This is a genomic window from Leclercia sp. AS011, assembly GCF_037152535.1.
In the GTDB taxonomy this organism is placed as follows: domain Bacteria; phylum Pseudomonadota; class Gammaproteobacteria; order Enterobacterales; family Enterobacteriaceae; genus Enterobacter.
Genome location: NZ_JBBCMA010000003.1, coordinates 112673 through 228015 on the forward strand (window position 1 = coordinate 112673; position 115343 = coordinate 228015).

Consider the following 115343-nt stretch of genomic DNA (forward strand, 5'->3'; position numbering starts at 1 on the left):
GGATGTCGTCGCTGGCGCTGGTGCTCCTGCTGTTGATTCTTGGCAGCCTGATGTTGGCCGGACTCAATCAGCAGCTCGCTGCCCTGACGCGTATCGTCAGTACGGAACGTCAGGCGATACAGCATCAGGCCATAGCCCAGTCCGCACTGGAGTGGGGAAGAACGCTCTCATGGCAAACTCAGGCTGCGTTCGCGTGCCGACAGCATCCACAGCAGCCCTGGCGCGTCTGCTTGCGCATTCTGGAAGAGCGCACGCTGCTTATCGCCAGCAGCGGCAGCGTGACGCTGTGGCGGCTGGGCGAGGTCATGGCCGATGGCGTGCATTTTTCGCCCCACGGCTGGAGCGATTTCTGCCCCCTTAAGGAGAGGACGTTATGTCAGCAACCGTAGCGAAACAGAAGGGTTTCAGCATCGTCGAGGTCTTGCTGGCCATGATGCTGATGGTGATGGTCGTCACCGGGCTGGCGGGTTACCATCGCGTTTTAGCCAGCCGGTTTGTCACCCTCGAGCAGTATCGCCAGCTCTGGCGTCATGTCTGGTCTCAGTCACAGCTGGCCGCCGGGGCGATCCCTCCTGGCTGGCAGGTAAACAGGGTGCAGACAACACCGGTCGGATGTGTCAGCATCTCGGTCTCACTTATTTCTCCATTGGGTCGGCAGGGTCAAATGACGCGCCTGCACTGCCCGGTTAGCCAGTAGTTGGGAGCAGCAATGTTAAGGGTCTACCACTCAAACCGTCTTGATGTGCTGGAAGCACTGATGGAATTTATCGTCGAGCAGCAGCGGCTCGACGATCCCTTTGAACCGGAGATGATCCTGGTTCAAAGCACCGGTATGGCCCAGTGGCTGCAGATGTCCCTGTCGCAAAAGTTTGGCATTGCCGCCAACATCGATTTCCCGCTGCCCGCCAGCTTTATCTGGGATATGTTTGTTCGCGTGCTGCCGGAGATCCCCAAACAGAGCGCGTTCAACAAACAGAGCATGAGCTGGAAGCTGATGACGCTGCTGCCGGAGATGCTCACGCATGACGAGTTCGCCATGCTGCGCCACTACCTGAACGACGATACCGACAAACGAAAACTGTTTCAGCTGGCATCGCGTACAGCCGATCTCTATGACCAGTATCTGGTCTATCGCCCCGAGTGGCTCACGCGCTGGGAAGCCGGTGAACTGATTGACGGCCTTGACCAGGCGCAGATCTGGCAGGCGCCGCTGTGGAAAGCGCTGGTGGAACACACCGAACAGCTGGGCCAGCCGCAGTGGCACCGTGCCAACCTCTATGAACGTTTTATCGCCACGCTGGAGTCGGCCTCTGTGCCGCCTGCCGGATTGCCGTCCCGGGTCTTTATCTGCGGCATCTCTGCCTTGCCGCCGGTCTACCTGAAGGCGCTGAATGCGCTGGGTCGCCATATCGACATTCATATTTTGTTCACTAATCCCTGCCGGCATTACTGGGGGGATATTCAGGATGCCCGCTGGCTGGCCCGTATCGTCACGCGCCAGCGTCGCCGCCTGTTTGATGAACGCGCGGTACCGCTGTTTAAAGACAGCGATACCGCGGCTGACCTCTTTGACGAACAGGGCATTCAGGACCTGCCGAACCCGCTGCTGGCCTCCTGGGGAAAACTGGGGCGCGACTATATCTACATGCTCTCCGAGCTTACCGCCTCCGGTGAAGGGGATGTCGATGCCTTTGCGGATATCACCCCGGACAACCTGCTGCATAACGTGCAGCGGGATATTCTGGATCTCGAAAACCGCGCGGTGGCAGGCGTCACCGCTGCCGAGTTTGCCAACAGCGCCAATAAGCGTCTGCTCGATCCTGACGATCGCAGCGTGACCATTCACCTGTGCCACAGCCCGCAGCGTGAGGTGGAGGTGCTGCATGACAAACTGCTGGCGATGCTGGAGGAGGATCCGCAGCTGACGCCGCGCGATATCGTGGTGATGGTGGCCGATATCGACAGCTACAGCCCCTATATTCAGGCCGTGTTTGGCAGCGCGACGGGCGATCGCTATCTGCCGTTTGCCATATCGGACCGTCGTGCACGTCAGTCCCACCCGGCCCTGCAGGCGTTTGTCAGCCTGCTTTCGCTGCCGGACAGCCGCTTCGTGCCGGAAGATGTGCTGGCCCTGCTGGACGTGCCGGTACTGGCGGCCCGTTTTGATATTGATGAGGATGCGCTGCGCTACCTGCGTCAGTGGGTCAACGAATCGGGCGTCCGCTGGGGGATGGATGATGACAACGTGCAGGAGTTTGAGCTGCCGGTCACCGGTCAGCATACCTGGCAGTTTGGCCTGACGCGCATGCTGCTCGGCTACGCCATGGAGAGCAGCCAGGGGGAGTGGAATGCCGTTCTGCCCTATGACGAATCCAGCGGCCTGATTGCCGAACTGGTCGGCCATCTGGCTTCGCTGCTGATGCAGCTTAATCGCTGGCGGCGGGAGCTAATGAAGTCGCGCTCGCTCGAGGAGTGGATGCCGGTATGCCGGGAAATGCTCAATGATTTCTTCCTGCCGGATCAGGAAACCGAAGCGGCAATGGCGCTAATCGAGCAGCAGTGGCAGGCCATTATTGATGAGGGGATCTCCTCGCACTATGGCGAAGCGATCCCCCTGTCGCTGTTACGCGATGAACTCACGCTGCGTCTCGATCAGGAGCGTATCAGCCAGCGCTTCCTCGCCGGGCCGGTGAACATCTGTACTCTAATGCCGATGCGCTCGATCCCGTTTAAGGTGGTCTGCCTGCTGGGCATGAACGACGGCGTCTACCCGCGCGCGCTGGCGCCGCTGGGGTTTGATTTAATGAGTCAGCAGACCCAGCGCGGCGACCGTAGCCGTCGCGATGACGACCGCTATCTGTTCCTCGAGGCGTTAATCTCCGCCCAACAGCAGCTCTATATCAGCTACATCGGCCGTTCCATCCAGGATAACAGCGAGCGTTTCCCTTCGGTGCTGGTTCAGGAGCTGGTGGATTACATCGGACAAAGCCACTACCTGCCGGGGGATGAACATCTTAATTGTGATGAGAGCGAACAGCGCGTGAAGGCGCATATCACCTGCTGTCACAGCCGGATGCCGTTTGATGCCGTCAACTACGAGAACAACGAGCAGCAGAGCTATGCCCGGGAATGGCTGCCCGCCGCGAAGCGGGAAGGGGTTGCCCACGGCGACTTTATCCAGACCCTGGATCCACTGCCGCTGGAGTCGGTCGCGTTCGAGCAGCTCCAGCGTTTCTGGGCCCACCCGGTGCGGGCCTTTTTCCAGATGCGGTTGCAGGTCCATTTCCGCTCCGAAGAGAGCGAAATCCCGGATGCGGAGCCCTTTACCCTCGATGGGCTAAGCCGCTACCAGTTAAACCAGCAGCTGCTCAACGCGCTGGTGGAGCAGGAGGATGCGCAGAAGCTGTTCCGCCGCTATCGCGCCGCGGGTCAGCTCCCCTATGGCGCCTTCGGGGAGATCACCTGGGATGCCCAGTGTGAGGAGATGCAGGTCCTGGCTGAGCGGGTGATTGAGTGTCGCCAGCCCGGCAAGAGCATGGAGATCGATCTCAACTGCAACGGCGTGAATCTGACGGGGTGGCTACAGCATGTGCAGCCTGACGGACTGCTGCGCTGGCGTCCATCGATGCTCAGCGTTTCGCAAGGTTTGCAACTTTGGCTGGAACACCTTGTCTACTGTGCAAGCGGTGGCGAAGGTGAGAGCCGGCTGTTTGTGCGCAAAGACGGTGAATGGCGCTTCCCGGCATTGCCTGCCGCGCAGGCCATGGAGTATCTCTCGCAGCTGGTTGAAGGCTACCGACAGGGGATGAATACGCCCCTGCTGCTGCTGCCAGAAAGTGGGGGGGCGTGGATTAAAACCTGTTACGACGCCACAAATGATGCGATGTTAACGGATGAAGCGACCCTGCAAAAAGCACGCAGCAAATTTTTGCAGGCCTACGAAGGCAACATGATCGTGCGTGGGGAAGGGGACGACGTCTGGTATCAACGCCTGTGGCGAACCCTTGAGCCGGAGTACTTCGAGGCCATCACCGAAGAGGCCCGGCGCTACCTGTTGCCGCTGTATAAATTTAATTAGTCCTGGCCCTGTATAAAAATTGCGCAGGTTTGGGCATTCATTTATGATGCCCGTCTTGTCATGGACTGATGTACACCACAAAGAGATGCTGGCCTGTCCGGCACAAAGCGTGTTAATGATGATGTCCGTGATGAAGAGGTAGTGAATGTCAGGCAGCACCTTGTTGAAAACCTTAGTTTTGTTCGTCGCTCTTTGGGCCCCCCTCAGTCAGGCAAATACCGGTTGGCAACCCGTTCAGGAAACGATCCGCAAAAGCGAGAAAGATACCCGTGAATATCAGGCGATCCGCCTTGATAACGGGATGGTTGTGCTGCTGGTTTCCGATCCCCAGGCCGTAAAGTCACTGTCGGCGCTGGTGGTGCCGGTGGGCTCGCTGGAAGATCCTGAATCCCATCCCGGGCTTGCACACTACCTTGAACATATGACCCTGATGGGCTCCACGAAGTACCCGCAGCCAGACAGCCTGGCCGAATTTTTAAAGATGCACGGTGGTAGCCATAACGCCAGCACCGCGCCGTACCGCACGGCCTTTTATCTCGAAGTCGAAAACGATGCGCTGGAAGGGGCGGTGGATCGCCTTGCGGACGCCATTGCCTCCCCGCTGCTGGATAAAAAATATGCCGATCGCGAACGCAACGCCGTTAATGCCGAGCTGACGCTGGCCCGTACCCGGGACGGTATGCGCATGGCGCAGGTCAGCGCCGAAACCATCAACCCGGCGCACCCTGGCTCCCGCTTCTCTGGCGGTAACCTTGAAACGCTGAGCGACAAGCCGGGCAGCCCGGTGCTCGATGCGCTGCACGCGTTCCGCGACAAGTACTACTCCGCCAATCTGATGAAAGCGGTGGTGTACAGCAACAAACCCCTGCCGGAGCTGGCGAAACTCGCCGCCGAAACGTACGGGCGCGTCCCGAATAAAGACATTACCCGCCCGGAAGTGACCGTGCCGGTGGTCACCGATGCGCAGAAAGGGTTAATCATTCACTATGTTCCCGCGATGCCGCGTAAGGTGCTGCGCGTTGAATTCCGCATTGATAACAACACGGCGCAGTTTCGCAGCAAAACCGACGAGCTGGTTAACTACCTGATTGGCAACCGTAGCCCGGACACCCTGTCCGACTGGCTGCAAAAGCAGGGGCTGGTGGAAGGCATCCGCGCCGACTCTGATCCCATCGTCAACGGCAACAGCGGCGTGCTGGCCATCTCCGCGACCCTGACCGATAAAGGGCTGGCCCACCGTGATGAGGTGGTCGCCGCGATTTTCAGCTATCTCTCGCTGCTGCGTGATAAAGGCGTCGATAAACGCTACTTCGACGAGCTGGCGCACGTGCTGGATCTCGACTTCCGTTATCCCTCTATTACCCGCGATATGGACTACGTTGAGTGGCTGGCCGACACCATGATCCGTGTGCCGGTCGAGCATACGCTGGATGCGGTTAATATCGCCGATAAGTACGATGCTGACGCCGTCAAAGCCCGTCTGGCGATGATGACCCCGCAGAATGCCCGTATCTGGTATATCAGCCCGAACGAGCCGCATAACAAAACGGCCTACTTTGTGAATGCGGAGTATCAGGTGGACAAAATCAGCGAGCAAACTTTTGCCGACTGGCAGAAGAGATCCGCCGCGATTGCGCTCAAGTTGCCGGAGGTTAACCCCTATATCCCGGACGATTTCACCCTGATCAAGCCAACCAAAGCGTATCCAAAACCGCAGCTGATTGTGGATGAACCTGACCTGCGGGTGGTCTATACCCCGAGCCGCTATTTTGCCAGCGAGCCGAAAGCCAACGTCAGCATGGTGCTGCGTAACCCTGCGGCAATGGACAGCGCCAAAAATCAGGTGATGTTTGCCCTGAACGATTATCTCGCAGGGATCGCGCTGGATCAGCTCAGCAACCAGGCCGCCGTGGGCGGGATCGGTTTCTCGACCAACGCCAACAATGGTCTGATGCTCAACGCCAACGGCTACACCCAGCGTCTGCCGCAGCTGTTTAAGGCGTTGCTTGAGGGGTACTTCAGCTACACCGCCACCGAGGAGCAGCTGGCGCAGGCCAAATCCTGGTATGCCCAGATGATGGACTCTGCCGAAAAGGGCAAGGCCTTCGATCAGGCCATTATGCCGGTGCAGATGCTGTCCCAGGTGCCTTATTTCCAGCGTGAAGAGCGCCGGGATCTGCTGCCGTCTATTACCCTGGACGAGGTGATGGCCTACCGTGCGGCGCTGAAAACCAACGCCAGACCGGAGTTTCTGGTGGTCGGCAATATGAGCGAAGATCAGGCGAAAACGCTGGCGCAGGACGTCCGCACTGAACTGGGTGCTAAGGGTACCGAATGGTGTCGCAACCAGGATGTGCTGGTGGATAAACAGCAGAACGTGATTTTCGAGAAACCGGGCAGCAGCACCGACTCCGCGCTGGCGGCGGTCTTTGTTCCGACCGGCTATGACGAATTTGCCAGCTCGGCCTACAGCGCCATGCTCGGACAGATCGTGCAGCCCTGGTTCTACACCCAGTTACGTACCGAAGAGCAGCTGGGTTATGCCGTGTTTGCCTTCTCGATGAACGTTGGTCGCCAGTGGGGGATGGGCTTCCTGCTGCAAAGCAGTGATAAACAGCCGGATTACCTCTGGCAGCGTTTCCAGGCCTTCTTCCCGCAGGCGGAAGACAAGCTGCGCGCCATGAAGCCAGAAGAGTTTGCCCAGATCCAGCAGGCGGTGATCGCCCAGATCACCCAGCCGCCGCAAACCCTGGCCGAAGAGGCTTCAAAGATCAGCAAAGATTTTGATCGGGGTAATATGCGCTTCGATTCGCATGATAAAGTAGTGGCCGAGATAAAACAGCTCACGCCGCAGAAACTCGCCGACTTCTTCCACCAGGCGGTGGTTGCCCCGCAGGGGATGGCGATCCTGTCCCAGGTTTCGGGTAGTCAGAGTAAAAAAGCTGATGTCGCCCCGCCTGCAGGCTGGACGGTCTGGAAGAGCGTGAGCGCATTGCAGCAATCTTTGCCCAGGAGTAAGAACGAATGATCGATACCGCCGAGTCCCTTGATCCCCTACGTTTACCGTTACAAGGGGAACGACTGATAGAGGCCTCAGCGGGAACCGGAAAAACCTTCACCATCGCGGCGCTCTACCTGCGACTGCTGCTCGGACTGGGCGGCAGCGCAGCCTTCAGCCGCCCGCTGAGCGTGGAAGAGCTGCTGGTGGTGACCTTCACCGAAGCCGCAACGGAAGAGCTGCGCGGCCGTATCCGCGCCAACATTCACGAATTGCGCATCGCCTGCCTGAGACAGAGCACGGATAACCCGCTGTATGCCAGTCTGCTGGATGAGATCGCCGATAAACAGCAGGCGGCGCAGTGGCTGCTGCTGGCGGAACGCCAGATGGATGAGGCCGCCGTGTTCACCATTCACGGCTTCTGCCAGCGGATGCTCAGCCTGAATGCCTTTGAATCCGGCATGCTCTTTGAGCAGCAGCTCATCGAAGATGAATCTCTGTTGCGCTACCAGGCGTGCGCCGACTTCTGGCGTCGTCACTGCTACCCCTTGCCACGCGACATTGCCGAAGCGGTTCACGGTTTATGGAAAGGTCCGGAAGAGCTACTCCGCGCCATCGACCGTTACCTGCAGGGTGAAGCCCCGGTTATCAAATCCCCCCCGCCTGCGGACGAAACCCTGGCCTCCCGCCATGAGAAGATCGTCGGCTTAATTGCCACCATGAAACAGCAGTGGTCTGACAGCGTGGCGGAAATCGAGGCGGTGATCGAAGGTTCCGGTATCGACCGGCGCAAGTTCAACCGCGGCAACCAGGCCAAATACATCGAACGCATAACGGCCTGGGCTCAAGAAGAGAAGCACAGCTATCAGCTGCCCGATGCCCTGGAGAAGTTCTCGCAGACGTTCCTGGCGGAGCGGACCAAAGCAGGCGGTGAAGTGCCGCAACATCCTCTCTTTGTCGCTATCGATACCCTGCTGGCCGAGCCGCTGACCCTGAACGATCTGATGATCACCCGGGCGCTGGCCGAGATCCGCGAGGCGGTGGCGCGCGAAAAGCGCCGTCGCGGCGAGCTGGGTTTTGACGATATGCTCAGCCGTCTCGATGAGGCCCTGAACAGCGACAATGGCTACGCGCTGGCAGCCGCCATCCGCAGCCGTTTCCCGGTGGCGATGATCGATGAATTCCAGGATACCGACCCGCAACAGTACCGCATTTTCCGCCGCATCTGGCGTCAGCAGCCAGACACCGCACTGCTGCTGATTGGTGACCCCAAACAGGCGATCTACGCGTTCCGTGGGGCGGATATCTTCACCTATATGAAGGCGCGTGGCGAAGTCGCCGCGCACTATACGCTGGATACCAACTGGCGCTCGGCGCCGGGCATGGTGGAAAGCGTAAACACCCTCTTTTCACAGATGAACGACGCCTTCATGTTCCGTGAAATCCCTTTCCAGCCGGTCAAATCCGCCCCGAGAAACGCCGGGCTGCGCTTTGGGCTGAGGGGGAATTTCCAGCCGGCGATGAACATCTGGCTGATGGACGGAGAAGGATGCGGCGTCGGGGATTATCAGACCTTTATGGCCCAGCACTGCGCGGCGCAAATCCGCGACTGGCTGAGCGCCGGGGCGCGTGGTGAAGCCACTCTGCACCGGGGCGACGAGTCCCGGCCGGTGCAGGCCTCGGACATTACGGTGCTGGTGCGCAGTCGCCAGGAGGCGGCACTGATCCGCGACGCGCTGACGCTGCTCACCATTCCTTCGGTCTATCTCTCCAACCGCGACAGCGTGTTTGAAACCCTTGAAGCCCAGGAGATGCTCTGGCTGCTGCAGGCCGTGCTGGCACCCGAGCGTGAAAGCATCCTGCGCAGCGCGCTGGCAAGCTCGATGCTCGGACTGAACGCCCGTGATATCGACATGCTCAATAACAGCGAAACCCTGTGGGATGAGGCGGTGGAAGAGTTTACCCACTACCGCGAACGCTGGCAGAAGCGGGGGGTGATGGCGATGCTGCGTGACGTCATGGCCCGGCGCAATATTGCCGAAAATATGCTGGCCACCGCGGGGGGCGAACGTCGTCTGACCGATATTTTGCATATCAGCGAGCTGCTCCAGGAGGCGGGAACCCAGCTTGAGAGCGAGCACGCCCTGGTGCGCTGGCTGGCGCAACATATCGCGGAACCCAACAGCAATGCCTCAAGCCAGCAGATGCGCCTCGAAAGCGACAAGCATCTGGTAAAAATCGTCACCATTCACAAATCGAAAGGGCTGGAATACCCCCTGGTCTGGCTGCCCTTTATTGCCAACTACCGGGTGCAGGATCAGGCCTTTTATCACGATCGCAAAACCTTTGAAGCCGTGCTTGATCTCAGCAAGGCCGAGGAGAGCGTCGAGCTGGCCGAAGCCGAGCGGCTGGCGGAGGATTTACGTCTGCTGTATGTGGCCCTGACCCGCTCGGTCTGGCACTGCAGCCTGGGCGTCGCGCCGCTGTTCCGGCGTCGGGGTGACAAGTCCGGCGACAGCGATTTCCACCTCAGCGCCCTTGGCCGCCTGATCCAGCGCGGCGAACCGAAAGATTCGGCCGGACTGCGCCAGTGCCTGGAAACCCTGTGTAATGACCACATTGCGCTGCAGATTGCCGGGGTAGCCGATACCGCCCGCTGGAACATGCCGGAGTCAGCAATGCCGGATCTGCAGGCGCGGCAGGTGGCTCGCGCCCTGTTCGACGACTGGCGGGTTACGAGCTACTCCGGGCTCCAGCAGCACGGGCACAGTATTGCCCAGGATCTGATGCCGCGCCTCGACGTTGATGCCGCAGGCACTGGCGAGGTGGCACAGGAGCCGGAGCTGACGCCGCACCAGTTCCCACGCGGCGCTTCACCGGGCACCTTTTTACACAGCCTGTTTGAAACGCTCGATTTCACGCAGCCCGTCTCCCCGGACTGGGTGCTGGAGATGCTGCAGAAGGGCGGCTATGACGCCCGCTGGGAGCCGGTGCTGACCCACTGGCTGACGCAGATCCTGCAGACGCCACTCAATGAGGAGGGGATCTCCCTGAGTCAGCTTTCAGCCGCTGATAAACAGGTGGAGATGGAGTTTTACCTGCCCGTCGCCGGGCCGCTGACCGCCGATGCGCTGGATGCCCTGATCCGCGAGCACGATCCCCTGTCGCGTGGCTGCCCGCCGCTCGATTTCCGCCAGGTGCGCGGCATGCTGAAAGGCTTTATCGACCTGGTATTCCGCCATAATGGCCGCTACTACCTGCTGGACTATAAGTCCAACTGGCTGGGGGAGAACGGCGAGGCCTATACCCCGGAGGCGATGGCCCGCGCGATGCAGTCCCACCGCTACGATCTGCAGTACCAGCTCTACACCCTGGCGCTGCACCGTTATCTGCGCCACCGTATTGCCGATTACGACTATCAGCGGCATTTCGGCGGGGTGATCTACCTGTTTTTACGCGGGGTGGATGGCAGCTCGCCGGGATCCGGCTGCTTTGCCACCCGCCCAACTGAAACGTTAATAAATCAAATGGATAGCTTATTTTCTGCAAGCCGAGAGGAGCTTGTGTCATGACGATGCAGGAATTATTGCTGGAGGCCGTAGAACAGCGCGTATTGCGTCGTCTGGATGTGCAGTTTGCGATGATGATGGCCGGGAACGATGAACCCTCGGTGATGCTGGCGACGGCGATTTTAAGCCGGGACGCCGGAGAGGGGCATGTCTGCCTGCCCCTGTCGCGCCTGCAGGCAGAGGCGAAAAGCCCCGCCCTACAGGCCTGTTTTGCCCTGCATGATGAATCGCTGGAGTGGTCCGCCACGCTGATGCGTTCGCGCGCGGTGAGCGCTGGGGACGAGCCAACGCCGTTGGTGCTGGTGGGCGACCGGCTCTACCTCAACCGGATGTGGCGCTACGAGCGGGCCGTGGCCCGTTTCTTTAGCGAAGCCAACCAGCCGCTGCCCCATGACAGTGCCGACGTTCAGCGTACCCTGAACGCGCTGTTCACCTCTGACGAAGCCGTTAACTGGCAAAAGGTGGCGGCGGCCGTGGCCTTAACGCGGCGTATCTCGGTCATTTCCGGCGGCCCGGGGACCGGCAAAACCACTACCGTCGCCCGCCTGCTGGCGGCGCTGATCCAGATGGCGGGGGAGGAGAAGTGCCGTATCCGGCTGGCGGCCCCGACCGGTAAAGCCGCCGCACGTCTTACCGAGTCGCTGGGTGGCGCGCTGCAACAGCTTCCGCTGACCGACATCCAGCGCAAGCGCTTCCCGACCGAAGCCAGCACCCTGCACCGGTTGCTCGGCGCTCAGCCGGGCAGCCAGCGTCTGCGCTACCATGCCGGTAACCCGCTGCACCTGGATGTGCTGGTGGTGGATGAGGCCTCAATGATCGACCTGACCATGATGTCCCGGCTGATTGATGCCCTGCCGCCGCATGCCAGGGTGATCTTCCTCGGCGATCGTGACCAGCTGGCCTCTGTCGAAGCCGGGGCGGTGCTGGGCGATATTTGTACCTGGGCCAGCGCCGGTTTTACCGTGCAGCGTGCTCAGGAGCTGGCCGGGATGACCGGATGCCAGATGGAAGGCAACGTCAGTCCGGTGGCGGGCGCGCTGCGCGACAGCCTGTGCCTGCTACAAAAAAGCTACCGGTTTGGCAGCGACTCCGGCATCGGCCAACTGGCGGCCGCGGTCAACCGTGGCGACCGCCACGCTCTGCGCTCGGTGTTTGACGGCACGTTCAGCGATATCGAGAAAAAGCAGCTCCAGAGTGGGGAAGAGTATCTGGTGATGCTGGAGGATGCCCTGCAGGGATATCACCATTTTCTCGACCATGTGCAACATCAGGCCTCCGAAGAGGCGATCCTGGCGGCATTCAGCCGCTACCAGCTGCTGTGCGCCTTACGCGACGGTCCCTTTGGCGTGGCCGGGCTTAACGAAAGGCTGGAGCAGGTGCTGGTGCAAAAACGGCGCATCAGCCGTCAGCCCCATTCCCGCTGGTATGAAGGCCGCCCGGTGATGATTTCGCGCAACGACAGTGCGCTGGGGCTGTTTAACGGTGATATCGGGATTGCGCTGGACCGGGGGCAGGGGCTGCGCGTCTGGTTCCAGATGCCGGATGGCAGCCTGAAGTCCGTACAGCCGAGCCGTCTGCCGGAGCATGAAACCGCGTGGGCGATGACGGTGCACAAATCGCAGGGCTCAGAGTTCGATCATGCGGCGTTGATCCTGCCTACCCAGATGTCGCCGGTGGTGACCCGCGAGCTGGTCTATACGGCCATTACCCGTGCCCGTCGGCGGTTGTCGCTGTATGCGGATGACGGTGTGCTGGTGCAGGCCGTTACCACCCGTACGGAACGACGCAGCGGGCTGAGTGCGATTTTTGAGGCCCTGTAATTATTCCCTCTCCCTTTGGGGAGAGGGTCAGGATGAGGGGGATTAACCTAAATCCGCCATCAGCACCTTCGAGCGACGCTGATAGTTGTACATCTCTTTCTTGGTTTCCGGTAGGGAATCAATGTCCACCGGCGTAAAGCCGCGCTCCTGGAACCAGTGAATGCTGCGGGTCGTCAGCACAAACAGCTTACTTAACCCCTGCTGCCGTGCCTGGGCTGCGACCCGCTCCAGTAATACCTCGCCGCGCGACGAGCTGCGGTAGTCCGGGTGTACCGCGACACAGGCCATCTCACCAATCTTCTCCTCCGGGAAGGGATAGAGTGCCGCACAGGCGATGGTGAGATTGTCGCGCTGGATAATGGTGAACTTGTCGATCTCCATCTCCAGCTGTTCGCGGGAGCGACGTACCAGGATCCCCTGCTGCTCCAGCGGGCGAATCAGCTCCAGAATACCGCCGATGTCGTTAATGGTGGCGCGGCGGATCTGCTCGGCGCTCTCCATCACGATCTGCGTCCCGATCCCGTCACGGGAGAACAGCTCCTGCAACAGGGCACCATCTTCCTGATAGCTGATCAGGTGGCTGCGACGTACGCCGCTGCGGCAGGCTTTGATTGCGCCGCGCAGGAAACGCACGGTGCCCGAGTAGTAATCGCCTTGTTCTTCGAGCTCCTCGACCCGCGCCTGGGCTTCGTTCGGGAATAGCTCGGAGACGATATTCCCCAGCTCGTTAATGACACCCTGCGACGAACAGAAGCCGATCATTTTTTCGGCTTTCAGCTTGATTGCCAGCTGGGTGGCAATCTCTTCGGAGGTGAGGTTGAAACTTTCCCCGGTCACCGAGACGGCGACCGGGCCGGTCAGCACAATCGCGCCGCCGTCGAGCTGGCGATGAATAGCCTCTTCATCAATACGACGAATACGTCCGCTGTGGCAATAATCCACCCCATCATCCACCCCAAGCGGCTGGGCGATAATAAAGTTGCCGCTCACAACGTTGATGTGCGCCCCCTGCAGCGGGGTGTTGTTGAGGCTCATGGAGAGCCGCGCGGTGATATCGAGCTGCAGCAGACCGGCGGCCTGCTTCACCAGCTCCAGCGTTTTGGCGTCGGTGACGCGGGTGTGTTTATGGTAAATCGGCTCGTGATGATGCGCGGCCAGATTGGCTTCAATCTGTGGGCGAGCACCGTAGACAACCACAAGGCGAATACCCAGGCTGTGCAGCAGGCCGATGTCATTGACAATGCTGGAGAAGTTCTCGTGCTCAATGGCTTCGCCGCCGAGCATAATGACGAACGTCTTCCCCCGGTGGGTGTTGATATAGGGAACAGAATGGCGGAATCCCTGGACCAGTTCGATTCTACGTTCCTTCACCACGGCACAACCCCTCAATGAATGTTTATTCGTAATTTTTGTATTTTTATTCGAATATGCCCCTGCGCGCAAGCCAAACTTTTCGCCGAAGCAAAGAAAACATTCAATGAAGTAATCGTTAAAGCATGATTGTTTACCCTTTTAAGGATGACAGGTTATGCATCATTCGCTAAAGTTTTCGGTCAATTTGGACGTAATGAGAAGTTATTCGATATCTTTGCTCGGGAGAAGCATGTCGGGATCCAGTAAAGCATTAAGTCGCCGCCGCCTGTTACAAGGGGCCGGGGCAATGTGGTTGCTTAGCGTAAGTCAGGTAGGGCTTGCCGCCGTCAGTCAGGTGGTGGCAGTACGTGTCTGGCCAGCGTCGACCTATACACGCGTGACGGTCGAGTCCAACCGGGTGCTGAACTATAAGCAATTCGCTCTGAGTAATCCGGAACGGGTGGTGGTGGATATCGAAGGGGTGAACCTCAATTCTGTCCTCAAAGGGATGAGCGCCCAGATCCGTGGCGACGATCCCTTTATCAAGTCTGCGCGGGTCGGGCAGTTTGATCCAAAAACTGTGCGCATGGTGTTTGAACTTAAGCAGAACGTAAAGCCGCAGCTGTTTGCCCTTGCGCCGGTGGCCGGCTTTAAAGAGCGTCTGGTGATGGATCTCTATCCGGCCAACGCGACGGACATTCAGGATCCGTTGCTGGCGTTGCTGGAAGATTACAACAAAGGCGATCTCGAGAAGCAGGTTCCGCCTGCCCAGAGTGGTCCGCAGCCGGGCAAGGCCGGGCGCGATCGCCCGATTGTGATCATGCTCGATCCGGGCCACGGCGGGGAGGACTCCGGCGCGGTGGGCAAATACCGCACGCGGGAAAAAGACGTGGTGCTGCAGATCGCCCGTCGCCTGAAAGCGTTGATCGACAGAGAAGGCAACATGCGCGCCTATATGACGCGTAATGAAGACGTCTTTATTCCGCTGAAGGTGCGCGTGGCGAAAGCGCAAAAGCAGCGCGCGGATCTGTTTATTTCGATTCATGCGGATGCCTTTACCAGCCGTCAGCCCAGCGGATCCTCGGTGTTTGCCCTTTCGACTAAAGGGGCGACCAGTACCGCGGCAAAACTGCTGGCAGATTCGCAAAACGCCTCTGACCTGATCGGCGGCGTCAGTAAGAGCGGGGATCGCTACGTCGACCACACCCTGTTTGATATGGTGCAGTCGCTGACCATCACCGACAGTCTGAAGTTTGGTAAAGCCGTACTGGGTCGACTGGGTAGGGTTAATAAGCTGCATAAAAACAGCGTCGAGCAGGCCGGGTTTGCGGTGCTGAAAGCGCCGGATATCCCGTCGATTCTGGTGGAGACCGCGTTTATCAGTAACGTGGAAGAGGAGCGCAAGCTCAAGACGGCTGCCTTCCAGCAGGAAGTGGCGGAGTCGATACTGGCGGGGATTAAGGCCTATTTCTCGGACGGGGCAACGCTGGCGAGACGCGGATAATCAGGATGGCCGGGTTTACGCCCGGCAAAATGACAAACTGCAGATACAAAAAAACACCCGGAAGGGTGTTTATTGTTTTCAGAAGTGTTGGTTGCGGGGGCCGGATTTGAACCGACGACCTTCGGGTTATGAGCCCGACGAGCTACCAGGCTGCTCCACCCCGCGTCCGTCATTCTACTTTGTAGAATCTTACTTCTTTAAATTTGATTGGTTGCGGGGGCCGGATTTGAACCGACGACCTTCGGGTTATGAGCCCGACGAGCTACCAGGCTGCTCCACCCCGCGTCCGTCTTTTCGCTTCGTATTTCAAACCACATCTGCGTTGGCTTTCCTCGTTCACCTCAGTCACTTACTGGAGTAAGCTCCTAAGGATTCACTGCGTCGCCGCCTTGCTGTGATTCGAACTACTTTGCGAAAACTTCTACAGTCGTAGAAGATACTTCATCAAATTTTAATTGGTTGCGGGGGCCGGATTTGAACCGACGACCTTCGGGTTATGAGCCCGACGAGCTACCAGGCTGCTCCACCCCGCGTCCGTGGAAGCGCACTATACTCTGCTGACTTTTTGTTGCAACCCTTTTTCGTAAAAATCACCAAATTAGGTGTTGTTTGTACGCTCCGCCGACAGTTCGACTGTTTTTTGCGCAAAATTTGCGTGAGGGGAGGTAATCGCATTTCAATACCCTTGCCGGTTTGTTATCTTCATTGCGCAGAATCGGGCAACTTAAAGACGAGATATAATGAAAGGACGTTGGGCGAAGTATCTGATGACGGGCGCGATGGTAGCTATTCTGGCTGCCTGCTCCTCCAAACCGACCGATCGCGGTCAGCAATATAAAGACGGGAAACTGACCCAGCCTTTCTCTTTAGTGAATCAACCTGACGCCGTGGGCGCGCCCATCAATGGTGGCGACTTCGCCGAACAGGTGAGCCAGATCCGTACCGCATCGCCGCGGCTGTATGGCTCGCAGAACAGCGTCTACAACGCCGTGCAGGACTGGTTACGCGCCGGGGGCGATACCCGCACCATGCGCCAGTTCGGCATCGACGCCTGGCAGATGGAAGGCACCGACAACTACGGTAACGTCCAGTTTACCGGCTACTACACCCCGGTGGTGCAGGCGCGCCATACCGCACAGGGTGAGTTCAAATACCCAATCTACCGCATGCCGCCAAAACGTGGCCGCCTGCCGTCCCGCGCTGAGATCTACGCCGGTGCGCTGAGCGACAGCTACATCCTGGCCTACAGCAACTCGCTGATGGATAACTTCATCATGGACGTGCAGGGCAGCGGTTATATCGATTTTGGCGACGGCAGCCCGCTTAACTTCTTCAGCTACTCCGGCAAGAACGGCCATGCTTATCGCAGCATCGGTAAGGTGCTGATCGATCGCGGGGAAGTGAAGCGCGAAGATATGTCGATGCAGGCGATCCGCGAGTGGGGCGAGAAGCACAGCGAATATGAAGTGCGTGAACTGCTCGAGCAGAACCCGTCCTTTGTCTTCTTTAAGCCGCAAAACTTTGCGCCGGTGAAAGGCGCGAGCGCGGTACCGTTGATTGGCCGCGCATCGGTCGCCTCTGACAAGACGGTGATCCCGCCGGGTACCACGCTGCTGGCAGAAGTGCCGACGCTGGATCAAAACGGCAAATTCTCCGGGCAGTATGAACTGCGCCTGATGGTGGCGCTGGACGTGGGCGGGGCCATTAAAGGCCAGCACTTCGACATCTATCAGGGAATTGGCCCGGATGCCGGTCACCGTGCAGGCTGGTATAACCACTACGGACGCGTGTGGGTGCTGAAAACCGCAGCAGGCGCGGGCAACGTGTTTAGCGGCTGAGTGTGGTAATATTGCGTCATGTTTTCCGGGGTGAGGGGCAACTCTCACCCTTTTTACATCTGAGGTCCTATGTCTGTGGTAATGAGCGAAGCCTGGCGCCAGCGTTTTGGTGGCACCGCGCGTTTATATGGTGAAAAAGCCCTGCAACTGTTCGCCGGGGCGCACGTCTGCGTGGTCGGGATTGGCGGCGTCGGCTCATGGGCGGCGGAAGCGCTGGCACGAACCGGGATCGGCGCCATTACGCTTATCGACATGGATGATGTCTGCGTTACCAATACCAACCGGCAGATCCACGCCCTGCGCGACAGCGTCGGGCTGGCAAAATCCGAGGTGATGGCGGAAAGGATCCGCCAGATTAACCCGGAATGCCGCGTCACCGTGATTGATGATTTCGTGACGGCTGATAACGTCGCCCAGTACATGGGAGCCGGTTACAGCTACGTGATTGACGCCATCGACAGCGTGCGCCCGAAAGCGGCGCTGATCGCCTGGTGTCGTCGCAATAAAGTGCCGCTGGTGACCACCGGCGGGGCGGGCGGGCAGATCGACCCGACGCAGATCCAGGTGACCGACCTGGCGAAAACTATCCAGGATCCGCTGGCGGCCAAGCTGCGCGAGCGCCTGAAAAGCGATTTTGGGGTGGTGAAAAACAGTAAGGGTAAGCTGGGCATCGACTGCGTGTTCTCCACGGAAGCGCTGGTCTATCCGCAGAAGGACGGCTCAGTCTGCGCCATGAAGAGCACCGCCGAAGGGCCAAAACGGATGGACTGCGCCTCCGGGTTTGGCGCGGCCACCATGGTGACCGCCACCTTTGGTTTTATCGCCGTGTCTCATGCCCTGAAAAAGATGATGGCGAAGGCGGAACGTCAGGCCTGACGCGCCGCCTCCAGCACTGCCTCACTCAGCGCAGTCAGCCCCTGGCTGCGCGAGGCGCTCAGCTGACCGCGTAACCCCAGCGTATCAAACAGCGCCAGCGGGCTCTCAGCAAGGATCTGCGCGGCGCTTTTCCCCTCTATCGTCGTCAGTAGTACCGCCAGCAACCCGCGTACAATCCGGCCTTCGCTGTCGCCATAAAAGTGCAGCTTGTCCCCAACGGGTGTGACCCCAAGCCAGACGCGGTTCTCACAGCCGGCGATCTCCTTCGCCTGTGCTTTCAGCTCGTCCGACAGCGCGGGTAGCTGTTTGCCCAGCAGGATCAGCTGGCGATACTTGTCTTCCCACTGGGTCAGCGGGGCGAAGGTCTGTTTTAACGTCTCTTCCGTGATGACGGTGCCGAAGGGATGTCCGGCGAGGGTTGGGCTTGTCATTCATCCACCAGTAGGGCAAGGGCGCGATCGACGGCGGCAACCAGCGCCTCGACGTCGCTTTGGGTGTTATAGGGAGCAAAGGAGACGCGCAGGGTGCCGTTGACGCCCAGCGCCGCCAGTAGCGGTTGGGCGCAATGTTGACCGGCGCGCAGGGCAATGCCGTATCCGGCCAGCAGCGTCACCATGTCGCTGTGGTGCACCCCGGCAAAATCAAACGCCAGCAGGCTCGAATCCTGGACGCGGAAGGAGCGAAAACCGGGGCGCTTTTTCAATGCTTCTTCGGCCAGCGTTGCCAGCCCGCGGCTCCAGCTCTCCGCCTGCTGCAGGTCAATCTCCGCCAGCCACTCCAGCGCCGCGCTCAGGCCAATCACCCCGGCGACGTTGGGCGTTCCGGCCTCCAGACGATACGGCACCGCCTGGGTTTTGAAGCCGTCGAAGCTCACCTCGGTGATCATCTTTCCGCCGCCGAGCCACGGGGTCATCTCTTCCAGCAGTTCCGCTTTGCCGTACAGCGCGCCGATCCCGGTCGGCCCGTACAGCTTATGTCCGGAGAAGGCGTAGAAGTCGATGTCCAGCTGCTGTACGTCTGCCGGGAAATGCACCACCCCCTGCGCGCCATCGACCATCACCACCATGCCGCTGGCGTGGGCGAGTTGAATGGCGCGGGCCAGATCCGGACAGCCGCCGGTAACGTTGGACATCTGTCCCAGCGCGAGAATGCGGCTGCGCGGGGTGATAAATTCAGGCAAGCGGGCAACATCCGCTAACAGATCGGCGCCAAGGGGTAACTTCACCACCCGCGCGCCGGTCTGTTCAGCCACCATCAGCCAGGGCACCAGATTGGCGTGATGCTCTGCCTCGCTGACGATGATCTCATCGCCCGGCTGCAGGCGTGGGCGGGCGTAGCACTGCGCCACCATGTTGATAGCTTCTGTGGTGCCCCGTGTCCAGACAATGTTTTTACCGCTTTCGGCATTGAGCAGCTTCGCGACCTGATCGCGGGCCGCTTCGTAGCGGGCGGTAAGGCGTTGTGCTTCGGCGTACTGGCTGCGATGCACATTGCCTGCGCTCAGGCTGTAAAACTGGTGCGTGGCCTCTATCACCGCCTGAGGCTTGAGGGCTGTGGCGGCGCTATCAAGATAGACACCGGCATCGGCCAGCGCCGGAAACTGCGCACGAAAATGGGCAGGGCTGAATGCGTTCATTGAATTCCTCTTCATCATGAATAGATCGTCGCGCAAATTCAGCGGCAGGGCAAGAAGGTTGATCTCTATCGGATTTGTCTGTTTATCCTGGCGTAACAGACGAAGCAGGTTATGCTGAAAGTGTGTCAGGAAGATGTTTTAGCCTGTTCTGAAACATGGTTTAGATAGCATTAATTGCTAAAGGAGATAAAAGATGAAAAAGACTGTCGCAATTGTTTCTGCCTGTATGCTTACTTTTGCCCTGAGCGCCTGTTCCGGTAATAACTACGTTATGCATACCAACGATGGCCGCTCTATCGTCTCGGAAGGTAAGCCGCAAACCGATAATGACACCGGTATGATCTCGTATAAGGATGCGAACGGGAACAAACAGCAGATCAACCGCAGTGATGTGAAAGAGATGGTTGAACTGGATCACTAAGGGAATTACAGACAAAAAAAAGCACCGCAATTGGGCGGTGCTACATTAATCACTATGGACAGACAGGGTAAATGTACAGGAAGTGAAAAATTGGTAGCGTCGCTACCGAGGTCTGAATCGCAGACCAATTGCAAACACAACAACACAACATCACAACCGTAAGCCAAAAGCCCTTCAGAACACGCATTCCAAAAAAAGCTTTTCGTTCCGGCTCAGGAAGTGCCGCCACTATAGGTATTTGCTGGTAGTTCCTCAACGGACAATTTATAATGGCTCAGATAAAAAAAACTAATAGGTTAAACGTTGTTTCCTGTTTGTTAAAAGCCGTTAACATCTAAGCCAGATAACCATGTCCAAGCGATTACCACCCCTTAATGCATTACGTGTATTTGATGCTGCCGCCCGCCATTTAAGTTTCACGCGCGCGGCCGATGAGCTTTTTGTGACTCAGGCCGCAGTAAGTCATCAAATCAAGTCCCTCGAGGATTTTCTGGGCCTCAAGCTGTTCCGCCGCCGCAACCGTTCCCTGCTTCTGACGGAAGAGGGGCAGAGCTATTTTCAGGATATTAAAGAGATATTTTCCCAGCTGACGGAGGCGACGCGTAAGTTACAGGCGCGGAGTGCCAAAGGCGCGCTGACGGTCAGTTTATTACCCAGTTTTGCCATTCAGTGGCTGGTGCCGAGACTCTCAAGCTTTAACTCAGCTTATCCGGGAATCGATGTCCGAATCCAGGCCGTCGACCGTCAGGAAGACAAGCTGGCTGACGACGTTGACGTGGCCATTTTTTATGGCCGCGGCAACTGGCCGGGCCTGCGTGTTGAAAAATTGTACGCAGAGTATTTGCTGCCGGTCTGCTCGCCACTACTCTTAACAGGCGAAAAAGCGCTAAAAGCGCCAGAAAATCTGGCACAGCATACGCTTTTACATGATGCTTCTCGCCGCGACTGGCAAACTTATACCCGCCAGCTTGGTCTTAACCATATAAACGTGCAGCAGGGCCCCATCTTCAGCCACAGTGCGATGGTGTTACAGGCTGCCATCCACGGACAGGGCGTGGCGTTGGCTAACAACGTCATGGCACAGTCCGAAATTGAGGCCGGCCGCCTGGTCTGCCCCTTTAATGATGTTCTGGTCAGCAAGAACGCTTTTTATCTGGTTTGTCATGACAGTCAGGCAGAACTGGGTAAAATAGCCGCGTTTCGCCAGTGGATCCTGGCAAAGGCGGCCAACGAGCAAGAAAAATTCCGCTTCAGGTACGAGTAACATTTTCTTTTGCGCGCAGGACGCGCATAACTTCAGGACAGAAACATGACCAGCCGATTTATGCTGATTTTTGCCGCGGTGAGTGGCTTTATTTTTGTTGCCCTGGGCGCTTTTGGCGCACACGTCTTACGCAAATCCCTGGGTGTGGTGGAGATGGGCTGGATCCAAACGGGTCTGGAATATCAGGCGTTTCATACCCTGGCGATCTTCGGATTAGCCGTGGCGATGCAGCGCCGGATCAGTATCTGGTTTTACTGGAGCAGCGTATTTATGGCGCTGGGTACCGTGCTCTTCAGCGGTAGCCTGTACTGCCTTGCGCTGTCGCATTTACGCCTGTGGGCGTTTGTTACCCCGGTGGGCGGCGTCAGCTTCCTCGTCGGGTGGGTTTTAATGTTAATCGGTTCGTTCCGTCTGAAACGCAAGGGCGTTGTTCATGAATAAAGTTGTCTTATATTGTCGCCCGGGCTTTGAAAAAGAGTGTGCCGCGGAGATCACTGATAAAGCCGCGAAGCGCGAAGTGTTTGGTTTTGCCCGCGTGAAAGAGAATGCGGGCTATGTCATTTTCGAGTGCTATCAGGCCGATGACGCGGAAAAACTGGTCCGCGACCTGCCGTTCAGTTCGCTGATTTTTGCCCGTCAGATGTTTGTTGCGGGTGAACTCCTGAAAGATCTGCCGCCTGAAGATCGCATTTCGCCGATTGTTGGCATGCTGCAGGGCGTGGTGGAGAAGGGGGGCGACCTGCGCGTTGAAGTCGCCGATACCAACGAAAGCAAAGAATTGATGAAGTTCTGCCGTAAGTTCACCGTGCCGCTGCGCGCAGCACTGCGTGAGGCGGGCGTGCTGACCAATTACGAGACCCCAAAACGCCCCGTGGTGCATATCTTCTTTATCGCGCCAGGCTGCTGTTATGCCGGGTATTCGTATACCACCAATAACTCACCGTTCTTTATGGGCATCCCCCGTCTGCGGTTCCCGGCTGATGCCCCGAGCCGTTCAACGCTGAAGCTGGAAGAGGCGTTTCACGTCTTTATTCCTGCTGATGAGTGGGACGAACGCCTGGCAAACGGCATGTACGCGGTCGATCTCGGAGCTTGTCCGGGCGGCTGGACCTATCAGCTGGTGAAGCGCAACATGTGGGTTGCCTCTGTCGACAACGGCCCGATGGCGCAAAGCCTGATGGATACCGGGCAGGTGACCTGGCTGCGTGAAGACGGTTTCCGCTATCGCCCAACCCGCAACAACATCTCCTGGATGGTGTGCGACATGGTAGAGAAGCCGGCGAAAGTAGCGGCGCTGATGGCCTCCTGGCTGGTCAACGGCTGGTGCCGTGAAACTATTTTTAACCTCAAGCTGCCCATGAAAAAGCGCTATGAGGAGGTCTCGCAGAACCTGGCCTACATTCAGGAGCAGATGGATGAGCACGGTATTAACGTGGTGATCCAGGCGCGCCAGCTGTACCACGATCGCGAAGAAGTCACCGTGCATATCCGCCGCTGGTGGGCTGCCGTGGGTGGACGTCGCGACGAGAGATAACCTTTGTAACGCCCGGTGGCGCTTCGCTTACCGGGCATGAACTCACCCTCGTTCTAACCGTAACTGCTGCAAATTCCCGTCTAACTGTAAATCCGTCTGCAACCGCGCCACGTCCCGGCAGATAAAGGCCATCTCTTTGTGTGCCTCCAGCTTTTTGCGCCACTTCTCTGGCACCGCGTCCAGACGGGCGTAAATCCCCTCCAGATCCTGAAAATCGGTCAGCAGCTGAGCCGCGCTTTTCGGGCCAATTCCGGCGACGCCCGGAACTTTAGAGCTGCTGATCCCGGCCAGCCCCCAGTAATCCGGCAGCTGCTGGGGCGAGACGCCAAACTCACTGGCGATAAAGGGGGCGTCGAGCCAGCGTTTCTGGAAATAGTCGCGAATGCGGATGGTGGGGGAAAGCAGCTGACAGTAGCCTTTGTCGGTGGAGACAATCGTAGCCTGATGACCGGCGCTGGCCACTTTTACCGCCAGGGTGGCGGCCAGATCGTCAGCTTCGTTACCCTGTGCGCCCCAGCAGGGCACCCCACGCTGCTCAAAGGCGGCGCGGAACGCCGGCATTTCGGCATGCAGATCGTCCGGCATGGGCGCGCGCCCGGCTTTGTAATCCGGAAGGCGCTGATGTCGCCAGCCGCTGTTACGGGCTTCATCGTCAAACACGGCGACCACATGGCTGGGCTGGCTGTGGCGAATAAGCTGCTCCAGCGCATGCAGGCAGGTGTCCTTGCAGGGCGTGCCCTGAACCGCGTGGATGCGCCGGATGAGGTTCAGCGCGTCGACAATAAGCAAATGAACGGCCACAGATTTTCTCCCTTCTGTTCAGTCAAATAAGGGTAACACTGTCGGCGGGGGGAAACTACGTGTGGCGGGGCGTTCGGGAAGGAGCCTCGCAAAACGAGGCTCCTTTTTGGACTTAGTCGCAGGTGACAATCTTCATCGCCAGACCACCGCGGGAGGTTTCGCGGTATTTGGCGTTCATGTCTTTCCCGGTCTCATACATGGTTTCAATCACTTTATCCAGGCAGACGCGCGGCTCGCTGGTACGGCGCAGCGCCATACGCGCGGCGTTGACCGCCTTCACGGAGGCAATCGCGTTACGCTCGATGCACGGCACCTGTACCTGACCGGCTACCGGATCGCAGGTCAGACCGAGGTTATGCTCCATCCCGATCTCTGCGGCAATGCAGACCTGCGCCGGGCTACCGCCCAGCAGCTCCGCCAGACCCGCCGCCGCCATGGAGCAGGCGACGCCCACTTCGCCCTGGCAGCCCACTTCCGCGCCGGAAATAGAGGCGTTCATCTTGTACAGCGAGCCAATCGCGCTGGTGACCAGCAGGTAGCGGGCCAGCGAGTTTGCATTCACTTCACGAATGAACTTGTCGTAATAGGCCAGCACCGCCGGAACGATACCGCAGGCACCGTTGGTTGGCGCAGTGACCACACGACCGCCTGCGGCGTTCTCTTCATTCACCGCCAGCGCGAACATGTTAATCCAGTCCACCACCGCCATCGGATCGCTGGTGGTTTTGTCGCTACTCACCAGCATGCGGCGCAGGGCGGCAGCACGGCGCGGAACGCGCAGTTTGCCCGGCAGCACGCCCTCGGTAGTGATACCGCGTTCAATACCGCCGCGCATCACTTCCCAGACGTTGGCAAAGTGCTGTTCCAGCTCGGCTTTGCTGTGCAACGCCAGTTCGTTTTGCATCATCAGGCCGGAGAGTGACAGACCACTTTCCTGGCAATGGCGCTGGAGATCGGCCGCCGATTTATACGGATAAGGGACCGCCACAGGCGCGCTGTCGCTCTGACCAAAATGGTCTTCGTCGACGATAAAGCCGCCGCCGATGGAGTAGTAAGTTTGGCTGTAAATCACCTTGTCGCCTGCCAGCGCGGTGATGCGCATGCCGTTCTCGTGCAGCGACAGGTTGTCGGCATGGAAATTCATGCAGCGATCAACCGGGAACTCAACTTCGTGCTCACCCTTCGCCAGCAGCAAGCGGCTGTGGGTGTTAACGTCCTGGATAAAGCCCGGGATGGCGTCAATATCAACGCTATCCGGCAGGTTGCCCGCCAGGCCCATAATAATGGCGATATCGGTATGGTGACCTTTGCCGGTCAGCGACAGGGAGCCGTAAACATCCACCACCACGCGGGTCGTGTCGTGCAGCATTCCGCGTGCAATAAGATCGTCCGTGAACTGTTTACCGGCTTTCATCGGCCCGACGGTGTGCGAGCTGGATGGACCAATACCAATTTTGAAAATATCGAAAACGCTAATCATGATGCGTCCGTTGCTTTACGTCTTGGGAGAAGAGTGCGCCGTCCGAAGACGGCGCGGGAGGAATTAAGCGAACAGCGAGAAGAAGATAGCGGAGATTGCAATCAGACCCATAATCACAACGAAGACGTTGCTGATCTGGCCGCTGTATTTACGCATCGCTGGCACTTTCTGAATCGCGTACATCGGCATCAGGAACAGGATCATCGCGATAACCGGGCCGCCGAGGGTTTCGATCATCCCGAGGATGCTCGGGTTCAGGGTAGCAACCGCCCAAGTGGTCAGCAGCATGAACAGTGCAGTGATTTTGTTCAGCTTGTTGATTTCAATGCTCTTGCCTTTACCGCGCAGAGATTTAATCACCATGCCGTTAAAGCCTTCACGTGCGCCCAGGTAGTGGCCGAGGAAGGATTTGGTAATGGCGATAATGGCGATGATTGGCGCCATCCAGGCAATAACCGGTGCGTTAAAGTGGTTTGCCAGGTAGGAGAGAATCGATATGTTCTGCGCTTTCGCTGCTGCCAGATCCGCCGGGGAGAGGCTCAGTACGCAGCTGAAGACGAAGAACATAACGGTGATAACCATCATCACGTGAGCGCGAGCCAGAATGCTGGAACACTTTTTCTCGGCACCCTGACCGTACTCTTCACGCTTCGCTACTGCGAAGGAGGAGATGATCGGGGAGTGGTTGAAGGAGAAGACCATGACCGGGATTGCCAGCCACAGGGTCATCCACAGGCCGTTGCCAGTGGCAGACGCGCTGCTCAGGGACAGCGTTTCCAGCGCCGCGCCGTTCCACTGTGGGATCAGGTAGCAGGCCAGCACCATCAGAGCGATAACGAACGGGAACACCAGCACGCTCATCGCCTTCACAATCATCTGCTCACCGAAGCGCACGATAGTCATCATGCCGACGATCAGGATCAGCGACAGAATGGCGCGTGGCGGTGGGGTCATGCCCAGCTGATGGGTCATGAAGCTGTCCACGGTGTTGGTGATAGCCACGCTATAAACTAACAGGATTGGGTAAATGGCAAAGAAGTAGAGCAGGGTAATCAGCTTACCTGCGCCAATACCGAAATGCTCTTCCACTACTTCGGTGATGTCTTCGCCCGGGTTTTTACCAGAGAGCACAAAACGGGTCAGGCCGCGGTGTGCAAAGTAGGTCATCGGGAAGGCGATGATCGCCATGATGATCAGCGGGATTAAGCCGCCCACACCTGCGTTAATCGGAAGGAAAAGAACACCAGCGCCGATTGCTGTGCCGTAAAGGCCAAGCATCCACATGGTATCTGTTTTACGCCATCCACTTCGGGTTTCAAGCGAAGCAACGGTGCTGGTTTGAGTGGTTTCCATTGTGTCTCCAGGAAGTAGCTAATGTCAGGTTTCTGGTCAAATTCGATGCAAAAAGGGCTAATCGTAATATGAAATTCGCTCAGCGACGGTTTTTATATAATTTTTCTCCGTAACTATCGGCGGGCGGAAAGATACATTTTAGTAATGGATCTATCAGTGATCCCGATCTCAAATGCGATAATCCACTTATGATGTGGGTATCTTTAGACCATTTGTCTGCTAAGAAAACACCACGACGAATTTCTGGGCGCGAAGGCTACCATTAACGATATGTGGCGAGATAGATCCCCCGGAAAGATAGGAGTCATACGCTGTAAAAGTGTCGGTTTAGAGGATTTTTTCGTGCTTTATGGCGTTTGTGGCTAATAAATCACGCTCTGCAAAACTACGTAATCGTTTGCGTTGTGTTATGAAATAGCAAAAAGATAAGTAATGGTAATAGTGCAAAAGAGGCCATGTCACTGAAGGCAATAAAAAAGCCGGGAGGCGAAAGGCCATTCCCGGCGGGAGGGGATGCCCGGCATGCGTGCCGGGCAGGACGTCAGGCAGAAATCTCGTAGCAGGGGATGTAGGCAGAGCCGGGAAGTTTCATACGGTGCTGGGCGACGAAGCCCTGCAGCAGATCGTCCATGCGGCGCATCATGTCGCGGTCGCCATGAATTTTGTAGGGGCCGAACTCTTCAATGGCCTGGATACCCACCTCTTTCACGTTACCGGCAACGATGCCCGAGAAGGCGCGACGCAGATCGGCGGCCAGCACTTCAACCGGCTGATCGGGATACAGTTTCAGGTTGGCCATGTTTTCGTGCGACGGCTCAAACGGGATCTGCAGATCCGGAGAAATACGGATCGACCAGTTAAAGCTGTAGGCATCTCCGGTATCGCGGCGGTTCTCTTTCACCAGCGGCATGGCCTTTTTCATCAGCCGCGCCACCTCTGCGGCATCATCAATGATGATGCGATAGTGACGGCGGGCCGCCTCGCCCAGGGTATGCACGATGAACTCATCCAGCACGCGGAAGTAGTCTGCGCTCTCTTTCGGACCGGTCAGGATCAGCGGCAGGACCTGATCCTGGTTGGCCGGATGCATCAGAATGCCCAGCAGATAGAGCAGCTCCTCGGCGGTACCCACGCCCCCCGGGAAAATGATGATCCCGTGCGCGATACGGACAAAGGCCTCAAGACGTTTCTCAATATCCGGCATGATGATCAGTTCGTTGACCAGCGGATTCGGCGGCTCAGCGGCGATGATCGACGGCTCGGTCATGCCGATGAAACGGCCCTCTTTGTAGCGCTGCTGGGCATGACCCACCGCTGCACCCTTCATTGGCGCTTCCATCGCGCCCGGACCACAGCCGGTGCAGATGTTCAGCTCGCGCAGCCCCAACTGGGTGCCCACGCGACGGGCGTAGAGGTATTCGGTTTCGTTAATGGAGTGACCGCCCCAGCACACTACCATGCTCGGGGCTTCGCCCACGTGCAGGGCGCGGGCGTTACGCAGAATAGAGAACACCAGGTTGGTGATATGGGCCGAGCTTTCCAGGTTCAGATGCTGAAAACGACCGGCGTTACTGATCTGGCCGTTCACAAACAGAATATCGCGCAGCACGGCAAACAGGTTGGCCTGCAGGGCACGAATAATGCGCCCGTCAACAAAGGCGTCTTCCGGTGGGTTAATCAGCTCCAGCTTCACGCCACGTTCGCGGCGCAGAACGTTAATATCAAAGCTTTCAAAGCGGGACAGCAGCTCTTTGCTGTTGTCGGTGAGGCTACCGGAGTTCAGAACGGCAAGTGAACAGTTGCGAAACAGTTGATAAAGATCGCTGCTGGCCGTGCTCTTGAGCATGTCCACTTCCAGCTGCGACAACATGTCCATTGAGCCAAGCGGGCTAATATGTGTAATCAAGTGAGCTCCTTACGGGACGTTTATCGTCTTTCCCTGCTGATTACAATAGCCCTGGCTTATGACCTTTCACAACCCAAAGCGCGGAACGGACCGCGCATATTGTGAATTTATTTATCTTACTGACGGACTAAACGACCGATCGCCGGCACAAAATCGCTGTTGCTGCGCCACGGATTGATATCCAGACCGCCGCGGCGGGTATAGCGGGCGTAGACGCTCAGCGTCTCTGGCTGGCAGAAATGGAGAATGTCGTTGAAGATGCGCTCCACGCACTGCTCATGGAACTCGTTGTGGTTGCGGAAGGAGACCAGGTAGCGCAGCAGCTTCTCGCGATCGATTTTAGCGCCGCGATACTGGATCTGTACTGAACCCCAGTCAGGCTGATGGGTGATCAGGCAGTTGGATTTCAGCAGGTGGCTGACCAGGGTCTCTTCCACTACCTTGCCGCTGGCGGCGTTTTCCAGCCAGGCGGTATCAAACTGGTAGTTGTCGATCTCAATGTCCTGCTCGTCAATACAGGTGCCGTGGAAGTGGGCGATCGGCTGACCTTCCAGTTCGTCAATGCGGTAGAGGGCAACGGTCACTTTTCCCTGTGCGCAGGCGCTTAAGTCGCGTTCCAGCGTGCGCTGCACCGCTTCCCAGCTGTCAAAGCGGGTCTGGTTGAAGCTGTTGAGGTAGAGCTTAAAGCTTTTGGACTCCACCAGGTTGACGCTGGTGTAATCCAGCTCAACGTGACCTACCGCCACCTGCGGTAAACCGCGGGCGTTAAGCCAGGAGAGCTCATACAGCGTCCAGATATCGCCGCCGTGGAAGGGCAGGCTATCGGCTTTCAGCCCCAGCGGATCGCGGTTGAGACTGCGCGGCACGCCCTGTAACAGGCTGGCGTCGTAGATGTCGCGGTAGGCGGTGCTTTTGCCCAGGGTTAAACCCGATAAGGCATCATGATTTTCGTAAGACATGTTTCGTTGTCACTTTAAAGGTAAACTATGCGGCTGAGTGTATCCTGGCTTATATGAAGAGAGAAACCGGTGGATAAAGAGACTGCTGCTGCCTTAACCGCGTTTACGGCGCGTTACTGTGACGCCTGGCATGATCAGAAAGGGTCATGGCCTCAAAGTGAGGCGCTGTATGGCGTCCCGTCGCCCTGTATTATTACCTCTTCCAGGGATACCGTGACCTGGCAGCCCCAGCCATTTACCGCGGAGCAGAATGTAAACGCGATTGAACGTGCCATGGATATTGTGGTACAACCTCCGGTCCACGCGTTCTATACCACACAGTTCGCCGGGGATATGTGCGCTCGCTTTGATAACGAGACGCTGACTCTGCTGCAAACCTGGAGCGAAGAGGATCTGCTGCGCGTGCAGGAGAACCTGATTGGGCATCTGGTCACCCAGAAGCGCCTGAAGTTATCGCCAACGCTGTTTATCGCCACGCTCGACAGTGAAATGGATATTATCTCTGTCTGCAACCTCTCGGGGAACGTGGTAAAAGAGACGCTAGGCACCCAGAAACGCCAGATACTCTCCGCTTCTCTTACGGATTTCCTCAACTCTCTTCATCCCGTCGTGTAATCCTGGATACTACTGCGCGTGTGAGAGATCTCTTACAAAGGTTGTAAGAGATCACCGTAATTACCGATATGCTTACTCTATTATTCTCGCCAAAAATTAATGGCTAATCAGTGAGTTAATAACTTAACCCTTAGTAATATGATGTAACATCTCTTTAATTTGGCTTACAGGGTGCCTTGTAAGACGAAGCGGAATAGAGGATCCTATGTTCGTCGACAGGAAGCCGACACGAGAAACGAACATCAGGATGATGGCGTTTCTTAACAGGACACGTCAGGAAGGCGTTTCAAGGAAGGCTTCAGGACGAAGCGAAAGGATAACGCAGGATGCGTGAAGGACACCTCCAGGAAGGAGAATGAGAGCCGGTAAGGACGTCCGGTGGGTCAGGAAGGCCAGGACGTTTCAGGATGAAACAGTCACATCAGGATGATGTGCGCAGGATGCAGCGGTCGAGGAACGACCAGACTTTCGGGTCAGAGGAAAAGTTGTCACGGATGAGCAGGGAGCACTAAAAGTAGCTGGATTGCTGCGAAACGAACCGGGAGCACTGTTTTTACAGTGCTCCCTTTTTTTATTTCTGCGTGGTCTTTGCTATGCTGCGCGCCGTTCAGATTTTCAGTTGAGGTTTTCATGACGCATCACGACCACGTGCGCGCGCAGCTGCACGCCATCGAAGCTTTATTGCGCGATCATCAACTGTGGCAGGAGACGGCGCCGCAGCCTGACGCGTTTGAGAGCACACAACCTTTCTGCATGGATACCCTGGAGCCGTTTGAGTGGCTGCAGTGGGTACTCATTCCCCGCATGCATGCCCTGATTGAAGGCGGGCATCCGCTGCCGCAAAACTTTGCCGTCGCCCCCTATTATGAAATGGCGCTGGATGCGGCCCATCCGTCACGCGAGGCGGTGCTGGCCGCATTGCTGGCGCTGGATACGCTATTTGGCGATGAAGCATGATCGAGATCCTTTATCAGGATGAGTGGCTGGTGGCAGTCAATAAACCCTCCGGCTGGCTGGTGCACCGGAGTTGGCTCGATCGCGATGAAAAAGTAGTGGTAATGCAGACGGTGCGCGACCAGATTGGTCAACACGTTTTTACCGCCCACCGTCTCGACAGACCCACCTCCGGCGTGCTGCTGATGGGGCTCTCCAGCGAGGCCGGACGCCGTCTTTCCCAGCAGTTCGAACAGCATCAGATCCAGAAACGCTACCACGCGATTGTCCGGGGCTGGCTGACCGAAAGCGCGACGCTCGACTATCCGCTGATTGAAGAGCTGGATAAAATCGCCGATAAATTCGCCCGGGACGACAAAGAGCCGCAGCCTGCGGTGACGGACTATCGCGGCATGGCGACCACCGAAATGCCGGTCGCCACCGGTAAGTTCCCGACCACGCGCTACAGCCTGGTCGAGCTGGAGCCGAAAACCGGGCGTAAGCACCAGCTGCGTCGTCACCTTTCGCATCTGCGCCATCCGATCATCGGTGACAGCAAGCATGGCGATCTGAAACAGAACCGCAGCGCCGCCGAACACTTTGGCTGCAACCGTCTGATGCTGCACGCCAGCCAGCTGAGCCTGGTCCATCCCTTTACCGGCGAGCCGCTGACGATCCGCGCGGGCCTCGATCCGGTGTGGATGCAGGCGCTGTCACACTTTGGCTGGTGTGGGCAACTCCCCGAAAATGAAAGGGTTGAGTTTGCACCCGCCAACGTTCAGGATGAACGTTAATTGCATTCATTGAGGGAGTAAACCATGGCTGTAGTCGGAATTTTTGTCGGCACCATGTACGGCAATTCGCTGCTGGTGGCCGAAGAGGCCGAAGCAATTCTCGCCGGGCAGGGCCATAAAGCCACGGTCTATGAAGATCCCGAGCTGGCCGACTGGGAAAAATACCAGGGCCAGTATGCGCTGGTGGTCACCTCGACAACCGGGCAGGGCGATCTGCCGGACAGTATCGTCCCGCTGTTCCAGGGCATTAAAGATAAGCTCGGTTATCAGCCGGAGATGCGCTACGGCATCATCGCGCTGGGAGACAGCACCTACGCCAATTTCTGCGGTGGCGGCAAGCAGTTCGATGCCCTGTTGCAGGAGCAAAGTGCGCAGCGCGTGGGTGAAATGCTGATGATTGATGCCTCTGAACATCCAGAACCGGAAAGCCAGTCCAACCCCTGGGTCGAACACTGGGGCACGCTTCTCGGCTAAATACTTGCCCTCCCGGCCACGGGAGGGCGATCCCCCGCGTCAAGCGACCTGATTCACACTCTGCTCTTTCTCTTCTGCTGTTTTCTCTCTCAGCCACGTTTCCGTGAACTATCTTCCATTGAGTTAGGCTTATGCCATAAACAACCTCAAACCCTCCCGCCAATGTTGTGTTGTTGCACGGTGAGAGGGGCCTGGATCCTTCCTTATACTTTTTCCGCCAGTTATTAAAAATGCAGTCAGTAAGGCAAAAGACCTCATCGTTTGAACTGCACAAAACACATACACGTCATTCTGATTACCCTACCGGTTGTGCTGTTCAGAATGAACGTAGCGGAAAAGCTATGATTCAGGAGTGCAAGAATGAGTACATTAAGCCAGGCGGCGAGCAGCGCTGAAAAGCGCACCAACGCTCGCTATTGGATAGTGGTGATGCTGTTTATCGTCACATCCTTTAACTATGGCGACCGCGCCACGCTGTCGATTGCCGGTTCGGAAATGGCAAAAGATATCGGTCTGGATCCGGTCGGTATGGGTTATGTTTTCTCCGCATTTTCATGGGCCTATGTTATTGGCCAAATCCCTGGCGGTTGGTTGCTTGACCGCTTCGGTTCAAAGCGTGTCTACTTCTGGTCCATCTTTATCTGGTCGATGTTTACCCTGCTGCAGGGCTTCGTCGATATCTTTAACGGCTTTGGCATTATTGTCGCGCTCTTCACCCTGCGCTTCCTCGTCGGGCTGGCAGAGGCACCTTCCTTCCCGGGTAACAGCCGCATAGTGGCAGCCTGGTTCCCGGCGCAGGAGAGGGGAACGGCGGTATCCATTTTTAACTCCGCGCAATACTTTGCCACCGTGATCTTCGCCCCGATCATGGGCTGGCTGACCCACGAGGTGGGCTGGTCGCACGTGTTCTTCTTTATGGGCGGTCTGGGCATCGTCATCAGCTTTGTCTGGCTGAAGGTGATCCATGAGCCGAACCAGCATCCGGGCGTAAACCAGAAAGAGCTGGACTACATCGCCGCAGGCGGTGCGCTGATCAACATGGATCAGGCGAAAAGCAAAGAGAAAGTGCCGTTCAGCCAGAAGTGGGGCCAGATTAAACAGCTGGTGGGTTCCCGCATGATGGTCGGCATCTACCTCGGCCAGTACTGCATCAACGCCTTAACCTACTTCTTTATCACCTGGTTCCCGGTCTATCTGGTGCAGGCCCGCGGCATGTCGATCCTGAAAGCCGGGTTTGTGGCCTCGGTTCCGGCGATCTGCGGCTTTGTGGGCGGCGTGCTGGGCGGGGTGATTTCCGACTGGCTGATGCGTCGTACCGGTTCCCTGAATATCGCCCGTAAGACGCCGATCGTGCTGGGGATGCTGCTCTCCATGTCGATGGTGGTGTGTAACTACGTTGACGCCGAGTGGATGATTATCGGCTTCATGGCGATGGCCTTCTTCGGGAAAGGTATCGGGGCGCTGGGCTGGGCGGTGATGGCAGATACTGCGCCGAAAGAGATCAGCGGCCTGAGCGGCGGTTTGTTCAATATGTTCGGCAACATCTCCGGGATCGTCACCCCGATTGCTATCGGTTATATCGTCGGCACCACCGGGTCATTCAACGGGGCGCTGATTTATGTGGGTATTCACGCCCTGGTGGCGGTGCTGAGCTACCTGGTGCTGGTGGGTGATATCAAACGTATTGAACTGAAACCTGTCGCGGAGCGTTCATGATGAGTATGCAATCGAGTCCTGTTGTTACCGACATGAAGGTGATCCCGGTTGCCGGTCAGGACAGCATGCTGCTGAACATCGGCGGCGCGCACAACGCCTGGTTTACCCGCAACATCGTGGTGCTGACCGATAACGCCGGGAATACCGGCGTTGGGGAAGCCCCCGGCGGGGAGGTGATCTACCAGACTCTGGTGGATGCCATCCCCCAGGTGGTCGGTCAGGAGGTCGCGCGGCTGAACAAAGTGGTCCAGCGCGTCCACAAGGGCAACCAGTCTGCCGATTTCGATACCTTCGGCAAAGGGGCCTGGACATTTGAACTGCGGGTCAATGCCGTCGCGGCGCTGGAAGCGGCGCTGCTGGATCTGCTCGGCAAAGCGCTGAACGTGCCGGTGTGCGAACTGCTCGGCCCGGGCAAGCAGCGTGATGCGGTCACCGTGCTGGGCTATCTCTTCTACCTGGGCGATCGCACCAAAACCGATCTGCCCTATCTGGCGCGTTCACCGGGCAGCCACGACTGGTATCACCTGCGTCATCAGGAGGCGCTCTCCAGCGAGGCGGTGGTGCGGCTGGCGGAAGCGGCCCAGGATCGCTACGGCTTTAAGGATTTCAAACTGAAAGGCGGCGTGCTGCCGGGTGAGCAGGAAATTGACAGTGCCCGCGCCCTGAAAAAACGCTTCCCGGATGCGCGTATTACCGTCGACCCTAATGGGGCCTGGCTGCTGGATGAGGCTATCGCCTTGTGCAAAGGGCTGGGCGATGTTCTGACCTATGCCGAAGATCCGTGCGGCGCTGAGCAGGGCTTCTCGGGCCGTGAGGTGATGGCCGAGTTCCGCCGCGCCACCGGTCTGCCGGTAGCGACCAATATGATTGCCACTAACTGGCGCGAGATGGGCCATGCGGTGATGCTGAACTCGGTGGACATCCCGCTGGCGGATCCGCACTTCTGGACCCTCTCCGGCGCGGTACGCGTGGCACAGTTGTGCGACGACTGGGGTCTAACCTGGGGTTGCCACTCCAACAACCATTTCGATATCTCGCTGGCGATGTTTACCCACGTCGGTGCCGCCGCACCGGGTACGCCAACGGCTATCGACACCCACTGGATCTGGCAGGAGGGCGAAGCGCGCCTGACCAAAAATCCACTGGAAATTAAACACGGCAAGATTGCCGTACCGGATGCACCGGGGCTTGGCGTGGAGCTCGACTGGGATCAGATCCACAAAGCCCATGAAGCCTATAAGAAACTGCCCGGCGGCGCGCGTAACGACGCAGGCCCGATGCAGTATCTTATTCCCGGCTGGACATTTGACCGCAAACGCCCGGCGTTCGGTCGCCACTGATTAAAGGATTGAATTATGAGCACATTTACTACGCCTGTTGTCACTTCCATGCAGATTATTCCGGTTGCCGGTCATGACAGCATGCTGATGAACCTGAGTGGGGCTCATGCCCCGTTCTTCACCCGTAATATCGTGATTATCAAAGACAACTCCGGCCATACCGGCGTGGGTGAAATCCCGGGCGGCGAGAAGATCCGCAAAACCCTGGAAGATGCGATCCCGCTGGTGGTGGGTAAAACCCTGGGCGCGTACAAAAACATTCTTAATGCGGTACGAAATGAATTTGCCGACCGTGATGCGGCCGGTCGCGGCCTGCAAACCTTTGACCTGCGCACCACCATTCACGTAGTTACCGGGATTGAAGCGGCGATGCTTGACCTGCTGGGCCAGCACCTGGGCGTCAACGTGGCGTCATTGCTGGGCGACGGGCAGCAGCGCAGCGAAGTCGAGATGCTGGGTTATCTGTTCTTCGTCGGCAACCGCAAGCTGACCCCGCTGCCGTACCAGAGCCAGCCGGATGAAAAATGCGACTGGTACCGTCTGCGCCATGAAGAGGCGATGACCCCGGACGCGGTGGTGCGTCTGGCGGAGGCGGCCTACGAAAAATACGGCTTTAACGACTTCAAACTGAAAGGCGGCGTGCTGGCCGGGGAAGAGGAGGCGGAATCCATTATCGCCCTGGCGAAACGCTTCCCGCAGGCGCGCGTTACCCTCGACCCCAACGGGGCCTGGTCGCTGGAAGAGGCGATCCGCATCGGTAAGCGCCTGAAGGGCGTGCTGGCGTACGCGGAAGATCCGTGCGGGGCCGAGCAGGGCTTCTCAGGCCGTGAAGTGATGGCCGAGTTCCGCCGCGCTACCGGTCTGCCAACCGCCACTAACATGATCGCCACCGACTGGCGTCAGATGGGCCATACCCTCTCCCTGCAGTCGGTCGACATTCCGCTGGCGGATCCGCACTTCTGGACTATGCAGGGCTCGGTGCGCGTGGCCCAGATGTGTCACGAGTTCGGCCTGACCTGGGGCTCGCATTCCAATAACCACTTCGATATCTCGCTGGCGATGTTCACCCATGTGGCCGCGGCTGCGCCGGGCAATATCACCGCCATTGACACCCACTGGATCTGGCAGGAGGGCAACCAGCGCCTGACCAAACAGCCGTTCGAAATTAAGGGCGGGATGGTGCAGGTGCCGACCACTCCGGGTCTGGGCGTTGAGCTGGATATGGATCAGGTGATGAAGGCGCACGAACTGTATCTCCAGCACGGCCTGGGGGCGCGCGACGACGCGATGGCGATGCAGTACCTGATCCCGGAGTGGACCTTCAACAACAAACGCCCTTGCATGGTGCGTTAAGTCCGGTGCCGGTTCCTGCGGGAGTCGGCATTTTCTCTTGCGTGGCAGGTGTATGCTTATGGTAGTCAACATGCGTAAGGACGGCTTATGAAAATAGTTATCGCACCGGACTCCTATAAAGAGAGCCTGAGTGCCCTGGCTGTGGCGACGGCGATCGAGCAGGGGTTTTGCGAGATATTCCCCACGGCAGAGTACGTTAAGCTGCCGGTCGCCGATGGCGGTGAAGGCACCGTGGAAGCGATGGTGGCCGCCACCCGGGGTGACATTATTCAGGTGCGGGTAACGGGGCCGCTCGGCGAGCATGTTGACGGTTTTTATGGCCGCTCCGGTGATGGCAAAAGCGCGTTTATCGAGATGGCGGCGGCCAGCGGTCTGGAGCTGGTTCCTCCGGCCCAGCGCAATCCGTTGAAAACCACCTCCTGGGGAACCGGGGAGCTGATCCGCCACGCGCTGGATGCGGGCGTGAAACATATCATCATCGGCATTGGCGGCAGCGCCACCAACGATGGTGGTGCCGGGATGGTGCAGGCGCTGGGCGCGAAGCTGCTGGACGAGCAGGGGAACGCCATTGGCGCTGGCGGCGGCGAGCTGGAAAAGCTGGCCCGTATCGATATCAGCGGTCTGGATAAGCGGCTGGCGGGGTGCCGGATTGAAGTGGCCTGCGACGTTACCAACCCGCTGACCGGTGAAAACGGCGCGACCGCCGTGTTTGGCCCGCAAAAAGGGGCCACGCCGGAGATGATGACGCGGCTTGATGGGGCACTGACGCAGTATGCCCGGATCATCGCCCGCGACCTTGATGTCGACGTGCTCGGCCTGGCCGGCGGCGGTGCCGCAGGCGGCATGGGGGCGGCGTTATACGCTTTTTGCGGCGCGCAGCTGCGTCAGGGCATTGAGATTGTGACCGATGCGCTTAACCTCGACAGCCTGGTGGCCGACGCCGATCTGGTGATCACCGGCGAAGGGCGGATCGACAGCCAGACTATTCATGGCAAAGTCCCGGTGGGGGTGGCGAAGATCGCGAAACGCCACAACAAACCGGTGATCGGCCTGGCGGGCAGCCTGACGGCGGATGTCGGCGTGGTGCACGATCATGGCATCGACGCGGTATTCAGCGTGATCTACACCGTCTGCACGCTGGAGGAGGCGCTGGAAGACGCCGAAGAAAACGTGCGGATGGCGGCGAGAAATATTGCGGCGGTGCTGAAGATGGGGATGGGGGGGTAGCCCCTCACCGTAATCCTCTCCCGCAAGGGGAGAGGGGATCGTCCGGGCGCATACTTTTGCTATGAGCCCAGCACCTTCATCGCTTCCCGCGTCACGTTATCCATCTCATCCAGCAGCTCCAGAAACTCCGGTTCCAGCTCGCTTTCCGGCGTCCCGGAACGCAGCTGCTGCTCCAGTAAATGACACAGGTTCTTCAGACGCGGCACGCCGCTGTACCCGCAGCTGCCGTGCAGCTTATGGATCGCCCCGACCAGATCGTCCGGATTTTCCCCCACCAGCTGCTCTTCCACCTTATTGCGGATCTCCGGCAGGAAGGCCACCAGCATCTGCAGCATCTCCCGCGCCAGGTCGTTTTTGCCCGCCGCCTGACGCAGCGCCAGCTGCCAGTCGAGGGTGGCATTGACGTTAATCTGGACCTCGACGGCCTCCGCAGGCGCAATCCAGTTGCTTCCCGCCGGGCCGGGTTTGTAGCGCTGCAGCAGGTTATGCAGCTTCTCTTCTTCAATCGGTTTTGCCAGATAGTCGTTCATCCCGGCGCTTAAGAGCTTCTCTTTCTGACCCGCCATCGCGTGGGCTGTCACGGCGATCACCGGGGTTTGCTGCTGATGAGGTAGCTGGCGGATCAGCTCGCAGGCGCGGATCCCGTCCATGCCGGGCATCTGAATATCCATCATGATCAGGTCAAACTGCATCTGCTTCGCCCGCTCAACGGCCTGCAGACCGCTCTCGCAAAGTTCAACATGCTGAACCTGATCCTCCAGCAGAGCGCCAATCAGCTTCAGGTTGGCGGGGTTATCATCCACCGCCATCACCGTCATCGGCAGCTTGCTCTCATCCATAACGAGCGATGCGGCATAGTGGTTCAGGCGGCAATACTCGGTCAGGGTTGGCAGCAGGCGCGTGGCGGTGAGCGGTTTCAGCAGACAGGCTGCCGCCCCGTCGTGCTTCAGCTCTTCGGCGTTGATCTGCGCATGGCACGGCAGAGCCAGCAGCAGGTAATCGGTCATTGAGGCCGCTTTTGCCAGCCGCTCCTGCTGCATGGTCAGCTCGCCGGTAAAGGTCACCGGGATCCCCATCAGCAGAATGTCGTAATGTTCAACCGGCAGCGTGGAAAATTCCGGGCTGTAAACCACCTCCAGCGGGGTGGTACTTAACACCTCCAGCGTACTTTGCGCGGCGGCGGCATTGGCCTCTACATAGGCCAGACGTTTACCCTGCAGACAATTCATCGCCGATCGATCGGTCAGGACGTTCGGATTGAGGTCGAGATTGATATGGAACCAGAAGGTCGAGCCACGGTTAGGCTGGCTGTGGAAGGAGATATCGCCCCCCATCTCGTTCACCAGTTTCTGGGTGATGACCAGCCCCAGACCGGTGCCGCCATGACGCCGGGAGATGCTGGCGTCGGCCTGACGGAAGGCCTGGAACAGCCGCGACTGATCGCGCTCAGGGATACCGATCCCGGTATCGCGGATCTGCACCTCAAGCTGCACTTTGGTATTGCTGATGGCGCGCTTTTCGACCAGTACGTCAATGTTGCCGCTCTCGGTGAACTTGATGGCGTTGCCCACCAGATTGGTGATCACCTGCTGCAGGCGCAGCGGATCGCCAATCACGTTGTCCGGCACATCATTTTTGATGTTCAGGGTCAGCTCCAGCCCCTTGTCATGGGAGGAGTGCGCCAGCAGGGTAACCACCTCATCCAGCGCGTTGCGCAGCGGGAACGGAATGCTCTCCAGAATCAGCTTGCCCGCCTCGAGCTTGGAGAAGTCCAGCACGTCATTGATGATGGCCAGCAGGTTGTTGGCCGAACGTTCAATGGTATGCAGGTGGTCGCGCTGGGTCGGGTTGAGTTCGGTTTTGAGCGTCAGGCGGGTAAAGCCAATCACGCCGTTGAGCGGGGTGCGCAGCTCATGGGACATGTTCGCCAGGAATTCGGATTTAATGCGCGCCGCCTCCTGGGCGCGTTTTTTAGCCAGATCCAGCTCGACGTTCTGGATCTCCATCTGCTCCAGGGTTTCCCGCAGGTCAGAGGTGGCCTGATCGACGTTATGCTGCATCTCTTCATGGTAGGCCGCCAGTGACATGGCCATCGAGTTGATACCGTTTTTCAGCATATCCAGCTCGCCGAGCATAAAGCCTTCCACGCGGCTGTCGAGCTGACCCCGGCGGATACGGTCAACGGTATTGACCATGTTGCGGATCGGGCTGGTGACGTCACGCATCAGACGCCAGCCGAAGATCAGCGCGATGCCGATACAAAACAGCATCATCACCGTGGAGATAAATATTTCCCGGTACTGCTGCAGCCGCACGGACTTGAGATCCAGCTCCAGAGCCACATATCCCAGCATGTTGTTATTGGGCTTGGCATCCGACTCGGCAGATTCATCCGGTGAATAGCTTTCCGAGATGATCGGCGTACGCAGGATCATCTTCTCACCCTGGCGGATCACGCTCAGCCGTGCCGGGAACGGCGTGTCGTTCGGCAGCTTCAGCACGCCGGGATCCTGCTGGATATTGGAGGTCACAAACAGGCGATTATGTTGGTCATACACCGAGATCGCCCGCACAATGTCCGAATGACGGCGGTGCAGGATGCTGATGAGCTGGCCGATTGACTCGCGATTTTGCAGGGCCATGCCGTACTCGCTGGAGACCGCCAGCGGCTCAATAATGCTCGCCCCGGCGTCCTCGAGCTGGCGCTGGAGGTCGTTATAACGGTGCACCACAAAGAAGGTACTCAACAGCAAACCAATGAGTACGGTAGGGGCGAGGATCAAAATCATCATGCGCGCACGCAGGCTGTAGTTGGTCATGGAGTTCCGTTATGGGACAATTAGAGTCAATATGTTCATTTGAGATAATACCCGGCAATGGCGCAATTCTACTCTGCAAAGCGGCGCGTGACGACGCGTCAGATCATAACTGTTGATGTGACAGACCTCGACCCCTTCGGTCAGGGGGTGGCGCGCCATGATGGTAAAGCCCTGTTTATTCCCGGCCTGCTGCCCGACGAGCGGGCGGAGATCGTCCTGACGGAAGAGAAACGTCAGTACGCCCGCGGGCAGGTAAAACGCCGTCTTAACGACAGCCCGCAGCGCGAGACGCCGCGCTGCCCACACTTTGGCGTCTGCGGCGGCTGCCAACAGCAGCATGCCAGCGTCGCGTTACAGGAGCGTAGCAAAAGCAATGCCCTGGCGCGCCTGCTGAAGCATGAGGTCAACGAGGTGATCGCCGATAAGCCCTGGGGCTACCGTCGCCGGGCGCGCCTGAGCCTCAACTATCAGCCGAAAACCGCGCGTCTGGAGATGGGCTTTCGCAAGGCCAACTCCAGCGACATCGTCGATGTGAAACAGTGCCCCATTCTGGTGCCCCGTCTTGAGGCATTGCTGCCAGAAGTGCGCAAATGCCTCGCTGACCTGCAGGGCGTTCGCCACCTGGGCCACGTCGAACTGGTGCTGGCAAACAGCGGTCCGCTGATGGTGCTGCGCCATACTGCACCGCTTTCGGCCAAAGATCGCGAAAAACTGGAACGCTTTTCGCATTCCCATGAGCTTGACCTTTATCTCGCCCCGCAAAGCGAGATACTTGAGCAACTGAGCGGTGAAACGCCCTGGTATGATTCAGACGGGCTACGCTTAACGTTCAGCCCGCGCGATTTCATTCAGGTCAATGATGGCGTTAACCAGCAGATGGTCGCGACCGCGCTGGACTGGCTGGATATTCAGCCTGAGGATCGGGTTCTCGATCTGTTCTGCGGGATGGGCAACTTTACCCTGCCGCTGGCAAAACGGGCGCACAGCGTGGTGGGTGTTGAAGGCGTGGCGGCGCTGGTGGAGAAAGGGCGCGACAACGCGATTCACAACGGGCTGCAAAACGTGACATTTTTTCACGAGAATCTGGAAGAGGATGTCACCCAACAGCCCTGGGCGGCCCACGGCTTTGACAAAATTCTGCTGGATCCCGCCCGTGCCGGTGCGCCAGGCGTGATGCAGCATATTATTAAACTCGCCCCTAAACGCGTGGTCTATGTTTCCTGTAACCCGGCGACGCTTGCCCGGGACAGCGAGGCACTATTAGCGGCGGGTTACCAGATTCAGCGTCTGGCAATGCTTGATATGTTCCCGCACACTGGACATCTGGAATCAATGGCGTTGTTTGAACACAACTGATGAGTTTCGGCTTGTCGAATTCGACAGGCAAGGGTCCCTAAAGGAGAGGACAATGGTTGCGGTAAGAAGTGCACATCTCAATAAAGCTGGTGAGTTTGACCCACAAAAATGGATCGCAAGTCTGGGGATTGCCAGCCAGCAGTCGTGTGAACGCTTAACCGAAACCTGGGCTTATTGTCTGCGCACCACCAAGGGGCACCCCGACGCCGAGCTGCTGCTGTGGCGCGGCGTGGAGATGGTAGAGATCCTCTCCATGCTGAGCATGGACATCGATACGCTGCTCGCCGCGATGCTGTTCCCGCTGGCTGACGCCGAGGTGGTCTCTGAAGAGGTGCTGCGCGAAAGCGTCGGAGCATCAATCGTCTCGCTGATCCACGGCGTGCGCGACATGGCGGCCATCCGCCAACTGAAAGCGACCCACACCGACTCCGTCTCTTCTGAACAGGTGGATAACGTCCGGCGTATGCTGCTGGCGATGGTGGATGATTTCCGCTGCGTGGTGATTAAGCTTGCCGAACGCGTTGCCCATCTGCGGGAAGTGAAGGACGCGCCGGAAGACGAGCGCGTGCTGGCGGCGAAAGAGTGCACCAATATCTATGCTCCGCTGGCCAACCGTCTGGGCATCGGGCAGCTGAAATGGGAGCTGGAGGATTACTGCTTCCGCTACCTGCACCCGGCGGAATACAAACGCATTGCTAAACTGCTGCACGAACGTCGTATCGATCGAGAACACTATATCGAAGAGTTTGTCAGCGGCTTACGTCAGTCCATGAAAGAAGAGGGCGTAAAGGCCGAAGTTTATGGCCGGCCGAAGCACATCTACAGCATCTGGCGCAAAATGCAGAAAAAGCATCTTGCCTTCGATGAGCTGTTCGACGTACGCGCCGTGCGCATCGTTGCCGAGCGTTTGCAGGACTGCTACGCCGCCCTGGGGATTGTTCATACCCACTTCCGCCATATGCCGGATGAGTTTGACGACTACGTCGCCAACCCGAAACCGAACGGCTACCAGTCGATCCATACCGTGGTGCTGGGGCCGGGCGGTAAACCGGTGGAGATCCAGATCCGCACCAAACAGATGCACGAAGAGTCCGAGCTCGGCGTTGCCGCCCACTGGAAGTATAAAGAGGGCACCTTAGGCGGGGCGCGCTCCGGTCACGAAGACCGCATCGCCTGGCTGCGTAAGCTGATTGCGTGGCAGGAAGAGATGGCCGACTCCGGCGAGATGCTCGACGAAGTGCGCAGCCAGGTCTTTGACGATCGGGTCTACGTCTTTACGCCAAAAGGCGACGTGGTTGACCTGCCGGCAGGCTCAACGCCGCTCGACTTCGCCTACCACATCCACAGCGACGTGGGGCACCGCTGCATCGGCGCTAAAATCGGCGGACGTATCGTGCCCTTCACCTATCAGCTGCAGATGGGCGACCAGATTGAAATCATCACCCAGAAGCAGCCAAACCCGAGCCGCGACTGGCTTAACCCGAACCTGGGTTATGTCACCACCAGCCGCGGGCGCTCTAAAATTCACGCCTGGTTCCGCAAGCAGGATCGTGACAAGAACATCCTTGCCGGGCGTCAGATCCTCGACGACGAGCTGGAGCATCTGGGCATCCACCTGAAAGAGGCGGAAAAACAGCTGCTGCCGCGCTACAACTTCAACGAGCTGGATGAGCTGCTGGCTGCGATTGGCGGCGGGGATATTCGCCTCAACCAGATGGTCAATTTCCTGCAGGCGCAGTTCAACAAACCGAGCGCGGCAGAGCAGGATGCGGCGGCGCTGAAGCAGCTGCAGCAGAAGAGCTACGCACCGCAGCACCGCAGTAAAGAGAAAGACAACGGCAGGGTGGTGGTGGAAGGCGTCGGCAATCTGATGCACCACATTGCCCGCTGCTGCCAGCCTATTCCCGGGGACGAGATCGTCGGCTTTATCACCCAGGGGCGCGGGATCTCTATCCACCGCGCGGACTGCGATCAGCTGGACGATTTACAGTCCCACGCGCCGGAACGCATCGTCGATGCGGTGTGGGGCGAGAGCTACTCCGCCGGCTATTCGCTGGTGGTGCGGGTCTCGGCCAACGATCGCAGCGGCCTGCTGCGCGACATCACCACCATTCTGGCGAACGAGAAGGTGAACGTGCTGGGCGTTGCCAGCCGCAGCGATACCCGTCAGCAGCTCGCCACCATCGATATGACCATCGAAATCTATAACCTGCAGGTGCTGGGCCGGGTGCTCGGCAAGCTGAACCAGGTTCCGGATGTCATCGACGCTCGCCGTCTGCACGGCGGTTAATGCACTCTCTTTGTAAGCCGGGTAAGGCGAAGCCGCCGCCCGGCATTTTTTTTATCAGGACCGAACTATGACTCAAATCGACCGCCTGCTCGGCATCATGCAACGTCTGCGCGACCCGGAAACCGGCTGTCCGTGGGACAAAGAGCAGACTTTCGCCACCATCGCCCCCTACACGCTGGAAGAGACCTACGAAGTGCTTGACGCCATCTCCCGGGAAGATTTTGACGATCTGCGCGGCGAACTGGGCGACCTGCTGTTCCAGGTGGTGTTCTACGCCCAGATGGCCCATGAAGAGGGGCGCTTTAATTTCAACGATATCTGCGCCGCCATCAGCGACAAGCTGGAGCGTCGCCACCCGCATATTTTTGGCGATGCCACCGCTGAAAACAGCGCCGACGTGCTGACCCGCTGGGAGCAGATCAAAAGCGCGGAACGGGCTGAAAAATCGCAACATTCGGCGCTGGACGACATCCCGCTAAGCCTGCCGGCGCTGATGCGTGCGCACAAGATCCAGAAACGCTGCTCAACGGTCGGGTTTGACTGGACCTCTTTAGGCCCGGTGCTCGACAAAGTGCACGAAGAGATCGACGAAGTGATGCACGAAGCGCAACAGGCGGTTGTGGACCAGGAGAAGGTCGAAGAGGAGATGGGCGATCTGCTGTTTGCGACGGTCAACCTTTCACGTCATTTAGGGGTAAAAGCCGAAGTGGCGCTGCAAAAAGCCAACCTCAAATTCGAACGCCGCTTCCGGGAAGTGGAGCGCATTATCGCGGCCCGCGGCCTGGAAATGACCGGTGTTGACCTCGAGGCGATGGAAGAAGTGTGGCAGGAAGTAAAACGCCAGGAATCTGATCTCTAACGGGTTTTTGCGATCAAGCGCAATTTGTGTGATTTTTTAAATGACAAGCGCTTGATTTGCGTCAAAAACATTTACCCAAAAGGGGCTATTTTCTCACTCCCAATATGAGTCAAAGCCTGAGACAGGAGACGGAGAATGAAAGTTTGTGGCGCTCGCCGTGTTCGGGTATACTACTTTCCCGTCCTGGTTATTCCATCGTTTCACCCTAACTTCTCAGGTTCAGCATGACAACGAACTATATTTTTGTGACCGGCGGGGTTGTATCCTCTCTGGGTAAAGGCATTGCCGCAGCCTCCCTCGCAGCCATTCTTGAAGCCCGTGGCCTCAATGTGACCATGATGAAGCTGGATCCGTACATCAACGTCGATCCAGGTACCATGAGCCCGATCCAACACGGGGAAGTGTTCGTTACTGAAGACGGCGCTGAAACCGATCTGGACCTGGGTCACTACGAGCGCTTCATTCGCACCAAAATGACCCGTCGTAACAACTTCACGACTGGCCGTATCTACTCCGACGTTCTGCGCAAAGAGCGCCGTGGCGACTATCTGGGCGCAACCGTACAGGTTATCCCGCACATCACCAACGCCATTAAAGAGCGCATCATTGCCGGTGGCGAAGGCCACGACGTGGTGCTGGTCGAAATCGGCGGTACCGTCGGTGATATCGAATCCCTGCCGTTCCTTGAAGCGATTCGCCAGCTGGCGGTGGATATCGGTCGTGAACACGCGCTGTTCATGCACCTGACCCTGGTGCCGTACATGGCTGCCGCAGGTGAAGTGAAAACCAAGCCGACCCAGCACTCGGTGAAAGAGCTGCTCTCCATCGGTATTCAGCCTGACATCCTGGTTTGCCGTTCAGATCGTGCCGTTCCGGCCAATGAACGCGCGAAAATTGCATTGTTCTGTAACGTGCCAGAAAAAGCCGTTATTTCAATGAAAGATGTCGATTCCATTTATAAAATCCCGGGCCTGTTGAAATCACAGGGCCTGGACGATTATATTTGTAAACGATTCAGCTTGAACTGTCCGGAAGCTAACCTGTCTGAATGGGAACAGGTTATTTATGAAGAAGCGAACCCGGCAGGCGAAGTGACTATCGGTATGGTCGGCAAGTACATTGAACTGCCGGACGCCTATAAGTCAGTGATCGAAGCGCTGAAACACGGTGGCCTGAAGAACCGCGTAACCGTCAACATCAAGCTGATTGATTCGCAGGATGTTGAAACCCGCGGTGTCGAAATTCTGAAAGATCTGGATGCTATTCTCATCCCTGGCGGCTTCGGCTACCGTGGCGTTGAAGGCAAGATCGCTACCGCACGCTATGCGCGTGAAAACAATATTCCTTACCTCGGCATTTGCCTGGGTATGCAGGTTGCGCTGATTGAATTTGCCCGCAACGTTGTGGGGATGGAAAACGCGAACTCTACGGAATTTGTGCCAGACTGTAAGTACCCTGTTGTGGCGCTTATTACCGAATGGCGCGACGAAGAAGGTAACGTCGAAGTCCGTACCGAGAAGAGCGATCTGGGTGGCACGATGCGTCTGGGTTCTCAGGCCTGTCAGCTTTCCGACGATAGTCTGGTACGCCAGATGTACGGTGCGCCGACAATCACTGAACGCCATCGTCACCGTTACGAAGTCAACAACCTGCTGTTGAAACAAATTGAAGCTGCGGGCCTGCGTATTGCGGGACGCTCCGGGGATGATCAGTTGGTCGAGATCATCGAAGTGCCGAACCACCCATGGTTCGTCGCCTGTCAGTTCCACCCGGAATTTACTTCTACGCCGCGTGATGGACACCCGCTGTTTGCTGGCTTTGTGAAAGCCGCCAATGAGTTCCAGAAGCGTCAGGCGAAGTAAGAAAAGTTAGAACGGCAGCGCGTACAAAGGTACGCGCTGTTTGTCTGGAGTTTTAGTTTAACTTGTACTGAGGAAAATCTAATGTCCAAAATCGTTAAAGTCATCGGTCGTGAAATCATCGACTCCCGTGGTAACCCGACTGTTGAAGCCGAAGTACACCTGGAAGGTGGTTTCGTCGGTATGGCAGCTGCGCCGTCAGGTGCATCTACTGGTTCCCGCGAAGCGCTGGAACTGCGCGATGGCGACAAATCCCGTTTCCTGGGCAAAGGCGTAACCAAAGCTGTTGGCGCGGTTAACGGCCCAATTGCACAGGCAATCCTTGGCAAAGACGCCAAAGACCAGGCTGGCATCGATAAAATCATGATCGATCTGGACGGTACTGAAAACAAATCTAACTTCGGTGCGAACGCAATCCTGGCGGTTTCCCTGGCAAACGCCAAAGCGGCAGCTGCTTCTAAAGGTCAGCCACTGTTCGAACACATCGCTGAACTGAACGGTACTCCAGGCAAATACTCTATGCCTGTTCCGATGATGAACATCATCAACGGCGGCGAGCACGCAGACAACAACGTTGATATTCAGGAATTCATGATTCAGCCAGTTGGCGCGAAAACCCTGAAAGAAGCGGTACGTATGGGTTCTGAAGTGTTCCACAACCTGGCTAAAGTTCTGAAAGCTAAAGGTATGAACACTGCAGTTGGTGACGAAGGTGGCTATGCGCCAAACCTGGGCTCCAACGCCGAAGCACTGGCTGTTATCGCTGAAGCGGTTAAAGCAGCTGGCTACGAGCTGGGCACCGACATCACCCTGGCGATGGACTGTGCAGCATCTGAATTCTACAAAGACGGTAAATACGTTCTGGCTGGCGAAGGCAACAAAGCCTTCACCTCCGAAGAGTTCACTCACTTCCTGGAAGACCTGACCAAACAGTACCCAATCGTCTCTATCGAAGACGGTCTGGACGAATCTGACTGGGATGGTTTCGCATACCAGACTAAAGTTCTGGGCGACAAAATCCAGCTGGTTGGTGACGATCTGTTCGTAACCAACACCAAGATCCTGAAAGAAGGTATCGAGAAAGGCATCGTTAACTCCATCCTGATCAAATTCAACCAGATCGGTTCTCTGACCGAAACTCTGGCTGCGATCAAAATGGCGAAAGACGCTGGCTACACTGCCGTTATCTCTCACCGTTCAGGCGAAACTGAAGACGCGACCATCGCTGACCTGGCTGTTGGTACCGCTGCTGGCCAGATCAAAACTGGTTCTATGAGCCGTTCTGACCGTGTTGCTAAATACAACCAGCTGATTCGTATCGAAGAAGCGCTGGGCGAAAAAGCACCATACAACGGCCGTAAAGAGATCAAAGGTCAGTAATTCTGAACCTTAATCTTTAGAAAAAACCCGCTTCGGCGGGTTTTTTTATGCCTGCGTTACAGCAGCAGGGGCAGGGTAGCGCTGGCGGTTTGCTGGCTGGCGTCACCGTAGCGGTCGTCAAGCGAGATGAGCGTTGTGGCAAGCAGCTCCACCAACAGCATCACTCCCACCTTGGCATTCAGCGCCCCGGCGCTGAGCGGGCCTTCGGGTTTTGCTGCAACCAGCTGCATATCGCTGATGGAAGCCAGCGGGCTGCGCGGCGTATTGCTGAGCGCCAGCACGCGCGCTCCGCGTTTACGCGCCAGTTTCACCACGTGCAACAGATCGCGGGTAGAGCCTGAACTCGAAATCGCCACCACCAGATCCTCTTTACCCAGCGTGGTTGCGCTCATCGAGGCGCGGTGCATGTCGCTTAACAGCTGCGCAGGTTTACCCAGACGCAACAGTTTATAGTGCAGATAGTCGCCCACGATGGCGCTTGCCGCCACGCCGTAGATAGAGACCGACCGCGCCTGGTGCAGCGCCTGGGCGGCCTGTAACAGCATCTCCCTGTCCAGCAGCCGGGCGGTATCCCGCAGCGCCAGAACGGACTCCTCCACGACCTCATCCACCCGATCGCCCTGCGCAACCGGCGTCTGGTCACGCTGAACGTCCAGCGCCAGCGCCATCTTAAACTCGGTATAGCCCTTGCAACCCAGCGTGCGGCACAGCCTGGTCACGCTGGCCTCGCTGGTTTCGCTCTCGCGCGCCAGTTCGGTAATGGTGTAGTAGAGCACTTTTGCCGGATCGCTTAAGACGAACTCGCCCAGTTTTTGTTGGGTCGGACTGTAGCCAGAGACGCCCTGTCGCAGCCTCAGCAGCAGATTTTCATTTTCTGACATGCAAAATCCTTAATGCGTTTTTCTGAAGCTAGTGTGGCGGAAAGCGGGTGCGGGACGCCAGACATTTTAAAAAAGTATGATCGCTCTCCAGGTTATTGGTGATAATTTTCACTTTACTGTATTTATATGGTAAAAATTTTCATCAAATAATCCGGGAGTGAAAATATGATGCAAATGTTCAGCGGCGCCTCGTCGGGTGCCTGGTTTGAAAAAGCCCAGCGCTTCGGCAAATCCTTTATGTTACCTATTGCCGTGCTGCCTGCCGCGGGTCTGCTGCTGGGCATTGGCGGTGCGCTGTCGAACCCCAACACGCTCGCGGCTTACCCTTTCCTGGATGTGGGCTGGCTCCAGGCGATATTCACCATCATGAGCAGTGCCGGTTCGATTGTTTTTGCCAATCTGTCGGTGCTCTTTGCCGTGGGGGTGGCCGTTGGGCTGGCGAAAACCGATAAGGGTACCGCAGGCCTGGCGGCACTGCTGGCGTTCCTGGTAATGAATGCCACCATCAATGCGCTGCTGATCCTGAACGGCACCCTGGCGCAGGAGAATCCCGGCGCGGTGGGGCAGGGGATGACGCTGGGCATTCAGACTCTGGAAACTGGCGTCTTTGGCGGGGTGGTGATCGGGCTGGTGACCTGTACGCTGCATCACCGGTTTAACAAGATTGCCCTGCCGCAATTTCTCGGTTTCTTTGGCGGGTCACGCTTTGTGCCTATTATCAGTTCGCTGGCGGCGATACTGGTGGGGGCCGTCATGACCGTCGTCTGGCCGCACTTTCAGAAGCTGATCTTCGGCCTCGGCGGTCTGGTCGATGCGACCGGTTATCTGGGCACCTTCCTGTACGGCTTTATCCTGCGTATGCTCGGCCCGTTTGGCCTGCACCACATTTTCTATCTGCCCTTCTGGACCACCGCGCTCGGCGGCAGCGAGATCGTTAACGGTCAGCTGGTTGAAGGTACGCAGCGCATCTTCTTTGCTCAGCTCGCCGACCCGAATACCCAGCAGTTCTATGCCGGCACCTCGCGCTTTATGTCCGGACGCTTTATCACCATGATGTTTGGCCTGCTTGGTGCCTGTCTGGCGATGTATCACACGGCAAAACCTGAAAATAAAAAGCGGGTGGCGGGGCTGCTCTTTTCGGCGGCGCTGACCTCTTTCCTGACCGGGATCACCGAGCCGATCGAGTTCTCCTTCCTGTTTATCGCCCCGGTGCTGTACGTCATCCACGCGCTGTTCGACGGGCTGGCCTTTATGCTCGCCCACATTCTGCACATCACCATAGGACAGACCTTCTCGGGCGGTTTTATCGATTTCGTGCTGTTCGGCATTCTGCAGGGCGAAGCCAAAACCCACTGGCTGTACGTGCCGCTGGTTGGGGTCCCGTGGTTCTTCCTTTACTACTTCACCTTCCGCTTCCTGATTAACCGTTTCGATTTTGCGACCCCGGGCCGGGAGAAAGAGGCCGTGGCGGAAACCGCACTTCCTCAAAGCGAACGGGCGCAGGCGATTATTGAAGGTCTGGGCGGCAGAGAAAACCTGGTCGAAGTGGACTGCTGCGCCACACGGTTACGCGTGACGGTGAAAGAGGGCGGAAAAGTGAACGAAGCCATGCTGAAAGCGACCGGTGCGCGCGGGGTGATCCTGCGGGGCAATGGCGTACAGGTTATCTATGGTCCGCACGTCACTATTATCAAAAATGAAGTTGAAGAGATCTTATCGTAATGAAAAATGTACTGGAAATTCTGAAAGGTAAACTGATCGTCTCGTGCCAGGCGCTGGATAACGAGCCTCTGCACAGCCCGTTTATTATGGCGCGCATGGCGCTGGCAGCCGCACAGGGCGGGGCGGTGGCCATCCGCGCCAACAGCGTCGTGGACATCGCGGCCATCAGGGAACAGGTTTCGCTGCCGGTGATCGGCATCATCAAGCGCGACTATCCCGACAGCGAGGTATTTATTACCGCCACACTGCGGGAGGTGGATGAGCTGATGGCAGTCAAACCGGACATTATCGCCCTTGATGCCACCGCGCGTCCGCGTCCCGGCGGCCAGACGCTCGCCGGACTGATGGCAGCGATCCGGGCGCAATACCCGTCCCAGCTGCTGATGGCGGATATCGCCACGGTGGAGGAGGCGAAAACCGCCCAGGCGCTGGGTTTTGACTGCGTCGGCACCACGCTTTACGGCTACACCGCCGATACCGCAGGCCATAAGCTGAAAGAGCGGGAGTGTGAATTTCTGCGCGAGGTTGTCGCAGCCGTCACTATTCCGGTGGTGGCCGAGGGCAATGTCGAAACGCCGGAACTGGCTGCCCGCTGCCTTGAGTCAGGCGCGTATACGGTGGTGGTTGGCGGTGCGATCACCCGTCCGCAGCAGATTACCGCGCGATTTGTTGGCGCAATGGAGGCACAGAGCACCGATCGGGCATGATCCTGAGCCGGGGATCTGCGATACTTAACGTTTATCCCCTTCTTTGAGATGACTATGCAGTACCCGATTAACGAGATGTTCCAGACCCTGCAAGGCGAGGGTTACTTCACCGGCGTTCCCGCTATCTTTATCCGTTTGCAGGGATGCCCGGTTGGCTGTGCCTGGTGCGACACCAAACATACCTGGGATAAGCTTGCGGATCGGGAAGTGTCGCTGTTTAGCATCCTGGCGAAAACCAAAGAGAGCGACAAATGGGGCGCGGCAAACCCGGAAGATCTGCTGGCGATTATTGGCCGTCAGGGCTGGACCGCGCGCCACGTGGTGATCACCGGCGGCGAGCCCTGCATCCATGACCTGATCCCGCTGACCTCGCTGCTCGAAAAAAACGGCTACAGCTGCCAGATTGAGACCAGCGGCACCCACGAAGTGCGCTGCTCTCACACCACCTGGGTCACCGTGTCGCCAAAAGTGAACATGCGCGGCGGTTACGATGTGTTATCCCAGGCGCTGGAGCGGGCGGATGAGATCAAACACCCGGTCGGACGCGTACGCGATATCGAAGCGCTGGATGAGCTGCTCGTGACGCTGACCGACGACAAACAGCGGGTAATTGCCCTGCAGCCGATCAGTCAGAAAGAGGACGCTACCCGTCTGTGCATCGAAACCTGCATTGCGCGTAACTGGCGTCTGTCGATGCAGACGCACAAGTACCTGAATATTGCCTAAAAAAAGCCCGGTGGCGCTAGCGCTTACCGGGCCTGGGGTTCGAGGCTTTTGTTGGCCGGGTAAGGCGAAGCCGCCACCCGGCAAGCATCACTCTCCGCGATAGATACAGCCTGCGGTGCAGGTCTCTTTGATCATCACCGCGCTCAGCAGTGGCACCAGCGGTTTCATCTCATTCCAGATCCATTTGGCCAGCACTTCGCTGGTCGGGTTTTCCAGTCCAGGAATATCATTCAGATAGTAGTGATCGAGGCGGTTATAGGTCGGTTTAAACGCCGCTTTCAGTTCGGAGAAGTCCATAATCCAGCCCGTATGCGGATCGACCTCACCCGTAATTTCAAGGCGCACCATAAAGGAGTGCCCGTGCAGGCGACCACATTTATGGCCTTCCGGGACGTGAGGGAGATGGTGGGCGGCTTCGAAGATGAAATCTTTAAACAGTGTGGTGGACATCATGAACTCTCAAAAATGCGGAAAAAACCGCCGCATAATACCGGAAAGCACCTTTTTTATCATTACCTAAAACAGCCATTCCTCCCCGTCACGCTGTAAGTGGTTACTCACCTCGTTTTTATTATTATATTTCAAAAGGTTAATTAATCGTTTTTATCGTTAAGAACGATAGTAAAAACAGGTTAGTCCATTTGGTTATTTATTATTTCCATCCCGTCTTTAATTGTTATGATCCGCGCCGTTAACCTTACACTCTGTTCTGTCTTTCAGATAAAAATTCAGCTTTGCTACTGGAACATAACGACGCATGACAACACAGGCCCCACCTTCAAATTTGCTTCCCCTGAACCCGGAGCAACTGGCACGCCTGCAGGCAGCCACCACTGATTTTTCGCCTACCCAGCTTGCCTGGGTCTCCGGTTATTTCTGGGGAATGCTCAATCAACAGCCGGGTGCTGTAGTGAGTGCACCGGCTGCGGCCGTTGAGATCCCGGCAATTACGCTTATCTCCGCTTCGCAGACCGGCAACGCCCGTCGCGTGGCGGAAGCGCTGCGGGACGATCTGCTGGCGGCCAAACTGAACGTGAACCTGGTGAACGCCGGGGATTATAAATTTAAGCAAATCGCGTCAGAGAAGCTGGTTGTCGTGGTGACCTCGACCCAGGGCGAAGGTGAGCCGCCTGAAGAAGCGGTGGCGCTGCATAAGTTTCTGTTCTCGAAGAAAGCGCCAAAACTGACGGGCACCGCCTTTGCGGTCTTCGGCCTCGGCGACTCTTCCTACGAATTCTTCTGCCAGTCCGGCAAAGATTTTGACAGCAAGCTGGCTGAACTGGGCGGCGAGCGCCTGCTGGATCGCGTGGATACTGACGTCGAATACCAGGCCGCGGCGGCCGAATGGCGCGCGCGCATTGTCGATGTGCTGAAAGCCCGCGTGCCGAAAGAGACCCCCGCGCAGGCGGCGGTGACCGCGGCTGGCGTGGTCAACGACATCCACACCAGTCCATACACCAAAGAAGCCCCGCTGACGGCGAGCCTCTCGGTGAATCAGAAAATCACCGGTCGTGATTCTGAAAAAGACGTCCGCCATATCGAAATCGATTTAGGCGACTCCGGCCTGCGCTACCAGCCAGGTGATGCTCTTGGGGTCTGGTATCAGAACGATCCGGCGCTGGTGAAAGAGCTGGTTGAGCTGCTGTGGCTGAAGGGCGATGAGCCGGTCAGCGTAGACGGCAAAACGTTGCCCCTCGCTGAAGCGCTGGAGTGGCATTTCGAGCTGACCGTCAACACCGCGAACATCGTGGAAAACTACGCCACCCTGACCCGCAGCGAATCCCTGCTGCCGCTGGTGGGTGACAAAGCCAAACTGCAGCAGTATGCCGCCACCACGCCAATCGTGGATATGGTGCGTTTTGCCCCGGCACAGCTGGATGCCGACGCGTTAATTGGCCTGCTGCGTCCGCTGACGCCGCGCCTCTACTCTATCGCCTCCGCCCAGGCCGAGGTGGAAACTGAAGTCCACGTTACCGTGGGCGTGGTGCGCTACGACATCGAAGGTCGCGCCCGTGCCGGTGGTGCCTCGAGCTTCCTGGCGGATCGCGTGGAAGAAGAGGGTGAGGTGCGGGTCTTTATCGAGCACAACGACAACTTCCGTCTGCCGGCTAACCCGGAAACGCCAGTGATCATGATTGGCCCGGGCACCGGTATTGCACCCTTCCGCGCCTTTATGCAGCAGCGCGCCGCCGACGAGGCGCCGGGTAAAAACTGGCTGTTCTTCGGCAACCCGCACTTCACCGAAGATTTCCTCTACCAGGTGGAGTGGCAACGCTACGTGAAAGAAGGGGTGCTGAGCCGCATCGATCTGGCCTGGTCCCGGGATCAAAAACAAAAAATATACGTACAAGACAAACTGCGCGAACAGGGCGCAGAGCTGTGGCGCTGGATCAATGACGGTGCCCACATTTATGTCTGCGGCGACGCCAATCGCATGGCGAAAGACGTTGAGCAGGCACTGCTGGAAGTGATTGCTGAATTCGGTGGCATGGATACTGAATCGGCGGATGAATTTTTAAGTGAGCTGCGCGTCGAGCGCCGTTATCAGCGAGATGTCTACTAATGAGCGAAAAACATCCTGGCCCTCTGGTGGTCGAAGGCAAACTGACTGATGCCGAGCGCATGAAGGTTGAGAGCAACTACCTGCGCGGCACCATTGCCGAAGATTTAAATGACGGTCTCACCGGCGGTTTCAAAGGCGACAACTTCCTGCTGATCCGCTTCCACGGCATGTACCAGCAGGACGATCGCGATATCCGCGCCGAGCGTGCTGAACAGAAGCTGGAGCCGCGTCACGCGATGCTGCTGCGCTGCCGTCTGCCGGGTGGCATCATCACCACCAAACAGTGGCAGGCGATCGACAAGTTTGCGGGTGAAAACACGATTTACGGCAGCATCCGTCTGACCAACCGTCAGACCTTCCAGTTCCACGGCATTCTGAAGAAGAACGTGAAGCCGGTGCACCAGATGCTGCACTCCGTCGGGCTGGACGCGCTGGCGACCGCCAACGACATGAACCGTAACGTGCTCTGCACCTCGAACCCGTACGAGTCCGAGCTGCACGCCGAAGCCTACGAGTGGGCGAAGAAGATCTCCGAGCACCTGCTGCCGCGCACCCGCGCTTATGCAGAGATCTGGCTCGATCAGGAAAAAGTCGCCACCACGGACGAAGAACCGATCCTTGGCCAGACCTACCTGCCGCGTAAGTTTAAAACTACGGTGGTGATCCCGCCGCAGAACGATATCGATCTGCACGCCAACGACATGAACTTCGTGGCGATTGCCGAGAACGGCAAGCTGGTGGGCTTTAACCTGCTGGTGGGCGGCGGTCTCTCTATCGAACACGGCAACAAGAACACCTATGCCCGCACCGCGAGCGAGTTCGGCTATCTGCCGCTGGAGCACACCCTGGCGGTGGCGGAAGCGGTAGTGACCACCCAGCGCGACTGGGGTAACCGTACCGACCGTAAAAACGCCAAGACCAAATACACGCTGGAGCGCGTGGGCGTGGAGACCTTCAAAGCGGAAGTGGAGCGTCGCGCAGGCATCAAGTTTGAGCCGATCCGCCCGTATGAATTCACCGGTCGCGGCGATCGCATCGGCTGGGTAAAAGGTATCGACAATAAATGGCACCTGACGCTGTTTATTGAGAACGGCCGTATCCTGGACTATCCGGGCCGTCCGCTGAAAACCGGCCTGCTGGAAATTGCGAAGATTCACAAGGGCGAGTTCCGCATCACCGCCAACCAGAACCTGATTATTGCCGGGGTGCCGGAAAGCCAGAAGGCGAAGATCGAGAAGCTGGCGCGGGATCATGCCCTGATGGAGGCAGTCAAACCGCAGCGTGAAAACTCGATGGCCTGCGTCTCCTTCCCGACCTGTCCGCTGGCGATGGCCGAAGCCGAACGCTTCCTGCCGTCGTTCACCGACAAAGTGGAAGCGATTCTGGAAAAACACGGCATTCCTGACGAACATATTGTTATGCGCGTCACCGGCTGCCCGAACGGCTGCGGCCGCGCGATGCTGGCGGAGCTGGGGCTGGTGGGCAAAGCGCCGGGGCGTTACAACGTCCATCTGGGCGGAAATCGCAGCGGGACCCGCATTCCGCGTATGTATCGCGAGAACATTACGGAACCAGAGATTCTTGACTCTCTGGACCTGCTTGTCGGGCGCTGGGCGAAAGAGCGCGAAGCGGGTGAAGGCTTCGGCGACTTTACGGTGCGTGCGGGCATCATTCGCCCGGTGCTCGATCCCGCAAGGGATTTCTGGGAGTAACCTCCCACGCGTTTATCAGTTGTAGGCCGGGCAAACGCAGTGCCGCCCGGCAAAACAGGCAAATGAGGTTTTTATGTCCGAACTCGATCTAAACGCCCTTAACGATCTCCCCAAAGTCGAACGCATTCTGGCGCTGGCGGAAACCAACGCTCAGCTGGAAAAGCTGGATGCCGAAGGCCGCGTCGCCTGGGCGCTGGAAAATCTGCCGGGTGAATACGTGCTGTCGTCGAGCTTTGGTATTCAGGCGGCGGTCAGCCTGCATCTGGTGAACCAGATCCGTCCTGACATCCCGGTGATCCTCACCGATACCGGCTACCTGTTTCCGGAAACCTACCAGTTTATCGATGAGCTGACGGACAAGCTCAAACTGAACCTGAAAGTCTACCGCGCGCCGGAAAGCGCGGCCTGGCAGGAGGCGCGCTACGGCAAGCTGTGGGAGCAGGGCGTGGAGGGCATTGAGAAATACAATGCCATCAACAAAGTCGAGCCGATGAACCGGGCGCTGTCCGACCTCAATGCCAGAACCTGGTTTGCCGGTCTGCGCCGGGATCAGTCCGGTAGCCGGGCGTCCTTACCGGTGCTGGCGATCCAGCGCGGGGTATTCAAGGTGCTGCCGATTATCGACTGGGATAACCGGACGGTGTACCAGTACCTGCAAAAACACGGGCTGAAGTACCATCCGCTGTGGGATCAGGGCTATCTGTCAGTGGGAGATACCCACACCACGCGCAAATGGGAGCCGGGTATGGCGGAAGAAGAGACCCGTTTCTTTGGCCTCAAGCGCGAGTGCGGGTTGCACGAAGGGTAATTTTTGTGCCCGGTGGCGCTGCGCTAACCGGGCCCGGTGTTCGTGCCCTTTGTAGGCCCGGTAAGGCGTAGCCGCCACCGGGCATGATCTCAGGCCTTACCTGCTTTCGCCAGCTCCTTCACCAGCGGCAGCATCACCCGCACCACGTCCCGACTGCGGTGTTCAATCCGCTTTGGCAGCGCCTCGTCAATGTACTGCAGATTATCCAGCCTGACGTTATGCCAGCTCGTTCCCTGCGGGAAGGCCTTCGATTTCGCCCGCTGCTGATAACCGTCTTTCTTACCCAGTGACCAGTTAGTTGCCTCGACATAGAGCACCGGGATCCCGGCCTTATCGAAGATTTCGCCGTCATTACAGCATCCGGTCCCTTTCGGGTAATTGGCGTTGCCGCCCGGGTTGGTGGCGGCAAAGATCCCCTGGGTACGGGCAATCGCCAGCGCGCGGTCGCGGGTCAATTTGCGCACCGGGGCAGGGGTGGTTTTACCGCTGTTGAAATAGAGCTTATCGCCGACGATGAGATTATCGAGATTGATCACCAGCAGGGTGTTTTTCTTCTCGGCCGGGCTCATGCGGTTAAGCACGTTCTCGGCACCCAGGCGGCCCTCTTCTTCGCCGCTGGTGGCAATGAAGCGGATGCTGTACTGGGTGGGGATGTTTTTCAGCTGCTCGGCCAGCTCCAGCATCACCCCGACCCCTGCGGCATTATCATCGATGCCCTGTAAGGTGAGACCGCCGAGGTTGTTATCGGCATCGCTGTCGCTCATCGGGGCGTAGGTATCCAGATGCGCCAGGATAATAATTTGTTGTGCCGCTTTACCCTCATGGGCCGCAATCACGGTGCTGCCGGTCACGTTGTGCCAGTTTTTGCTCTGATTGCGTGAGGTATAGATGTAGCGGCTCTGGAAGGTGCGGATATCGCTCTGGTAACCCATGTCGGCGAACTGTTGGCGGACATAATCAGCGGAGAGCATTTCGGCAGGGGTGCCGGTCATACGGCCCGGGAAAAAGGTCGCAATATGACGCGCCTGCGTCGCGGCGATCTCACCCAAAGGGAGGGGGTTAGCCTGCGCGGGTAAGATAAAGCAAACGCCGAGCGCCAGGATAGCGATACGGTGGCGCATTGCGGAAAACATAGTGAGTCCTTAAAAAATAGAGCAAAATTTTACCGCGCTTAGTATGAAACTGTGACCGCGCTTACACAATTTGAATTGCTCTTAAATGCCCGTAATTACGCATGTTAAGCACTTTTTGATATTTGCTTTTCCAGCGCGTTATTCCATTGAGTAACTACTCATTCCAATTCGTAATTTCATTCGCTATGAGCAGCCCCCTATAGTCCCACTATTCCTGGTTGTTAGCGAGTTGTAGCATTGTGGATTACCTTCCTTTATTTGCTGACATAAAAGACCGTCCGGTCCTGGTGATCGGCTGCGGTGAAATCGCCGAGCGCAAAATTGCCTTTTTACACCGGGCAGGCGCGCGCGTGCAGGTGGTTGCCGAAGCGGACTTTGATGAAGCGCAAATCGACAATGTGGTACTGGTGATTGCCGCAACTGAAAACCGCACACTCAATCAGCGCATCTCTGACGCCGCCCATGCCCGTCACCGTCTGGTGAACGTAGTGGACGATCAGCCGCTGTGCTCGTTTATCTTCCCGTCAATTGTCGACCGCTCGCCGCTGCTGGTGGCGATCTCCTCCGGCGGCACCGCGCCGGTGCTGGCGCGCGTTCTGCGGGAAAAAATCGAAGCGCTGCTGCCGACCAGCCTGGGCCGGATGGCCGAGAAAGCCAGCTTCTGGCGCAACCATCTGAAAACCCGCCTGACCAGCGTGGCGGAACGCCGTCGTTTCTGGGAGCGCGTTTTCCGCGGCCGCTTTGCCAGCCTGATGCAGGCCGGTAACGAGACGGCGGCGCAGAAGATCCTCGAAGACGAGCTGGATAACCCGGGCAGCACCGGCGGAGAGATCATCCTCGTCGGCGCGGGGCCTGGCGATGCCGGATTACTGACGCTTCGTGGTCTGCAGGTGCTGCAGGATGCGGACGTGGTGTTCTACGACCATCTGGTCACCGACGGCGTGCGCGAGCTGATCCGTCGCGACGCCGAGCAGATCTGCGTCGGCAAACGCGCGGGCGGGCACGCCGTGCCGCAGCATGAAACCAATCAGATGCTGATTGACGCGGCGAAAGCGGGCAAAACCGTGGTGCGTCTCAAGGGCGGCGATCCCTTCATCTTTGGCCGCGGCGGCGAAGAGCTGCAGGCCGCCGCTGAAGCGGGCGTGCCGTTCCAGGTGGTGCCGGGGATCACCGCGGCCTCTGCCGTGACGGCTTATGCAGGTATTCCCCTGACCCACCGGGATTACGCTCAGAGCGTCACCTTTGTCACCGGCCACTACAAAGCCGACAGCGCCCCGTTCGACTGGACCCATCTGGCCCAGAGCCGACAGACGCTGGCGATCTACATGGGCACCATGAAGGCCGCTGAAATCAGTGAACAGCTTATTCAACACGGGCGCGATGCAGATACGCCTGTGGCGGTGATATCCCGCGGCACGCGCGTCGATCAGCACGTGGTGACCGGCACATTACAACACCTTGCAAGCCTGGCGAAAGACGCCCCGATGCCCGCCCTGATTGTGGTGGGTGAAGTGGTGCAGCTGCACAGCACGCTCGCCTGGTTTCAACACACTACCGACACAGAAGGGTTTGGCTCTTCTGTCGTAAATCTGGCTTAAGGAACGGTTATGGACCAAAAACGACTGACTCACCTGCGGCAGCTTGAAGCGGAGAGCATTCATATCATCCGCGAAGTGGCCGCCGAGTTCGCGAACCCGGTAATGATGTACTCCATCGGCAAAGACTCCAGCGTGATGCTGCACCTGGCGCGTAAAGCCTTTTATCCGGGCACGCTGCCGTTCCCGCTGCTGCACGTGGATACCGGCTGGAAATTCCGCGAGATGTATGAGTTCCGTGACCGCACCGCCAAAGCCTATGGCTGCGAACTGCTGGTACATAAAAACCCGGAAGGGGTGGCGATGGGTATTAACCCGTTCGTCCACGGCAGCGGCAAACACACCGACATCATGAAGACCGAAGGGCTGAAGCAGGCGCTGAACAAGTACGGCTTTGATGCGGCCTTCGGCGGCGCGCGCCGTGATGAAGAGAAATCCCGCGCCAAGGAGCGCATCTACTCCTTCCGCGACCGCTTCCACCGCTGGGACCCAAAAAACCAGCGCCCGGAGCTGTGGCACAACTACAACGGCCAGATCAACAAAGGCGAAAGCATTCGCGTCTTCCCGCTCTCCAACTGGACCGAGCTGGATATCTGGCAGTACATCTATCTGGAAAATATCGAGATCGTTCCGCTGTATCTGGCGGCTGAACGTCCGGTGCTGGAGCGTGACGGCATGCTGATGATGATCGACGACGATCGCATCGACCTGCAGCCGGGTGAAGTGATCAAAAAGCAGATGGTGCGCTTCCGTACTCTCGGCTGCTGGCCGCTGACCGGCGCGGTGGAGTCCAACGCGCAGACGCTGCCGGAGATCATCGAAGAGATGCTGGTGTCGACCACCAGCGAGCGACAAGGGCGCGTGATTGACCGCGACCAGGCAGGCTCGATGGAGCTGAAGAAACGTCAGGGTTATTTCTAAGGAGCCGCCATGAATACCACTATTGCTCAACAGATTGCGGATGAAGGCGGCGTCGAAGCCTACCTGCACGCACAACAGCATAAAAGCCTGCTGCGTTTTCTGACCTGCGGCAGCGTCGATGACGGCAAAAGCACGCTGATTGGCCGTCTGCTGCACGATACCCGTCAGATCTATGAAGATCAGCTCTCTTCCCTGCACAACGACAGCAAACGTCACGGTACCCAGGGCGAGAAGCTCGATCTGGCCCTGCTGGTGGATGGCCTGCAGGCGGAGCGCGAGCAGGGCATCACCATCGACGTGGCCTATCGCTACTTCTCCACCGAGAAGCGCAAATTTATTATCGCCGACACCCCGGGGCACGAGCAGTACACCCGTAATATGGCGACCGGTGCCTCAACCTGCGACCTGGCGATCCTGCTGATCGACGCCCGTAAAGGGGTGCTGGATCAGACCCGTCGCCACAGCTTTATCTCCACGCTGCTGGGGATCAAGCATCTGGTGGTGGCGGTCAACAAGATGGACCTGGTGAACTTCAGCGAAGAGAAGTTTAACGAGATCCGCGAAAGCTACCTGACCTTTGCCGAACAGCTGCCGGGCAACCTCGACATCCGCTTCGTGCCGCTCTCGGCGCTGGAAGGGGATAACGTGGCCTCCCAGAGTGTGAGCATGCCGTGGTACAGCGGCCCGACGCTGCTGGAAGTGTTAGAGACCGTTGAGATCCAGCGCAGCGTCGAAACCCAGCCGATGCGCTTCCCGGTGCAGTACGTGAACCGTCCAAACCTCGATTTCCGCGGCTTCTCCGGCACCCTTGCCTCCGGCAGCGTGCAGGTGGGGCAGCGCGTGAAAGTGCTGCCGTCAGGCGTGGAATCCACAATCACTCGTATCGTCACCTTTGATGGCGATCTGCAGGAAGCCGGGGCAGGCGAAGCCGTTACCCTGGTGCTGAAAGACGAGATCGATATCAGCCGTGGCGACCTGCTGGTGGATGCGCAGGAGACGCTGCCTGCGGTGCAAAGCGCCGCCATTGATGTGGTGTGGATGGCCGAGCAGCCGCTGTCTCCGGGCCAGAGCTATGACATCAAGATTGCCGGTAAGAAAACCCGCGCCCGCGTGGACGGCATTCACTATCAGGTGGATATCAACAATCTGGCGCAGCACAGCGTCACTGAGCTGCCGCTGAACGGCATCGGGCTGGTGGATTTCACCTTCGACGAACCGCTGGTGCTGGATCAATATCAGCAGAACCCGGTGACCGGCGGCCTGATCATTATCGATCGCCTGACCAACGTCACCGTGGGTGCCGGGATGGTGCGCGAGCCTAAAGCGCAGGCAAGCGTGGTGCCGTCGGAATTCAGCGCCTTTGAGCTGGAGCTGAACGCGCTGGTACGCAAACACTTCCCGCACTGGGGCGCACGCGATCTGCTGGGAGGCAAGTAATGGCGCAGCATGATGAGAACGTCGTCTGGCATCCTCATCCGGTTACTGTCGCCGATCGCGAACAACTCCACGGTCATCGTGGGGTTGTGCTGTGGTTTACCGGGCTCTCGGGCTCCGGTAAATCCACCGTCGCGGGCGCGCTGGAAGAGGCGCTGCATAAAGCGGGCGTCAGCACCTATCTGCTGGATGGCGACAACGTGCGCCACGGGCTGTGCAGCGATCTCGGCTTTAGCGATGCGGATCGCAAAGAGAACATCCGTCGGGTGGGCGAAGTGGCCAGCCTGATGGCCGATGCCGGGCTGGTGGTATTAACGGCGTTTATTTCGCCGCACCGTGCCGAGCGGCAGTTCGTGCGCGAGCGCGTCGGTCAGAACCGCTTTATCGAAGTCTTCGTCGATACCCCGCTGGCGATCTGCGAGCAACGCGATCCGAAGGGGCTGTATAAAAAAGCCCGCGCGGGTGAACTGAAAAATTTCACCGGTATTGACGCAGTTTATGAAACCCCCGATGCGCCCGACATCCATCTGGAAGGTCAACAATTGGTAACAAATTTAGTGAGCCAATTATTAGACCTGCTCAGACAGGGCGATATTATCAGATCCTGAGATGGTATTGATGGGGTGGCAACCCCCATCAATATGTCATGGTCACAGGATCAGCTATGCGAAACAGTGAGAACTACCTTATCACCGGGTCGGACAGGGTATCGACAAATGACGAGACGACCTGGTCTTTCCCCGGGGCGATTGTCGGCTTCGCGTCATGGCTGATGGCACTGGGCATCCCTTTCCTGTTTTACGGCAGTAATACCCTGTTCTTTTTCCTCTATACCTGGCCTTTCTTCCTGGCGCTGATGCCCGTTGCCATAGTGGTGGGGATTGCGCTGCACTCTCTGCTCAACGGCAAGCTGCTCTACAGTTCATTCACCACCGTGATGACGGTGGTGGCAATGGTTGGACTGTTATTTTTGTGGCTCATGGGATAAGTTCAGCCATAATTCAAACCGTCACTAACTGTGTCACGGTGTTGGCTGGCGCGAATCTGCAAAAAAAATGTGGTACATTTGCCCGCAATGGTGCGGCATCTCTGTAGCCCCGATGTAGAGTCGTGGGAAAAGTTATGGGATGATGATGCCGTTTTTCAGGGGGCAGGATGGGTAAACTTACGCTGCTGTTGCTGGCATTGCTGGTCTGGCTTCAGTATTCACTGTGGTTCGGTAAGAACGGCCTTCACGATTACAGTCGCGTCAGCGATGACGTGACGGCGCAGCAGGCAACAAATAGCAAACTAAAAGCGCGAAACGATCAGCTGTTTGCGGAAATTGACGATCTCAATGGCGGACAAGAGGCCATTGAAGAGCGCGCACGCAACGAACTCAGCATGACTAAGCCGGGCGAAACCTTCTATCGTCTGGTGCCGGATGCGTCTAAACGCAACCAGGGCTCAGTACAAAACACCCGATAATCAGGCCCAGGATTATTAGCCATGGCAGTCACTTTTTCGAACGTATGCGCCGTTGTGCCAGCCGCCGGGTTTGGCCGGCGCATGCAGACAGAATGTCCTAAGCAGTACCTTTCAATTGGTGATAAAACGATCCTCGAGCACACCGTGGCGGCGCTGCTGGCGAACCCACGCGTGACGCGGGTCGTTATCGCCATCAGCCCGGGCGATGCCCGCTTTGCCGCGCTGCCGCTGGCCCACCATCCGCAGGTCACCGTGGTGGACGGTGGCGCAGAGCGCGCCGATTCGGTGCTGGCAGGTCTCCAGGCCGCCGGTGACGCGCAGTGGGTGCTGGTGCATGACGCGGCGCGCCCGTGCCTGCATCAGGACGACCTGGCGCGGCTGCTGGCCATCAGCGAAACCAGCCGCGTCGGCGGTATTCTCGCCGCGCCGGTCCGCGATACCATGAAGCGCGGCGAACCAGGCGTTCCGGCTATTGCCCATACGGTAGAGCGCGTTGACCTCTGGCACGCGCTCACGCCGCAATTTTTCCCTCGCGAGCTGCTGCAGGCCTGCTTAACCCGGGCCCTGAACGAAGGCGCAACCATCACCGACGAAGCCTCGGCGCTGGAGTACTGCGGTTTTCACCCGGAACTGATTGAAGGGCGCGCAGATAATATAAAAGTGACGCGCCCCGAAGATTTACAGCTGGCAGAATTTTATCTTACCCGTTCGACCCATCAGGAGAAGGCATAATGCGAATTGGACATGGTTTTGACGTACACGCCTTTGGCGGCGAGGGCCCAATTATCATTGGCGGCGTACGCATCCCTTATGAAAAAGGACTGCTCGCGCATTCTGATGGTGATGTTGCCCTGCACGCGTTAACCGACGCGCTGCTGGGTGCGGCGGCGCTGGGCGATATCGGCAAGCTGTTCCCGGACACCGATCCGGCCTTCAAAGGGGCCGACAGCCGCGAACTGCTGCGCGAAGCCTGGCGTCGGATCCAGGCTAAAGGCTATACCCTGGGTAACGTAGACGTGACCATCATTGCCCAGGCCCCGAAAATGCTGCCGCATATCCCGCAGATGCGGGTGTTTATTGCCGAAGATCTCGGTTGCCATATGGACGACGTCAACGTTAAAGCCACCACCACCGAAAAGCTCGGCTTTACCGGTCGCGGTGAAGGTATCGCCTGTGAGGCCGTGGCGCTGCTGGTGAAGGCGGCCAAATGACGGATTTCGATAACCTGACGTACCTGCACGGTAAACCGCAGGGCACGGGCCTGCTGAAGGCCAATCCGGAAGATTTCGTGGTGATCGAAGATCTGGGCTTTGAGCCGGATGGCGAGGGCGAGCACATTCTGGTGCGGATCCTGAAAAACGGCTGCAACACCCGTTTTGTTGCTGAAGCGCTGGCTAAGTTCCTGAAAATTCACGCTCGTGAAGTGAGCTTCGCCGGGCAAAAAGATAAACACGCGGTCACCGAGCAGTGGCTCTGCGCCCGGGTGCCGGGTAATGGGATGCCTGATTTAAGCCAGTTCCAGCTTGAGGGCTGCAAGGTGCTTGAATACGCCCGTCATAAGCGCAAATTGCGCCTTGGCGCGTTAAAGGGCAACGCCTTTACCCTGGTGCTGCGCGAAGTGAGCCATCGCGACGAGGTCGAAAAGCGTCTTACTGCCATTAACGAACAGGGCGTGCCGAACTACTTCGGTGCCCAGCGTTTTGGTATTGGCGGCAGCAACTTACAGGGCGCGCTGCGCTGGGCGCAAAGCAATGCCCCGGTGCGTGACCGCAATAAACGCAGTTTTTGGTTGTCGGCAGCCCGCAGTGCGTTGTTTAATCACATCGTGAGCGAACGTCTGAAAAAAACAGACGCGAATCAAGTTGTTGTTGGCGATGCGCTACAATTAGCGGGACGCGGCAGCTGGTTCGTTGCCACCGACGAAGAAATGGCCGATCTGCAGGCGCGCGTCAATGCGAAAACGCTGTTGATCACCGCGGCCCTGCCGGGTACCGGCGAATGGGGCCCGCAGGGCGAGGCGCTGCAGGCGGAGCAGGCAGCCGTCGCCGGTGAAACAGAATTATGCTCTCTGCTGGTGCGGGAAAAAGTCGAAGCGGCACGCCGGGCGATGCTGCTCTATCCGCAACAGCTGAGCTGGAACTGGTGGGATGACGTAACCGTCGAGTTACGTTTCTGGCTGCCGGCAGGTAGCTTTGCCACCAGTGTTGTCAGGGAACTTATCAACACTTCGGGTGACTATGCGAATATTGCTGAGTAACGATGACGGGATCCATGCGCCGGGCATTCAGACGCTGGCTAAGGCGCTGCGTGAGTTCGCTGAGGTGCAGGTTGTGGCTCCCGATCGTAACCGCAGCGGTGCCTCTAACTCGTTAACCCTTGAGTCGTCCCTTCGCACCTTTACCTTCGACAACGGCGATATCGCCGTTCAGATGGGCACCCCGACGGACTGCGTCTTTCTCGGTGTTAACGCCCTGATGCGACCGCGTCCGGACGTGGTGGTCTCCGGCATTAATGCCGGGCCCAATCTGGGCGATGACGTGATCTACTCCGGCACCGTGGCGGCCGCGATGGAAGGGCGCCATCTCGGTTTTCCTGCCCTGGCCGTCTCCCTCAATGGCCATCAGCATTACGACACCGCTGCCGCGGTGACCTGCTCCATTTTGCGGGCGCTGAGCCGCGAGCCGCTGCGCACCGGGCGGATCCTCAATATCAACGTCCCGGACCTGCCGCTGGAAGAGATCAAAGGCATTCGCGTGACGCGCTGCGGCAGCCGACATCCGGCGGATAAAGTGATCCCGCAGGAAGATCCGCGCGGGAACACGCTCTACTGGATTGGCCCGCCGGGTGAAAAGCACGATGCCGGGCCGGATACCGATTTCGCCGCGGTGGACGAGGGCTACGTTTCGGTTACGCCGTTGCATGTAGATTTGACCGCGCATAACGCGCAAGATGTGGTGTCAGACTGGCTGGATCGTGCCGGGGTGAATTCACAATGGTAAGTAAACGTGTACAAGCACTTCTGAATCAATTACGCACGCAAGGTATTACTGATGAGCGGGTGCTTAATGCCATCTCGCTGGTACCGCGTGAAAAGTTCGTTGATGAGGCGTTTGAGCACAAAGCGTGGGAAAACGTCGCCCTGCCGATAGGTCAGGGGCAGACCATTTCGCAGCCCTATATGGTGGCGCGCATGACCGAGCTGCTGGAGCTCACGCCCGACTCACGGGTCCTGGAGATCGGCACCGGTTCGGGCTATCAGACCGCTATTCTGGCGCACCTGGTGCATCATGTCTGCTCGGTTGAACGTATTAAAGGTTTGCAGTGGCAGGCGCGTCGTCGTCTGAAGCAGCTTGATTTACACAATGTTTCTACCCGTCACGGCGATGGCTGGCAGGGCTGGAAGGCTCGCGGCCCGTTTGATGCCATTATCGTGACGGCCGCACCGCCGGAAATCCCGGTTGCGCTTATGGCACAGCTGGACGACGGCGGGATCCTCGTTTTACCGGTGGGCGATGAGCATCAGCTATTGAAGCGTGTTCATCGACGGGGCGACGAGTTCATCATCGATACCGTAGAAGCTGTACGTTTTGTGCCTCTGGTAAAAGGAGAGCTGGCCTGAGACTCGGATTTTTCCAGGGTTATTCAGGCCAATTCAGCGTATGGTGTGGCGCCAAAGCGCGTGACATTACGGTTAATTTTAAGTCACTGGTAACTAAAAACATTCCTGGGGGATAAATGAGCGCGGGAAGCCCAAAATTCACCATCAGCCGTGTTGCGGCACTGTCACTGGTTTCACTGTGGCTGGCAGGTTGTACATCCTCGAATAACGCCCCTGCGCCGGTGAGTTCAGTTGGCGGCAGCAGCAGTTCCGGCAATTCATCCGGCGGCATGCTGATCACCCCTCCGCCTAAGATGGGCACAACAACACAACAAACACCTCAGATTCAGCCTGTTCAGCCAGTGGTTACACAGCCAACACAGATTCAGCCAGTGGATCAGCCTGTTCAGACGGAAAATGGCCGCATTGTGTATAACCGTAAGTATGGGAACATTCCGAAAGGAAGCTATACCGGCGGCAGCACCTACACCGTAAAACGCGGTGACACGCTCTTCTATATCGCCTGGATCACCGGGAACGATTTCCGTGACCTTGCGCAACGAAATAACGTCCAGGCCCCGTATGGCCTGGAAGTTGGCCAGACGCTGCAGGTGGGCAACGCAACGGGCAAACCGCTCACGCCAGGCAACACCGTATCGGTGGCAGACGTGACGGCGCAAAATAACAGTGTGACGCCTGCGCAAAAATCAAGCACAGTGGTTGCGTCGCAACCTGTAATTACGTATTCTGAGGATTCAGGTGAACAGAGTGCTAACAAGATGTTGCCGAACAATAAAGGGACTGGGACTGTTGTCACAGCACCCGTCACGGCACCTGTCGTTAGCTCTACCGTGCCCGCTGCCAGTAGTCAGACATCCAGCTCGCCAATCTCTTCCTGGCGCTGGCCGACTGAAGGCAAGGTTATCGAGAACTTTTCTTCCTCCGAGGGGGGAAATAAAGGGGTCGATATCGCAGGGAGTAAGGGACAGGCTATTATCGCGACCGGAGATGGACGCGTGGTATATGCCGGTAACGCTCTGCGCGGTTACGGTAATCTTATTATCATAAAACACAACGATGATTACCTGAGTGCCTACGCCCATAACGATACGATGCTGGTCCGGGAACAACAAGAAGTTAAGGCGGGGCAGAAAATAGCTACCATGGGTAGCACCGGAACCAGTTCTACACGCTTGCATTTTGAAATTCGTTACAAGGGGAAATCCGTAAACCCGCTGCAATATTTACCGCAGCGATAATTTGGCGGGACATACCACTTTGGTTGTCTTGTTCAGGGATCACGGGTAGGAGCCACCTTTATGAGTCAGAATACGCTGAAAGTTCATGATTTAAATGAAGACGCGGAATTTGATGAGAACGGAGCTGAGGTTTTTGACGAAAAAGCCTTAGTAGAAGAGGAACCCAGTGATAATGATTTAGCTGAAGAAGAGCTGTTATCGCAGGGTGCCACTCAACGTGTGCTGGACGCGACTCAGCTTTACCTTGGGGAGATTGGATACTCCCCACTGTTAACAGCGGAAGAAGAAGTTTACTTCGCGCGCCGGGCATTGCGTGGTGATGTAGCTTCACGCCGTCGTATGATTGAAAGTAACCTGCGTCTGGTGGTCAAGATTGCCCGTCGTTACAGCAATCGTGGTCTGGCTTTGCTGGATCTGATTGAAGAGGGCAACCTGGGGCTGATCCGCGCGGTAGAGAAATTTGACCCTGAACGTGGGTTCCGTTTCTCAACATACGCGACGTGGTGGATCCGACAGACCATCGAACGGGCAATCATGAACCAAACCCGTACGATCCGTCTGCCGATTCACATCGTGAAAGAGCTGAACGTCTATCTGCGTACCGCACGCGAGTTGTCCCATAAACTGGACCACGAGCCAAGCGCGGAAGAGATTGCCGAGCAGCTGGATAAACCGGTTGATGATGTAAGCCGTATGCTGCGTCTCAACGAGCGTATTACCTCCGTCGACACCCCGCTGGGTGGCGATTCCGAGAAAGCGCTGCTGGACATCCTGGCCGATGAAAAAGACAACGGCCCGGAAGACACCACGCAGGACGATGATATGAAACAGAGCATCGTCAAATGGCTGTTCGAACTGAACGCCAAACAGCGTGAAGTGCTGGCACGTCGTTTCGGTCTGCTGGGGTATGAAGCTGCGACACTGGAAGACGTCGGTCGTGAAATCGGCCTGACCCGTGAACGTGTTCGTCAGATTCAGGTTGAAGGTCTGCGTCGCCTGCGTGAAATCCTGCAGGGTCAAGGGCTGAATATCGAAGCGCTGTTCCGCGAGTAAGCCACTTTTCGTCAAAAAAAGGCCCGTCGAGAGACGGGCCTTTTTCTTTTGGGCTACGGCTGTGCCGTTTCGTGCAGCAGACGCCAGGTTATCCCATCGCCTTCCTGATTAAGCACCGCGGTTGACCAACGCACGTTGACGGGCTGGTCCGGCCGGGTTTGCGTCTCCCGATAGTGAAGCACCGCGCCCTGGGCCCACGCCTGCCGCGTCGTTAATTCGTCAATGACGATCTTCAGGCCGGGACGGCTTCCGCGCTGGCTCTCCAGAAAACGGGCCAGGCCGTTATAGTCGACCTGCACACCACCCGGCGGGATCATCAGAAAATCCGGGCTGAAGCGGGCGAGCAGGGCGTCGTAATCGCCTTCGCCTTTGCCTAACCAGTTTTCAAGCGCAATGTGGAGGTCGATAATGTCGTGTTCGAAAGGTGTCATGAATTCTCCTGTCGCAGCTGGGTGAGCACCTGCGTATTGTTAAGACGAAAAACATACAGTACAGGCAACAAGGTCATGCCTGCGGCAAAAATAAACATCCCGTGCCACGCGGCGAGCGGTGGCAGCCAGAGCTGCGCCAGGTTCAGCGCCTGCGCCAGCAGCAGGGCACCGGCAAAAAAGCTCAGTTGACGATTGAGATTCCACAGGGCGCTGGCATCCGGCATATCTTCCCGGCGCGTGGTCAGAAACGCGCTGCTCTGAGCCGTGCTGCTGCACAGGCTTCCTCCCGCGCCCATCAGGGTAAACGCGACGGCAGGCAACAGCGTTGACAAGCTGACGTCAATCAAAAGCAGAATACCCGCCGCCTGCAACAGGCAGCCGATGACGAACAGCGGTCGGGGGCCGATGCGGTTAAAATAGCGGCCCGTCGCCGTGATGGCTATAAACGATGCCACAGACCACGGCAGCATCAGCATTCCCGTTGCGGTTGGGCTCATGTTCGCCTCGTGCTGCAGATAAAACATCCCCGTGACGTTCACCCCAATAAACATACCGGGTACACAGACATAGACCAGCATGGAAAAACGCAAAAGCGGGTCTGCGAGCAGAGGCAGGTTTAGCAGCCTGGCCACTTTCATTGCGGGCATTTCGTGCTTAAGCCACAGGCAGGCCAGAGCAAAGGTCACGAGGGCAACCGGAAGCGTGGCGAAAAATATCCATCGCCAGTTTAGCGTCTGCACCAGCAGGCCTCCGACAGCAGGGGAGCAGGCGGGAGCGAGCAACGCTACGAGCATGACCGCGGAGGAGAGCCGGGCGCGCTCGTGAGGCTTAAACTGCTGCCAGGTCAGGGCCTGTCCGACGGGTATCAACAGGCCACCTCCCACCCCTTGCAGCACGCGCCAGGCGATCAGGCTTTCAAGCGATGCGGACAAGCCTGCCGCAACAGAGGCTGCACTGAACAAAAAAAGCGAGAGCAGGATGACGTGCCTTGGCCCGATGCGTCGCGTCAGCACAGAGCTGAACGGGATCACCAGCGTCAGGCCGGCAATGTACCCGTTACTGACCCAGGCAAGCGTGGAAGGCGTGGCGTTAAAATCGTGAGCCATCGCCGGAAAGGCGACGCTGGCAATGAACATGTTGATCAGATCTAGAAAAAAGCCCAGCAGATAGACTGCGGCGACTTTGCTGCGATACGTCATGGTGGATCCTCCGGTGAGGTGGCGTATCGTATCGGCCCGGCAGGCACGGATAAACCTGACAAAGCGCGATATACTGTCAAAATCATTTTGACAGTAAAAAGAGCGATGATGATTAACTTACAGCGCACGCAGATGTTTGTTGCGGTGGCCGACACCGGCAGTTTCACGGCGGCAGCGGATGCGATGGGCCTGACAAAAGCGGTGGTCAGCTTCAATATTCGCCAGCTCGAAGCGGAGCTGGGCGTCACCCTGCTGCTGCGATCCACCCGCCGTCTGACGTTAACCGAGGCGGGCGCGCTGTTTCATCAGCGCAGCGTCGCGCTTCTGAAAGAAGCAGAGCAGTTGCAGCATGATGTCCGTGCCAACCATGCGGGGCTCACAGGGGAACTGCGGATCACCACCACGCCGGAGTATGGCTCGCAGGTCGTGGTGCCGCTGCTGGCAAGGTTTAGCCAGCAGCACCCGGATCTTCGCGTGCGTCATGTTTCGTCGTCACTGCACGCCGACCTTATCTCGGAGCGCTTTGACGTGGCCATCCGGCTGGGAACGCTTGCCGATTCGCGCTACCACGCTGCGCTGATTTCGCACTTCTCCATTCTCCCCGTCGCGACGCCCGAGTGGCTCGTTAGACATCCGGTCGAATCGCTGGCGCAGCTGGCGCAGGCCGACTGGATTATTCACGAGCGCGTCGCCTCGCCGCTGCACTGGCAGGTGAAAGATGCCAGCGGTACGCCTGAAGCACTGGAGATTAAAAAAGCGCCGCGTCTGTTTGCCGACAGCGCGCAGGCGCTCATGGCCTTTGCGCTGGCGGGAGGTGGAGTGGCGTTACTGCCGGAATGGCTGGCGCGCGATGCGCTTGATGCGGGAAAACTGGTCCCGGTTTTACCGGGCTATACCTTTGCGCAGCAGGGCATCTATGCGGTCTATCCTGATGCCCGGCATGTGCCCGCGAAGGTGCGCACCTTTATTGATTTTATGCGCACCAGCGTGAATTAATCGTGCATCATCTTTTTGATGAGAGCAGAGAACTGCTCCCGCTCGGCCTTGTTGAGACGCCCTAAAAACGCCTCATCCACCTCGTTGCCCACCGGTTTAGAGCCCGCAAGCAGGGCTTCACCTTCTGGCGTCAGGAAGACAAACCGGCGGCGCTTATCTGCCGGATCGTGCTCGCGTTTGACCAGTCCGCGAGCTTCCATCCGGCTCAGCATTTCCGCCAGGGTCGCTTTGGTACTAACCGCCACTTCGGTCAATGCCACCTGCTCAATGCCCGGATGTTCGGCAATTGAGCGCATAACCGCGTACTGCGGTTTGGTCAGCTCTGGTAGGGCATGCTGCCACTGCGCGGTATGCTGTTGAAAAAGCTGACGTAACAGGTGGAACGCCTCTTGTCTTAGTTCCATGAACACTCCGACGCAAAAATTCTCTCTCTATGATAGCCGCTATTGCTCTCTATTTTAACGCGGCATGTTTTAGCCATTCGTGTGATCGTATGCGAACGATCTTGCCAGAAAAGCGATCCGGGAGTAGCTTAATTATAATGTTCGTGTACGAACAAATTGATTGAGGTGCTGAATGAGATTGATAGTGGGGATGACAGGGGCGACCGGTGCGCCGCTCGGGGTGGCACTGCTGCAGGCGCTGCGCGACATGCCGGAAGTGGAAACTCACCTGGTGATGTCGAAGTGGGCTAAAACCACCATCGAGCTGGAAACGCCCTATACCGCTCAGGACGTTGCCGCTCTGGCCGATGTGGTCCACAGCCCGGCGGATCAGGCCGCCACTATCTCCTCCGGTTCGTTTCGTACCGACGGCATGATCGTTATCCCCTGCAGCATGAAAACGCTGGCGGGGATCCGCGCTGGCTACGCCGAAGGGCTGGTGGGGCGTGCTGCTGACGTGGTGTTGAAAGAGGGGCGCAAGCTGGTGCTGGTCCCGCGGGAAACGCCGCTCAGCACTATCCACCTGGAGAACATGCTGGCTCTTTCGCGCATGGGCGTGGCGATGGTGCCGCCCATGCCCGCCTATTACAACCACCCGCAAACCGCCGATGATATTACCCAACACATTGTGACCCGGGTGCTCGACCAGTTTGGTCTGGAGCATAGCAAAGCCCGTCGCTGGAAAGGTTTGCAGGCGGCCAGAAATTTTTCACAGGAGAATGAACATGGCATTTGATGATTTGAGAAGCTTCCTGCAGGCGCTCGATGAGCAAGGGCAACTGCTGAAAATTCAGGAAGAAGTGAACGCTGAGCCGGATCTGGCGGCGGCGGCCAACGCTACCGGGCGCATAGGCGATGGCGCGCCTGCACTATGGTTTGACAACATTCGCGGCTTTACCGACGCCCGCGTGGCCATGAACACCATCGGCTCCTGGCAGAACCATGCCATCTCGATGGGGCTGCCGCCGAATACGCCGGTTAAAAAGCAGATCGATGAGTTTATTCGCCGCTGGGATAAGTTCCCGGTTACGCCGGAGCGTCGTGCCAACCCGGCATGGGCAGAGAACACCGTCGACGGCGAGGCGATCAACCTGTTCGACATACTGCCGCTGTTTCGCCTGAACGACGGCGACGGCGGGTTCTATCTCGATAAAGCCTGCGTGGTCTCCCGGGATCCGCTGGATCCGGATAACTTCGGCAAACAGAACGTTGGCATTTATCGAATGGAAGTAAAGGGCAAACGCAAACTCGGCCTGCAGCCGGTGCCGATGCACGATATCGCCCTGCACCTGCATAAAGCGGAAGAGCGGGGCCAGGATCTGCCGATTGCGATCACCCTGGGCAACGATCCGATTATCACCCTGATGGGGGCCACGCCGCTGAAGTACGATCAGTCGGAATATGAGATGGCGGGTGCGCTGCGCGAAAGTCCGTATCCCATCGCCACCGCACCGCTGACCGGTTTTGATGTGCCCTGGGGATCGGAAGTGATCCTCGAAGGGGTCATTGAGGGGCGTAAACGCGAAATCGAAGGGCCGTTCGGGGAGTTCACCGGGCATTACTCCGGTGGCCGTAACATGACCGTGGTGCGTATCGACAAAGTCTCGTACCGTACAAAACCGATTTTTGAGTCGCTCTATCTCGGCATGCCCTGGACCGAAATTGACTACCTGATGGGCCCGGCAACCTGTGTGCCGCTCTATCAGCAGCTGAAAGCCGAGTTCCCGGAAGTGCAGGCGGTGAACGCGATGTACACCCACGGCCTGCTGGCGATCATCTCCACTAAAAAACGCTACGGCGGCTTTGCCCGCGCCGTTGGCCTGCGGGCGATGACTACGCCGCACGGGCTGGGCTACGTGAAGATGGTGATCATGGTAGATGAGGATGTCGATCCGTTTAACCTGCCGCAGGTGATGTGGGCGTTGTCATCGAAAGTGAACGCCGCGGGGGATCTGGTGCAGCTGCCGAATATGTCAGTGCTGGAGCTGGATCCGGGTTCAAGCCCGGCAGGGATCACTGACAAACTGATTATCGACGCCACCACGCCGGTAGCTCCGGATCTCCGCGGCCATTACAGCCAGCCGGTACAGGATCTGCCTGAAACCAAAGCCTGGGCAGAAAAACTGACCGCCATGCTGGCCGCACGTTAATAAGGAGGGGAAAATGATTTGTCCACGTTGTGCCGATGAACATATTGAGGTGATGGCAACGTCGCCGGTAAAAGATGTCTGGACCGTATACCAGTGCCAGCACTGCCTCTACACCTGGCGAGACACTGAGCCGCTGCGCCGTACCAGCCGCGAGCACTATCCCGAAGCGTTTCGCATGACGCAGAAAGATATCGACGAGGCCCCGCAGGTGCCGACCATTCCGCCGCTGCTGTAAAAAAAGCCGGGTGGCGGCTACGCCTTACCCGGCCTACGCGGTTCCAGTAGGCCCGGCAAGCATAGCGCCGCCGGGCGATACAGACCGCACCGAACTACACCAGATTTTTCAAGCGATAAATCCACTCCAGCGCCTGACGCGGCGACAGGGAATCCGGGTCGAGATTCTCCAGGGCTTCCAGCGCCGGAGAAGTCTCTTCAGCGGGCACCAGCAACGACATCTGCGTCCCGTCAACCTGGGTCGCCGCTGCGTTAGGCGCCAGGCTTTCCAGCTCGCGCAGCTTCTGACGCGCACGCTTGATCACCTCTTTCGGCACCCCCGCCAGCGCCGCCACGGCCAGACCGTAGCTTTTGCTCGCCGCGCCATCCTGCACGCTGTGCATAAAGGCGATGGTATCCCCGTGCTCCAGCGCATCCAGATGCACGTTCGCCACGCCCTCCATCTTCTCCGGCAGTTGGGTCAGCTCGAAGTAGTGGGTGGCAAACAGGGTCAGGGCTTTGATTTTATTGGCCAGGCTCTCGGCACAGGCCCACGCCAGCGAGAGACCGTCATAGGTCGATGTGCCGCGGCCAATCTCATCCATCAGCACCAGGCTGTACTCGGTAGCGTTGTGCAGAATGTTGGCGGTTTCGGTCATCTCCACCATAAAGGTCGAACGACCGCTCGCCAGATCGTCCGCCGCGCCTACGCGGGTAAAGATACGGTCGATGGGGCCGATCTCCACCTTTTGCGCCGGGACATAGCTGCCGATATAGGCCAGCAGGGCAATCAGCGCCGTCTGGCGCATATAGGTACTTTTACCGCCCATGTTCGGCCCGGTAATGATCAGCATGCGGCGCTGCGGCGACAGGTTCAGCGGGTTAGCGATGAAGGGTTCGTTCAGCACCTGTTCAACCACCGGATGGCGACCTTCGGTAATGCGCACGCCAGGCTTATCGCTAAAGGTCGGGCAGCAGTAGTTCAGCGTCTCGGCACGTTCCGCCAGGTTAACCAGTACATCCAGCTCGGCCAGCGCGGTGGCGCTCTGCTGCAGGTCCGCCAGGTGCGGCATCAGCATGTCGAACAGGGCGTCATACAGCTGCTTTTCCAGCGCCAGGGCTTTGCCTTTTGAGGTGAGGACCTTGTCTTCGTACTCTTTCAGCTCAGGAATAATGTAGCGCTCGGCGTTTTTCAGCGTCTGGCGGCGTACGTAGTGGATCGGTGCCAGATGGCTCTGCCCACGGCTGATTTGAATAAAGTAGCCGTGTACGGCGTTGTAACCGACCTTCAGGGTGTCCAGGCCGAGCCGCTCACGTTCGCGGATCTCCAGCTTATCGAGATAGTCCGTCGCGCCATCAGCCAGCGCGCGCCACTCGTCCAGCTCGTCGTTGTAGCCCGGGGCGATCACGCCGCCGTCGCGCACCAGCACCGGCGGGGCGTCAATGATGGCCTTTTCCAGCAGCTCGCGCAGTTCGCTGAATTCGCCCATCGCCTCGCGCAGCTTCTGCACCGGCGCGCTGTCGATCTCTGCCAGCTGGCTGCGCAGTTCAGGCAGCTGCTGGAAGGCGTGACGCATCCGGGCTAAATCGCGCGGGCGAGCGGTACGCAGCGCCAGACGCGCCAGAATACGCTCCAGATCGCCCACCTGGCGCAGCACCGGCTGCAGCTCGCTGTATCTGTCCTGCAGGGCACCGATGGTCTGCTGGCGTCCGGTGAGGGTGGCAACGTCACGAACCGGCATATGCAGCCAGCGTTTCAGCATGCGGCTGCCCATCGGGGTGACGGTGCTGTCGAGCACCGAGGCGAGGGTATTGTCTACGCCCCCGGCCAGGTTCTGGGTGATCTCCAGATTGCGACGGGTGGCGGCATCCATAATGATGCTATCCTGCTGGCGCTCAATGGTGATGGAGCGGATATGCGGCAGGGCGGTGCGCTGGGTATCTTTCACGTACTGCAGCAAACAGCCCGCAGCGCACAGGCCGCGCGGGGCGTTTTCAACGCCAAAACCGGTCAGGTCACGGGTGCCAAACTGCAGATTGAGCTGCTGGCGCGCGGTGTCGATCTCAAATTCCCACAGCGGGCGACGACGCAGGCCGCGGCGGCCTTCGAGCAGCGCCATTTCGGCAAAGTCTTCGGCATACAGCAGCTCCGCCGGATTGGTGCGCTGCAGCTCGGCGGCCATGGTTTCCCGGTCGGCCGGTTCGCTCAGGCGAAAACGCCCGGAGCTGATATCCAGGGTGGCATAGCCGAAACCCTTGCTGTCCTGCCAGATGGCGGCGAGCAGGTTATCCTGGCGCTCCTGCAGCAGTGCTTCATCGCTGATGGTGCCGGGTGTGACGATGCGTACCACTTTGCGCTCGACCGGGCCTTTCGAGGTGGCCGGATCGCCAATCTGTTCGCAGATGGCAACCGACTCTCCCTGATTGACCAGCTTCGCCAGGTAGTTCTCTACCGCGTGATGCGGGATCCCGGCCATCGGGATCGGTTCCCCGGCCGAGGCACCGCGTTTGGTCAGCGAGATATCGAGCAGCTGCGAGGCGCGTTTCGCATCGTCATAAAAGAGCTCGTAAAAGTCGCCCATCCGGTAAAACAGCAGGATCTCCGGATGCTGAGCTTTCAGCTTCAGGTACTGCTGCATCATGGGGGTGTGCGCGTCGAAATTGTCAGTAGTGGTCATGGAGTGATGATGTCCATTTCTTTGAAAATAGTGCTGTTCAGGCGACGCCAGGGTCGTGTAATGCCGCTATTGTCGCATGAAAAAAAGAGCCGGCGCAGCAAAATGTCACGACTTTACGAGGCATCTTCCGCCTCCAGTTCGATCACTAATTTCCCCTGTTCGACCAGCACCCGCACCCGGGAATGGGTTTTAAAACCGGCCTCTTCCAGCCAGTCGCCTTTTAAACTCAGGGCGGCATGTACGCTGTAGCGCGTCGGGATCTTGGTTTTACGATCCTCGTGACGCTTTCTGTAATAGCCCACGGTGAGACGGCGGTTGGGTCTGGAAATACACATATCCGACATAGAAACTCCTTTTTCGCAAGGAAGGAACTGTGAAAACACCTGTATAAAATGCCAGTAAAATGCGGTGGAGACAAACGCATAACTGCGAGGCGCCTTCAGGAAACGCAATGTAAAAGATGAAATCGGGCTGAACATGCTGCCTGGAAAAGGTATTATTAATGCAACTTATCATCAGGTATCAGGCCATGTCAGGAAAACGGATCGCGCGCGAAAAAGAGACCATCCGCAAGATGATCGCGCTGTATGAAAAGCAGTGCCCGCAGGCATCAAAAGCCGAGGGGCACTACCCGGCGCTGAATGCGTACGCCGACAAGCGGCTGGACAAATGCGTGTTTGGCGAGGAAAAACCGGCCTGCAAGCAGTGCCCGGTTCACTGCTATCAGCCGGCTAAGCGGGAAGAGATGAAACAGGTGATGCGCTGGGCAGGGCCGCGGATGCTCTGGCGCCACCCGATTCTGACGATTCGCCATCTGATTGACGATCGCCGCCCGGTCCCGGCGCTGCCGGAAAAGTACCGTCCGAAAAAATGACCCTCAGGCACGCGGCCTGCGCATCGGGCGGCAGATAACGACCATGGCGAGGGCACTGCACAGCGGGAACACCGCCAGCACCAGCCAGGGAGTGCTCGCCCCGACGGAGGGCGTCAGCGCCTGGTCGAGCAGATCGCCCAACAACAGATTTCCCGCCAGCACCGCACAGCCGCCAGCGGTGGCCAGGGCTCCGTAGTGTGCGCCTAAGGTCGATTCACTCGCAAACCACGGCACCACATCTTTACCCGCAGGCACCAGCAGCATCTGCCCGGTGGTCAGCAGCGTGACAAAGCAGGCCGCAGGCAGCAGACGCAGCCAGCCGGTTGCCGGTTCTGAAGGGGCGAAGAGCGCGACGCTCAGGAACGACGCGGCAATCAACAGAAAGCCCACCGGCAGGATCCGCACCGCGCCAACCCGACGGGCAAAGCGCGCCAGCGGCAGCTGAAAGAGGATCACCAGTCCCGAGGCCAGCATAAACAGCGGACCGAGATCTTTTTCGCTCCCTCCGGCACGCTGGATCTCAACCGGCAGCGCCAGATAGAGCTGGTTATAGCTTAACAGCCAGCTGCTCCAGGCGATGATGAACGCCACGAACCGCGGCTGGCGAAAGGTGGTCCACCACGGCGCGATCTGCAGCGGCTGGTTTTTTGTCGACCCGGCCGGCAGGCAGAAGAACAGCACAATCAACGCCACCACGAAGACCGCGGCACCCGCCAGCGCCACCTGGCGAAAACCCAGCCCGGTGAGCAGCGCGCCCGCTACCGGGCCCAACACTGCACCCAGCTCACCGCACACCGCAAACAGCGCAAACCACTCGGCGCGGCTGCGTTTGCCCTGCGCCTCGCTGCGGGTTCCGGCTTTTGCCAGCAAGGCTTCGATAGAGGGGGAGAAGAGCGCGCCGCCGATCCCGGTGAGGCAGGCCCCGGCGATGATGACGGGCAGGCTGTCGCCAAAGGCCAGCAGCAGGTAGCCCACCACCCGCACCACGCAGCCGCAAAGAATGATAACCCGTGCGCCGTAGCGGTCGGAGAGGGCGCCGCCAACGATAAACATCCCCTGCTGGGAGAAGGTCCGCAGCCCGAGCACCAGCCCGATAACCCCACCGGAGAGCAGCATATCGTCGCGTAAAAAGATCGCCAGGAAGGGGACAACGGCATAAAAACCGATATTAAAAATAAACTGGCTGCCCAGTAACACGGGCGGCCAGAGTTGCGTGGCGGGTCGAATCATGTCACCTGTTACCTCGCCTCAGACGAGGAAGTGGATATGTTTTTTGCCATGATCCGGGGAGCGTTCGATGCGGGTTTTTACCCGGAATATCTCCCAGAGCAGCTCTTCGGTCAGGATCTCCTGCGGCGTACCGCTGGCGACCACGCGTCCTTTCTGCATCACAATCAGCGCATCACAGAACATTGAGGCGTGGTTAAGATCGTGAATGGCGACAATGCTGGTGACCGGCAGCTGGCTAATCAACTGCATCAGCTGCATCTGATGGTGAATGTCCAGGTGGTTGGTGGGCTCATCCAGCAGGATCTCGGTCGGCATCTGCGCCAGCGCCCGGGCAATGTGCACCCGCTGGCGTTCCCCGCCGGAGAGGCTCAGCCAGCCCTGATCGCTGTTATGCAGCATATCCACCGTCTTCAGCGCCTGGGTTACCGTTTCGTCATCCTGCGCCGTCCAGCCGGAGAACGGGGAGTGGTGCGGGATCCGCCCCAGCTTTACCACGTCACGCACGCGCATATTGGCGTCGGTCATGCCGTGCTGTTCGACAAAGGCCACCCGACGGGCGAGCTGCTTTTTCGGGATGTCGTTAATGCTTTTGCCGTCCACCGCGACGGTGCCGCTGTGCGGGCGACGCAACCCGGCGAGGATCCGCAGCAGCGACGATTTGCCAGAGCCGTTCGGCCCCAGCAGGCCGACGGTCTGCCCCTGGGATACTGCCAGAGAGACATTGTCGACGATGACCTTTTTACCCACCTTCCAGGTGATATTCTCAGCAGTAATGCTCATCACTTATTCCTTGAACGGTAGATAATCACGGCAAAGAACGGCACACCCACCAGCGCGGTGACGACGCCAACCGGCAGGCTTTGCGGGGCGATCAGCAGGCGGGAGGCGATATCCGCCAGCACCATCAGGATCGCCCCGGCCAGCGCACTGGCGATAAGCAGCGTGCGGTGCAGCGGGCCGAAGAAGAAGCGCATCATGTGCGGCACCACCAGGCCGACAAAGCCGATGGAGCCCGCCATGCTGACGATGGTGGCGGTCATTAATGCAGTGACGATAAACAGGATCAGGCGTACCCAGGGGACGGCGATCCCCAGCGAGGCGGCGGCATCGTCGCCAAAGGTGAAGGCATCCAGTGCCCTGGCGTAATACAGACAGATCGCCAGACCCACCAGCATCACGACCAGCACCAGCTGGAATTCCGGCCATCTCACGCCGCTAAAGCTGCCCAGCAGCCAGAACATCACGTCGCGCGCCTGCTGGGCGCTGGCCGAGGTGCTGACGGTCCAGGCGGTGATGGCGTTAAACAGCTGCGAAGCGGCGACGCCTGCGAGGATGGTGCGCTCGCTGCCGCCGCGGGCTCCGTTGGTCAACAGAGCCACAAAGGCGAAGGCGGTAAAGGCCCCGGCAAAGGCCCCGGCGGAGAGGGTAACGGTGCCGCTGCCAATGCCCAGCACCACCACCGAGACCGCGCCGGTCGACGCTCCGGCAGAGACGCCCAGCACGTAAGGTTCGGCGAGGGCGTTTTTCAGCAGGCTTTGCAGCACCGCGCCGCAAATCGCCAGCCCCGCACCGCAGCAGGCCGCCACCAGCGCCCGGCTGAGGCGGAAGTCCCAAATCACGCTCTCGTAGATGCGGTTGAGCGGCTCCGCAGTTAAACCCATTTTATTGGTAATGGCGTAGACCACGCTCTGCAGGGGGATCGACAGCTCCCCCACGCTGACGCCAAAGGCGATCACCAGCAGCAACGCCACTACCGCCAGGAAACCCGACGCGGGCAGCAGCCAGCTCTGTCGGGTCTGTTGCACCACTGCGGTCATTAATTCAGTCCCATCTTTCTGAGCTGCTCACCAATCTGTTCCGCGCCGTAGACAGTGCGGATGGTCGGGTTCATCGCCTGGCCGTCCATGACCACAATGTGCCCTTTTTTAACGGCGTCGAGCTGGCTGACGGCCGGATCGCTCTTCAGGAATTTGATTTTTTCTTCGGCGTTATCCAGCGCCCAGCGGTTGCGGTCGAGACTGGAGACCACGATCACGTCCGGGTTGGCGGCGATAATGCTCTCCCAGCCCACGGTCGGCCATTCGGTTTCGGAGGTGATGGCGTTGTGGCCGCCCAGCACGTTGGCGATAAAGCCGGAGGCGCTGTTTTTCCCGCCGACGTAGGCGTCAGAAGACGGGGAGGAGCTGGAGAACCAGAAGACAAACGACAGGTCTTTGTGGTTTTTGCTGAATTCTGCGCGCAGGTCGGCTTCGCGTTTTTTGAAGTCGGCAATCAGCGCCTGACCGCGATCTTCAACGTTAAAGATTCTGGCGAAATCTTCGATCTCTTTATAGAGGAAGGTCATGTCCCACAGCTTCTGGCGGCTGCCGTACATGTCGCCAACGTCTTTTTTGGTGGCGCACATGCCCGGTGACATATAGCTGTTGACGCCCACGGTAGCCAGATCTTCGCGTTTGGCGACTTTGCTTTCTGGCCCCAGCAGCAGCGGCAGCTGCGCCGGAACGAAGTCCGGGTTTTGCGCCAGAATGGATTCCAGGGTCGGGATCTCCACGGTCAGCGTTTTGACTTTTTTGTTCTGTTCAGCCAGCTGCGGCAGCACTTTGGTCGGCCAGAAGGCGCTGGCCGCGACCTTATCTTCAAGGCCTAACAGCAGCAGAATCTCTACGGTGTTTTGTCCCAGCGCCACGACGCGCTCCGGCGCTTTGGTGAAGGTTTCTTTGTATCCGCAATTCTCAATCGTCAGAGGATACGTGGTCGCAAAAGCGGAACCGGCTGTTGCGATCAGCAATCCTAATGCGCTGATGACCTTTTTCATGAAACGCTATCCTTCATTAATTGAGTGATGACAGCCGGGCGCTGGCTGAGAATGAATATCATTTATTTCGGCGGAGTTTTATACAATGATATATTCATGGTGTCAATGAACGATAATAACGGCATGAAATTATTGGATTTACTTCTAAGTTTAGAGGCCGGGCAAGCGCAGCGCCGCCCGGCGAAGGGGGATTAATCTAAATCTGCACCGTTGCTGGCGATCACTTTCTTATACCACCAGAACGATTTTTTGCGTTTGCGATCCAGAGTGCCGTTCCCGGCATCATCGCGATCGACATAGATAAAGCCGTAGCGCTTGCTCATCTCGCCGGTTGAGGCGGCCACCAGATCGATACAGCCCCAGCTGGTGTAGCCGATCAGCGGGATACCGTCTTCAATCGCATCGCCCATGGCGCGGATATGCTCCCGCAGGTAGCTGATGCGGTAGTCGTCGTTGATCTCGCCGTTGGAATCAATCTCATCTTTCGCCCCCAGGCCGTTCTCCACCAGGAACAGCGGCTTCTGGTAGCGGTCGTACATCATGTTCATGGTGATGCGCAGCCCCAGCGGGTCGATGCCCCAGCCCCATTCGCTGACCTCGATGTGCGGGTTGCGCAGGGACTTCACGATGTTGGCGGCGCTGGTGTTGCCCGCGTTCATGTCCGCCGAGGCGCAGCGCGAGGCGTAATAGCTGAACGACACAAAATCGACGGTGTTCTTCAGCAGCGCGTCATCGCCCGGGTCTTTGACAATCACCACCCCTTTTTCGCGGAACACGCGGGCCGAGTAGGCCGGATAGCTGCCGCGCGCCTGCACGTCGATAAAGAACAGGTTCTCCCGGTCTTTCTCCAGCGCCATCCACACGTCTTCCGGTTTGCAGGAGTAGGGGTAGAAGTTGCCCCCCGCCAGCATGCAGCCCACCTGGTTTTCCGGGTTCACCTCATGAGCGATTTTGGTCGCCAGCGCGCTTGCCACCAGCTCGTGGTGCGCGGCCTGGTATTTCACCTGATCTTCGTTTTCACCTTCCTCGAACACCAGCCCGGCCCCGGAGAAAGGGCTGTGGAGCATGATGTTGATTTCGTTGAAGGTCAGCCAGTATTTCACCAGCCCGTTAAACTCCTCAAAGCAGGTGCGGGCGTAGCGGGCGAAGAAGTCGACCATCTTGCGGTTGCGCCAGGAGCCGTACTCGGTCACCAGGTGCATCGGCACGTCGAAGTGGCACAGGGTCACCAGCGGCTCGATGTTGTACTTTTTGCACTCCTCGAACACCGCCCGGTAGAAGGCAATCCCCTCTTTATTCGGCAGCGGCTCGTCACCATTCGGGTAGAGACGGCTCCAGGCAATCGAGGTACGGAATACCGTGAAGCCCATCTCGGCCATTAAGGCGATATCTTCTTTATAGCGATGGTAAAAATCGATCGCGTCGTGGCTGGGATAGAACTCGTCATCACGCAGCGAAAAGCGTTTTTCCTTGCCGACTTTTACCGCCAGGCGGTTGGCGCCGTGGGGGATCATATCGACGGTGGTCAGGCCCTTGCCGCCTTCGCGGTATGCGCCTTCGCTCTGGTTAGCGGCCAGTGCGCCGCCCCATAAAAATCCTTGTGGAAAAACTGACATTGTTACCTCGCTTTCTGTTTATGCTTGTGCTGCTTTGGCCTGAACCGGTGCGGTTTGCAGCGCGCGCGCTTTTTCCGCTTCCTCTTCTACCGGGATATCTTCAAAGCCCAGGATCAGGGTCAGCACGAAAGAGAGCACCACGGCCAGGGCCATCACCCCGAATACCCAGACGATAGACATCGGGTTAGCCGGGTCGAAGAACTGGACGCTGGTAAACAGGCCCGGTGCCGCCATCGAGTGGCTGGCCAGTCCGGCAATCCCGGCCACCGCGCCGCAGATAAAGCCGCTGATCAGGCTGGCAATTAACGGGCGTTTCAGGCGAACCGCGACGCCGTACAGCGCCGGTTCGGAGATCCCCGCCATGATGGCTGAGGCCGCCGCCGCCAGCGCCGTCTGGCGCAGTTCCGGGTTTTTGGTTTTCCATGCTACCGCCAGCGACGAACCGCCGAGTGACAGGTTGGCACCGATCTCTGATGGCATCACCATCCCCTCTTTGCCGGTTTCGGCAATGGTCTGAATGATGGTCGGCGTAAAGACGCGGTGCATCCCGGTCATCACCAGCAGCGGCCACAGCGCGCCCATGATGGCGACGGAGAGCCAGCCCAGATAGCCGTGAATAGTGTAAACCAGCGCGGAGATGGCGCTACCGATCCAGATCCCCAGCGGCCCAATCAGGACGATGGCGAGCGGGGCGGCAATCAGCACGATCAGCATTGGCTTCAGGAAGTTTTTGGTGACCGCCGGGGTAATGCGATCCACCCAGCGTTCGATGTACGACAGGCACCAGGTCATCACCAGCGCCGGGATCACCGTGTAGGTGTATTTCACCGCCGTCACTGGAATGAAGGCAAACTCAACTTGCTCGCCCTGCGCGGCTTTCGCCATCAGCTCGATAAAGCTTGGGTGCACCAGCACGCCTGCAATAGCGATCGCCAGCGACATATTGGTTTTGAACTTCACTGCGGCGGAGGCCGCCACCATCAGCGGCAGGAAGAAGAACGCCCCGTCGCCGATCACCGTCAGAATGGTCAGGGTCGGCTCGCCTTTGGTCAGCACGCCGGTCATCTCGAGGATCATCGCCAGCAGTTTGACCATCGACCCGCCGATGATCGCCGGGATCAGCGGGGACATAGTGCCGATCAGCGCGTCGAGGATCCCCGCGCCAATGCGTTTCAGGGTGAGCTTTTGCGGCCCCTGAGGCGCGGCAGGCTGCATATCAGCAGGCAGCAGGCTGACCACCTCGCGGTAGGCCTGGGACACGGTATTGCCGATGATCACCTGGCACTGGTTGTCGTTGCGCACTACCCCCAGCACGCCGCTGATGTTCTTAAGCGCAGCGCTGTCGATCAGGCTCTCGTCTTTCGCCACAAAGCGCAGACGGGTCATGCAGTGGGTAACGGCGACGATGTTCTCTTTGCCGCCGAGCGCGCTGACAACGGCATGCGCCAGCGCAGCATAATTTTTGGCCATCGGGTTGTATCCTGTTTTATCAGTAAGGTACGTCTTCACCGTCTGCAACGATGAAACTTATATAGGAAACCGGTTCCACAAAATCATGAAGAGTTTTCTGAGATCAAACAAGATCGCGTTTTGACCATTTTTTAGATTCGTGATGACGATCACCGAACGCCATCAAAAGCGTGCGATCCGCGCTGCGACAATTTTCACGCGGTGCAGTACACTGCCGCTCATCAGATTCAGACGGAACAGATTGATGACCACGATGCTGGAAGTGGCGAAGCGGGCAGGGGTCTCGAAGGCGACGGTTTCCCGGGTGCTTTCGGGCAATGGCTACGTGAGCCAGGAGACAAAAGACCGGGTTTTTCAGGCGATTGAGGAGAGCGGCTACCGCCCCAATTTACTGGCGCGCAACCTGGCGACCAAACGCACGCAGACTCTCGGGCTGGTGGTGACCAACACCCTCTACCACGGGGTCTACTTCAGCGAGCTGCTGTTCCACGCCGCCAGAATGACCGAGGAGAGAGGGCGACAGCTGATCCTCGCCGATGGCAAGCACAGCGCCGACGAAGAGCGAAAAGCGATTCAGTATCTGCTCGATATGCGCTGTGATGCGATCATCATCTACCCGCGTTTTCTCAGCGTCGATGAGATGGACGAGATCATCCAGAAGCACGAGCAGCCGGTGATGGTGCTCAACCGTCGCCTGCGTAAAAACAGCAGCCACTGCGTCTGGTCGGATCATAAAGCTTCCAGCCAGGCGGCGGTATCGACCCTTATCGAACAGGGCCATCGGGATATCGCGTTTATTACCGGTTCGCTGGACTCTCCCACCGGGATCGAGCGTCTTTCCGGCTACAAGGACGCGCTGGCTGCGCACCGCATTCCGCTGCGCGAATCGCTGATTGCCGAGGGCAAATGGACCCCGGCCAGCGGGGCGGCAGGGGTAGCGACGCTGCTGGCCCGCGGCGAGCCTTTTACCGCGCTGGTGGCGAGCAACGACGACATGGCCATCGGTGCCATTAAGCAGCTTCACGACAGCGGGATCCCCGCGCCGGGAGCCGTTTCGGTGGTGGGTTTCGATGACATTGCGATGGCCCCGTACGTGGTGCCCGCGCTCTCCAGCGTGCGCGTGCCGGTGACCGAGATGGTGAAAGAGACCATCAGCCGCCTGATCTTTATGCTCGACGGCGGGGAGTTTACCTTCCAGCAGACCTTTGCCGGGGAGCTGATCCTGCGTGATTCAGTAATCCCCGGTCCGCACCGCTAATTACAGGACGGCGGCCGGGGGCAGCCAGGCGCGGGTAAAATCGAGCCAGCCGCCCGCGGTCAGGACCATATCCTGCACGTTTTCCAGAGCGTTGATCCGATAGCGATAGTGGAACAGCGGCGTGCAGCGGCCCTCCGCCAGCAGGCGCTGGAAAAAGGGCGTCAGGTGGGCGTGAAAATACGCTTCGCTGTCGCTGTTTTGCATCAGCTGCTGTTTTGCCGTTTCCCAGCCCGCCTCGCCCAGCGCCGTAGCCCAGGCCGGTTCATAGATAAACCACTCCGCCAGCGCAAAGGCGGCCATTCCGGTCGCCAGATGATCCCCCAGCAGCAGATCGGCATCCGCCAGCGTGTCCGTTTCATACCAGCCATCGCGATCTTTCCATTCGGTGTGCAGCTCACAGCCACGCGGCTGTAGCTGGAGACGCCAGATTTCAGCCAGCTCGCGCAGCTCCGGGGTGTTGTAGCACACCAGTTTCAGCCGGGGCGGCAGGTCGATATCTGCGGGGGCGGGCAGGGTCGGCACCTGCAGGCCGGGGAGGATTTCGGTGTGGATCTGCAGATCTTCCCGGTGGCCAAAGCACTGCTGGTTGAGCGTCAGGGCGGTCTGGCGCAGATACGCCGCCAGCGCTGCGGGCAGGTTTGCATTGACCATCAGCCACGCAAAACCCCCGCTGGTTGAGGTGACCGCTTCCTGCGGGGCGTTGCCTTTGCCTACCGTGATCCATGCCGGTTTATCGGCGACCGTGCCGGTGCGCCAGAACTCAATGGCGTGCAGCAGCGGATGGGTGGCAAAGTACCAGGGCTGGCGCTCGAGGCGCAGAAAATGCGAGTGGTGCCGGGCAATGGCGAAGGGGCCGGCACCCGTCTCCGGCTGTCGGGGGTGCGGCAGGCGGCAGACCGGATGGGCAAGACGATGGGCCAGCAGGGCATCCGGGGCATGCAGATAGATTGCCAGGCACCAGGGGGCAACGAGAGTCACCGCATCGATATGCAGTAACCCGCTGTTGCGCGCCGGATCGGCCAGCAGTTGCTGCACCGCACTCAGAATATCGTCGTCGCTCAGCGGCTGGCCGTTATGCCAGTGCGCACCGCTGCGCAGGTAAAAATGCCAGCGCAGTCCGTCCTCAGAACAGGCCCAGTGGTGGGCCAGATCCGCCACCGGCTGCGCCTGACCCGGTTCATAGCGGGTTAACCCGGCGTGAACCGCGCAGATAATATGCTGCTCGGCGCGCCGACGATGCAGCGCCGGGTGCAGGGAGGTGAGCGGGCGATACCAGGGAATGCGCAGCGTCGGCTGGTGTTTGAGCCATTTGCCGCCAAGAAAGGGGGTGATGATGTGGTGCAGGCTGGCCGGATCGCCGTCCGCCAGCTGGAGTGCGCTCTGGTAATCCCCCTTATCCAGGCAGGCATGCATTAGCGGGGCGCTAAGTTCGCTGGTGGTCACCAGGCAGTGCAGGGTGGCGCGATGCCCTCGCCCGGCCTGTGCCTTCCAGCTTAACCAGCCGCTTTCGGTCAGCTGACGTAACAGCGTGCGGGCGTGACGCTCGCTGCACAGGGCCACCTCGGCCACTTCGGCCAGGGTGGTCAGTTTTGGTGTAGAACCGTAATGGACTGAGAGCCGCTGATACTGGCGGATTTTCTGAAGCTGACGCATGGAAGTTTCCGGGAAAAAACGCAATGGTCAGAGTGTAGGTGGTTTTGCGGAAGAAATAAGGGAGTGTTGTAGCAACTGTTCCGGTTTTATGCCCTCTCTCTGGTGACAGAGAGAGGGCGCGGTTTTATGCCTCGAGTCGCGCTCTGATTTTTAACGCGATGCTCTCAGCCTGTGGCCCCAGGATCACCTGCGCATTCTGCGTCCCCATCTTCAGAATACCTTTGGCACCAAGCGCTTTCAGCGCCGGTTCGTCAAGGACGCTGTTATCGGCCAGGGTCAGACGCAGGCGGGTGATGCAGGCGTCAACCAGCTTCAGGTTCTGCTCCCCGCCCAGCGCAGCGATGTATTGAGTGATGGCTTCGCTCTGATCGTCAGATTCGCCCGCTACGCTCTCATCATCTTCACGACCCGGCGTTTTCAGCTTGAAGAAGCGGATCGCAAAACTGAAGACCACAAAATAGATCGCAAAGAACAGGACAATCAGCGGGATCAGGATCCAGGGTTTGGTCGCTAATCCCCAGTTCAGCACGAAGTCGATCAGACCCGCCGAGAAACCAAAACCGTGCAATACCCCGAGGCTGTTGGCGATCACCATGCTCACGCCAGCCAGCACCGCATGCAGGGCATAGAGGGCAGGGGCAAGGAACAGGAAGGAGAACTCAATGGGTTCGGTGATCCCGGTCAGGAACGCGGTCAGAGCAACGGAAAGCAGCATCCCACCGACCGCCGAACGGCGCGCTTTCGGGGCCGCGAAGTACATAGCCAGCGCCGCACCGGGCAGCCCGCCCATAAAGATTGGGTACGCCCAGGCCATATAGACACCCGCATGCGGATCGCCCGCAAAGAAGCGGTTGAGATCGCCGCGGGTCAGATCGGTGGCAATCTGGGTGATGCTGGAGCCGTCAATACCCGGCACCGCGCCGCCGATCGCCAGGCCCTTCACCACATCCGGCGCAAGACAGATATTGTGAATACTGCTGGCCGCATCGTAGGTCACTTTCAGGCAGTCGCCGAGGCTGAACCAGAATACCGAGTGCAGAATATAGTGCAGGCCGAAGGGGATCAGCGCGCGGTTGAGGACGCCGTAAATAAACCAGCCCGGCTCACCGCTGCGGGACACCAGCAGGCTGAAGGTATCGATACCGTGCTGCACGGAAGGCCAGATATAGCCGCATACCCACGCCAGCAGCAGGCAGATCAGCCCGGTCATGATCGGCACCAGCCGCTTACCGGCGAAGAAGGCGAGAAAATCTGGCAGTCTGGTACTGGAGAAGCGGTTGTAACAGTGACCCGCGACCACGCCCGCGATGATCCCCGCGAAGAAGGACATGTTAATGGAGGCGTTAATCACTGCCGTGGCTTTGGTCAGCACCAAAAAACCGACAGCGCCTGCCAGGGCGGCGGCCCCGGCGTTATCTTTGGCCAGGCCAATGGCGATGCCGAGCGCAAAGAGCAGGGGCAGGCTGTCAAAAATGCCGCCGCCAGCACTGGCGATAAAGGGAATATTAAAGACGTCGGGCTGGCCCAGACGTAATAAAATCGCGGCGACCGGGAGGGTCGCGATAGGCAACATCAGCGCCTTGCCCAGGCGTTGCAAATAGCTAAATGCGTTCATAATATCAATGTCCAAATAAGGGGCTTAATTCACGGCGAAAAATAACACCTTTTCACCAGGGTTAAAACGGTGGGGAGTAAAAGTGTGATGTGGTTTGAATTAATATTTCGCTGATACCTTTCGTTTATTTATATTTAAATAAACAAGGATGTGTTTGATGAATACTTCCGCTTTTGAGCAATAAAAAAACGGCAGTTGAGCCGTTTTTTTATTACTGCTTTTTGTCGCTGACGGGCATCATCAGCTCCTGAAGGCGCTGGATGCGCGCCTCCGGGCTGAGGTAAAGCCAGCGAAATAATATGCGTTCGACAGGCTGTACTTTTTTAAAGTAGTCAGCAAGGGCGTTAATTTCTTTTCTGAAGGTCGCCATGTTTATCTCCGGCTAATGAATACCCTCACAGATTAAAAAGAAATCACGGAATAAAACAGGGCGATGTTTTCAGGCTGTTCCGCATTTTATTATCTCTCTTTTTTGTTGCTTAATTAACGATATAAAAAAGCCCCGGGGCACCGGGGCTGCGAAAGGCAAAATCGGACAAGCTTACAACGAGTAGAGCAAGAGTTTGAGGGTTAAACGGGTAATGCTTTCAGCAGGGCAAAGGCCTCCTTCATGCGATCTTCACTGACCACGAAGGCGCGCAAATTGCCTTCGCTGTCGGCCCCTTTCGCCACCATCCCCTGAGGTTCGATGGCGATCTGCCAGGTCAGGTCCTGGCGCTGGGTTTCGCCCGCCAGATGTAGCGGCAGTTCCGGCGTTTTGACCTTCACCAGCATCGCAGGCAGTTTCAACGGCGTGTTGGCACCGAGCAGGTTCTTCGCCAGATACATGGCGCTGAGCTGGATCGGCTGCAGGAAGGGCAGCACCTGACCGTTGATTTCAGCGCAGTCCCCCAGAGCATAGATATCCGGCTGGGTGGTTTGCAGATAGCTGTCGACCTTTACGCCGCGGTGGGTTTCTGCCCCGGCACGCTGGGCGAGGGCCGTTTCCGGACGCAGGCCAGTGGCGGCAATGACCACATCCACCTCGATACAGCGGTCTCTGTCCAGCAGGGCGCAGATCCCGGTATCGGTTTTGGTCAGGCTTTGCAGCTGGGATTTCAGCTGCAGATGTACGCCCATATCGGTCAGCCGATGTTGTAAGCGACTGCTTACTTCGGCTGGCATCAGCGCCGACAGTATGCTGGCGGAGTGATCAACCAGAGTGACCGCTTTCCCGGCCCGGCAAAAATCCATCGCCAGTTCGCTGCCGATAAGCCCCGCGCCGACAATCATCACCCTTTTGGCGTCACGCAGCGTGGTTTCGCAGGCCCGGTACTCCATCTGGCTGTTGAGGGTCAGCATCAGCTCGCGCCCCGGGACTGGCGGCACAAAGGCCGAGGCCCCGGTGGCCAGCACCAGTTTGTCATACGACCACTGCTGGTCTTTTCCTTTCACCACGTGCGCAGCGGCATCGATATCGGTGACCCAGCTGTAAGGGAACAGGCGCAGGTTAAACTGTTCGGCAAACTCCCCCGCCGTCTGGCGGGTGAGGTCGTCGGCGTGCTGACTCTGGCTGATAACGTGGCTTAAGTCCGGCTTGTTGTACTCATCCATGCTGTCGGCGGCAATCAGCGTCAGCGGGACGTTCGCATCCTGTTTACGGATATTTTTCACCAGCTGGCGGGCGGCGAAGCCCGAGCCGATAATCACGATACCCTGGCTCATTTTGCCTCCGATGCCAGTTCGTCAAAGACGTCTTTACCGAGGGAACATTCCGGGCAGAGGAAGTTATCCGGCACGTCGCTCCACGGGGTGCCCGGGGCCACATCCTGCAGCGGTTCGCCGAGGGCCGGATCGTAGATCCACTGGCAGACGCTGCACTGCATGCAAGGGCCGAGGTCGGCAGCCGCGGCGGCGGCACAGGCGCAGGCTTCCTGTTCTGGTGAGGCTTTAGCGGCCGCTTCTGGCAGCGGAGCGAGCGCCCACTGACGTGCAATGTCGCGGCCGTGCTGACGGCAAATTTCCAGCGCATCCAGATCCGGACGCCATTTCGCCTTCAGGCTCATGGACATCTCAAAGCCCGCATCCTGCAAACGAGTGGAGAGACGGTCGACCGCGCCGCCGCTCCAGCCGTGGGAGCCAAAGGCGCTGGCGCGTTTGTTGCGGAAGCGCAGGCCGGTCATCTCTTCCACCAGGCCGGCAATTTTCGGCATCATCACGTTGTTCATGGTGGAGGTCCCCACCAGCACGCCTTTGGAGCGGAAAACGTTGGTCAGAATGTCGTTCTTGTCGCTGCGCGCCACGTTGAAGATTTTCACCGCCACGTTCGGGTCCACTTCGTTGATGCCCTGGGCAATCGCGTCGGCCATCATGCGGGTGTTGTTGGACATGGTGTCGTAGAAAAGGGTAATGCGATCTTCCTGATAGTCCGCCGCCCACTTCAGATACTGCTCGACGATTTGGGTGGGGTTGTCACGCCATACCACCCCGTGGGAGGTGGCAATCATATCCACCGGCAGGTTGAAGCCGAGGATTTCGGTAATTTTTGGCGTGACCAGACGGCTGAACGGGGTCAGGATGTTGGCGTAGTAGCGCTGGCACTGCTCATACAGCTCGGCCTGATCCACTTCGTCATTGAACAGACGTTCGTCGCAGTAGTGCTGGCCGAAGGCGTCGTTACTGAACAGCACGGCGTCGCCGGTCATGTAGGTCATCATGCTGTCCGGCCAGTGCAGCATCGGGGTTTCCACGAAGATCAGCTGTTTGCCGTTGCCGATATCCAGTGAGTCACCGGTTTTCACCACGTTGAAATTCCACTCCGGATGGTGGTGATGACCATTGATGGAGTCGATGGCGTTATTGGTGCAGTAGATCGGGGTGTCTGGAATGCAGGACATCAGCTCGGTCAGGGCACCGGCGTGATCTTCTTCAGCATGGTTAATGATAATGTAGTCGATATCGGCCAGGTCAATTTCACTGCGCAGGTTTTGCACGAATTCACGGCTGAATTTATGATCGACGGTGTCGATCAGGACGTTTTTCTCTTCCCGGATGAGATAGCTGTTATAGCTGCTGCCGCGCAGCGTTTTGTACTCCGTACCGTGAAAATCACGTACTTCCCAGTCACGTTGACCCACCCAATGAATATTGTTTTTAACCAGAATAGACATAGCAACCTCAACTTAATACAGCGAAATTAAACGAAAGATGTAAGAGTAATTGCAGGTTGCGTGCCAACTTTTTATTTTGTTGATTTTAATGGTTTTTTAAAATAATAACTCCTGATGGGTAGTCAATTTGACTGTCCTTGATATAGTCAATATGACAAGATGCATTGTCAAAATGACAGCGAGGCGAGAATGAGTTTTTCCGTAGAGGTGCTGGCGAAAATCGCCATTGAATTGCAGAGCGGTATCGGCCATCAGGATCGTTTTCAGCGACTGATCTCCACCCTGCGTCACGTGCTGGACTGCGATGCCTCGGCGCTGCTGCGCTATGAAGGGCGGCAGTTTATCCCGCTGGCGATCGACGGCCTGGCCCAGGACGTGCTGGGGCGGCGCTTTACCCTGGAGGGCCATCCGCGGCTGGAGACCATCGCCCGCGCCGGGGATGTGGTGCGCTTCCCGGCCGACAGCGACCTGCCCGATCCCTACGACGGCCTGATCCCCGGCCAGGAGAGCCTGAAGGTCCACGCCTGTATCGGCCTGCCGCTGTTTGCCGGGCAGAACCTGATTGGCGCTCTCACCCTCGACGGCATGTCGCCGGATCAGTTCGATACCTTCAGCGACGAGGAGCTGAGGCTGATTGCCGCCCTCGCCGCCGGGGCGCTGAACAACGCCCTGCTGATTGAACAGCTCGAGAGCCAGAACAGCCTGCCCGCGGGTCCGGCGGCCTTTGAGCAGGTGAAAAATACCGAGATGATCGGCCTGTCGCCGGGCATGATGAGCCTGAAAAAAGAGATTGAGATTGTCGCCGCCTCCGACCTGAACGTGCTGATCGAGGGCGAAACCGGCACCGGCAAAGAGCTGGTGGCGAAAGCTATCCATGAGGCCTCGCCACGGGCGGTCAATCCGCTGGTCTATCTCAACTGCGCCGCGCTGCCGGAGAGCGTGGCGGAAAGTGAGCTGTTCGGCCACGTCAAAGGGGCCTTTACCGGGGCCATCAGCAACCGCAGCGGCAAGTTTGAGATGGCCGATAACGGCACCCTGTTCCTCGATGAGATTGGCGAGCTGTCGCTGGCGCTGCAGGCCAAGCTGCTGCGGGTACTGCAGTACGGCGATATCCAGCGGGTGGGCGACGACCGCAGCCTGCGGGTTGACGTGCGGGTGCTGGCGGCCACCAATCGCGACCTGCGTGAAGAGGTGCTGGCCGGGAACTTCCGCGCCGACCTGTTCCATCGCCTGAGCGTTTTCCCGCTTTCGGTGCCGCCGCTGCGCGAGCGGGGCGAGGACGTGGTGCTGCTGGCGGGCTATTTCTGCGAACAGTGTCGGTTGCGGATGGGGTTATCCCGGGTGGTGCTCAGCCCCGGCGCACGGGCACACCTGCTGAGCTATGGCTGGCCGGGCAACGTGCGCGAGCTGGAACATGCCATCCACCGGGCGGTGGTGCTGGCCCGGGCCGCGCGGCTGGGGGATGACGTGGTGATCCACGCCCGGCATTTTGCCCTGCATGATGAGAACACGCCTGCGGTCACGCCGGAAACTCCGCTGGTGGTGAATCAGAATCTGCGTGAGGCAACGGAAGCGTTTCAACGTCAGTTGATTACCCGGGCGCTGGAGCAGAATGGCCGCAGCTGGGCGGCGAGCGCAAGGGCGCTGGAGACCGACGTCGCCAACCTGCACCGGCTGGCGAAACGTCTGGGTCTGAAGAGTTAGATGATGCCTGCCTGGTAGAAATCCTGCAAGTTGATGGCACCGCACAGGTGACCAGAGTCGTCCACCACCGGGGCGGCGGTGATTTTGCGCTTCAGCAGCAGCTCTTTGGCTTCGATGGCGCGGCTGTCGGCCTTCAGCGTCAGGCCGCCGGTGGTCATGGCGCTGCTGACGTTCACCTCCAGTTTACCGCCGCCCACCAGCCAGCGACGCAGGTCGCCGTCGGTGAAGACGCCTTTTACCTGGCGGTCGTCATCGCAGACCGCCACCAGACCCAGCCCGGTGCGGCTCAGCTCCAGCATCGCATCCATCACGCTGGCGTTCAGCTTCACCTGCGGAGTTGCCTCGTCGGTGCGCATCAGGTGGTGCACCTTATTCAGCAGGCGTGCACCCAGCGCCCCGGCTGGGTGGGAGCGGGCAAAATCTTCTTCATTAAAGCCGCGAGCCTGCATTACCGCCATCGCCAGCGCATCGCCCATCATCAGGGTATTCACGGTGCTGGAGGTTGGAGCCAGGTGCATCGGGCAGGCTTCGCGCTCTACCGAAATATCCAGCGTGGCTTTGGCGGCCAGCGCCAGCGGCGAGCGGGATTTCCCGGTCATCGCCAGCAGGGCGACCGATTTTTCCTGCAGGCGGGGCAGGATCAGATCCAGCTCTTTCGCCGAGCCGGAGTAGGAGATAAACAGCAGCACGTCGCGGCTTTCGATCATCCCCAGATCGCCGTGCAGCGCTTCAGCGGGATGGACGAAAAAGGCCGGGGTGCCGGTGCTGGCGAGGGTCGCGGCAATCTTTTTACCGATATGGCCGGACTTGCCGATACCGGCGACAATCACTTTACCTTCGCACTGAATAATGGTGTTTGCCGCCCGAACGAAATCCTCTCCCAGACGTTCCGGCAGGCGGCTGGCCTCCTGCAGTTCCAGCATCAGGGTTTGGCGACCCGCGTTTAACAGAAAATCACTCATCTCTCTCTCCGGTTACAATCACTTCGATTCCTTTCTCTTCCAGCGCTTGCTTGAACGCCGGATCGATGCCCGCGTCGGTGATCAGCTTATCGACGCTCTCCAGGCTACAGACAATGTTCGGACTTTTACGGCCAAACTTCGACGAGTCAGCCATCAGGATCACTTCCCGGGCGGCGTTGCACATCGCTTTGCTGACGCTGAACACCTCGTTGAAAGTGGTGACGCCCGCGTTGAGATCGATGCCGTCGGTGCCCATAAACAGCCGGTCAAAGCTGAAGTGATCGAAAGCGTTCTCCGCCAGCTGGCCGTGAAACGAGGCTGATTTTTTACGGAAGGTGCCGCCGGGCATCAGGATGGTTTGTTCGTTGTCGAATTCGGACAGGGCGTTGACGATATGCAGGCTGTTGGTCATCACCGTGATGTTATTAAAGCGGCTGAGCATGGGTACCATCTGCAGCACCGTACTGCCCGCGTCGAGGATAATGGAGTCGCCGTCGTGGATATACTTGACCGCCGCCTCAGCAATTAACGCCTTCTGGTGGGTGTTGATCAGCGTTTTGTGATCGATGGGCGGATCGGCTTCGTCCTTATTCAGCACCACGCCGCCATAGGTGCGGATCACCGCCCCGGCGTTTTCCAGGATCACCAGATCCTTGCGGATGGTGGTGCCGGTGGTGTCAAAGTAGTGGGCCAGATCCTCAACCGAACATTTTCCCTGCTTTTGCAGGTGGTCGAGAATGGCCGCCTGCCGCTGACGGGGTTTCATAGGCGTTGCGTTCCTCAGGTTGCGAAATGATAATTTCGCAAGCTTATAGCGTTCACATCGAAATTATCTATGTTTCAATTTAAGCGCTAATGATAGTGCATCCTGACAGAGCGAATCATTGGGAAAGATCACATCGGGCTCTAATTCCTGTAGCGCGACGCCGTTAATCGCTGCAATTTTCACCGGTCGGGCAAAGACCGTCAGGCCGCGCATCATCAGGGAGTCGCAGACCCGGTGATTATCGTCCAGCGCAATGGCGACAATCACCCGCGGTTTGAAGCGCCCGCCGGAGCGGCCCACGCCCACTCTGCCTTTCTGGCAAAGAGCGTCGAACGCCCGGTTAAAGCGGTGGATTTGCCACCCGCCGAGCGCCAGCTGGCCCAGCCAGGCGATAACGGCGACGGTGATTAATGTGGTAACCATGTGTAGCTCCTGTGGAATTGCCGGGCGGCGCTTCGCTTGCCCGGCCGACGATTAAGACCTTTGTAGCCCCGGTAAGCGCAGCGCCACCGGGGAACGAATTCAGAACATCACCTGACCGCCGGTGATATTGATCGACTGCCCGGTGCAGTAGGAGGCTTTCGGACTGGCGTAAAACAGCAGCATATTCAGCACGTCCTGATAGTCGCACCCGCGCTTCAGCGGCACTTTATCGATGTAATACTGCTCCACCCGATCCGCCTCGATGCCCAGCTTGGTGGCATACTGCGGCAGCAGGGACTGGAACATCGGCGACTTCAGCAGGTTGCCGAGCATCAGCGAATGCACGGTAATGCCGTACTCCGCCAGATCCAGCGCCAGGGACTGGGTCAGCCCCACGCCGCCGAACTTGGCCGCGCTGTAGCCGGAGTTGTGCTTGCTGCCCACCTTGCCGGATTTGGAGTTGATCTGAATGATGCGCCCGGCGATGCCGTCGCGGATCATCAGGCGCGAGAACTCCCGGGCGCAGAGGAAATAGCCCACCAGGTTCACCTGCAACGAGCGGTCGAAATCCCCCAGCTCCACGTCGCTGATAAACGCCGCTTTGGCGATCCCGGCGCTGTAGACCAGCAGATCGACGCGGCCAAAGATCTCATCCACCCCGTGCGACAACGCCATCACGCTCTGCTCGCTGGTGGCATCGGCACCAAAGCCATACGCCTTGCCTTCGCCAAACTCCTGGTTGATCTCGCTGGCGACCCGGGCGGCTTTTTCGCTCTGAATGTCCACCACCGCCACGCGATACCCTTCTGCGGCCAGCCCGCGGCAGAGATATTCCCCTAAGGTTTGTCCCCCGCCAATGACAACTGCAACCTGTTCCATGTTTCTCTCCTTTAATTACGCCACAAATTTCAGTACACAACCGGCCGTCACCGCCTGCGGAACCGGCCCGGCAACGTGCACGGTGCCCGGGTATTCCGCTGCGGTCTGGCCATCAAAACGCAGGGTGATATGCCCCAGCTCGCGCAGGTTCTGCTCCGCGACATCGCCCACCGCCGTCACCGGATAGCTCGCCTCGCCCAGCGTGAGCTGGCTGCCGGGGAGAAGCTCGCCGCTCAGTTCGCCGTGGCAGTGGATAAAACAGAACTCCTCGATATCCGCCGGGACCCCTTCACGAAAGGTAATCAGCATCTGATCACTCAGGGCATCCGCGGCGCTCTGGCCGATGCGGGTAATGGTGGTCTGGTAAATCACGGTCATGACGAAGTCCTCTTATTGATAGATAAAGCCAGAGACGAACCAGGCAATCAGTACGGTGGGCGCGCCGGTCAGGAAGCGGCTCACCAGTACGGAAGGGACACCCACACGCACCGTGTCCTGGCGCGCTTCGGCCAGCGACAGCCCCACCGGGATAAAGTCGCAGGCGGCCTGGGCATTAATGGCAAACAGGGCGGGCAGGGCGAGGTGCGGCGGAATATTGCCGAGCCCAATCTGCACGCCAATCAACACGCCAATCACCTGGGCGATCACTGCCCCGGGGCCGAGGAACGGCGACAGCAGCGGGAAGGAGCAGATCAGCGCCAGCGTCACCAGCCCGAGCGGATGGCTGGCCAGCGGGGCGAGGCCGTGGGCAATCCAGTCCCCCAGGCCGGAGGCCATGATGATGCCGATCAGCGCCGAGACGAAGGCCATAAACGGCAGAATGGTTTTCAGCACCGTGTCGATGGTGTCGCGCCCGGACTGGAACAGTACCGCCACCGCGGAGCCCATCCCCATCCCGACTTTCGCCAGCAGGCCGTCGTTCTGCTCGGTGATCTTTTTGCTAGTGTCATACTCGCGCGGTGCGCTCTTCTTGGCCGGAGCGGCGGACTCCCCGGCCAGACTGATGTTCTCCTCTTTCACCCCGGAGACGTAGATGTCCTCCAGGATGTACTGCGCCAGCGGGCCGGATTTGCCCGTCGCATGGATATTGACGGTCGGAATGCGCCGTTTCGGGTAAATGCCGCAGCGCAGGGTGCCGCCGCAGTCGATCACCGCCACGCCGATCTCCGCTTCCGGCGGCTCGCCCTCTTTAAAGCCGTCCACCGCTTCCCAGCCGGTGAGTTCGCGCAGCTTGTCGACAATCGCCGGGCGGGTGCCCGCGGTGATATAGACAATCTTTTTCTCGCCGGTGGCGTCGAGTTCCAGCGGGCCGCCCCAGCCGCCCACCCCTTTTTCTATCCGGATACGGGTCATGCTGCGGCTCCTGCAAGCTGGACTTTCTGTTCAAGCTGGATGCCCATTTTCTTTTCGAAAATGGCGGTAGTGAGATCGGTCACCCAGCCGCGGAAAAAGTTGGTTACCAGGCCGACCAGCAGATAACTCACCGCCAGCGGGCCGAGCGGCAGGCCGAGGGTGGTCAGGCCGCTGGCGATCCCCAGATAGACGAACAGCTCGCCGGGGTTAATGTGCGGAAACAGACCGTTCATCGAGTGGCAGCTGTATGAGGCCGCGGCGTAATAGCTCGGCTTGTAGCGCTCGGGCATAAAGCGCCCGAGGCTCAGGGTCATCGGGTTACAGAACACGAAGGTGCCGATGCAGGGCAGCAGCAGATAGCGGGAGATGGGATTACCGGCGCAACGCTGGGCCAGCTTTTCGATCCGATGCTGACCAATAAAGTTGATCAATGCATTCATGATCACCAGCAGGCTGATCAGCAGCGGCAGGATCCCGGTGACCATGCTGGTAAAGACCTCGCCACCTTTCTGAAACAGCCCGATAAACCACTCGGCGCCGTGGGTGATGGTTTCTATCATTGTTTTCTCCTGTAGGGTGAGTTCATCTCTGACGGGCTAATAATAATCACTTTGAAAGGTTTTAAAGTGTTAAACAGATCTCACAATGAAAGAAAAATAGATTATTTTGAAAGATAATGGGCGTGGCGAGGCGAGAAGGGTTGAGAAGAGGACGAATTTGTCTTTAAGCAGCGTAAAGATTTTGCCCGGCGGGTTCGCATCTCTTCCTTGAGGTGTCCCGGATGCTTTACCATACTTGCCACTTATCGAATTCGTTGAATGGATGTCTCATGCTCAAGCGTCGTTACGCAGCCATACTGCCTGCGCTTATCCTGCTCTCTGCCTGCAGCAGCAAACCGAAGACCGAAGAGGTCCAGCAACAAACGGCGGGCGCGCCGTCCGGCGGCTTCCTGCTGGAACCCCAGCATAATGTGATGCAGATGGGGGGCGACTTTGCCAACAATCCCGCAGCGGAACAGTTCATCGACAAAATGGTGAGCAAGCACGGCTTTAATAAAGCCCAGCTGCAGGAGATCCTCTCCCAGGCGAAACGTCTGGATTACGTGCTGCGACTGATGGATCGCCAGGCCCCGACCACCCAGCCACCGGCCGGGCCGAACGGGGCATGGTTACGCTATCGCAACCAGTTTATTACCCCGGACAACGTGCAGAACGGCGTGGCGTTCTGGAACCAGTATCAGGATGCGCTGACCCGCGCCCAGCAGGTCTACGGCGTGCCGCCGGAGATCATCATCGGGATTATCGGCGTGGAAACACGCTGGGGCCGCGTGATGGGTAAAACCCGCATTCTGGATGCGCTGGCGACCCTCTCCTTTAACTATCCGCGCCGGGCGGAGTACTTCTCCTCCGAGCTGGAAACCTTCCTGCTGATGGCGCGCGACGAACAGGATGACCCGCTGGATCTGAAGGGCTCCTTTGCCGGTGCTATGGGCTACGGCCAGTTTATGCCGTCCTCCTATAAGCAGTACGCGGTCGATTTCAACGGCGACGGCCACATCAACCTGTGGGATCCGGAAGATGCGATTGGCAGCGTCGCCAACTACTTTAAAGAGCATGGCTGGACGCCAGGTCAGCCGGTGGCGGTTATGGCCAACGGTCAGGCGCCAGGGCTGGAGAACGGCTTTAAAACCAGCTATACCCCGGCACAGCTGACGGCGGTAGGGTTAACGCCACAGCAGCCGCTGAGCGGCAACCAAAAGGTGAGCCTGCTGCGTCTGGATATCGGTACCGGCTACCAGTACTGGTACGGTCTGCCTAACTTCTACACCATCACCCGCTACAACCACAGCACGCACTATGCAATGGCGGTGTGGCAGTTGGGGCTGGCCGTGGCGCAGGCGCGCGTGGCATCGCCGTTCAGTTAATACTCTCTCCCTGCCGAAAAAGTGAGTGGAGCAACGCCACTCACTTTTCATTATTAGCCGCCTTGCCAGGTTAATTTTCTGAAGCCCCCTCGTAAAACCTCCACCTCGTCCTCATATCTGACGACTAAAGTGCTATCTTGTGCTGCATGTTTTTAAGGAGTCAAAACACGATGACTGACCATGAATTGATGCAGCTCAGTGAGAGAGTAGGGCAGGCGCTGAAACAGCGCGGCGCAACGGTCACCACGGCAGAGTCCTGTACCGGCGGCTGGGTGGCAAAAGTTATCACCGATATCGCCGGCAGTTCCGCCTGGTTTGAACGCGGATTTGTCACTTACAGTAATGAAGCGAAAGCGCAGATGATTGGCGTGCGTGAACCCACGCTTATCGAGCATGGTGCGGTCAGCGAGCCGGTGGTGATCGAGATGGCGATTGGTGCCCTGCGTGCCGCCCGGGCGGACTATGCTATCTCTATTAGCGGCATCGCCGGGCCGGACGGCGGCAGCGCTGAAAAGCCTGTCGGGACCGTGTGGTTTGGCTTTGCGACGGCGCAAGGCGAGGGGATTACCCGTCGGGAATGCTTTAGCGGCGACCGCGAAAACGTGCGTCGTCAGGCAACAGAATATGCGTTAAAAACACTCTGGCAACAATTTCTACAAAACACTTGATACTGTATGAGCATACAGTATAATTGCTGCAACAGAACAGAATCCAGGGTGAAGCGCAGTTGTTTCACCCGGCATGAGAGGAAAAAATGGCTATCGACGAAAACAAACAGAAAGCGTTGGCGGCAGCACTGGGCCAGATCGAAAAGCAATTCGGTAAAGGTTCCATCATGCGCCTGGGTGAAGATCGTTCCATGGATGTAGAAACTATCTCCACCGGTTCGCTTTCTCTGGATATTGCACTGGGTGCTGGTGGCCTGCCTATGGGTCGTATCGTAGAGATCTACGGGCCAGAATCCTCCGGTAAAACTACCCTGACCTTACAGGTTGTGGCGGCTGCACAGCGCGAAGGCAAAACCTGTGCCTTTATCGATGCTGAGCACGCGCTGGATCCGGTCTATGCACGTAAACTGGGTGTTGATATCGACAACCTGCTCTGCTCCCAGCCGGATACCGGTGAGCAGGCACTGGAAATCTGTGACGCACTGGCGCGCTCTGGCGCAGTAGACGTAATCATCGTCGACTCCGTTGCGGCACTGACGCCAAAAGCAGAAATCGAAGGCGAAATCGGTGACTCTCACATGGGCCTCGCGGCACGTATGATGAGCCAGGCGATGCGTAAGCTGGCCGGTAACCTGAAGCAGTCCAACACGTTGCTGATCTTCATCAACCAGATCCGTATGAAGATTGGTGTGATGTTCGGTAACCCGGAAACCACCACCGGTGGTAACGCGCTGAAATTCTACGCCTCCGTGCGTCTGGATATCCGCCGTATCGGTGCCGTGAAAGACGGTGAGAACGTGGTGGGTAGCGAAACCCGCGTGAAGGTTGTGAAGAACAAGATTGCTGCACCCTTTAAACAGGCTGAATTCCAGATCCTCTACGGCGAAGGTATCAACTTCTACGGCGAGCTGGTTGACCTGGGCGTGAAAGAGAAGCTGATTGAAAAAGCGGGCGCCTGGTACAGCTACAACGGTGACAAGATTGGTCAGGGTAAAGCGAATGCTATCTCCTGGCTGAAAGAGAACCCGGCGGCAGCGAAAGAGATCGAGAAGAAGGTGCGTGAGCTTCTGCTCAGCAACCAGGATACTAAGCCTGACTTCACTGCGGATGCCGCAGACGTAGAAGAAACCAACGAAGATTTCTGATAATCGGATGTAATAAACAAGGGTCGCTTAATGCGGCCCTTTTTGCTTTTTGATTTTTGCTTCTCAACTGCAGCAGGTTTATCTATGAATGAATCCACAACGCGTCGTCCTGCTTATAACCGTCTGCTGGATCGCGCCGTGCGTATCCTGGCCGTTCGTGACCACAGCGAGCAGGAGCTTCGCCGCAAACTCGCCGCGCCAGTAATGAGCAAAAACGGGCCAGAAGCCATCGACGCTACGGCAGAAGATTACGATCGGGTGGTCGCCTGGTGCTATGAGCACAGCTATCTGGACGATACCCGTTTTGTCTCACGCTTTATCGCCAGCCGCAGCCGGAAAGGCTACGGCCCGGCGCGCATCCGCCAGGAGTTGAATCAAAAGGGCATCCCGCGCGAAACCAGCGAAAAGGCGATGCGCGAATGCGAAATTGACTGGTGCGGGCTGGCGCGGGAGCAGGCCGTGCGGAAGTACGGTGAACCTTTGCCGCGCGAGTTTTCAGAAAAAGTCAAAATCCAGCGCTTTTTGCTTTATCGCGGCTTCCTGATGGAGGATATTCAGGATATCTGGCGTAATTTTACCGATTGAACGCATGCGGGATTTTACTTCCCTTTAAAGAAAACTTATCTTATTCCCACTTTTTTCAGTAGCTGGTCCGTCCGACAACGGTTGTGTAGTGACCGGCTGTGACATTTCGTTAGCTTGATTTCAGGATAATTATGAGCAAGAGCACCGCTGAGATCCGTCAGGCGTTTCTCGATTTTTTCCATAGTAAGGGACACCAGGTTGTTGCCAGCAGCTCCCTGGTACCGAACAACGATCCAACTTTACTGTTTACCAACGCCGGGATGAACCAGTTCAAGGATGTCTTCCTGGGTCTCGACAAGCGTAATTATTCTCGCGCAACTACCTCGCAGCGCTGCGTGCGTGCGGGCGGTAAACATAACGATCTGGAAAACGTCGGTTACACCGCGCGTCACCACACCTTCTTCGAAATGCTGGGTAACTTCAGCTTCGGCGACTATTTCAAACATGACGCTATCCAGTACGCATGGGAACTGCTGACCGGTGAAAACTGGTTCAACCTGCCGAAAGAGCGCCTGTGGGTTACCGTCTACGAAACCGATAACGAAGCCTATGAAATCTGGGAAAAAGAAGTGGGTATCCCGCGCGAACGTATTATTCGCATCGGCGATAACAAAGGCGCTCCTTATGCGTCTGATAACTTCTGGCAGATGGGTGATACCGGCCCTTGCGGTCCGTGCACCGAAATCTTCTACGATCATGGCGATCACATCTGGGGCGGCCCTCCGGGCAGCGCAGAAGAAGACGGCGATCGTTACATTGAGATCTGGAACATCGTCTTCATGCAGTTCAACCGTCAGATCGACGGCACCATGGAGCCGCTGCCGAAGCCATCCGTGGATACCGGTATGGGTCTGGAGCGTATTGCCGCAGTACTGCAACACGTTAACTCCAACTACGACATCGATCTGTTCAGCACCCTGATTAAGTCTGTTGCCGAAGTAACTGGCGCAACCGATCTGAGCAACAAATCCCTGCGCGTGATTGCCGACCATATCCGCTCCTGTGCCTTCCTGATTGCTGACGGCGTGATCCCGTCGAATGAAAACCGTGGCTACGTGCTGCGCCGTATCATTCGTCGTGCCATCCGTCATGGCAACATGCTGGGCGCGAAGGACACCTTCTTCTACAAGCTGGTGGGTCCACTGGTGAGCGTGATGGGCGCAGCCGGCGACGAACTGAAACGCCAGCAGGCGCAGGTTGAGCAGGTTCTGAAAACCGAAGAAGAGCAGTTTGCCCGTACTCTGGAACGTGGTCTGGCCCTGCTGGACGACGAGCTGGCGAAGCTGCAGGGCGATACCCTGGATGGCGAAACCGCCTTCCGTCTGTACGACACCTATGGCTTCCCGGTTGACCTGACGGCTGACGTCTGCCGCGAGCGCAACATTAAAGTTGACGAAGCGGGCTTCGAAGCCGCCATGGAAGAACAGCGCCGTCGCGCGCGTGAGTCCAGCGGTTTTGGTGCCGACTACAACGCGATGATCCGCGTTGATGGCAGCAGCGAATTCGAAGGTTACGAGCATCTGAAAACCAACGGCAAAGTCACCGCCCTGTTTGTTGACGGCAAAGCCGTGGACAGCATCAGCGCGGGCCAGGCTGCGGTTGTGGTTCTGGATAAGACGCCGTTCTACGCAGAATCAGGCGGCCAGGTAGGCGATAAAGGCGAGCTGAAGGGCAGTGATTTCAGCTTTACAGTGAACGACACGCAGAAATACGGTCAGGCGATTGGCCACCAGGGTACCCTGGCATCCGGCACGCTGAAAGTGGGCGAGGGCGTTCAGGCTATCGTTGACGAAGCGCGCCGCGCGCGTATCCGTCTCAACCACTCCGCGACGCACCTGATGCACGCCGCGCTGCGCCAGGTTCTGGGCACGCACGTTGCGCAGAAAGGCTCGCTGGTAAATGACAAACTGCTGCGCTTCGACTTCTCTCATTTTGAAGCGATGAAACCGGCGGAAATCCGTGCGGTAGAAGATCTGGTGAATGCCCAGATCCGTCGTAACCTGCCAATCGAAACCAACATCATGGATCTCGACGCGGCGAAGAACAAAGGCGCAATGGCGCTGTTCGGCGAGAAGTATGACGAACGCGTACGCGTGCTAAGCATGGGTGATTTCTCCACCGAACTGTGTGGCGGTACCCACGCCAGCCGTACCGGCGACATCGGTCTGTTCCGCATTGTGTCCGAATCCGGAACGGCGGCAGGTGTCCGTCGTATCGAAGCGGTCACTGGCGAAGGCGCGATTGCGCTTCTGCATGCGCAGAGCGATCAGCTGCACGACATCGCGCAACTGCTGAAAGGCGACAGCCAGAACCTGGGCGAGAAAGTGCGTGTTGCGCTGGAACGTACCCGTCAGCTGGAAAAAGAGCTGCAGCAGCTGAAAGAGCAGGCCGCCGTTGCCGAGAGCGCAAACCTCTCCAGCAAAGCGGTTGAGATTAACGGCGTTAAACTGCTGGTCAGTGAGCTGGCAGGCGTTGAGCCGAAAATGCTTCGTACCATGGTCGACGATCTGAAGAACCAGCTGGGTTCAACCATCATCGTTCTGGCAACGGTAGCGGAAGGTAAGGTTTCTCTGATTGCGGGCGTATCTAAGGACGTGATCGACCGTGTGAAAGCAGGGGAACTGATTGGTATGGTCGCTCAGCAAGTGGGCGGTAAAGGCGGCGGTCGTCCGGACATGGCGCAAGCCGGTGGTACAGACGCAGCAGCCCTTCCAGCGGCGCTGGCCAGTGTTGAAAGCTGGGTAAGTTCTAAACTGTAATAATTACAAAGCGTACACAGGCGCCATAACGACAACGTTATGGCGTACTGCGCTCTACGCTATCGATAATGATAAAGTCAGGTTGAGTTTGTGTATATCGGCTAAACTTACGTTTAACAGATTGTGATGCCGTGACTACCTACACATTACGTGTTTGTCATCGCTTACTTTTTGGCGTTATATGATGGATAATGCCGGGATACAAGAGACCCGACTCTTTTAATCTTTCAAGGAGCAAAGAATGCTGATTCTGACTCGTCGAGTTGGTGAGACCCTCATGATTGGGGATGAGGTCACCGTGACAGTTTTAGGGGTGAAGGGCAACCAGGTACGTATTGGTGTGAACGCCCCTAAAGAAGTCTCTGTTCATCGTGAAGAGATCTACCAGCGTATCCAGGCTGAAAAATCCCAGCAGTCCAGTTACTGATATTATCGCGTCTCGCTGTCTGGCGAGACGCAACCCTCCAGATATATTCCTTGTCAAAAGTTACCGTTCGATTTCAACCGCTCTCTTTTTAACCTTCTGTCGCACCCTTTCTCTGCCCAACATCCCTTTTACAGCCCTGGATAACTGCCCGCAGCCCTGCAAAATCCGTTTATAAAACACCCTCTTTGCGGGTTTTACATGCGAATTGCCTGTGATTTGTGCAAACGATAAAAGGTTGTGGAAAAAGGTTTGACTTATAAGTCCCAGAAAGTAATATATGCGCCACGCAGCGACGAGAAGCTCTTAACGAGTTACTCGAAGCACTCGAAAGAGGCGTTGTGTGGTGAGGTGGCCGAGAGGCTGAAGGCGCTCCCCTGCTAAGGGAGTATGCGGTCAAAAGCTGCATCCGGGGTTCGAATCCCCGCCTCACCGCCATTTTGCATCCGTAGCTCAGCTGGATAGAGTACTCGGCTACGAACCGAGCGGTCGGAGGTTCGAATCCTCCCGGATGCACCATCTATTACTTCATATTGCTTTCGAAGTGATATGAGTATCGAGTAGTACAGTAGTAAATCCTGATGCATCCGTAGCTCAGCTGGATAGAGTACTCGGCTACGAACCGAGCGGTCGGAGGTTCGAATCCTCCCGGATGCACCATTTACTATTTCTGAAAGCAGTTCCCTGATGCATCCGTAGCTCAGCTGGATAGAGTACTCGGCTACGAACCGAGCGGTCGGAGGTTCGAATCCTCCCGGATGCACCATATTCTCCGAGATAACAGCTAAACTGTTGTTTCATGTTCTGCGAAATAATCGCGAGCACAAGGGAGGATATCGTTGCTTCAGCAACGACCCGTAGGGCGAGGCGCAGCCGAGTAATCCTCCCGGATGCACCATTTACTGTTTCTAAAAGCATTTCCCCGATGCATCCGTAGCTCAGCTGGATAGAGTACTCGGCTACGAACCGAGCGGTCGGAGGTTCGAATCCTCCCGGATGCACCATCTTCTCCCTCATTGTTTATTCCTTCGACGTTCCGTCAGCAATCATCTTCTCTGTCAGCGACAAAACCCCTTGTTTACGTTAAAGTATCGTTTTGTAATCCTTTTGCGAGAGCACGATGTACGCACAGTATGACGGTTTGATCTTCGATATGGATGGCACCATCCTGGACACCGAGCCAACGCATCGTAAAGCCTGGACTGACGTCCTTGGCCGTTACGGAATGCGTTTCGACTTACAGGCGATGATTGCCCTCAACGGATCTCCTACCTGGCGTATTGCGCAGGCCGTGATTGAACTGAATCAGGCCGATCTCGAACCGCATCTGCTCGCGCGTGAAAAAACCGATGCGGTCAAAGCGATGCTGTTAGACACCGTGCGCCCTTTGCCACTCATTGACGTGGTAAAAGAGTGGCACGGACGTCGTCCGATGTCGGTCGGGACGGGCAGTGAGAGCGCGATTGCAGAAGCATTGCTCAATCATCTTGGGCTGCGCCACTATTTTTCTGCGGTGGTTGCCGCCGATCATGTTAAAAATCACAAGCCCGCCCCGGACACCTTCCTGCTGTGTGCAGAACGTATGGGTGTGCCAGCCGCGAAGTGCGTTGTGTTTGAAGATGCCGACTTCGGTATTCAGGCGGCGCACGCTGCCGGCATGGACGCGGTGGACGTTCGCTTACTGTGAGTGACCTGCTGTCACTGACCTCACTCTTCGCCAGCAGTTTTTTAAGCGCCACGCTCTTGCCGGGAAATTCGGAAGTGGTACTGGTGGCGATGCTCTTGTCCGGCGTAAGTCAGCCCTGGTTGCTTGTGTTAATAGCAACAATGGGTAATAGCTTTGGAGGGCTGACTAACGTTATTCTTGGGCGATTCTTTCCGCTACGCAAAACGTCGCGCTGGCAGGAAAAGGCAGTCGGCTGGCTAAAACGCTATGGCGCTGCCACGCTTTTATTAAGCTGGATGCCGGTAATCGGCGATTTACTGTGCCTGCTGGCGGGATGGATGCGCATCTCCTGGGGGCCGGTGCTCTTTTTTTTATGCCTGGGCAAGGCGTTGCGCTACGTTCTCGTGGCGGTTGTGACTTTGCAGGGCATGACGTGGTGGCACTAATTGGACTGTTTGTGACCATGAACCATTACAATTATGCTAAATAAAATGATTTTGACAGGCGGGAGGTCGAATTGATCCCGGACGTATCACAGGCACTGGCCTGGCTGGAAAACCACCCTCAGGCTCTGAAGGGTATTCAGCGCGGTCTTGAGCGCGAAACGCTGCGCGTTAACGCGGATGGCAGTCTTGCAACGACGGGCCATCCACAGGCGTTGGGTTCGGCGCTGACCCATAAGTGGATCACGACTGATTTCGCTGAAGCACTGCTTGAGTTCATCACGCCGGTGGATGGCGATATTGACCACATGCTGAAGATCATGCGTGATATTCACCGCTACAGCGCCCGCAATCTGGGTGATGAGCGTATGTGGCCGCTCAGCATGCCTTGCTATATCGAGCAGGGCCAGGACATCGAGCTGGCGCAGTATGGCACGTCGAATATTGGTCGTCTGAAAACGCTGTATCGCGAAGGGTTGAAAAACCGCTACGGCGCGCTGATGCAGACGATTTCTGGCGTGCACTATAACTTCTCCCTGCCGATGGCATTCTGGCAGGCTAAGTGCGGCGAGACGGACAAAGAGGCGATCTCAGCAGGCTATTTCCGCCTGATCCGTAACTACTATCGCTTTGGCTGGGTTATTCCGTATCTGTTCGGCGCATCGCCGGCGATTTGCTCCTCGTTCCTGCAGGGCAAACCGACCACACTGCCGTTCGAGAAGACCGAATGCGGCATGTACTACCTGCCGTACGCCACCTCCCTGCGCCTCAGCGACCTGGGTTATACCAATAAGTCGCAAAGCAATCTCGGAATTACGTTTAACGAATTGCACGAGTATGTGGCAGGATTGAAGCGGGCGATCAAAACGCCGTCGGAAGCATACGACGAAATCGGGCTCGAGAAGGACGGTAAACGTCTGCAAATCAACACTAACGTTCTGCAGATTGAGAACGAACTGTACGCGCCGATCCGTCCAAAACGCGTCACCCGCAGCGGCGAGACCCCGTCTGATGCCCTGCAACGCGGCGGTATTGAATACATCGAAGTGCGTTCCCTGGATATTAACCCGTTCTCCCCAATTGGCGTGGACGAGCAGCAGGTACGCTTCCTCGATCTCTTTATGGTCTGGTGCGTGCTGGCCGATGCGCCGGAAATGAGCGCTGATGAACTGCTGTGCACCCGTACCAACTGGAACCGGGTGATCCTCGAAGGGCGCAAGCCTGGCCTGACGCTGGGCATCGGCTGTCAAACGGCGCAGTTCTCGTTACAGCAGGTGGGGAAAGATCTGTTCAGCGATCTTAAACGCGTCGCCCATACGCTGGACAGCGTTTACGGTGGCGAAGCCTATCAGCAGGTTTGCGACCAGCTGGTCGAGTGTTTTGATAACCCCGAGCTGACATTCTCGGCGCGCATTCTGCGTTCTATGATTGATCAGGGGATTGGCGGTACCGGGCGTGCGCTGGCGGCGGAGTATCGCGATATGCTGCAGCAGGAGCCACTGGAGGTGTTAAGCGAAGCCGATTTTGCTGCGGAGCGCGATGCATCGGTGGTACGTCAGGGTGAGATTGAAGCGGCGGATACTGAGTCGTTTGACGATTTCCTGGCGAAACAGGCCTGACAGAAAAGAAAAAGGCCACATCGCTGTGGCCAAAATAACATCTCTGAAGAACAGGGATGATGATAACAAATGCGCGTCTTTCATATACTCAGACTCGCGTTGAAATGAAGAGTTCATTTTTTTTTAAAAAAATCACTATCGGAGGTGACGTATGCCGTTATTAGATAGCTTTACTGTCGACCATACCCGTATGGAAGCCCCTGCTGTACGCGTTGCGAAGACCATGCATACCCCGCACGGCGACACGATCACTGTATTCGACCTGCGTTTCTGCGTACCTAATAAAGAAGTCATGCCGGAGAAAGGCATTCATACGCTGGAGCACCTGTTTGCTGGCTTCATGCGCGATCACCTGAACGGTAACGGCGTTGAGATCATCGATATCTCCCCGATGGGTTGCCGTACCGGTTTCTACATGAGCCTGATTGGCGTGCCGGAAGAGAAACGCGTCGCCGATGCGTGGAAAGCCGCAATGGAAGACGTGCTGAAGGTGAAAGAGCAGAACCAGATCCCGGAGCTGAACGTTTACCAGTGCGGTACCTACCAGATGCACTCCCTGGAAGAAGCGCAGGAGATTGCGCGTCATATTCTTGAGCGTGATGTTCGCGTTAACAGCAATGAAGAGCTGGCCCTGCCTAAAGATAAATTGCAGGAACTGCACATCTAGCAAATTACCCGGCCCTCAGCAAGGAGTGTGCCGGGTAATATTAGTTTCTTTATAAATTCCTAAAAGCCTGTCTCTCGTTGTGCATCCCTCTCTTTCTCTTTATTATTAAATTCAACGCATGATAGTTTTTTATATATTATATCTATGGATGATAGATTAGCGCTCATTCACTGCAATTATAGATGCGTTAATATTTCATGGAATAGATAATAATTCAGAGGGATTTATGAAACTTTATTTTACGGGCTCCGCGATTCTTTTTTCTGCTCTTCTCTTATCTGCCTGCACTTCTAAACCCGTTACAACGCCTATTGCCAAAGCTCCCGCCGAACGCAAGCAGGAGGTGCAGTGCTATCAGGAGTTCTCTGCGCTGCAAAAGCTCGACCCGGTGGCCTATGAATCCTACCGTAAGCAGTTCGATAATATAAATAAAAACTATCGAATTTATGAGTCGAATAAATCCCTGGTCGATGATAACGCTTCAGAGGTTATGCTTACCGAGATTAATAAAAAGCTGTCGCTGGTATGCGTAAGGATTCGTAATACGGTTTATACCAATATGATGAACCGCGCTAATGAAATGAATAAGTTATGAATAAATACTTCAGCGCAGCACTGTACTGCGGATTGTTATTATCGGGTGGGCAGGCGTTTGCAGCCGGAACGGATTTACTGGAACGCCTGAATAATGAAAAAATTATCGGTAACGATTCAACCAGTCCTTTTATCGCTCCAGAAACCACGACAAATCCGCCGGACGCCGCACCGCAGCCCGCAAAGCCTGCTCGTCCTGCAGCTCGTGCGGTGCCTGCTAAAAACGACAAGGCCGTCGCGGTTAATCAGGCCAAACTGTCCCGACTTACCGAAGCGCTTCGCAAGGCCAATTCCACTATCGCCGGATTAGATAAACAGCTGAGCGCGGTAGAGAGCGAAAAGGCGCTACTGGAACAGGCGGTCGCTCACGAGAAGGAGCGCGTCGCTGAGAAAGAGCAGGCCCTCGCCTGGCTTAAATCACAGCCGGACGGCAGCGCGCAAAAGCTCGCCGTTGAGAGCCTCATTGCGACGCTGCCTAAGCCCGCTGAGGTCGATCAACATAAAAATGCCGCGCTGGCAGATCAGCTGAAAAACGCCAACGCGCAGCGCGACAGCCTGACTAAAGCGCTCGACGATTTAAAAGCCCAGCTGTCAGCGCTGAACCTGCAAAAAGCCACTCTGGAAACCCGGCTGGCCGAGCGGGATAAAGCGTTCAACAGCGAGAAGACAAAGTCTGAGATTGCGCAGAACCAGCTCGAAGACGCCAAAAAAGTGATCGCCTCGCAGGAATCGCTGCTGGCCGTGCAGAAGAGCAGCGCCGGAAGCGACAAAGAGAAACTCCTCAAAGAGCTGACCGATCTGCAAACGCAGAAGAAAACGCTGGATACCCAGCTGGCCTCGCTGAAAGAAGCCAGTGCGAAAAACGCGACCCTTACCAAAGATCTGACCGACCTGCAGACGCAGAAGACGGCGTTGGAAACGCAGCTGGCTTCATTGAAAGCGGCTAACGACAAAAGCGCCGCGCTGTCGAAGGAACTCACCGATCTGCAAACGCAGAAGCAAACGCTGGAAACCCAGTTGGCCTCGCTGAAAGACGCCAGTGCCAAAAACGTGACGCTCACTAAAGAGCTGGCCGAGCTGCAAACCCAGAAGAAAGCGCTGGAAGCCCAGCTCGCCACCCTCAAAACCAGCAGCGATAAGAGCACTGGCGCGGTGAAAGAGGCTGATGCCTTGAAAGCCCAGCTGTCAGCGCTGAACCTGCAAAAAGCGAACCTGGAAACCCGGATGGCCGAGCAGGAGAAGCTGCTGAACAATGAAAAGGTGAAGTCCGGGATCGTGCATAACCAGCTTGAAGATGCCAAAAAAGTCATCGCGTCTCAGGAATCCCTGTTGGCTCTGCAGAAAACTAGCGTTGGCAGCGAGAAAGACAAAAGCGGTGCGCTGGTCTCCCAGCTGGCTACCGCCGGGAAAGAGGCTGAGGAGCTGAAAAAGCAGCTGACCCTGCTTCAGACGCAAAAAGCCTCGCTTGAAGAGCAGCAGAAAACGCAAAGCGCTTCCCTCGCAACGCTGACGGCCGAAAACCAGAAGCTGAAGGAGAGCCAGGCGGCACCTGGCAAAGAGGGAGCGGAAAAGCCGCGGGTGAAGATCGATAAGGCTGCGGCAAAAGATACCCTGACCAGCTACGCCATTGGTACCTGGTATGGCGATGCGGCAGATCGTGAGAAGAGCAAGCTGGATGGAATGAACAAAAAGCTCGACCTCAATGCCTTTATGCAGGGCTTTAGCGACAAGGTAAATAATAAGCTCCAGCTGGCGCCTGCCACGCTGACGAAGGAGCTGGCCGCGCTGGACCAGGTACAGAAAAAGCAGTTTGTCGCGACGCAAAGCGAAAACGAAAAGCAGAGCAAAGCGATCATGGCTAAGGCGGCGAAGGAGAAAGGGGCCAAACGACTGCCGGATGGTGCCATCTACCGGGTGATTCAGCAAGGTGATGCTCCCCTGATCACGGGTCAGAATGAGATCATTACCGAGCTTGATGAGGTACTGGGCACCGGGAAAGTGATGTCCAGTAAAGAGGTGCGCGCCAGCCGGGTGAAAGATTTACCGCCGCTGTTCCAGACGGTCGTGAAAAAGCTGGGGCTGGGCGGGGAGGCCAAACTGCACATTCCGGCGAAGCAGGCTTACGGCGAAGCGGGCGTGCCTGGCTTTGTGCCGCCCGGTACGGTCTCGATCATTACGATTAAAATCATCGGCATTAAGTAGCCGGTACCGCACCCATAAAAAAACGGATCTGCATGCAGATCCGTTTTTCTTGTCAGAGGCTTAGTGCGCGCCACCGCCTCCGCCGCCCGCGCCAAACGGCGGTTTGGCGAACCAGATTAGCCCCAACAGCACAATGAACACGCCTGCGGATATCCAGAAGATCTCATTAGCCGAGATAATCAGCCCCTGCGCGGTGATCTGCTGCGCTATCCAGCCCGACGCCTGCTGCTCGGTCATGCCCATCCCCTGCAGCTGGCTGTACACCTCCTGCGCCTGCGGATTGAACACGTTCACCGATTCCGTGAGCTGGGCATGGTGCAGCGACTCGCGGTTGGTCCACATGGTGGTGGTCATCGAGGTACCGATAGAGCCCGCCAGCGTACGCATAAAGTTCGACAGACTGGAGGCCGCCGCCATCCGTTCCGGCGGCAGGCCGGAGAGGGTGATAGTGGTCAGTGGCATAAAGAAGCAGGCCACCGCAAAGCCCTGAATGAACTGCGGCCACGCGGAGGCACCAAAGTCCATACCCGGCTCAAAGGTATAGGCACGCCAGTAGAAGCACACCGCATACATAATGAAGCTGAAGGTCACCAGCCGACGCATATCGAGTTTATGGGCGAAGCGGCCGATAATCGGCGACAGCAGGACCGGGATCACCCCGACCGGTGCCGACGCCAGCCCCGCCCAGGTGGCGGTATAGCCGTAGACCTCCTGCAACAGCTGCGGCAGCAGAACAATCGCGCCGAAGTAGAGCATGTAGGCAAGGCTGATACACAAACAGCCTAT

100 protein-coding genes and 8 tRNA genes (2 of these 108 running past the window's edge) are annotated in these 115343 nt (G+C 57.8%); 69 read left to right on the forward strand and 39 right to left on the reverse strand.

What is annotated here, in order from left to right; all coding sequences use genetic code 11:
- From WFO70_RS15135 to recD, 6 genes are all read left to right on the forward strand, one after another.
- Positions 1–389, forward strand: partial view of a DUF2509 family protein gene (locus WFO70_RS15135; protein ID WP_337017173.1) — the 3' portion only. Its footprint begins 16 nt before the window's first position; 389 of the gene's 405 nt are visible here — the last part of the coding sequence; its start codon lies beyond the left edge, outside the window; the stop codon is at positions 387–389.
- On the forward strand, positions 374–697 hold the full coding sequence (locus tag WFO70_RS15140; RefSeq protein ID WP_337017175.1) for a prepilin-type N-terminal cleavage/methylation domain-containing protein: 324 nt from the start codon (positions 374–376) through the stop codon (positions 695–697). The genes WFO70_RS15135 and WFO70_RS15140 overlap by 16 nt, the downstream gene beginning before the upstream one ends.
- 12 nt (positions 698–709) lie before the next feature.
- Entirely contained in the window at positions 710–4078 is a 3369-nt protein-coding gene (recC, locus tag WFO70_RS15145) for an exodeoxyribonuclease V subunit gamma (RefSeq protein ID WP_337017177.1), read from the forward strand.
- Between the two features lie 145 nt (positions 4079–4223).
- Positions 4224–7106, forward strand: coding sequence for a pitrilysin (ptrA, locus tag WFO70_RS15150; protein ID WP_337017179.1), 2883 nt, complete (start codon positions 4224–4226; stop codon positions 7104–7106).
- Positions 7103–10648 carry an exodeoxyribonuclease V subunit beta gene (recB, locus tag WFO70_RS15155; protein WP_337017180.1) on the forward strand — a complete coding sequence of 1182 codons (3546 nt, stop codon included), beginning with the start codon at positions 7103–7105 and terminating at the stop codon, positions 10646–10648. The genes ptrA and recB overlap by 4 nt, the downstream gene beginning before the upstream one ends.
- Positions 10645–12465, forward strand: coding sequence for an exodeoxyribonuclease V subunit alpha (recD, locus tag WFO70_RS15160; protein WP_337017182.1), 1821 nt, complete (start codon positions 10645–10647; stop codon positions 12463–12465). Before recB ends, recD begins: the two co-directional genes overlap by 4 nt.
- 42 nt (positions 12466–12507) lie before the next feature.
- Here the strand turns inward: recD and argA are convergent, their stop codons facing one another.
- A complete protein-coding gene (gene argA, locus WFO70_RS15165) occupies positions 12508–13839 on the reverse strand; it encodes an amino-acid N-acetyltransferase (RefSeq protein WP_337017184.1) in 1332 nt (443 codons plus the stop codon).
- 229 nt (positions 13840–14068) lie between these two features.
- On the opposite strand from argA, the gene amiC reads away from it, so the two are divergent.
- The gene (gene amiC / locus WFO70_RS15170) at positions 14069–15322 is read left to right on the forward strand and encodes an N-acetylmuramoyl-L-alanine amidase AmiC (protein ID WP_337017186.1); all 1254 of its coding nucleotides are present in this window, start codon (positions 14069–14071) and stop codon (positions 15320–15322) included.
- Positions 15323–15410: 88 nt separating this feature from the next.
- On the opposite strand, the gene WFO70_RS15175 is transcribed toward amiC, so the two are convergent.
- The 3 genes from WFO70_RS15175 to WFO70_RS15185 form a co-directional block, all read right to left on the reverse strand.
- A tRNA-Met gene (locus WFO70_RS15175) sits at positions 15411–15487 on the reverse strand.
- Positions 15488–15530: 43 nt separating this feature from the next.
- Positions 15531–15607 (reverse strand) — tRNA-Met (locus WFO70_RS15180).
- 171 nt (positions 15608–15778) lie between these two features.
- A tRNA-Met gene (locus WFO70_RS15185) sits at positions 15779–15855 on the reverse strand.
- 207 nt (positions 15856–16062) lie between these two features.
- Between WFO70_RS15185 and mltA the strand changes: the two genes are divergently transcribed.
- Complete coding sequence (gene mltA, locus WFO70_RS15190; protein ID WP_337017188.1) at positions 16063–17160, forward strand: murein transglycosylase A; 1098 nt, start codon at positions 16063–16065, stop codon at positions 17158–17160.
- 69 nt (positions 17161–17229) lie between these two features.
- The gene (gene tcdA, locus WFO70_RS15195) at positions 17230–18036 is read left to right on the forward strand and encodes a tRNA cyclic N6-threonylcarbamoyladenosine(37) synthase TcdA (protein ID WP_337017190.1); all 807 of its coding nucleotides are present in this window, start codon (positions 17230–17232) and stop codon (positions 18034–18036) included.
- On the opposite strand, the gene csdE is transcribed toward tcdA, so the two are convergent.
- Together csdE and csdA are read right to left on the reverse strand one after the other, a co-directional pair.
- Complete coding sequence (gene csdE / locus WFO70_RS15200; protein ID WP_337017192.1) at positions 18027–18467, reverse strand: cysteine desulfurase sulfur acceptor subunit CsdE; 441 nt, start codon at positions 18465–18467, stop codon at positions 18027–18029. The two genes, tcdA and csdE, sit on opposite strands and share 10 nt — an antisense overlap.
- Positions 18464–19672: a cysteine desulfurase CsdA gene (csdA, locus tag WFO70_RS15205; protein WP_337017193.1), complete on the reverse strand. Its 1209-nt coding sequence runs from the start codon at positions 19670–19672 to the stop codon at positions 18464–18466. Before csdA ends, csdE begins: the two co-directional genes overlap by 4 nt.
- Before the next feature lie 193 nt (positions 19673–19865).
- Here csdA and WFO70_RS15210 point away from each other — a divergent pair, with 193 nt between their 5' ends.
- From WFO70_RS15210 to rlmM, 4 genes are all read left to right on the forward strand, one after another.
- Positions 19866–20093: a YgdI/YgdR family lipoprotein gene (locus WFO70_RS15210; RefSeq protein WP_337017194.1), complete on the forward strand. Its 228-nt coding sequence runs from the start codon at positions 19866–19868 to the stop codon at positions 20091–20093.
- Between the two features lie 349 nt (positions 20094–20442).
- Positions 20443–21357 (forward strand): glycine cleavage system transcriptional regulator GcvA, encoded by a 915-nt coding sequence (gene gcvA / locus WFO70_RS15215; protein ID WP_039029917.1) that lies wholly within the window; start codon positions 20443–20445, stop codon positions 21355–21357.
- 45 nt (positions 21358–21402) lie between these two features.
- Positions 21403–21798 (forward strand): DUF423 domain-containing protein, encoded by a 396-nt coding sequence (locus tag WFO70_RS15220; RefSeq protein WP_337017196.1) that lies wholly within the window; start codon positions 21403–21405, stop codon positions 21796–21798.
- Positions 21791–22891 (forward strand): 23S rRNA (cytidine(2498)-2'-O)-methyltransferase RlmM, encoded by a 1101-nt coding sequence (rlmM, locus tag WFO70_RS15225; protein WP_337017197.1) that lies wholly within the window; start codon positions 21791–21793, stop codon positions 22889–22891. The genes WFO70_RS15220 and rlmM overlap by 8 nt, the downstream gene beginning before the upstream one ends.
- Positions 22892–22933: 42 nt before the next feature.
- Here rlmM and xni read toward each other — a convergent pair whose 3' ends face one another.
- The 5 genes from xni to queF form a co-directional block, all read right to left on the reverse strand.
- Positions 22934–23692: a flap endonuclease Xni gene (gene xni / locus WFO70_RS15230; RefSeq protein WP_337017199.1), complete on the reverse strand. Its 759-nt coding sequence runs from the start codon at positions 23690–23692 to the stop codon at positions 22934–22936.
- A gap of 112 nt (positions 23693–23804) precedes the next feature.
- On the reverse strand, positions 23805–25172 hold the full coding sequence (locus WFO70_RS15235; protein ID WP_285111904.1) for an L-serine ammonia-lyase: 1368 nt from the start codon (positions 25170–25172) through the stop codon (positions 23805–23807).
- Between the two features lie 63 nt (positions 25173–25235).
- Complete coding sequence (locus WFO70_RS15240) at positions 25236–26525, reverse strand: HAAAP family serine/threonine permease (RefSeq protein ID WP_337017201.1); 1290 nt, start codon at positions 26523–26525, stop codon at positions 25236–25238.
- 541 nt (positions 26526–27066) lie between these two features.
- The gene (gene ppnN / locus WFO70_RS15245) at positions 27067–28431 is read right to left on the reverse strand and encodes a nucleotide 5'-monophosphate nucleosidase PpnN (RefSeq protein WP_106994446.1); all 1365 of its coding nucleotides are present in this window, start codon (positions 28429–28431) and stop codon (positions 27067–27069) included.
- Positions 28432–28547: 116 nt separating this feature from the next.
- Positions 28548–29390 carry an NADPH-dependent 7-cyano-7-deazaguanine reductase QueF gene (gene queF / locus WFO70_RS15250; RefSeq protein ID WP_337017203.1) on the reverse strand — a complete coding sequence of 281 codons (843 nt, stop codon included), beginning with the start codon at positions 29388–29390 and terminating at the stop codon, positions 28548–28550.
- Between the two features lie 69 nt (positions 29391–29459).
- On the opposite strand from queF, the gene syd reads away from it, so the two are divergent.
- From syd to WFO70_RS15290, 8 genes are all read left to right on the forward strand, one after another.
- Positions 29460–30005, forward strand: coding sequence for a SecY-interacting protein (gene syd / locus WFO70_RS15255; RefSeq protein ID WP_337017205.1), 546 nt, complete (start codon positions 29460–29462; stop codon positions 30003–30005).
- Between the two features lie 630 nt (positions 30006–30635).
- Positions 30636–30962, forward strand: a complete 327-nt coding sequence (locus WFO70_RS15260) for a YqcC family protein (RefSeq protein ID WP_337017207.1) — start codon at positions 30636–30638, stop codon at positions 30960–30962.
- Positions 30959–31732, forward strand: a complete 774-nt coding sequence (gene truC / locus WFO70_RS15265) for a tRNA pseudouridine(65) synthase TruC (protein WP_337017209.1) — start codon at positions 30959–30961, stop codon at positions 31730–31732. The genes WFO70_RS15260 and truC overlap by 4 nt, the downstream gene beginning before the upstream one ends.
- A 24-nt stretch (positions 31733–31756) precedes the next feature.
- Entirely contained in the window at positions 31757–32206 is a 450-nt protein-coding gene (locus tag WFO70_RS15270; protein WP_337017211.1) for a flavodoxin, read from the forward strand.
- A gap of 360 nt (positions 32207–32566) precedes the next feature.
- Positions 32567–33922 carry a galactarate/glucarate/glycerate transporter GudP gene (gudP, locus tag WFO70_RS15275; protein ID WP_337017213.1) on the forward strand — a complete coding sequence of 452 codons (1356 nt, stop codon included), beginning with the start codon at positions 32567–32569 and terminating at the stop codon, positions 33920–33922.
- Positions 33922–35262 carry an enolase C-terminal domain-like protein gene (locus tag WFO70_RS15280; protein WP_337017476.1) on the forward strand — a complete coding sequence of 447 codons (1341 nt, stop codon included), beginning with the start codon at positions 33922–33924 and terminating at the stop codon, positions 35260–35262. The genes gudP and WFO70_RS15280 overlap by 1 nt, the downstream gene beginning before the upstream one ends.
- Before the next feature lie 12 nt (positions 35263–35274).
- Positions 35275–36615 carry a glucarate dehydratase gene (gene gudD, locus WFO70_RS15285; RefSeq protein WP_337017478.1) on the forward strand — a complete coding sequence of 447 codons (1341 nt, stop codon included), beginning with the start codon at positions 35275–35277 and terminating at the stop codon, positions 36613–36615.
- 87 nt (positions 36616–36702) lie between these two features.
- Positions 36703–37842: a glycerate kinase gene (locus tag WFO70_RS15290; protein ID WP_337017215.1), complete on the forward strand. Its 1140-nt coding sequence runs from the start codon at positions 36703–36705 to the stop codon at positions 37840–37842.
- 59 nt (positions 37843–37901) lie between these two features.
- Here the strand turns inward: WFO70_RS15290 and barA are convergent, their stop codons facing one another.
- Complete coding sequence (gene barA, locus WFO70_RS15295; protein WP_337017216.1) at positions 37902–40661, reverse strand: two-component sensor histidine kinase BarA; 2760 nt, start codon at positions 40659–40661, stop codon at positions 37902–37904.
- Positions 40662–40718: 57 nt separating this feature from the next.
- On the opposite strand from barA, the gene rlmD reads away from it, so the two are divergent.
- The 5 genes from rlmD to eno all read left to right on the forward strand — a co-directional run bounded on the left by rlmD (position 40719) and on the right by eno (position 48405).
- Entirely contained in the window at positions 40719–42017 is a 1299-nt protein-coding gene (gene rlmD / locus WFO70_RS15300; protein WP_337017218.1) for a 23S rRNA (uracil(1939)-C(5))-methyltransferase RlmD, read from the forward strand.
- Positions 42018–42069: 52 nt separating this feature from the next.
- Positions 42070–44307 carry a GTP diphosphokinase gene (relA, locus tag WFO70_RS15305; RefSeq protein WP_337017220.1) on the forward strand — a complete coding sequence of 746 codons (2238 nt, stop codon included), beginning with the start codon at positions 42070–42072 and terminating at the stop codon, positions 44305–44307.
- A gap of 67 nt (positions 44308–44374) precedes the next feature.
- Positions 44375–45166, forward strand: a complete 792-nt coding sequence (mazG, locus tag WFO70_RS15310; protein WP_337017222.1) for a nucleoside triphosphate pyrophosphohydrolase — start codon at positions 44375–44377, stop codon at positions 45164–45166.
- 224 nt (positions 45167–45390) lie between these two features.
- Positions 45391–47028 carry a glutamine hydrolyzing CTP synthase gene (pyrG, locus tag WFO70_RS15315; protein WP_032613682.1) on the forward strand — a complete coding sequence of 546 codons (1638 nt, stop codon included), beginning with the start codon at positions 45391–45393 and terminating at the stop codon, positions 47026–47028.
- An 81-nt stretch (positions 47029–47109) separates the two neighbouring features.
- Positions 47110–48405 (forward strand): phosphopyruvate hydratase, encoded by a 1296-nt coding sequence (eno, locus tag WFO70_RS15320; RefSeq protein ID WP_032613680.1) that lies wholly within the window; start codon positions 47110–47112, stop codon positions 48403–48405.
- 56 nt (positions 48406–48461) lie between these two features.
- Here eno and WFO70_RS15325 read toward each other — a convergent pair whose 3' ends face one another.
- Positions 48462–49286: a MurR/RpiR family transcriptional regulator gene (locus tag WFO70_RS15325; RefSeq protein WP_337017224.1), complete on the reverse strand. Its 825-nt coding sequence runs from the start codon at positions 49284–49286 to the stop codon at positions 48462–48464.
- Between the two features lie 165 nt (positions 49287–49451).
- On the opposite strand from WFO70_RS15325, the gene WFO70_RS15330 reads away from it, so the two are divergent.
- The 3 genes from WFO70_RS15330 to queE are packed head-to-tail and all read left to right on the forward strand — an operon-like array spanning position 49452 to position 52441.
- Complete coding sequence (locus tag WFO70_RS15330; protein WP_337017226.1) at positions 49452–51008, forward strand: PTS transporter subunit EIIC; 1557 nt, start codon at positions 49452–49454, stop codon at positions 51006–51008.
- A complete protein-coding gene (locus WFO70_RS15335; protein ID WP_337017228.1) occupies positions 51008–51715 on the forward strand; it encodes an N-acetylmannosamine-6-phosphate 2-epimerase in 708 nt (235 codons plus the stop codon). The genes WFO70_RS15330 and WFO70_RS15335 overlap by 1 nt, the downstream gene beginning before the upstream one ends.
- Positions 51716–51769: 54 nt before the next feature.
- The gene (queE, locus tag WFO70_RS15340; RefSeq protein ID WP_337017230.1) at positions 51770–52441 is read left to right on the forward strand and encodes a 7-carboxy-7-deazaguanine synthase QueE; all 672 of its coding nucleotides are present in this window, start codon (positions 51770–51772) and stop codon (positions 52439–52441) included.
- Between the two features lie 87 nt (positions 52442–52528).
- On the opposite strand, the gene queD is transcribed toward queE, so the two are convergent.
- Positions 52529–52894, reverse strand: a complete 366-nt coding sequence (gene queD, locus WFO70_RS15345) for a 6-carboxytetrahydropterin synthase QueD (RefSeq protein WP_333854482.1) — start codon at positions 52892–52894, stop codon at positions 52529–52531.
- Between the two features lie 304 nt (positions 52895–53198).
- Between queD and cysJ the strand changes: the two genes are divergently transcribed.
- From cysJ to cysH, 3 genes are all read left to right on the forward strand, one after another.
- On the forward strand, positions 53199–55004 hold the full coding sequence (cysJ, locus tag WFO70_RS15350) for an NADPH-dependent assimilatory sulfite reductase flavoprotein subunit (RefSeq protein WP_337017234.1): 1806 nt from the start codon (positions 53199–53201) through the stop codon (positions 55002–55004).
- Positions 55004–56716 (forward strand): assimilatory sulfite reductase (NADPH) hemoprotein subunit, encoded by a 1713-nt coding sequence (cysI, locus tag WFO70_RS15355; RefSeq protein ID WP_337017236.1) that lies wholly within the window; start codon positions 55004–55006, stop codon positions 56714–56716. The genes cysJ and cysI overlap by 1 nt, the downstream gene beginning before the upstream one ends.
- A gap of 73 nt (positions 56717–56789) precedes the next feature.
- A complete protein-coding gene (gene cysH, locus WFO70_RS15360) occupies positions 56790–57524 on the forward strand; it encodes a phosphoadenosine phosphosulfate reductase (RefSeq protein ID WP_337017238.1) in 735 nt (244 codons plus the stop codon).
- Between the two features lie 89 nt (positions 57525–57613).
- Here the strand turns inward: cysH and WFO70_RS15365 are convergent, their stop codons facing one another.
- On the reverse strand, positions 57614–58657 hold the full coding sequence (locus tag WFO70_RS15365) for an aminopeptidase (protein ID WP_337017239.1): 1044 nt from the start codon (positions 58655–58657) through the stop codon (positions 57614–57616).
- Between the two features lie 239 nt (positions 58658–58896).
- On the opposite strand from WFO70_RS15365, the gene cysG reads away from it, so the two are divergent.
- The 13 genes from cysG to rpoS all read left to right on the forward strand — a co-directional run bounded on the left by cysG (position 58897) and on the right by rpoS (position 69984).
- The gene (cysG, locus tag WFO70_RS15370) at positions 58897–60255 is read left to right on the forward strand and encodes a siroheme synthase CysG (RefSeq protein ID WP_337017240.1); all 1359 of its coding nucleotides are present in this window, start codon (positions 58897–58899) and stop codon (positions 60253–60255) included.
- 9 nt (positions 60256–60264) lie between these two features.
- A complete protein-coding gene (gene cysD, locus WFO70_RS15375; RefSeq protein WP_106994471.1) occupies positions 60265–61173 on the forward strand; it encodes a sulfate adenylyltransferase subunit CysD in 909 nt (302 codons plus the stop codon).
- Positions 61174–61182: 9 nt separating this feature from the next.
- Positions 61183–62610, forward strand: a complete 1428-nt coding sequence (gene cysN, locus WFO70_RS15380) for a sulfate adenylyltransferase subunit CysN (RefSeq protein ID WP_337017242.1) — start codon at positions 61183–61185, stop codon at positions 62608–62610.
- Positions 62610–63215, forward strand: a complete 606-nt coding sequence (gene cysC / locus WFO70_RS15385; RefSeq protein ID WP_337017244.1) for an adenylyl-sulfate kinase — start codon at positions 62610–62612, stop codon at positions 63213–63215. The genes cysN and cysC overlap by 1 nt, the downstream gene beginning before the upstream one ends.
- Positions 63216–63271: 56 nt before the next feature.
- Positions 63272–63595 (forward strand): DUF3561 family protein, encoded by a 324-nt coding sequence (locus WFO70_RS15390; protein ID WP_337017246.1) that lies wholly within the window; start codon positions 63272–63274, stop codon positions 63593–63595.
- A gap of 167 nt (positions 63596–63762) precedes the next feature.
- Positions 63763–64074: a cell division protein FtsB gene (ftsB, locus tag WFO70_RS15395; protein WP_032613637.1), complete on the forward strand. Its 312-nt coding sequence runs from the start codon at positions 63763–63765 to the stop codon at positions 64072–64074.
- A gap of 21 nt (positions 64075–64095) precedes the next feature.
- A complete protein-coding gene (gene ispD, locus WFO70_RS15400) occupies positions 64096–64806 on the forward strand; it encodes a 2-C-methyl-D-erythritol 4-phosphate cytidylyltransferase (protein ID WP_337017248.1) in 711 nt (236 codons plus the stop codon).
- Entirely contained in the window at positions 64806–65285 is a 480-nt protein-coding gene (ispF, locus tag WFO70_RS15405; RefSeq protein WP_006811766.1) for a 2-C-methyl-D-erythritol 2,4-cyclodiphosphate synthase, read from the forward strand. The genes ispD and ispF overlap by 1 nt, the downstream gene beginning before the upstream one ends.
- Positions 65282–66331, forward strand: coding sequence for a tRNA pseudouridine(13) synthase TruD (gene truD / locus WFO70_RS15410; protein ID WP_337017250.1), 1050 nt, complete (start codon positions 65282–65284; stop codon positions 66329–66331). Before ispF ends, truD begins: the two co-directional genes overlap by 4 nt.
- A complete protein-coding gene (surE, locus tag WFO70_RS15415; RefSeq protein ID WP_337017252.1) occupies positions 66312–67073 on the forward strand; it encodes a 5'/3'-nucleotidase SurE in 762 nt (253 codons plus the stop codon). Before truD ends, surE begins: the two co-directional genes overlap by 20 nt.
- Positions 67067–67693: a protein-L-isoaspartate(D-aspartate) O-methyltransferase gene (locus WFO70_RS15420; protein ID WP_337017254.1), complete on the forward strand. Its 627-nt coding sequence runs from the start codon at positions 67067–67069 to the stop codon at positions 67691–67693. Before surE ends, WFO70_RS15420 begins: the two co-directional genes overlap by 7 nt.
- A gap of 116 nt (positions 67694–67809) precedes the next feature.
- On the forward strand, positions 67810–68931 hold the full coding sequence (gene nlpD, locus WFO70_RS15425; RefSeq protein WP_337017256.1) for a murein hydrolase activator NlpD: 1122 nt from the start codon (positions 67810–67812) through the stop codon (positions 68929–68931).
- Between the two features lie 60 nt (positions 68932–68991).
- Positions 68992–69984: an RNA polymerase sigma factor RpoS gene (gene rpoS / locus WFO70_RS15430; protein ID WP_032613624.1), complete on the forward strand. Its 993-nt coding sequence runs from the start codon at positions 68992–68994 to the stop codon at positions 69982–69984.
- 53 nt (positions 69985–70037) lie between these two features.
- On the opposite strand, the gene WFO70_RS15435 is transcribed toward rpoS, so the two are convergent.
- Positions 70038–70415, reverse strand: a complete 378-nt coding sequence (locus WFO70_RS15435; protein ID WP_337017257.1) for a DUF4440 domain-containing protein — start codon at positions 70413–70415, stop codon at positions 70038–70040.
- Positions 70412–71614: an MFS transporter gene (locus WFO70_RS15440; RefSeq protein WP_337017258.1), complete on the reverse strand. Its 1203-nt coding sequence runs from the start codon at positions 71612–71614 to the stop codon at positions 70412–70414. Before WFO70_RS15440 ends, WFO70_RS15435 begins: the two co-directional genes overlap by 4 nt.
- Before the next feature lie 108 nt (positions 71615–71722).
- On the opposite strand from WFO70_RS15440, the gene WFO70_RS15445 reads away from it, so the two are divergent.
- A complete protein-coding gene (locus WFO70_RS15445) occupies positions 71723–72610 on the forward strand; it encodes a LysR family transcriptional regulator (protein WP_337017479.1) in 888 nt (295 codons plus the stop codon).
- Here the strand turns inward: WFO70_RS15445 and WFO70_RS15450 are convergent.
- Complete coding sequence (locus tag WFO70_RS15450; RefSeq protein WP_337017259.1) at positions 72607–73014, reverse strand: MarR family winged helix-turn-helix transcriptional regulator; 408 nt, start codon at positions 73012–73014, stop codon at positions 72607–72609. The genes WFO70_RS15445 and WFO70_RS15450 overlap by 4 nt on opposite strands.
- Positions 73015–73186: 172 nt before the next feature.
- Here WFO70_RS15450 and WFO70_RS15455 point away from each other — a divergent pair, with 172 nt between their 5' ends.
- Genes WFO70_RS15455 through WFO70_RS15465 form a run of 3 tightly spaced genes read left to right on the forward strand, consistent with a single transcriptional unit; the run spans position 73187 to position 75438 of the window.
- Positions 73187–73789: a non-oxidative hydroxyarylic acid decarboxylases subunit B gene (locus WFO70_RS15455; RefSeq protein WP_337017260.1), complete on the forward strand. Its 603-nt coding sequence runs from the start codon at positions 73187–73189 to the stop codon at positions 73787–73789.
- Complete coding sequence (locus WFO70_RS15460) at positions 73779–75203, forward strand: non-oxidative hydroxyarylic acid decarboxylases subunit C (RefSeq protein WP_337017261.1); 1425 nt, start codon at positions 73779–73781, stop codon at positions 75201–75203. The genes WFO70_RS15455 and WFO70_RS15460 overlap by 11 nt, the downstream gene beginning before the upstream one ends.
- Positions 75204–75216: 13 nt before the next feature.
- Positions 75217–75438, forward strand: coding sequence for a non-oxidative hydroxyarylic acid decarboxylases subunit D (locus WFO70_RS15465; RefSeq protein ID WP_045331306.1), 222 nt, complete (start codon positions 75217–75219; stop codon positions 75436–75438).
- 94 nt (positions 75439–75532) lie between these two features.
- On the opposite strand, the gene mutS is transcribed toward WFO70_RS15465, so the two are convergent.
- Together mutS and WFO70_RS15475 are read right to left on the reverse strand one after the other, a co-directional pair.
- Positions 75533–78094, reverse strand: coding sequence for a DNA mismatch repair protein MutS (mutS, locus tag WFO70_RS15470; protein WP_337017262.1), 2562 nt, complete (start codon positions 78092–78094; stop codon positions 75533–75535).
- A 113-nt stretch (positions 78095–78207) separates the two neighbouring features.
- Complete coding sequence (locus WFO70_RS15475) at positions 78208–78438, reverse strand: SymE family type I addiction module toxin (protein ID WP_337017263.1); 231 nt, start codon at positions 78436–78438, stop codon at positions 78208–78210.
- A gap of 185 nt (positions 78439–78623) precedes the next feature.
- Here WFO70_RS15475 and WFO70_RS15480 point away from each other — a divergent pair, with 185 nt between their 5' ends.
- The gene (locus tag WFO70_RS15480; RefSeq protein WP_337017480.1) at positions 78624–78968 is read left to right on the forward strand and encodes a nitrous oxide-stimulated promoter family protein; all 345 of its coding nucleotides are present in this window, start codon (positions 78624–78626) and stop codon (positions 78966–78968) included.
- Between the two features lie 3 nt (positions 78969–78971).
- On the opposite strand, the gene WFO70_RS15485 is transcribed toward WFO70_RS15480, so the two are convergent.
- From WFO70_RS15485 to ascF, 6 genes are all read right to left on the reverse strand, one after another.
- On the reverse strand, positions 78972–80198 hold the full coding sequence (locus WFO70_RS15485) for an MDR family MFS transporter (protein ID WP_337017265.1): 1227 nt from the start codon (positions 80196–80198) through the stop codon (positions 78972–78974).
- Between the two features lie 18 nt (positions 80199–80216).
- A complete protein-coding gene (locus WFO70_RS15490) occupies positions 80217–80978 on the reverse strand; it encodes an ABC transporter ATP-binding protein (protein ID WP_337017267.1) in 762 nt (253 codons plus the stop codon).
- Positions 80978–82015 (reverse strand): FecCD family ABC transporter permease, encoded by a 1038-nt coding sequence (locus tag WFO70_RS15495; RefSeq protein ID WP_337017269.1) that lies wholly within the window; start codon positions 82013–82015, stop codon positions 80978–80980. The genes WFO70_RS15490 and WFO70_RS15495 overlap by 1 nt, the downstream gene beginning before the upstream one ends.
- A complete protein-coding gene (locus WFO70_RS15500; protein ID WP_337017271.1) occupies positions 82015–83013 on the reverse strand; it encodes an ABC transporter substrate-binding protein in 999 nt (332 codons plus the stop codon). Before WFO70_RS15500 ends, WFO70_RS15495 begins: the two co-directional genes overlap by 1 nt.
- 191 nt (positions 83014–83204) lie before the next feature.
- Positions 83205–84629: a 6-phospho-beta-glucosidase gene (locus tag WFO70_RS15505; protein WP_337017273.1), complete on the reverse strand. Its 1425-nt coding sequence runs from the start codon at positions 84627–84629 to the stop codon at positions 83205–83207.
- 18 nt (positions 84630–84647) lie between these two features.
- Entirely contained in the window at positions 84648–86099 is a 1452-nt protein-coding gene (ascF, locus tag WFO70_RS15510) for a PTS cellobiose/arbutin/salicin transporter subunit IIBC (RefSeq protein ID WP_337017275.1), read from the reverse strand.
- 244 nt (positions 86100–86343) lie between these two features.
- On the opposite strand from ascF, the gene WFO70_RS15515 reads away from it, so the two are divergent.
- The gene (locus WFO70_RS15515; protein WP_337017277.1) at positions 86344–87357 is read left to right on the forward strand and encodes a LacI family DNA-binding transcriptional regulator; all 1014 of its coding nucleotides are present in this window, start codon (positions 86344–86346) and stop codon (positions 87355–87357) included.
- Here WFO70_RS15515 and WFO70_RS15520 read toward each other — a convergent pair whose 3' ends face one another.
- The 5 genes from WFO70_RS15520 to norV all read right to left on the reverse strand — a co-directional run bounded on the left by WFO70_RS15520 (position 87358) and on the right by norV (position 93774).
- The gene (locus WFO70_RS15520; RefSeq protein WP_337017279.1) at positions 87358–89010 is read right to left on the reverse strand and encodes an SgrR family transcriptional regulator; all 1653 of its coding nucleotides are present in this window, start codon (positions 89008–89010) and stop codon (positions 87358–87360) included.
- A 124-nt stretch (positions 89011–89134) separates the two neighbouring features.
- Positions 89135–90625, reverse strand: a complete 1491-nt coding sequence (nagE, locus tag WFO70_RS15525; RefSeq protein WP_337017281.1) for an N-acetylglucosamine-specific PTS transporter subunit IIBC — start codon at positions 90623–90625, stop codon at positions 89135–89137.
- Positions 90626–90836: 211 nt separating this feature from the next.
- Positions 90837–90995 (reverse strand): hypothetical protein, encoded by a 159-nt coding sequence (locus tag WFO70_RS15530; protein ID WP_337017283.1) that lies wholly within the window; start codon positions 90993–90995, stop codon positions 90837–90839.
- 200 nt (positions 90996–91195) lie between these two features.
- Positions 91196–92329 carry an NADH:flavorubredoxin reductase NorW gene (norW, locus tag WFO70_RS15535; protein WP_337017285.1) on the reverse strand — a complete coding sequence of 378 codons (1134 nt, stop codon included), beginning with the start codon at positions 92327–92329 and terminating at the stop codon, positions 91196–91198.
- Positions 92326–93774 carry an anaerobic nitric oxide reductase flavorubredoxin gene (gene norV, locus WFO70_RS15540; RefSeq protein WP_337017287.1) on the reverse strand — a complete coding sequence of 483 codons (1449 nt, stop codon included), beginning with the start codon at positions 93772–93774 and terminating at the stop codon, positions 92326–92328. The genes norW and norV overlap by 4 nt, the downstream gene beginning before the upstream one ends.
- Before the next feature lie 189 nt (positions 93775–93963).
- Between norV and norR the strand changes: the two genes are divergently transcribed.
- Positions 93964–95478, forward strand: coding sequence for a nitric oxide reductase transcriptional regulator NorR (gene norR, locus WFO70_RS15545; RefSeq protein WP_337017289.1), 1515 nt, complete (start codon positions 93964–93966; stop codon positions 95476–95478).
- Here norR and gutQ read toward each other — a convergent pair.
- The 7 genes from gutQ to srlA form a co-directional block, all read right to left on the reverse strand.
- Complete coding sequence (gutQ, locus tag WFO70_RS15550; RefSeq protein ID WP_337017291.1) at positions 95475–96440, reverse strand: arabinose-5-phosphate isomerase GutQ; 966 nt, start codon at positions 96438–96440, stop codon at positions 95475–95477. The genes norR and gutQ overlap by 4 nt on opposite strands.
- Positions 96433–97206 (reverse strand): glucitol operon DNA-binding transcriptional repressor SrlR, encoded by a 774-nt coding sequence (gene srlR, locus WFO70_RS15555; RefSeq protein WP_337017293.1) that lies wholly within the window; start codon positions 97204–97206, stop codon positions 96433–96435. The genes gutQ and srlR overlap by 8 nt, the downstream gene beginning before the upstream one ends.
- Before the next feature lie 63 nt (positions 97207–97269).
- On the reverse strand, positions 97270–97629 hold the full coding sequence (gutM, locus tag WFO70_RS15560; protein WP_337017295.1) for a transcriptional regulator GutM: 360 nt from the start codon (positions 97627–97629) through the stop codon (positions 97270–97272).
- A gap of 99 nt (positions 97630–97728) precedes the next feature.
- Positions 97729–98508, reverse strand: coding sequence for a sorbitol-6-phosphate dehydrogenase (gene srlD, locus WFO70_RS15565; RefSeq protein ID WP_337017297.1), 780 nt, complete (start codon positions 98506–98508; stop codon positions 97729–97731).
- Between the two features lie 15 nt (positions 98509–98523).
- Positions 98524–98886, reverse strand: coding sequence for a PTS glucitol/sorbitol transporter subunit IIA (srlB, locus tag WFO70_RS15570; RefSeq protein WP_337017299.1), 363 nt, complete (start codon positions 98884–98886; stop codon positions 98524–98526).
- A 12-nt stretch (positions 98887–98898) separates the two neighbouring features.
- Positions 98899–99861, reverse strand: coding sequence for a PTS glucitol/sorbitol transporter subunit IIB (gene srlE / locus WFO70_RS15575; protein WP_337017301.1), 963 nt, complete (start codon positions 99859–99861; stop codon positions 98899–98901).
- The gene (gene srlA / locus WFO70_RS15580; protein WP_337017303.1) at positions 99858–100421 is read right to left on the reverse strand and encodes a PTS glucitol/sorbitol transporter subunit IIC; all 564 of its coding nucleotides are present in this window, start codon (positions 100419–100421) and stop codon (positions 99858–99860) included. Before srlA ends, srlE begins: the two co-directional genes overlap by 4 nt.
- Before the next feature lie 269 nt (positions 100422–100690).
- Here srlA and mltB point away from each other — a divergent pair, with 269 nt between their 5' ends.
- The 17 genes from mltB to WFO70_RS15665 all read left to right on the forward strand — a co-directional run bounded on the left by mltB (position 100691) and on the right by WFO70_RS15665 (position 114557).
- Entirely contained in the window at positions 100691–101785 is a 1095-nt protein-coding gene (gene mltB / locus WFO70_RS15585; protein WP_337017305.1) for a lytic murein transglycosylase B, read from the forward strand.
- A 170-nt stretch (positions 101786–101955) separates the two neighbouring features.
- Positions 101956–102453, forward strand: a complete 498-nt coding sequence (gene pncC / locus WFO70_RS15590) for a nicotinamide-nucleotide amidase (protein ID WP_337017307.1) — start codon at positions 101956–101958, stop codon at positions 102451–102453.
- Positions 102454–102539: 86 nt separating this feature from the next.
- Positions 102540–103598 (forward strand): recombinase RecA, encoded by a 1059-nt coding sequence (gene recA, locus WFO70_RS15595; RefSeq protein WP_337017309.1) that lies wholly within the window; start codon positions 102540–102542, stop codon positions 103596–103598.
- 84 nt (positions 103599–103682) lie between these two features.
- Positions 103683–104183 carry a recombination regulator RecX gene (gene recX, locus WFO70_RS15600; protein ID WP_337017311.1) on the forward strand — a complete coding sequence of 167 codons (501 nt, stop codon included), beginning with the start codon at positions 103683–103685 and terminating at the stop codon, positions 104181–104183.
- Positions 104184–104314: 131 nt separating this feature from the next.
- Entirely contained in the window at positions 104315–106942 is a 2628-nt protein-coding gene (gene alaS, locus WFO70_RS15605; RefSeq protein ID WP_337017313.1) for an alanine--tRNA ligase, read from the forward strand.
- 241 nt (positions 106943–107183) lie between these two features.
- Complete coding sequence (csrA, locus tag WFO70_RS15610) at positions 107184–107369, forward strand: carbon storage regulator CsrA (RefSeq protein WP_000906486.1); 186 nt, start codon at positions 107184–107186, stop codon at positions 107367–107369.
- Positions 107370–107711: 342 nt separating this feature from the next.
- Positions 107712–107804: transfer RNA gene (locus WFO70_RS15615), tRNA-Ser, on the forward strand.
- Between the two features lie 4 nt (positions 107805–107808).
- Positions 107809–107885: transfer RNA gene (locus WFO70_RS15620), tRNA-Arg, on the forward strand.
- Positions 107886–107949: 64 nt separating this feature from the next.
- A tRNA-Arg gene (locus tag WFO70_RS15625) sits at positions 107950–108026 on the forward strand.
- A 29-nt stretch (positions 108027–108055) separates the two neighbouring features.
- A tRNA-Arg gene (locus tag WFO70_RS15630) sits at positions 108056–108132 on the forward strand.
- A gap of 161 nt (positions 108133–108293) precedes the next feature.
- Positions 108294–108370, forward strand: a tRNA-Arg gene (locus tag WFO70_RS15635).
- A 116-nt stretch (positions 108371–108486) separates the two neighbouring features.
- Positions 108487–109053: a fructose-1-phosphate/6-phosphogluconate phosphatase gene (yqaB, locus tag WFO70_RS15640; protein ID WP_337017315.1), complete on the forward strand. Its 567-nt coding sequence runs from the start codon at positions 108487–108489 to the stop codon at positions 109051–109053.
- Complete coding sequence (locus WFO70_RS15645) at positions 109050–109478, forward strand: YqaA family protein (RefSeq protein ID WP_106994514.1); 429 nt, start codon at positions 109050–109052, stop codon at positions 109476–109478. Before yqaB ends, WFO70_RS15645 begins: the two co-directional genes overlap by 4 nt.
- A gap of 71 nt (positions 109479–109549) precedes the next feature.
- Positions 109550–111094: a glutamate--cysteine ligase gene (gshA, locus tag WFO70_RS15650; protein ID WP_337017317.1), complete on the forward strand. Its 1545-nt coding sequence runs from the start codon at positions 109550–109552 to the stop codon at positions 111092–111094.
- A 151-nt stretch (positions 111095–111245) separates the two neighbouring features.
- Positions 111246–111761: an S-ribosylhomocysteine lyase gene (gene luxS, locus WFO70_RS15655; RefSeq protein WP_142486882.1), complete on the forward strand. Its 516-nt coding sequence runs from the start codon at positions 111246–111248 to the stop codon at positions 111759–111761.
- 226 nt (positions 111762–111987) lie between these two features.
- A complete protein-coding gene (locus WFO70_RS15660; RefSeq protein ID WP_337017320.1) occupies positions 111988–112356 on the forward strand; it encodes a hypothetical protein in 369 nt (122 codons plus the stop codon).
- Positions 112353–114557, forward strand: a complete 2205-nt coding sequence (locus WFO70_RS15665; RefSeq protein ID WP_337017322.1) for an FKBP-type peptidyl-prolyl cis-trans isomerase N-terminal domain-containing protein — start codon at positions 112353–112355, stop codon at positions 114555–114557. Before WFO70_RS15660 ends, WFO70_RS15665 begins: the two co-directional genes overlap by 4 nt.
- A 60-nt stretch (positions 114558–114617) precedes the next feature.
- On the opposite strand, the gene emrB is transcribed toward WFO70_RS15665, so the two are convergent.
- Positions 114618–115343: the end of a multidrug efflux MFS transporter permease subunit EmrB gene (gene emrB, locus WFO70_RS15670; RefSeq protein ID WP_337017324.1), read on the reverse strand. Its footprint extends 822 nt past the window's final position; 726 of the gene's 1548 nt are visible here — the last part of the coding sequence; its start codon lies beyond the right edge, outside the window — the gene reads right to left on this strand; its stop codon occupies positions 114618–114620.

What these genes read in the sequence shown, in the direction of transcription:
- WFO70_RS15140 (WP_337017175.1), top strand. Translation starts at nt 374, where the DNA reads ATGTCAGCAACCGTAGCGAAACAGAAGGGTTTCAGCATCGTCGAGGTC.
- recC (WP_337017177.1), top strand. Translation starts at nt 710, where the DNA reads ATGTTAAGGGTCTACCACTCAAACCGTCTTGATGTGCTGGAAGCACTG.
- ptrA (WP_337017179.1), top strand. Translation starts at nt 4,224, where the DNA reads ATGTCAGGCAGCACCTTGTTGAAAACCTTAGTTTTGTTCGTCGCTCTT.
- recB (WP_337017180.1), top strand. Translation starts at nt 7,103, where the DNA reads ATGATCGATACCGCCGAGTCCCTTGATCCCCTACGTTTACCGTTACAA.
- recD (WP_337017182.1), top strand. Translation starts at nt 10,645, where the DNA reads ATGACGATGCAGGAATTATTGCTGGAGGCCGTAGAACAGCGCGTATTG.
- amiC (WP_337017186.1), top strand. Translation starts at nt 14,069, where the DNA reads ATGTCGGGATCCAGTAAAGCATTAAGTCGCCGCCGCCTGTTACAAGGG.
- mltA (WP_337017188.1), top strand. Translation starts at nt 16,063, where the DNA reads ATGAAAGGACGTTGGGCGAAGTATCTGATGACGGGCGCGATGGTAGCT.
- tcdA (WP_337017190.1), top strand. Translation starts at nt 17,230, where the DNA reads ATGTCTGTGGTAATGAGCGAAGCCTGGCGCCAGCGTTTTGGTGGCACC.
- csdE (WP_337017192.1), bottom strand. Translation starts at nt 18,467, where the DNA reads ATGACAAGCCCAACCCTCGCCGGACATCCCTTCGGCACCGTCATCACG.
- csdA (WP_337017193.1), bottom strand. Translation starts at nt 19,672, where the DNA reads ATGAACGCATTCAGCCCTGCCCATTTTCGTGCGCAGTTTCCGGCGCTG.
- WFO70_RS15210 (WP_337017194.1), top strand. Translation starts at nt 19,866, where the DNA reads ATGAAAAAGACTGTCGCAATTGTTTCTGCCTGTATGCTTACTTTTGCC.
- gcvA (WP_039029917.1), top strand. Translation starts at nt 20,443, where the DNA reads ATGTCCAAGCGATTACCACCCCTTAATGCATTACGTGTATTTGATGCT.
- WFO70_RS15220 (WP_337017196.1), top strand. Translation starts at nt 21,403, where the DNA reads ATGACCAGCCGATTTATGCTGATTTTTGCCGCGGTGAGTGGCTTTATT.
- rlmM (WP_337017197.1), top strand. Translation starts at nt 21,791, where the DNA reads ATGAATAAAGTTGTCTTATATTGTCGCCCGGGCTTTGAAAAAGAGTGT.
- WFO70_RS15235 (WP_285111904.1), bottom strand. Translation starts at nt 25,172, where the DNA reads ATGATTAGCGTTTTCGATATTTTCAAAATTGGTATTGGTCCATCCAGC.
- WFO70_RS15240 (WP_337017201.1), bottom strand. Translation starts at nt 26,525, where the DNA reads ATGGAAACCACTCAAACCAGCACCGTTGCTTCGCTTGAAACCCGAAGT.
- queF (WP_337017203.1), bottom strand. Translation starts at nt 29,390, where the DNA reads ATGTCTTACGAAAATCATGATGCCTTATCGGGTTTAACCCTGGGCAAA.
- WFO70_RS15260 (WP_337017207.1), top strand. Translation starts at nt 30,636, where the DNA reads ATGACGCATCACGACCACGTGCGCGCGCAGCTGCACGCCATCGAAGCT.
- truC (WP_337017209.1), top strand. Translation starts at nt 30,959, where the DNA reads ATGATCGAGATCCTTTATCAGGATGAGTGGCTGGTGGCAGTCAATAAA.
- WFO70_RS15270 (WP_337017211.1), top strand. Translation starts at nt 31,757, where the DNA reads ATGGCTGTAGTCGGAATTTTTGTCGGCACCATGTACGGCAATTCGCTG.
- gudP (WP_337017213.1), top strand. Translation starts at nt 32,567, where the DNA reads ATGAGTACATTAAGCCAGGCGGCGAGCAGCGCTGAAAAGCGCACCAAC.
- WFO70_RS15280 (WP_337017476.1), top strand. Translation starts at nt 33,922, where the DNA reads ATGAGTATGCAATCGAGTCCTGTTGTTACCGACATGAAGGTGATCCCG.
- WFO70_RS15290 (WP_337017215.1), top strand. Translation starts at nt 36,703, where the DNA reads ATGAAAATAGTTATCGCACCGGACTCCTATAAAGAGAGCCTGAGTGCC.
- barA (WP_337017216.1), bottom strand. Translation starts at nt 40,661, where the DNA reads ATGACCAACTACAGCCTGCGTGCGCGCATGATGATTTTGATCCTCGCC.
- rlmD (WP_337017218.1), top strand. Translation starts at nt 40,719, where the DNA reads ATGGCGCAATTCTACTCTGCAAAGCGGCGCGTGACGACGCGTCAGATC.
- relA (WP_337017220.1), top strand. Translation starts at nt 42,070, where the DNA reads ATGGTTGCGGTAAGAAGTGCACATCTCAATAAAGCTGGTGAGTTTGAC.
- mazG (WP_337017222.1), top strand. Translation starts at nt 44,375, where the DNA reads ATGACTCAAATCGACCGCCTGCTCGGCATCATGCAACGTCTGCGCGAC.
- pyrG (WP_032613682.1), top strand. Translation starts at nt 45,391, where the DNA reads ATGACAACGAACTATATTTTTGTGACCGGCGGGGTTGTATCCTCTCTG.
- eno (WP_032613680.1), top strand. Translation starts at nt 47,110, where the DNA reads ATGTCCAAAATCGTTAAAGTCATCGGTCGTGAAATCATCGACTCCCGT.
- WFO70_RS15325 (WP_337017224.1), bottom strand. Translation starts at nt 49,286, where the DNA reads ATGTCAGAAAATGAAAATCTGCTGCTGAGGCTGCGACAGGGCGTCTCT.
- WFO70_RS15330 (WP_337017226.1), top strand. Translation starts at nt 49,452, where the DNA reads ATGATGCAAATGTTCAGCGGCGCCTCGTCGGGTGCCTGGTTTGAAAAA.
- WFO70_RS15335 (WP_337017228.1), top strand. Translation starts at nt 51,008, where the DNA reads ATGAAAAATGTACTGGAAATTCTGAAAGGTAAACTGATCGTCTCGTGC.
- queE (WP_337017230.1), top strand. Translation starts at nt 51,770, where the DNA reads ATGCAGTACCCGATTAACGAGATGTTCCAGACCCTGCAAGGCGAGGGT.
- queD (WP_333854482.1), bottom strand. Translation starts at nt 52,894, where the DNA reads ATGATGTCCACCACACTGTTTAAAGATTTCATCTTCGAAGCCGCCCAC.
- cysJ (WP_337017234.1), top strand. Translation starts at nt 53,199, where the DNA reads ATGACAACACAGGCCCCACCTTCAAATTTGCTTCCCCTGAACCCGGAG.
- cysI (WP_337017236.1), top strand. Translation starts at nt 55,004, where the DNA reads ATGAGCGAAAAACATCCTGGCCCTCTGGTGGTCGAAGGCAAACTGACT.
- cysH (WP_337017238.1), top strand. Translation starts at nt 56,790, where the DNA reads ATGTCCGAACTCGATCTAAACGCCCTTAACGATCTCCCCAAAGTCGAA.
- WFO70_RS15365 (WP_337017239.1), bottom strand. Translation starts at nt 58,657, where the DNA reads ATGTTTTCCGCAATGCGCCACCGTATCGCTATCCTGGCGCTCGGCGTT.
- cysD (WP_106994471.1), top strand. Translation starts at nt 60,265, where the DNA reads ATGGACCAAAAACGACTGACTCACCTGCGGCAGCTTGAAGCGGAGAGC.
- cysN (WP_337017242.1), top strand. Translation starts at nt 61,183, where the DNA reads ATGAATACCACTATTGCTCAACAGATTGCGGATGAAGGCGGCGTCGAA.
- cysC (WP_337017244.1), top strand. Translation starts at nt 62,610, where the DNA reads ATGGCGCAGCATGATGAGAACGTCGTCTGGCATCCTCATCCGGTTACT.
- WFO70_RS15390 (WP_337017246.1), top strand. Translation starts at nt 63,272, where the DNA reads ATGCGAAACAGTGAGAACTACCTTATCACCGGGTCGGACAGGGTATCG.
- ftsB (WP_032613637.1), top strand. Translation starts at nt 63,763, where the DNA reads ATGGGTAAACTTACGCTGCTGTTGCTGGCATTGCTGGTCTGGCTTCAG.
- ispD (WP_337017248.1), top strand. Translation starts at nt 64,096, where the DNA reads ATGGCAGTCACTTTTTCGAACGTATGCGCCGTTGTGCCAGCCGCCGGG.
- ispF (WP_006811766.1), top strand. Translation starts at nt 64,806, where the DNA reads ATGCGAATTGGACATGGTTTTGACGTACACGCCTTTGGCGGCGAGGGC.
- truD (WP_337017250.1), top strand. Translation starts at nt 65,282, where the DNA reads ATGACGGATTTCGATAACCTGACGTACCTGCACGGTAAACCGCAGGGC.
- surE (WP_337017252.1), top strand. Translation starts at nt 66,312, where the DNA reads ATGCGAATATTGCTGAGTAACGATGACGGGATCCATGCGCCGGGCATT.
- WFO70_RS15420 (WP_337017254.1), top strand. Translation starts at nt 67,067, where the DNA reads ATGGTAAGTAAACGTGTACAAGCACTTCTGAATCAATTACGCACGCAA.
- nlpD (WP_337017256.1), top strand. Translation starts at nt 67,810, where the DNA reads ATGAGCGCGGGAAGCCCAAAATTCACCATCAGCCGTGTTGCGGCACTG.
- rpoS (WP_032613624.1), top strand. Translation starts at nt 68,992, where the DNA reads ATGAGTCAGAATACGCTGAAAGTTCATGATTTAAATGAAGACGCGGAA.
- WFO70_RS15435 (WP_337017257.1), bottom strand. Translation starts at nt 70,415, where the DNA reads ATGACACCTTTCGAACACGACATTATCGACCTCCACATTGCGCTTGAA.
- WFO70_RS15440 (WP_337017258.1), bottom strand. Translation starts at nt 71,614, where the DNA reads ATGACGTATCGCAGCAAAGTCGCCGCAGTCTATCTGCTGGGCTTTTTT.
- WFO70_RS15445 (WP_337017479.1), top strand. Translation starts at nt 71,723, where the DNA reads ATGATTAACTTACAGCGCACGCAGATGTTTGTTGCGGTGGCCGACACC.
- WFO70_RS15450 (WP_337017259.1), bottom strand. Translation starts at nt 73,014, where the DNA reads ATGGAACTAAGACAAGAGGCGTTCCACCTGTTACGTCAGCTTTTTCAA.
- WFO70_RS15455 (WP_337017260.1), top strand. Translation starts at nt 73,187, where the DNA reads ATGAGATTGATAGTGGGGATGACAGGGGCGACCGGTGCGCCGCTCGGG.
- WFO70_RS15460 (WP_337017261.1), top strand. Translation starts at nt 73,779, where the DNA reads ATGGCATTTGATGATTTGAGAAGCTTCCTGCAGGCGCTCGATGAGCAA.
- WFO70_RS15465 (WP_045331306.1), top strand. Translation starts at nt 75,217, where the DNA reads ATGATTTGTCCACGTTGTGCCGATGAACATATTGAGGTGATGGCAACG.
- mutS (WP_337017262.1), bottom strand. Translation starts at nt 78,094, where the DNA reads ATGACCACTACTGACAATTTCGACGCGCACACCCCCATGATGCAGCAG.
- WFO70_RS15475 (WP_337017263.1), bottom strand. Translation starts at nt 78,438, where the DNA reads ATGTCGGATATGTGTATTTCCAGACCCAACCGCCGTCTCACCGTGGGC.
- WFO70_RS15480 (WP_337017480.1), top strand. Translation starts at nt 78,624, where the DNA reads ATGTCAGGAAAACGGATCGCGCGCGAAAAAGAGACCATCCGCAAGATG.
- WFO70_RS15485 (WP_337017265.1), bottom strand. Translation starts at nt 80,198, where the DNA reads ATGATTCGACCCGCCACGCAACTCTGGCCGCCCGTGTTACTGGGCAGC.
- WFO70_RS15490 (WP_337017267.1), bottom strand. Translation starts at nt 80,978, where the DNA reads ATGAGCATTACTGCTGAGAATATCACCTGGAAGGTGGGTAAAAAGGTC.
- WFO70_RS15495 (WP_337017269.1), bottom strand. Translation starts at nt 82,015, where the DNA reads ATGACCGCAGTGGTGCAACAGACCCGACAGAGCTGGCTGCTGCCCGCG.
- WFO70_RS15500 (WP_337017271.1), bottom strand. Translation starts at nt 83,013, where the DNA reads ATGAAAAAGGTCATCAGCGCATTAGGATTGCTGATCGCAACAGCCGGT.
- WFO70_RS15505 (WP_337017273.1), bottom strand. Translation starts at nt 84,629, where the DNA reads ATGTCAGTTTTTCCACAAGGATTTTTATGGGGCGGCGCACTGGCCGCT.
- ascF (WP_337017275.1), bottom strand. Translation starts at nt 86,099, where the DNA reads ATGGCCAAAAATTATGCTGCGCTGGCGCATGCCGTTGTCAGCGCGCTC.
- WFO70_RS15515 (WP_337017277.1), top strand. Translation starts at nt 86,344, where the DNA reads ATGACCACGATGCTGGAAGTGGCGAAGCGGGCAGGGGTCTCGAAGGCG.
- WFO70_RS15520 (WP_337017279.1), bottom strand. Translation starts at nt 89,010, where the DNA reads ATGCGTCAGCTTCAGAAAATCCGCCAGTATCAGCGGCTCTCAGTCCAT.
- nagE (WP_337017281.1), bottom strand. Translation starts at nt 90,625, where the DNA reads ATGAACGCATTTAGCTATTTGCAACGCCTGGGCAAGGCGCTGATGTTG.
- WFO70_RS15530 (WP_337017283.1), bottom strand. Translation starts at nt 90,995, where the DNA reads ATGGCGACCTTCAGAAAAGAAATTAACGCCCTTGCTGACTACTTTAAA.
- norW (WP_337017285.1), bottom strand. Translation starts at nt 92,329, where the DNA reads ATGAGCCAGGGTATCGTGATTATCGGCTCGGGCTTCGCCGCCCGCCAG.
- norV (WP_337017287.1), bottom strand. Translation starts at nt 93,774, where the DNA reads ATGTCTATTCTGGTTAAAAACAATATTCATTGGGTGGGTCAACGTGAC.
- norR (WP_337017289.1), top strand. Translation starts at nt 93,964, where the DNA reads ATGAGTTTTTCCGTAGAGGTGCTGGCGAAAATCGCCATTGAATTGCAG.
- gutQ (WP_337017291.1), bottom strand. Translation starts at nt 96,440, where the DNA reads ATGAGTGATTTTCTGTTAAACGCGGGTCGCCAAACCCTGATGCTGGAA.
- srlR (WP_337017293.1), bottom strand. Translation starts at nt 97,206, where the DNA reads ATGAAACCCCGTCAGCGGCAGGCGGCCATTCTCGACCACCTGCAAAAG.
- gutM (WP_337017295.1), bottom strand. Translation starts at nt 97,629, where the DNA reads ATGGTTACCACATTAATCACCGTCGCCGTTATCGCCTGGCTGGGCCAG.
- srlD (WP_337017297.1), bottom strand. Translation starts at nt 98,508, where the DNA reads ATGGAACAGGTTGCAGTTGTCATTGGCGGGGGACAAACCTTAGGGGAA.
- srlB (WP_337017299.1), bottom strand. Translation starts at nt 98,886, where the DNA reads ATGACCGTGATTTACCAGACCACCATTACCCGCATCGGCCAGAGCGCC.
- srlE (WP_337017301.1), bottom strand. Translation starts at nt 99,861, where the DNA reads ATGACCCGTATCCGGATAGAAAAAGGGGTGGGCGGCTGGGGCGGCCCG.
- srlA (WP_337017303.1), bottom strand. Translation starts at nt 100,421, where the DNA reads ATGATAGAAACCATCACCCACGGCGCCGAGTGGTTTATCGGGCTGTTT.
- mltB (WP_337017305.1), top strand. Translation starts at nt 100,691, where the DNA reads ATGCTCAAGCGTCGTTACGCAGCCATACTGCCTGCGCTTATCCTGCTC.
- pncC (WP_337017307.1), top strand. Translation starts at nt 101,956, where the DNA reads ATGACTGACCATGAATTGATGCAGCTCAGTGAGAGAGTAGGGCAGGCG.
- recA (WP_337017309.1), top strand. Translation starts at nt 102,540, where the DNA reads ATGGCTATCGACGAAAACAAACAGAAAGCGTTGGCGGCAGCACTGGGC.
- recX (WP_337017311.1), top strand. Translation starts at nt 103,683, where the DNA reads ATGAATGAATCCACAACGCGTCGTCCTGCTTATAACCGTCTGCTGGAT.
- alaS (WP_337017313.1), top strand. Translation starts at nt 104,315, where the DNA reads ATGAGCAAGAGCACCGCTGAGATCCGTCAGGCGTTTCTCGATTTTTTC.
- csrA (WP_000906486.1), top strand. Translation starts at nt 107,184, where the DNA reads ATGCTGATTCTGACTCGTCGAGTTGGTGAGACCCTCATGATTGGGGAT.
- yqaB (WP_337017315.1), top strand. Translation starts at nt 108,487, where the DNA reads ATGTACGCACAGTATGACGGTTTGATCTTCGATATGGATGGCACCATC.
- luxS (WP_142486882.1), top strand. Translation starts at nt 111,246, where the DNA reads ATGCCGTTATTAGATAGCTTTACTGTCGACCATACCCGTATGGAAGCC.
- WFO70_RS15660 (WP_337017320.1), top strand. Translation starts at nt 111,988, where the DNA reads ATGAAACTTTATTTTACGGGCTCCGCGATTCTTTTTTCTGCTCTTCTC.
- WFO70_RS15665 (WP_337017322.1), top strand. Translation starts at nt 112,353, where the DNA reads ATGAATAAATACTTCAGCGCAGCACTGTACTGCGGATTGTTATTATCG.